We start from the raw sequence: 115,343 nt of genomic DNA, 5'->3' as shown, positions 1-115,343 counted from the left end.
CGATAGATTAGGTGTTATAATTTTAAATGGACATTTTGAAACTTATAGATTTTTAATAAGCTCCTTCTATTCTAGTTCATTTTTCTAAATCTAATTTTATCTTTTTACATTAAGTAAATTTTGCGGACGTCTATATATTATAAATATTTTAACAGTGCTAAATTTAAAAAATAACTTTGATTTTGTAGCTTTATACTTAAGATAATAATAAAATAATGTAGTTTGTCGATTAAATGTACGTTTAAACGATAAAAGTTTATATATTTGACAACAGACAAACATTATTAATCAGTCGGAGAATTTAAAACTTTAAATTCTTTAACGTTTAAATATAAATATTATGAAAGCAAAATTACTTAGTTTATTATTATTAGGATCAGTTATTTTTACTATGAATTCTTGTTCATCTGATTCAAGTGAAGGTGCAGTTACAGCTAACGCAATTGCAAAATCAAAAGAAGTTTCTACCTATATATATAGTGCAGAAGAATTGAAAGCGATGGAGCTAATTAACGAATACAGAGTTAGTGTAGGTTTAAATGCATTGAAAACAATCAACCATATTTCTTTCAAATCTGAGGAGCACGATTTCTACATGATTAGTAATAATGTCGTTAATCATGACGATTTTGTTGCACGTAGTCAAAATATAATCGAAGTTCTTGATGCTAGCAAAGTAGGTGAGAACATAGCTTATAATTACAACACACCGGAAGGAGCTTTAAAGGCTTGGTTGAATAGTGAATCACACAAAAAAAATATTGAAGGGAACTTCACTCACTTTGGACTTGCAATTAAAAAAGACAGTGTTACTGGTAAGAAATACTATACTAATATATTTGCTAAAATTTAGGTTTATGTTTGGGTTAAATCATAATTATTAAATAATGAATTGCTTTCATATTTAAGGAGCCAGTCAAAACAAGTTTGTTTTTACTGGCTTTTATTTTTACATAAATTGATTGTACCCCTAATTACTTCATTATGTTGGACTTAATATGCTTTAGCTGAGTGGTGTTATTTTTTTTTCAAAAATATTCTCTAATTATATTTTTTAAGTGAAATAAATGTTTAAATTTGCACTCGCAATCAGTAATGGTGGCAATATATTGGAGAAATGGCAGAGCGGTCGAATGCGGCAGTCTTGAAAACTGTTGACTGTAACAGGTCCGGGGGTTCGAATCCCTCTTTCTCCGCGAAAGAAACCCGAAACGTAAGTTTCGGGTTTTTTGTTTTTATGGTATCACCTGAGTTTGCTATTGTGAATTAGATTAGAACTAAAAAATAAATTATAAATTTATTTTTGGTTTGGTTGTTTGGTAAGCTTCTTACTTGCAATAATGAAATATCGTATAGCTTTCCTAAAAGGAATTTGAGACGTTAATTTCGAGATCTAGATTTTCAGCGTTTTTGGAATCTGTATTTGTTTGAATTCAAATGTCATTTGTACGTCAATAATACTCTTGTTTAAAACAGCTTTAGAAATATGATGAAGTTTCATTGTATCGGACATTGATTGCTGTATCGTTTTATTTTTAGGAATTCTAATTTCTTCTCGTATTATAGTTTTATCTATTGGTTTATTTATTATCATCTTTTATAAACATCGCTTATTCTAAGTTTATATGTTTTGCTATCTTTAACAATATTTAAAACTACTACTAATGAATTTGTTCGAAATTATAAAATCGAGGCGGTCTATAATGCCTAACCAATATAATGACAAAATTATTTCAAAGGATAATATTAAAAAAATACTAAATGCTGCAAATTGGGCTCCAACCCATAAACGTACCGAACCCTGGAGGTTTAAAGTTTTAACAGGTAAAAAGAAAGAGGAACTAGGTCTGTTCTTAGCAAACAAGTTTAAAAGTACAGCTTCTTCGTTCTCAGAATTTAAATTTGAAAAAATTAAAAATAATGCAAATAAAGCTAATGTTATAATCGCTATTTGCATGCAGCGCGATGTTAAACAAACTTTGCCAGAGTGGGAGGAGATAGCTGCAGTAGCTATGTCTGTTCAAAACATGTGGCTTATGGCAACAGAACTAGAAATAGGTGCGTACTGGAGTTCTCCAAATTTAATTTTGCATGCTAATGAATTCTTCGATCTAGAAGAAAATGAGACTTGTCTTGGATTCTTTTATATGGGGCACTACGATATGGCTCCTCCAGAACGAGAACCAGGGGGAATTGAAGAAAAAACGACTTGGCTAGAATAATAAATCAAAACTTATAAAATTATTTATGAAATCAAAATCATGCATTATTAATACCCTATTCTTTTTGATGATAAGTATTATTGGATACTGTCAAGCACCATTAAACAAGATAGCAACCGTCGATGAAATTAGTGATACTACCTTCGTGAATTTGAAGGACTATAGTTCTGATTTTATTTATGATATGAGATACGCTACTGATAATAATTTTTTGAAAGCTCAGGTTTATGATTGTGCTGAGTGTCTAATAAGGTATAAGACCGTGAAAGCTTTGATAAAAGCAAACAATGCTTTTATAAGAAAAGGGTTCCAAATCAAATTGTACGACTGTTATAGACCGCTAGATATTCAAAAACGAATGTGGACCATTGTACCTAATCCCAAGTACGTTGCAGATCCTAGTAAGGGTTCGATTCACAATAGGGGAGGTGCGGTTGATATCACCTTAGTAAATTTAGATGGTGAAGCGGTTCCTATGGGAACAGACTTTGACTTTTTTGGTATAGAGGCTAGTCATAAATATATTAACTTACCTACAGATGTAATTTCTAACAGAAAATTTTTAAAGAAAATTATGGCTGCTAGCGGGTTTCAGTCTTTTGATTCTGAATGGTGGCATTATAATCTAAAGTCAGCCTTAAAAGATCCCGTATCTAACGCCAAGTGGGATTGCAACTAGGTACTACGATTAGTAAAATGTGTTGTAAATAGATTATACTTTACTACAAATTATAACAATTTTATTCTCTAAGAAGTCAGTAGTAAAAAAGCTGTATCTATTTCCGCCATCTTTTATTTTCCATTTCTTTCTAATGTTTTCAACTGTCTCAGGAAAATTTCTAACAGTCACATTTGCTTGTGTGTTTTTTAAGTACGCACTCATGTTAGACTTATTGTATTGAAAACACTTCTCAATTTCGAAAACTCTTCCAGGAAAATCAATTAAAGATTCTGAGGTGTAAAGATGCGAATGTTTATGAAGTTTACTCAATTTAAATTGAGAGGCAACTTCTTCAAAACCTCCAGATTTCATTATAGCGCTGTTTGGTTCGTATAAATATTTTCGAGGAACATCGAAATTAAATGAGCTATTTTGTTCCCCCATAATAAAGCTGAAGGTATCAACTTTGTCTTTTGCAATATTTGCCGTACAAATTTCAGGAGAGCCTTCATATCCCTTATGAAGCTCCCAAAGTAGTTCTTTGACTTCATTTTCTAAAGCTACAACATGAATTTTCTTAACATTTTTAAGTTCATTTAATCCAGCTGTGAAATCTAAAAGGGGAGCTGTTTTAATTAGTATCGCCTCTGCTTTGTCAAAATAAAAATCTAGATTTTCGGGAACACTAGGTAAGCAGTCTTCTAACATAAACACCTTTCCCTTACTATCATTTCTGCGGGACGGATCAACATATATCCAAGAGTAATTTAAAGTGTTTTCTTTGAGTATATTTAAACTATCACCAGCTTTGCAGACTATATTTTTAACATCTAAACTTTTAAAATTATTCTGGACAACTTGAGATAATTGTTCGTTTATTTCGCAGTGTGTTACAGTATTAAACTTTTTCGAAAAATAGTAATCATCCACTCCAAAACCTCCTGTTAAATCAATTAGCGTCTCACCTTCGATTAAACTACTTTTGTAAGCAGCTGTTTTTTCTGAAGAGGTTTGTTCTACTGAAATCTTTGAAGGATAAATAATATCACTAGCAGCAAACCAAGTTGGTAATTTGTCTTTTGCTTTTGCTTTTGACTCTATTTGTGAAATGATTTTGATCCATTCTATCTCTGGAAACGGATTCTTCTGCAACGCTAATTTTGATACAGAAAAATTTATGTTTTCATTGATGAAATTTTGTACATCGTTAGATAATAGCGTTAAGCCCAAGATTAGATGTTTTTAGTTAACAATTGAATTACTCTACTTTCAGGGAAAAATTCCTTGGCTACTACTTTTAGTATTGTAAATAATGGTACTGCAATGATCATTCCCAGCACACCAAATAAAAATCCAGCAATTAATATCACCAGAAAAATCTCTAAGGGATGCGAACTAACACTTTTAGAAAAAATAATTGGTTGAGATAAATTGTTATCGATTACCTGAACTACCCAAAATCCAATTAAAACATATATTGTTGTAGGCAATATTTCGCTCTGAAAATCACTACCTAAATTAGCTAACATTGTTAAAACAGCGGCCAAAATTGATGCTATTAGCGGACCTATATATGGAATTATATTTAACACTGCACATAAGAAGGCGATAACTATAGGATTGGGAATTCCAAAAATTAGTAAAATAATCAAGTATAGAATAAATACAATAAACAGCTGCAATAAAAGCCCTATAAAATAGCGAGAAAGTAATTTGTTTATCTTCTCTATCGAATTCAAAATCTGTTCTTCATGACTATCAGGTATTAATTTTCTAGCTGTTGATAAGAATGATTTTCTATCTTTTAAAAAGAAAAAAGTAATAAATAATACAGAGGCTAATCCCATTCCAAAACTACTCAAAGTGGCTAAGATGGCATTTAAAAAATTGGGTATGAAATTAAAATTCAGTTTTGAAGTAATGTCTGCTTCTTGCATTATTTTGGCAGAATCAATGTGATGACGCTCTAGCCAGCGGGTAATTTGATTTATTAATTGTAAACTATTCTGTTCAATCTGAGAGGTGTTTAATAAAGATAAATTTTGCCCTTGATTAAGGATAAGAGGAATGAACATTATTATGAATCCACCAATGATGATTAGAAAGATAAAGACAGTTGCTATCGTTGCAAATGTGTTATTAAACTTAAAGCGCTTAATGAAGAAATCTAAAATTGGATATCCAATTAAGGTTAATATTAAAGCTACAATTAAATAAATTAAAACAGACTGAATTTGGTACAGAAAATAGAGTAATAACGCGGCTACCACGATTGTAAACAGTGCTCTTAAAATACCGTTTGATATTATTTTTGATGTAATCATTAGTTCCTTTTTGAAGGTATAAATATAAATAAAACTCGCTAACAAGTAGTGAGTTTTTAAAACATATGTTCAAAATAAATTAACTTCTAAAACCTTAATTAGTATGTTTAGTTACGTGGACTGTTTCTAACTAGTTCAAATTGTATTCTCAATATTTAAAAGATTGTTTTTCAATAATTAAACGGTACACTTACTCGAAAAACAGGACTTATATTTCGATAAAAACAGTTATGAAAGCATGCCCTTATTAAAGGAGAGTATATTTCTAACAATGAAACAAACTATTATTTATTATCACATTCTTAATTATTAAAAATGTAATTAATAATATTTGCTCCCATTTTTAGAGCTTTTTCTCTAACTTCAGGAGGATCATTGTTTACTGTTGGATCTTCCCATCCGTCTCCTAAATCACTTTCGTATGTAAACAATAAAACGAGTCTATTGTTCGAAAATATTCCAAAAGCCTGCGGACGTTTGCCATCATGTTCGTGAATTTTTGGTAGACCATTGGGAAAGCTAAATGGTTTTTGGAAAATAGCGTGACTGGCAGGTATTTCAACTAATTTTTGATTTGGAAACAACTTTTTTATTTCCTTGCGCACATATTGATTTAAACCATAGTTGTCATCTATGTGTAAAAAGCCTCCCGAATTAAGATAACTTTTTAAATTTTGCACATCAGTTGGACTAAAGACAACATTTCCGTGACCAGTCATGTGAATGAAAGGAAAAGAAAATAAATTAGGACTTGATGGTTCTACCGTTGCAGGTTTTGCCACTATTGCAGTATTGATGTTGTTATTACAGTAAGCGATTAAGTTAGTTAGCGAGCTAGGATTTGCATACCAATCGCCACCTCCGCTGTATTTTAATAGAGCGATTTCTTGAGCAAAGCTGCTGCAAGCACAAAGGAACAACAGTATATAAAACGCTTTTTTCACTATTAATAATTGTTAATGCTTATTTTTCATTGACAAAAACGATACTGTGGCAAGCAACTATCGCAGCTGTTTCTGTTCTTAAACGCGTATTTCCTAATGATACTGCAGTATAATCATTCTCTAGTGCTAATGCAATTTCTTTAAGTGAAAAATCGCCTTCAGGTCCTATTAATAAAGTGATATCTGTATCAGGTTTCAAAACTGATTTTAAAGTCTTCTTATTTTGTTCTTCACAATGCGCAATAAGTAATTGCCCTTTGTGCTTTTTCTTTAAGAACTCCTTTAATGAGATTGCATCATTTAATTTTGGCAGGTAAGCCTCGTTTGATTGCTTTAAAGCTGTTAAAATTATTTTTTCAAAACGTTCTTTATTGATCACTTTACGTTCAGATCGATCGCAAATAATAGGAGTAATTTCGTGAATTCCAATTTCTGTAGCTTTTTCAAGAAATAGCTCAAAGCGGTCATTCATCTTTGTTGGTGCAACAGCAAGATGTGTGTGAAAACCTGACTTTGGTTTTACTTCATAGCTTAAAACTGCTACAGTACATTTATTATCAGACGCTAACGTTATTTTGCATTCGGCAATTAATCCAATTCCGTTAGAAACGTATAAAATATCACCATCTTGTTTTCGCAAAACTTTGATTATGTGTTTGCTTTCTTCCTTATCGAATGAAAATTCCGTTGTTTGTTCGTTTATATTCTCGTTGTAAAATAATTGCATCTTTCTTAAAATTGTATTCTTGCTTTTGAAACTACTGCTGCAGATTCAAATTGTTGTGATAAAAACTTTTGATAACCTACAATTCCAATCATTGCAGCATTATCGGTGGTGTATTCAAATTTTGGTACAAATGTTTTCCATCCGTATATTGCTTCTGCTTCTTTCAATGTACTTCTAATGCCTGAATTTGCTGAAACTCCTCCTCCTATAGCGATTTGCCTAATTCCTGTTTCTTTGACCGCCAACTTTAATTTGTCCATTAAAATTTCGATAATAGTGTATTGGATAGAAGCACATATATCATTCATGTTTTCTGCGATAAAATCAGGGTTTTGCAGTTTCTGTTTTTGCACAAAATAGAGGATTGCTGTTTTTAAACCTGAAAAACTAAAGTCTAATCCAGGCACTTTTGGTTTAGTAAACTTGAATGCTTTTGGGTTACCAAGTTGTGCGTTTTTATCCACTAAAGGACCTCCAGGATAAGGTAAGCCTAAAATTTTAGCGCTCTTGTCAAATGCTTCGCCTACAGCATCATCAGTTGTTTCGCCTATAATGGTCATTTTAAAATAGTCTTCTACTTTTACAATTTGTGTATGTCCTCCGCTGATAGTCAATGCTAAAAAAGGAAAAGTAGGTTTGTCAAACCCTTCCTCATTTATAAAGTGAGCTAATATATGCGCATGCATGTGGTTAACAGCAATTAATGGAATTTGTAAAGCCAATGCAAATGATTTTGCAAAAGAACTCCCCACTAATAATGAACCCATTAAACCTGGCCCTTGCGTGAAAGCAACAGCGCTTAATTGCTCCTTTGTAATATTAGCTTTCTTAAGAGCAGCATCAATGACGGGGACAATATTTTGCTGGTGAGCGCGAGAAGCTAACTCAGGCACAACACCGCCATATTGTGTGTGAATAAGTTGATTTGCTACAACATTTGAGAGTACATTGTCGTTATGCAATACAGCTGCTGCGGTATCGTCACAAGAACTTTCGATAGCAAGAATAAAAACCTTGGGATTTTGCATAAAAAGGCACAAATTTTGAATTATATTTGACGAGCCGAATTTTATTTTTTTATTTTTACGGCGCAGCCAAAATTAAAGAATTTTTATTAAAGGCAGTGCCATTTATAAGGGCAAAATCACATTTCTGAACAAATTATAATTATCTAAAGTATCAAAAAATTCATTAAAATAATTTTACGTCTGTTTTTAGGACTTATCATTCTATTGCTATTAGGTGCAATATCTCTTTCGGTTCCATACGTTCAAACTAAGATTGCACAATATTTTACAAAAAGTATCAACGACGATTTTGGAACAAAAATCAGTATTGATGGAGTAAGGATATCTGTTTTTGGCGGTGTGAAATTTAAGAATGTAATGATACGTGATCATCATAATGACACGCTTATTTTTACTCGAATTTTAAATACAAATATTTTAGAAGGGAAGAAGATATTAGATGGTGATCTTATCTTTGGTGATATCCGTTTAGATGGTTTGGTTTTTAACATGAAAAGGTATAAAAACGAAAAAGACACTAATTTTGATTATTTTTTAAACGCATTTAATACTGGCAAGCCTTCTAATAAAAATTTCCTATTAAAAACAAATAGCGCTACAATTTCTGATGGCCGTTTCGTTTTAATAGACGAAAATAAAGAAAATCCAAAAGATGTTGATTTTAAACGTCTCAATATAAAATTGAGTAATTTTTTAATTTACGGACCTGCCGTTAAAACCAAAATCGAAAAGATGTCTTTTCAAGATTACCGTGGTTTATATGTTGCAAATTTAAGTACTGATTTTAGTTACACTAAAACGAGTATAAAATTAGAAAATTTAGATTTGCTAACTAAAGAATCTGCTTTAAAAGGGGACGTTTTCTTGAAATATACCATTGCTGATTTTCAAGATTTTAATAATAAGGTGAATTTTGATATTAAATTAAAATCGGCTCATTTAGCTACTAATGACATTAGTATCTTTTATGACGAACTAGCCAAGAATCAATACTTTGATTTAACAAGCCGCATAACGGGACCGCTCAATAATTTAATGGTTAGTAATTTAAAATTGACTGATTCTAAGAACACTAAAATTGATGGAAAAATTAATTTTAAGAACTTGTTTGGTAATGAAAATCAACCATTTCTAATGAATGGTAATTTTAATAATCTAAGTAGTAGTTTCGATAATTTAACCGCAATGTTACCCAATGTTTTAGGAAAAAAATTGCCAGCAGAATTGAAAAAATTAGGTTCTTTTTCGATTATTGGAAGTACTACGGTGAGCAAAACAGCCCTAACAGCTGATTTTTCATTGGATACAGAAATCGGTAAAGTGCAGTCAGTATTGAAGATGAATAGTATCGATTTTATCGATAAAGCTTCTTATGCTGGAAATATAGTTCTCGTTGACTTTAATGTTGGAGAATTACTAGGAAGCGAGGATCTTGGTATGGTAAGTTTGAATATAGATGTAAATGGAAAAGGTTTTACCGAAAAATATTTAAATACTGAATTGAAAGGTGACATTACTAAAATTGATTTCAAAAAATACACGTACACGAATGTAGTGGTTAACGGGAATTTTAAGGCTCCTAATTATACAGGTCAAATATCTGTTAATGATCCTAATCTGAGCATGAATTTTGACGGCTTAGTTGATTTACGCAATACCGAAAATAAGTATGACTTTCATATTAATGTTGAGAATTCGGATTTACATAAACTGAATTTAGTTAGCGATCCTATTTCCAAATTCAAGGGAGATGTGCTTGTTCAAGTAACTGGGAACACAATTGAAAACCTTCAGGGAAATGTTTATATTCAAAAAACATCTTATGAAAATGAGAAAGATGTGTATATTTTTGATGATTTTAATATAGCCTCCCAATTTGATAAAGATCGAGTACGTACTATTACAGTAAATTCACCTGATATTGTAGAAGGTGAAATTGTTGGGAAATTTCAGTTCAACCAGTTAGGAAATCTAATTAGAAATTCTCTAGGTAGTTTGTATACTAATTTTAAACCCAATAAAGTTAACAAGGGGCAATTTTTAAAATTCGACTTTACAATCTACAATAAGATTATCGAAATATTTTATCCCGAGATGTCTATTGGTACAAATACTGTAGTTAGAGGAAATATTAAGTCAGATAGTCAGGAGTTTAAGCTTAATTTCAATTCACCTCAAATATTGTTGGCTAAAAATACCTTTGATAATATTAGAGTAGCTATTGACAATAAAAACCCGCTGTACAATGCATATGTTGAGCTAGACAGCATTAAAACTCCTTATTATAAAATTCGTGATTTTAGTTTGATTAACATTACCATGAAAGACACTTTGTTTTTTAGGTCAGAATTTAAAGGAGGTAAAAAGGGGGAAGATTATTTTAATTTGAATTTATATCATACTATTAATAAAGACAATCAAAACGTGGTAGGCGTAAGCAAATCTGAGATGAAGTTTAAAGATTACTTATGGTATTTAAATGAGGAAGACAAACCTAATAACCAGTTGGTATTCGACAAATCTTTTAAAAATTTTAAAATTGATGATTTTATATTATCTCATGAGGATCAGGCAATAACTTTGCAAGGAACGATAAATGATTTATTAAATAAAGATTTGCAACTTAGCTTTAAAGATGTTGATTTGTATCGAATAACTCCTGACAATGAGAAATTTGTATTTAAAGGAAATATTAATGGAGAGGTAAATTTTAAACAAAACAACGAAGTTTACAAGCCTACAGCGTCGTTGATTATTGACCAATTAAATATAAATAATACTGAACTTGGTGAATTAAATTTTAATATTGAAGGAGATAAAAACTTGCAGAAATTTGTAATCAATTCCTCTGTTAAAAATGAAAATGTGGAGTCCTTAAGTGCCATTGGGAATTTTGAGGTGATTGGTAAAGAGACTTTACTAGATTTAAAAGTTGCTTTATCTAAATTCAACCTAGGAGTTTTAGGTTCGTTAGGAGGTGAAGTTTTATCTAATATTCGTGGTATGTTAACCGGAAACGCTAACGTTAGTGGAAACTTAAAGAAACCTAAAATTAATGGACGACTTTTTGTGGATGAAGCGGGGCTTACTGTTCCTTATTTAAATGTTGATTACGAACTCGGAGGTCGTTCAATAATAGACCTTGCTGACGAAAAATTTCTTTTTAGAAATAACACTTTAACTGATACTAAATACAATACAAAGGGAACGCTAAATGGAACTGTAGAGCACAATAACTTTGCCGATTGGAAACTGGATCTAACTATTGATAGTAATAGGTTAGTCGCATTAGACACTAAGGACAAGGATGATGCTGCCTATTACGGAACTGCATTCATTGACGGAACTGCTACTATTAAAGGACCTACAAATAGTTTGTTTATTAAGGTAGCCGCTAGATCAGAAAAAGGGACATCAGTAAAAATTCCAATAAATGATGCCGAGAGCGTAAGCGATAACTCGTTTATTCATTTTTTAACGCCAAAAGAGAAGCGAAATATAGAATTAGGGATTATAGATAATACAAAAAAATATGGCGGATTACAGTTAGAATTTGATTTAGATATTACTCCAGATGCAGAAGTAGAAGTTATTCTTGATCGAAATTCAGGTCACGGAATGAAAGGAAAAGGATACGGAACTTTGTTATTTAAGATTAATACGCTTGGATCTTTTAATATGTGGGGAGATTTCCAACCTTATGAGGGAACCTACAACTTTAAGTACGGTGGTTTTATTGATAAAAAGTTTGATGTTAAAAAAGGAGGTTCTATTTCTTGGGAAGGGAACCCAATGAAAGCGCAATTAAATCTTGAGGCAGTTTACAAAACAAATGCAAATCCAGCCGTGTTATTAGATAATTCTTCTTTTAGTCGAAAGGTGCCTGTAGAAGTAGCTATTGGAATTCGAGGTGATTTAGCCAGTCCAGAACCAGATTTCAATATTGACTTCCCTACGGTGAGTAATGTGCTAAAATCTGAAATACAGTATAAATTAAATGATAAAGATGTGAGGCAAACTCAAGCGCTTTATTTATTATCTTCAGGTGGCTTTTTAAGTCCGGAAGGAGTGAGTCAATCTGATTTTTCAGGAAGTTTATTTGAAACGGCTTCTGGTTTGTTAGGAGGGATCATTCAGTCTGACAGTGAGAAATTTAAAGTTGGTTTGAATTACACACCGGCTGATAGGCGCTTAGGTAAAGAAACTGACGGTAGAGTGATTGCCACGATAACTTCTAAGATAAATGAGCGTGTTACTATCAATGGTAAGTTAGGAGTCCCTTTTGGAGGAGTTAACGAATCTGCAATTGTAGGAGATTTAGAAGTGCAGTATCGTGTAAACGAAGATGGAACATTAAATTTGAGAATTTTTAATAGAGAAAACGACATTAATTATATAGGTGAAGGAATAGGATACACACAAGGTGTGGGTATTTCTTATGAAGTAGATTTTGATACCTTCAAAGAATTAGTCAATAAAATCTTTACAGATCAAAAGCTAGAACAAGCCAAACAAGTCAAAAATGAAATCCAAGATTCGGCTTTGTCACCAGATTATATCAATTTCAATAAACCGGCTACACCAAAGAAACCGACCGTGGAAAAAAATAAAGAAGCTTTGCTCCCTGAAGAAAATTAAAAAAAAGCTTACTGATAATTATTACCCTATCAACTGTGTTTGATAGGGTTTTTTTATGTCCATTATAATGGTGTCAATAAATGCACTTACGCTGTCATCAAGAAACAAATTAAGGTGATGCTTCAAGTGTTAATAACATTGCTTTAAATTATCATTGATTGCTAAATTCTGTTTAATCGTTAAAGATTAAATCTAAAATTTAGTTATTGTTAAAAAATATCGGATATTTTTTGGTTTTTCGAAAACTTATTAACGAAAACGTTTGAATTAACTGATGGTTTTAAAATTATCATTTGCATAACGTTTTTACAACATTATGTTTGTTAATTTTACATTCAAATAGTATTACAATGCCAGAAAAAATAAGAAAAGTAGGAGTGTTAACATCAGGAGGAGATTCTCCAGGAATGAATGCTGCCATTAGATCTGTGGTTCGTACGTGTGCATATCACAATATTGAATGCATCGGAATTTATAGAGGGTACCAAGGTATGATAGAAGGAGACTTCAAAGATATGGGACCTCGATCTGTAAATAATATTGTTAATAAAGGAGGAACGATTTTAAAATCGGCACGCTCTTTAGAATTCAAAACTCCAGAAGGAAGAAAGAAAGCTCACGATAACCTTGTTAAAGCGGGTATCGATGCTCTAGTGGTAATAGGTGGTGATGGAACATTTACTGGAGGATTAGTATTTAATAATGAATATGATTTCCCTATTATGGGAATTCCAGGAACAATCGACAATGATATTTTTGGGACTAGTCACACACTTGGTTATGATACTGCTTTAAATACTGTTGTAGAGGTAATCGATAAAATTAGAGATACAGCAAGTTCTCACAACCGATTATTTTTTGTAGAGGTGATGGGTAGAGATGCCGGTCATATTGCATTAAACGCAGGTATTGGAGCAGGAGCAGAGGAAATTTTAATTCCTGAAGAAGACTTAGGATTAGATCGTTTGCTTGATTCATTGAAAAAAAGTAAGGCTTCAGGAAAATCTTCAAGTATTGTAGTTATTGCTGAAGGTGATAAAATAGGTAAAAACGTATTCGAACTTAAAGATTACGTTGAAGCTAATCTACCTGAATATGATGTAAGAGTATCTGTTTTAGGGCACATGCAAAGAGGTGGTTCTCCATCATGCTTTGACAGAGTTCTTGCTAGTAGGTTGGGAGTAAAGGCGGTAGAGTCGTTACTTGAAGGCAATTCAAATTACATGGTAGGTTTGCAAAATGATGCTGTGATTTTAACACCATTGGAGCAAGCAATAAAAGGAAAGTCAGAGATTGATAGAGAATTGTTGCGTGTATCTGATATCATGTCAACATAATATATTTCGAAAATTATATTAGTATACATTTCGAACAAAAAGATAATAAACTAGAACTAGAAATAAACAAAAATTAAAGAAAATGTCAAAAGTAAAATTAGGAATAAACGGTTTTGGAAGAATTGGAAGAATCGTATTTAGAGAATCTTTCAATAGAGACAATATTGAGGTAGTTGCAATTAATGATTTATTAGATGTAGACCACTTAGCTTACTTATTGAAATATGATTCAGTTCACGGTAGATTCAACGGAACTGTTGAAGTGAAAGAAGGACAACTTTTTGTAAACGGAAAAAACATTCGTATCACTGCAGAAAGAAATCCAGCAGATTTAAAATGGAATGAAGTTGATGTAGATGTAGTTGCTGAATGCACTGGATTTTTCACAACAGTTGAAACTGCAAATGAGCATATCAAAGGTGGTGCAAAGAAAGTAATTATTTCTGCTCCTTCTGCTGATGCTCCAATGTTTGTAATGGGTGTAAATCACGAATCAGCAAAAGCTTCTGATTTAGTTGTTTCAAATGCATCTTGTACTACTAACTGTCTTGCACCATTAGCAAAAGTTATCAACGATAATTTCGGAATTGTAGAGGCGTTAATGACAACTGTTCATGCTACAACTTCTACTCAAATGACAACAGATGGTCCTTCTAAGAAAGACTGGAGAGGTGGACGTGCTGCATCATGTAACATTATTCCTTCTTCTACAGGAGCTGCAAAAGCAGTAGGAAAAGTAATTCCTGAATTGAATGGAAAATTAACTGGTATGGCTTTCCGTGTACCTACAACTGACGTATCTGCAGTAGATTTAACTGTTAAAGTAGCTAAAGAAACTTCTTATGAAGAAATTATGGCAACTTTAAAGAAAGCTTCAGAAACTACAATGAAAGGTATCTTAGGATTTACTGAAGACCTAGTTGTATCTCAAGATTTTGTTGGTGATTCAAGAACATCCATCATTGATGCAAATGGTGGAATTGGATTGAACTCTACTTTCTTCAAAATCATCTCTTGGTATGATAACGAATACGGATATTCAAGTAAATTAATTGATTTAGCTGTGCACATATCTGCATTGAAATAATCATCTATAATTATAAAAATCCCGTCAATTTATTTTTTGACGGGATTTTTCTTTTTAATTTAAATATGTACCAAAAAAAATCTTATTTTAGAAGACAATTTGGTGCGATTATAACCAAATCTTAAACTGATAAAAATGAAATTAATAGTTGATAGTGGTTCTACTAAAGCTGATTGGATTGCAATAGATGATGAGGGAAAAATATTATTTACAACTCAAACATTAGGTCTAAATCCTGAAATTCTTGAAAACGACGAAATCATCAAAAGATTAAACGATCGTTTTGATATTTTGCAAAACAAAAAAAATGCAACTCACTTGTTTTTTTACGGTGCTGGTTGTGGTACCGATAAAATGAAAAAAACATTGACTGAAGCTTTCGAAAGTTATTTTGTGAATGCAGCAGTTTCTGTCGAAGAGGATACTTATGCAGCTGCTTATGCTACTACACCTAGAGGCGAAGAAGCAATTGTAGCGATATTAGGTACAGGATCTAACTGTAGCTATTTTGACGGAACGAAACTACATCAAAAAGTGCAGTCATTGGGGTACATCATTATGGATGATTGTAGTGGTAATGTTTTTGGGAAAGAATTAATTCGAAAGTATTACTTTAATAAAATGCCTCAAGACCTTGCTGTCGAATTTGAAAAAGAATACAATGTAGAGCCTGATTTTATAAAAAGTAAACTTTATAAAGAAGCTAATCCAAATGCTTATTTAGCGACATTTGCAAAGTTTTTAATTCAGCATAAAGACCACGAATTTTGTAGAAAAATTATCTTTAAAGGAATGAAGTCTTTTGTAAAAAACTACATCAAACAGTTTGATAATTGCAAAGATATTCCAGTGCACTTTGTTGGGTCGATTGCTTTTTATTTAAAAGACGAATTACAAGAAACTTTTGATAAGTATGAATTACAATTAGGAAACGTACTAAGACGACCTATTGATGGTTTAATCGCTTATCACGTAGCAAATAAGGAATAGACAATGATGGAAATTGCAATTATAGCACATGACGGAAAAAAGGCTGATATGGTTCAGTTTTTAAATAAAAACAAACTGCTTTTACAAAAGGAAAATATAAAACTTATTGCTACAGGAACAACTGGAAGCAAGGCAGAAAATGCAGGTTTTAAAGTAAAAAGAATGTTGTCTGGACCGTTAGGTGGAGATGCGCAAATCGCCGCGAGAGTGGCTGAGGGTAAAACTAAAATGGTTTTGTTTTTTAAGGATCCCTTAGCGAGTCATGCTCATGAGGTTGATATAAACATGTTACTTCGTGTGTGTGATGTGCATAATGTGCCTATCGCTACAAACGAAGCAACTGCTCAATTGTTATTGAAAGCTATAGTATAGCTGTCATAGAAATTTCTACATTTACATTTTTTGGCAAACATGCCACTTGAACCGTTTCACGAGCTGGAGCGGTTTTTTCGTTAAAATAAGTAGCATACACCGTATTTATTTTAGCAAAATCATTCATGTCCATAATGAAAATGGTTGTTTTTACTACATGCTCAAAAGTCATTCCTGCAGCGATTAATACTTCTTTCATGTTCTCCATTACCTGCTTTGTTTCAGCCTCAATAGAATCAGTTACGAGTTCGCCAGTAGCCGGATCAATGGCGATTTGGCCTGAAGTATATAATGTATCTCCTTTTAAAACGGCTTGATTATAAGGTCCGATTGGTGCTGGTGCTTTATCAGTAAAAATTATTTTTTTCATAATGTATTTTTTAAGTTTAAGTAGTGATCAAAATAGTAATAGAAATGGCGCTTTCGCGAAAGCTAAATAAGTATAGATTATCGAGTTGAAGTACTTCGCTTATCCCATTTAATATCGCTTAGCACACCTGATTTGATCCCGATAAAGAATCCCCAATTTGCGTTTGTTCCAAAAGGTGTCCAGTTAAAATCCATTCTCCAGCTCAGCAAATCTCTTTCAAAACGTAGCTGTGTATAAGTAACACCATTTTGCACAAAATCATAACCGGTAGAGATACCTGCTTTCCATTTTGGCGTCAAATCAGCATTTGCTGAAATCATAATAGAATTTCCGATTATCTCGCGTTCTCTATTATTGTTTCCGTAGGTAAGCGAATATGCAAATGTCATGTCCCAAGGTAGTTTGGAAGTAAAAAACTCAGAAATCACATCCTCACCTTGATCCTCACCATCATCGTCAAATTGACTTACATTGCCATTGTTTACTGTATTCCTACCAAATAAATCATCTTCACGACCTCCATTACGCTGTGTTTGATCGTTTTTTTTATTTTTGTTCTTATCATTTTGCTGGCTTGATATAGAATAATTTAAAGTCATATTAGCACTTGTCATTCGAAACAGACTACCACCATTATCAATATTAAAGGTGTTGATTCTTGTACCTGAATTATCGATTGCATAGGGATCTAGTGTTGCGCCAAAATTCACATTCATTTTATCTTTAAACAGTTGAGTTCCTCCACTTACACGCACGGGAGACCATGCTAATGAAGTAACACCATCGGCATCTAGATTATAGCTAGTAGATAAGTTTAAATTATTTAAAAGCATGATTTTCTTAGGCTCTGTTTTAGTGCTGTCAGTATCGCGAACTTTAGCTTCGAAGGTATTGCTTAAGTCAAAACCTAAAACATTTGAGTTTGTCAATCCTGGTGCACCAAAGATTCCACCCTCAAAACGAGTATATTGCTTGCTGATGGTTCCAGTTCCATCGCTATCGTAAGTGTCGTAGTATTTCTCAAAACTTGGCGTGTATCCATAAGATAATGATGGACGCATGACGTGGCGTATGGATTGGATTTTTTTGTCTTCGCCAAAGTTAAATGTTCCATATACTGTTGTACCTAAACTAGATGAGAAAGAATATGTTCTATAGGCGTCAAAACCATTAACTGTTTTATCAACTACAGCTCCTTGATCGACATCAAAATTTCTTTCAATTGTTTTTGCATACCATACTTCTTCATAGTTTACACTAGTCGAAGCACTAAAGTATTTAAATAATTTAAAGTTGGTGCTAAGAGGAATACTGTGTTGAACACCCACTTGAGCGTCTCTAAACATTTGCGGTTTAAAGAATAGAGAATCGGTAGTGGTGATGCTATTTCGACCACTTAAATTATATTGTAAGTTGATGTTTTTAAAAAATCCTTTTTTGATATCATCTTTTCCTGCAAAAGGATAAATTCTATCAACGCTCAGCTGTAAGGTTGGCAGTGTCATATTGATCACCTCTGTTTGTGTATTTTGTGAATGCGTTGCAGAAAGTGACATTCTTACTTGAGGGATCGAGTTAAACGTTTTTGAATACGAAACAGATGAACTAAGCGTGTTATTTAGATTCGAACCAACATTAGCTTGATTGATGGATTGCTGGAAATATTTACTACTACCTAAGTTGACCGATGCCGAAAAAGTAGAGTTGGGATTTGACTTATTATCTCTAGAATGAGACCATTGTAAATTGTAGATTTTTTGCTTGGCATAATCAGGAAAACCACGCTCACTTGCTATCAAGTTTTCATATCTAAAGTTGATGTTTCCACGGTAATTGTAGCGTTTAGCATATGAAGATTCGAAGCGCAAACCGTAACTTCCATTTGTGTAATAGTCTCCTAAAAAAGTCAAATCATAATGGTCACTCAAAGCAAAATAGTACCCTCCATTTTGTAATGAGAAACCTCTAGTATTTGAGTCGTTATAACTTGGTAATATAATCCCCGAAACATTTGTTTCTTTGCTCATTGGGAAATAGGCGAAGGGCAAAGCAATAGGCGTAGGAACATCTGCAATAACCATATTTGTTAATCCAGTAATTACCTTTTTACCAGGAATAAACTTTACTTTATTAGTTTGGAAATAATATTCGGGATTATCCACATCTTTTGATGTTGTGAATCGTACACCTTTTAAAAAATAAACCGAGTCATTTTCTTTTTTTGTTACTTGTGCTTTTATTCTAAATTCCCCTTGATCTGATCTTGAGTTGTAAATTAAAGCTTTTTGCGTTTTAAAGTTAAAACGTATTGAGTCAGGCTGAACCTCATTTGCACCTTGTTTAAAATTTGGGTACTGTGTATATTTTCCAGTAGAATCCTTTATCCTTCCAGCATAAACTTCGTTTTTCTCATAATCGAGAACAATTATTCCAGATTTTAATTCGACATCTTCATAGTATAATTCTGCTTTGTCATACAACGTCACTAATTTTTTCTTTTGATCAATCTTAACGTAATTGTCGGCCTTGTATTTAACTTTTGACTTTAAAAAAGTTTTCTTCTCAGGGATAGAGTCTTTTAATACATCATTTACTGGATTTTTGATGGTATCTATGACAACTTTAGCATTCTTTTTAACGGTGTCTAATGGAACAACCATTCCTTTTTTAATAGGTATAGGCGAATTTCTCTTCGGGATTTCTTGTGCGCATACATCAAATGAACCTATAGATAGGAGGAATGCTACTAAAACGATATTAAATAAGTTTGTCTGCAAAGGGATAAATGCTATTTTTGTGTAATTATGGCCTGTTTTTTGAACAGTCAAACTTACAGATTATTTTTTGGCAAAAATAATCAAATAAAAAAATTAAGTACTAGTGTTCCATTAAAATTAACTTTAGCATATGAAAATCAACTATTATTGTTTTTTTCTGATATTTTTTACAGCATTTCTAACACATTCTGAGGCTTTTGCTCAAACGGGCCAGAAGTTTACAATTATATTAGATGCTGGTCATGGTGGAAAAGACCCTGGCAACTCTTATCACGGGTTTACAGAAAAAGATATTGCTTTAAAAACTACTTTAAAAGTTGGAGGGTTTCTTAATAAAATAGCTGATGTGGAAGTTATATATACACGTACCACAGATGTATTTGTAGAATTAGTAAATAGGCCAAAAGTAGCTAACAAAATCAATGCTAATCTATTTGTTTCTATTCATTGTAATTCTGTTAGAAGTTATCAACCCTATGGTACCGAAACTTTTGTAATGGGTCTTTCTAGAACAGATTTAAATTTAGAAGTGGCTAAGAGGGAAAACTCAGTAATCTTGCTAGAGGATAATATAAAAGATAATTATCAAGGATTTGATCCTAATAAACCTGAATCTCTTATAGGACTGACTATAATGCAGGAGGAAAACTTGAATAATAGTATTATACTCGCAAACGAAGTACAAAATAATTTTACAAATAATTTGCAACGTAATTCAAGAGGTATCAAGCAGCAACCACTATGGGTGCTTGATGCTGCTTACATGCCTAGTGTGTTAATTGAATTAGGTTTTTTATCGAATAGGGAAGAGGGGGAATACTTGAACTCAGAGGAAGGTCAAGATCAGATGGCTTTTCAAATAGCGAGTGCTATTGTACAGTATAAAAATAAATTTTATGGCACTGGCGGAGGTGTAACAGGATTAGAGTCTAGCGCTCCTAAAATTGTTCCTAGGCAAGTTCCAGTCCCTGCATCTACAACTTCGGGGACTGTATATAAGGTGCAATTAATGGCTAGTGAAAAAAATATCGCAATGATTCCTTCTAATTTTAAAGGGTTAAGTGGTATAAGTAATACATATGATTCACAATTATATCGTTACATGTACGGTGAAACAAATAGTGAAGAAGAAGCTCAGAAATTAGAAAGAGATGCAAGAAACGCCGGTTTTCCAGATGCGTTTGTTACTACTGTAAATTAAAATACGTTCCTACTGCACTTTATCTTGATGAAATGCTTAAGAATAAGTAAGTTTGTAAAAAAAAAAGATTTTGAAATCATCCTATTCTAATAACATCGTTTTAAAAGCTTTTGTGTTTATTGCTTTGTCCTTATCCTCTTTATCTCATGCTCAAGGAAGTAATTTTAAAGTCACCTTAGACGCAGGTCACGGTGCGCATGATTTTGGGGCGACTTATAATGGGCACGTAGAAAAAAATATAGCTTTGGCAATCGTTTTGAAGGTTGGTAAAATGTTAGAGGCAAATTCTAAAATTGACGTTATTTACACTAGAAAAACAGATGTTTTTATTGATTTAGTAGAAAGAGCAAACATTGCAAATAGAGCAAACGCTAATATTTTTGTATCCATACACTGTAATGCAAATAGAAATACATCTGCAAGTGGTACTGAAACGTATGTTATGGGTATGAACAAAATCGCCTCTAATCTAGAAGCGGCAAAAAAAGAGAATTCGGTAATTACACTAGAGAAAGATTATAAAAGAAATTATGAGGGTTTTGATCCTAATTCACCTCAAACAATGATTGGAATGACTTTGATGCAAGAAGAATATCTTGATAATAGCATTTCACTAGCCAGTAAGGTTGAAAACGAGTTTGAAAAATTGGGTAAAAAAATTAGAGGTGGCGGTGTTAAACAAGCTCCTTTCATGGTTTTACATAAAGCATACATGCCTAGAATTCTAATCGAAACTGGATTTATCTCTAATCATACTGAAGGAAATACTTTAGATTCAGAATCTGGTCAGCAAGAGATTGCAAAAGCAATTACTGACGCGATTGTAAGTTATAAAAATGAGTATTACGGTAATGGTAGCGTAGAAAGTTATGAAACACGGCCTTCTACAAGAGCGGCTGCACAAGGCACTACTTCAAAAAATAATGTGGTAGTCGAGACTAAAAAAACAGTTTTAAGAGCATCAGATAGTGATGTTGTTTTTAAAGTACAAATCGCAGCAAGCAGTAAAAAGTTAGCTTTATTAGCTAGGAATTTCAAAGGCTTGAATACTATTTCTATGGAAAAATCAGGTGCTGCTTATAAATATATGTATGGGGAAACTTCTGATTATAACCAATCTAAGGTTTTGTTGAGTCAGGCTAAGGCCAAAGGATATTCGTCTGCTTTTCTAATAGCGTTTAAAAACGGTAAGAAAATCAGCATTCAAGAAGCAATTAAATAATTACAAGTTGGATATTTTATATTAAATTTGTGCAAAATACTTTAAATTTTGAAACTAACAAGAGAAATTAAGACGGCGATATTAGTTATTGCATCTATATTATTATTTATTTGGGGATATAGCTTTTTAAAAGGGCGTGATTTGTTGAGCAGCTACAAGAAATTGTATGTTCAATACGATTCAGTTGAAGGGCTTTCTTCATCGGCACCTGTCACTTTAAACGGTCTAGCGATTGGTCGTATTACTGCGATTACAATAAACCCAAAAACAGGAAAATTACTTGTAGAGATGCAAATCAAATCTGATTTTCCTATTTCACAGTCAAGCACTGCCACAATTTACGAACCAGGTCTGATTGGCGGAAAGCAAATTTCGATCAACCCTAACCTAGCGGATAATACATTGGCAGCAGATGGTAGCTACTTGTCGGGAACCATTAAACAAGGTTTAACTGATGCTGTAGGGGAAAAATTGGTGCCTATTCAAGCTAAACTTGATAAGCTATTAGGGAATGCTGACGAGTTAATTAGTGGTTTCAATAAAGTACTTGATGAGAAAGCACAAGATGATTTGAGAAAGAGTTTGGCTGAACTTAGTCTAACGATGCAACAATTTCATAAGGCTTCGATAAGTATGAATAATGTACTTGATGATAATAAAGCGCAAGTAAAAGGGGTAGTTACTAATTTTAATAAAATCTCTAAAGACTTTGCAAATATATCTGATTCGCTTAACAAAGCGGATATGGGTAAAACCGTACGTAATTTAAATGCCACTTTAGCTAAAGTAAATGGGCTGGTGCAAAACTTAGAGGCAGGAAATGGTACTATGGGGAAATTGCTTAAAGATGACGCTCTCTATACAAATTTAACTAAATCAACAAGAGAGTTGGAATTGTTATTACAAGACGTACGTTTATATCCTACAAGATATATTAACGTATCTGTATTTGGAAAAAAGAACAAACCATATAAAGGAGTGCCTGCTAACGATACAATTAAATAAAAGTTTTTATATATGAGTTATTTAGACAACATATTGTTTGCCATAGTTTTAGGAATAGGTTTTGGGTATTTCTTTATCAATATAAAAAAAATCTACCGTAATGTTAATCTAGGTATAGCTGTTGACCGTAAAGACAATCCAGCTGCAAGATGGAAAAATATGGCAATGATTGCATTAGGGCAATCAAAAATGGTGAAGAGACCTATTGCAGGTATTTTACATATTGTTGTTTATTTAGGTTTTGTAATTATTAATATTGAACTTTTAGAAATCATTATCGATGGGCTGTTTGGAACGCATAGAATTTTTGCTTTCTTAGGTACAACTTATAATGTTCTAATAGCAACTTTTGAAATTCTAGCAGGATTAGTTCTTATTGCTGTTGTTATTTTCTGGTTACGACGTAATGTTATTCGATTAAAACGTTTCATGAATAGAGAAATGGTTGGTTATCCTAAAAATGATGCTAACTACATTTTATATTTTGAAGTTGTATTGATGACTTTGTTTTTATTAATGAATGCTTCAGATTTACATTTACAAAATGTTCCAGGAGGTTTCTCACACTTTATCAAGGCAGGATCTTTTCCTATAAGTCAATTTATCGAACCAATATTTAACGGTATGCCAAATGAAACGGTGATGCTTTTAACAGAGGTTTTCTGGTGGTTGCATATCGTTGGGATTTTAATATTCATGAATTATTTATATTTTTCGAAACACTTACATATACTTTTAGCTTTCCCTAATACTTATTTTGCAAATTTAGATCCGCAAGGTGAATTTGATAACTTGGAGGCAGTTACAAAAGAAGTAAAAATGATGATGGATCCTAATGTTGATCCATTTGCGGCGGCCCCGGCTCCTGCAGAAGGTGAAGTTCCAAGTAAATTTGGAGCTAGTGATGTACAGGATTTAAACTGGGTGCAATTATTGAATGCGTATACTTGTACAGAGTGCGGTAGATGTACTTCTTCTTGTCCTGCAAGCCAAACAGGTAAAAAGCTTTCTCCTAGAAAGATTATGATGGATACTCGTGATCGTCTAGAAGAAGTAGGTAGAAATATCGATAAAAATAAAGGGTTATTCATTCCAGACGAGAAGACATTATTAAATGATTACATCACAGCAGAAGAGTTGTGGGCGTGTACATCATGTAATGCTTGTGTTGAAGAATGTCCAGTTAACATAAGTCCGTTATCAATTATTATGGACATGCGTCGCTACTTAGTCATGGAACAAAGTGCTGCTCCTATGCCTTTGAATGCTATGATGACAAATATCGAAAATAATGGTGCCCCGTGGCAATACAATCAACAAGACCGATTGAACTGGAAAGATGAGAATTAATTCTTTCAAAAGAAATTTAAATTTATAAACTACGCTAGCTTAGGCGGCTAAAAATATATATTCAATGTCAGAAAATTTAGTAGTACCAACAATGGCAGAAATGCTGGCTCAAGGAAAACAACCAGAAGTTTTGTTCTGGGTGGGATGTGCAGGTAGTTTTGACGATAGAGCTAAGAAAATCACTAAAGCATTTGTACGTTTATTAAACCGTTCTAATGTATCTTTTGCCGTATTAGGAACAGAGGAAAGTTGTACTGGAGATCCTGCAAAAAGAGCTGGTAACGAGTTTTTGTTTCAAATGCAGGCCATGATGAATATCGAAGTGCTAAATGCTTATGAAGCTAAGAAAATTGTAACTGCTTGTCCGCATTGCTTCAATACACTTAAAAATGAATACCCTGAACTAGGTGGACAGTACGAAGTAGTACACCATACAGAATTTTTAAAATCACTGCTTGATGATGGTCGTTTAACTATTGAAGGTGGTCAATTCAAAGGTAAAAGAATCACTTTTCACGATCCTTGTTACCTAGGTCGTGCAAACAAAATCTATGAGGCTCCAAGAGATTTAATTGCGAAATTAGATGTTGAATTAGTTGAGATGAAGCGTTCAAAAGCTAACGGTTTATGTTGTGGTGCTGGTGGCGCGCAAATGTTTAAAGATGCTGAACCTGGTGATAAAGAAGTAAACGTTCTTAGAACAGAAGATGCTCTCGAAGTGAAACCAGATATTATCGCTGCAGGATGCCCATTTTGCAATACCATGATGACTGATGGTGTAAAAAACAAAGAAAAAGAAGCTGATGTTAAAGTGATGGATATTGCTGAACTAATTGCTAATGCTCAGGATTTATAATAATTAATAGAATACAATTCAATGAGACTTACCTTGTTGTAAGCCTATAAAAAAAATATCATGTACGTACCATTTGAAGATTTACCAGAAGAATCCCGTGTTTGGATTTATCAATCCAATAGAAAATTTTCTGATGCTGAGTTCACCGAAATAGAAAATGATTTAAAAACTTTTCTTGAAGGTTGGGCTGCTCACGGAACAAGTTTAGAGTCTTCATACCAATTAAAATACAATAGATTTATCATTCTTGCTGTAAACCAAGATTTTCAAGCTGCTACAGGTTGCTCTATTGATTCATCTGTTGAATTTATTCAGCAATTAGAAAAAAAATATTCTGTTGATCTTTTAGATAAAATGAACGTAACCTTTAAATTAGGGGAACATATTGCTCACAAACCATTAATTGACTTTAAGAAAATGGTAAAAGATAAAGCGGTTACAGAGAACACTATTGTCTTTAATAACCTGATTAATAATGTTCAAGAATTTAACGAATCATGGGAAGTTCCAGCAATGGATAGCTGGCATAGTCGTTTCTTCTAAGAAAATATAAAATTACAATTAATGAAAAATAAAGGCATTAGAATCTCAGTTCTTTATGTCTTATTTTTTTTTATGGCCGCTTGTGCTCTACAAAAAGATAAGACTGTTATAAAATCTATTCACAAACCAACACGTATTGGTGCAGTAGTGGACGAATTTGATATCGACAATTCACTTGATGATGTTAGGATAGTTGAACCTGCAAACGTTTTTAACCAACGCAAGATTTGGGTGGATAGTGTTTATAATAGTATGTCACTAGACGAGAAATTAGGGCAACTTTTTATGGTGGCGGCTTACTCAAATAAAGGAGTTTCGCATACTTACGCCATTCAAAATTTAATTTCGAATTATAAAATTGGTGGACTCATCTTTTTTCAGGGAGGGCCTGTGCGACAAGCTAATTTAACAAATAGTTTTCAAGCAAGTTCTAAGATTCCATTATTTATTTGTAACGATGCAGAGTGGGGTTTGAGCATGCGTTTAGATTCTACCTATACCTATCCTTGGAACATGACTCTAGGCGCTATTCAAGATATGAAACTAATTGAAAAATTAGGAAACCAAATGGGGAAGCAGAGTGCACGCTTAGGAATACAATTTAATTTTGGGCCTGTTGTAGATATTAATACAAACCCAAACAATCCTATTATTGGTTTTAGATCTTTTGGTGAAGATAAAATAAACGTGGCTAATAGAGCGGTGGCTTTGATGAAAGGTTTTCAAAACCAAGGTATCTACGCTACAGCCAAACACTTCCCTGGGCATGGTGATACTGAAACTGATTCTCATAAAGGATTGCCGACGGTTAATTTTTCTAAGGAACGCTTAGAAGAAGTAGAATTTTATCCTTATCGAGAGATGATCAAAGAGGGGCTTTCCTCTGTGATGGTGGCGCATTTAAACGTTCCTAGTTTAGAGTCGCGTCCTAATTACCCTTCCTCAATTTCTTATGAGGTTGTGACCAATATTTTAAAGAAAGATCTAGGTTTTAAAGGTTTAATATTTACTGATGCTTTAAATATGAAGGCCGCTAGTAATTACAAAAATCCGGGCGAAATTGATTTGGCTGCTTTCCTAGCTGGAAATGATATTCTACTTTTTTCTGAAGATGTACCCTTAGCTATTGCTCTTTTAAGAACTGCTTATAATGATAAAGTCATTACTGAGAAGAGACTGGCTTTCTCAGTAAAGAAAATTTTAAAATACAAGTATATCGCTGGTTTCAGTAAAATGGAACCTATCGACACAACTAATTTGGTTCAAGATCTAAATGATCCTCATAATGACGCTTTGCAATATGAGTTATTCGAAAATGCTTTGACAGTTTTGAAAAATAAGGAAGCCATTTTACCAATAAAAAATCTAGAATCTAAACGCATTGCTTACGTTAAAATAGGAGATGGTGATAATACCGATTTTGTCAAAACACTAAAGAAATATGCTGAGGTAACTGTTGTAGAGGAAGACAACTTAGATGCTTTACAACAAAAACTTAGTAACTTCAATACAGTTATAGTAGGGTACCACAAATCAGATGCTCCTTGGAAAAGTTATAGTTTCAATAATTCAGAATTAGCGAAATTAGATTTTATAACCCGTAATAATAATGCGATTGTCACTGTGTTTGCGAATCCCTACTCATTGCTTGATGTTCGCGACTTTACAGCAATAAACGGGCTAATTGTTTCGTATCAAAATAGTGCTATTGCTCAAAAAGTGTCAGCTGAATTGATTTTTGGAGCTATTGGTTCTAAAGGGAAATTACCAATTACCATTTCTAGTGAGTTTAAAACCAACTTTGGACTAGAGACAGAGAAACTTGATATCTTAGGTTTTGCAACTCCAGAGAGTGTAGGAATGAATTCGGCGGTATTAGGTAAAATTACTGACCTTGCTCAAAAAGCAATTTCTGGAAAGATGGCTCCTGGTATGCAGGTTTTGGTAGCCAGAAAAGGAAAAGTAGTTTATCAAAAGTCTTTTGGTAACCTTACTTACAGCAATAGTCCTATGGTAAATGACACAACATTATATGACGTAGCATCGTTGACAAAGATTTTAGCAACGCTGCCAAATGCAATGCTGCAATACGATCGAAAAAACATCGATATGACGACCACTTTGGGCCAGATGTTACCAATATTTCAAGATACAGATAAAGCGGCAATTCCTTTTAAAGATTTATTATCACACTATGCTAGATTGAAAGCTTGGATACCGTTCTATAGAGCGACAATTAGTAGTAAAGGAGATCCTTTAACAACGTATTACAGAACAAGCTCTCAACTAGATTTTTCTACTAAAGTTGCTGATAATTTGTATTTGCGCAATGACTATCAAGATACTATAGTGAAAATTATAGCAGAGAGTAAATTAATGCCTAAGAAAAAATATCGGTATAGCGACTTTACCTTTATTATTTTAAAAAATTATATCGAAAAATTAACGGGGCAATCTCTTGATGTTTTAAGTGATGAAATATTGTTTAAGCCTCTAGGTGCTAACCACACCATGTATAACCCTCTAAAAAAGTTTAACAAGAACGGAATTGCACCTACTGAAATTGATACTTATTACAGGCATCAATTAATTCAAGGTTATGTGCATGATATGGGAGCTGCCATGGAAGGTGGAGTAGGTGGTCATGCAGGTGTATTTTCTAATAGTATGGATGTGGCTAAGATTATGCAAATGTACTTACAGAAGGGTAGCTACGGTGGACATCATTATTTCTCAGAGAAAACTTTTGACGATTTCAACACCTGTTACTTTTGCATGGAAGGAAATAGAAGAGGTGTAGGTTTTGATAAACCCCAATTAGGTGAGAGTGGTCCCACTTGTGGTTGTGCATCTATGACTAGCTTTGGGCATACTGGATTTACTGGAACAATGGCATGGGCAGATCCAGAAAAAGAAATAGTATATGTTTTTCTTTCGAATAGAACCTATCCTGATAGTGGTACTAACAAGTTATCGAGAGAAAATATCAGAGAAGATATCCAGCAGCTTATTTACGAGTCGTTACAAGATTAAAGAATTGTTTCTAAACGCACTTACCTAATTACTTTTCTATTGTAAGACTTGATATGGCTACTTATTCTTGTATTTGAAATGATCTCAATGAAATAACAAGTACTTAGAAAACTCCAATTTTCAAGAGTAGTAATAAAATTCACTGCTGTAGAATACTATTTAGCATTTATTTAATGCCAAAAATATTCTCTTTTACTTAATTTTATTAAAAATGAGTTATAATGAAGATACTGCAGAAAAACAACCAACATTCTTGCTGTGGGCACGATGAGGATTCACATAAAAATTCAAATAAAAATCATAGCGAAGCTCATGATGGCCATGATCATAATCATGATATAGGCGATGCAAGTTTATGGATTATATTTCTACCAGCAATTATTAGCTTTATCTTACTAGCTACAGCAATTTTTTTTGACAATTTCTGGACACAATCTTGGTTTCAAGGATACGTGAGAGTGATTTGGTACATAATTGCTTATATTCCCGTAGGATTGCCCGTTTTGAAAGAATCAATTGATAGTGCTAGAAAAGGGGATGTTTTCTCTGAATTTTTATTAATGAGTATTGCTACTATTGGAGCATTTGCTATAGGGGAGTATCCTGAAGGAGTAGCAGTAATGCTCTTTTATGCTGTAGGTGAAATATTTCAGGGTATTGCTGTGCAACGGGCAAAGAAAGATATTAAAAGTTTGCTAGATCAGCGTCCTGATGAAGTTACAATTATAGAAAACGAAACAGCCAAAATTGCTAAGGCAGCTTTGGTAAATATTGGTTCTATAATTCAATTGAAGGCGGGTGAAAAATTAGGCTTAGATGGAATTTTACTTTCTGATTCCGCCTCATTTAATACTGCTGCTTTAACTGGTGAAAGTGTCCCTGAAACAAAGAAAAAAAATGCTACAGTTTTGGCAGGTATGATCAACGGGAATACAGTAGCTCTTGTGAAAGTTACCACAGCATACGAGGATAGCAAATTGTCTAAAATTTTAGAGATGGTGCAAGATGCCACTTCAAAAAAGGCCCCGACAGAATTGTTCATTAGAAAATTTGCAAATGTTTATACTCCTATTGTCGTTTTTCTCGCAATCGGAATCTGCTTAATACCGATGTTTTTTGTTTCGAATTATATTTTTTCAGATTGGTTGTATAGAGCGTTGGTTTTTCTGGTGATTTCGTGTCCGTGTGCTTTAGTTATTTCAATTCCTTTAGGATATTTTGGAGGAATTGGTGCAGCAAGTAAAAACGGGATCTTATTTAAAGGAAGCAACTTTCTCGATTTAATGGCTACAATTCAAAATGTGGTGATGGATAAAACGGGAACCTTGACAGAAGGAGTTTTCAAAGTACAAGAAGTTGTATTGGACTCCACTTTCGATCAAAACGAAATCTTACAGTTAGTAAATGCCCTAGAAAGTCAGAGTTCTCACCCAATCGCTACGGCAATACATGAAAAAGTAGGTGCAGTCGATCCAGCAATTAAAATGACTGATGTTGAAGAAATTCCTGGTCATGGACTACGTGCTTTAGTAAATGGGAAGGAGTTACTAGTAGGAAATTTTAAATTGATGGAAAAGTTTGAAATTCAGCACAAAATAGTACATGAAACCATTGTAAACACGCTGATCGCTATAGCTTATAATAATCAATTTGTAGGATACATTACAATTGCAGATGTCATCAAGACTGATGCCGCATTGGCAATAACAAAATTAAAAAATCTGGGAATTTCCATTACCATGTTAAGTGGTGACAAGAACACAGTTGTTCAAGATGTAGCAAATAAATTGGGGATTACAAATGCTTATGGCGGACTTCTTCCGGAAGGAAAGGTCGAAAAAGTAAACGAACTTTTGGCTAGAAAACAAACGGTTGCTTTTGTAGGCGATGGTGTAAATGATGCTCCTGTAGTTGCTTTGAGCACTGTAGGTATTGCAATGGGAGGTTTAGGAAGTGATGCAACAATTGAAACTGCAGATGTTGTTATTCAAGATGATAAACCAAGCAAAATCGCTACCGCCATAGTAATTGCTAAACAGACAAAAAAAATAGTTTGGCAAAATATTACAATGGCATTTGTGGTTAAAGCAGCAGTTTTAATCTTAGGAGCTGGTGGTCTCGCTACAATGTGGGAAGCTGTTTTTGCAGATGTGGGTGTCGCTCTACTAGCGATATTAAATGCAGTGCGTATTCAGCGAATGAAATTCTAAGAATTCAAATATAAATGTTAAAAACCAAAGGGAATAGTTTGCTTTTCCTTAATTTCGTTCTACTTAAAATACATACATGAGAATTGCAATCGTTTGTTATCCTACCTTTGGAGGAAGTGGTGTAGTCGCTACAGAATTAGGACTTGAATTAGCACGCCAAGGGCATGAAATACATTTCATAACATATAGTCAGCCAGTGCGTTTAGCACTTTTGAATCCAAACGTTCATTACCATGAGGTAAACGTTCCTGAGTACCCATTGTTTCACTACCAGCCTTATGAGTTAGCCTTGTCAAGCAAGTTAGTTGATATGGTTAAGTTGCATAAAATCGAAATTTTACACGTACACTATGCAATTCCGCATGCTTATGCTGGATACATGGCCAAGCAAATGCTTAAAAGTGAAGGTATCGAAATTCCTATGGTTACAACTTTACACGGAACTGATATTACACTTGTGGGTAACCATCCTTTTTATAAACCCGCAGTGAGTTTTAGTATCAATAAATCAGATGTGGTAACATCAGTATCTAAAAGCTTAAAAGAAGACACCTACAAGTTATTCAACATTAAAAAGGACATTCACGTTATTCCTAATTTTATCGAATTAGATAAAAATACGACTGACCCTACAATACCTTGTAATCGATCTGTGATGGCTCAAGGTGGCGAACGTATTATTACCCACATTAGTAATTTTAGAAAAGTAAAACGCATTCCAGATATCGTTAAAATTTTCTACCAAATTCAGAAAGAAATTCCAGCTAAATTAATGATGGTTGGAGATGGTCCTGAGAAAGAAGTAGCAGAAGCGTTATGTCAAGAATTAGGTATCGCCAATAAAGTGATCTTTTTTGGTAACAGTAATGAAATCGATAAGATATTAAGCTATACAGATTTGTTTTTACTGCCTTCAGAAACAGAAAGTTTTGGTTTGGCTGCATTAGAAGCAATGGCTTGGGGTGTGCCAGTAATTTCTAGTAATTCGGGAGGGTTGCCTGAAGTAAACTTTGAGGGAGTTTCAGGTTTTCTAAGTGATGTAGGAGATGTAGATGCAATGGCGCAAAATGCAATTAAGATCTTGAAAGACGACTTAACATTATGTGAGTTTAAAAGAAATGCATTGACAGTGGCACAAAAGTTTGACATTAAAAATATCCTACCTTTATATGTCGAAATTTATGAGGAGGCAATAAAGAAATACTCTAAGTAAAATAGTTCAATTATAACCATTAAAAAAGCCACTATTTCTAGTGGCTTTTTCTATAAATCTAATCTTGATATTAGAATTGGTATTTGATTCCAAGTGCGATATCTGGTCCAAAGTCTTTATCAATGTTATCTGTAAAATAAACTTCAGGTCTAAAGTCTAAAGATAATAACAATGGAATATCAAAGTTGTACTCAATTCCTATGTCTCCAGCTGCAAATAAATATGTAGAACTACCGTCTCTGTTTCTATCATTTCCGTTGTAATCAGAGTTAGCTAATCCACCACCTACACCAGCATACCAGTTGAATCCACCATCGATATTCCATACCCATTGGTATAATCCTGCTAGTTTAACTGCATCATAGTCATTACTATTTCTCCAACCTAAATCTAGTTCTAATCTATTATTATCACCTAAACCTCTTTGGTATGTAACTTCTCCACCAAATCCGTCATTGTCACCTAAACGTAGTCCAAGTGCGTTTTTTGAAATTTCTTGTGCTTGAGCTGTAAAAGCTAATCCAACTACCATTATAGCTGATAAAATAAGTTTCTTCATAATCATCATTGTTTTTTTTACAAAACTAAGTTAATAAAGGAGTCGTTCTCTTATGCTTAAATAATCATTTGTTATGGAACTATCATTTTTTAATTTCAATAATTTAGTAATTAATTGTTAGTCAGTATTTAAGGTGTTTTTTGGTTATTAACAGTTGTTTGGCTTAAATGTTGGTAGGTTAAATGCTCTATTTCCATAAAATTGTCGTCTTCTATATAATCACTTTCTTTATAGTGATACAGTTTCCACCGTTTATTATTGTACTCTAAAGCAGTTAAATTTTCTACCCAATCTCCAGAGTTTAAGTAAAGTGTGCTTCCATGATTATTCTCTTTCAGTATTATTTTAGGTTCGTGAATGTGACCACATAATACGTAATCGTACTTTTGTTCAATGGCAAGGTCAGTAGCTGTTTCCTCAAAATCAGAAATATGCTTGACCGCTTTTTTCACACTAGCTTTTATTTTTTTCGAAAAAGAATAGGGTTCTCTGCCTAATTTTTTAAGAAACCAGTTGATTAGCCGATTGAACAAGATCAGGTAATCATACCCTTTGCCTCCTAATTTCGCAATCCATTTGGCATGATGCACCGATGCGTCAAAAATATCTCCGTGAAAAATCCATGCTTTTTTTCCGTCTAGGTCTAGTACTAGCTTGTCTAGTAACGATATGTTACCTAGATTCATTTCGCTAAGCTTACGTAACATTTCATCGTGGTTTCCTGTAATATAGTACACCTTTGTACCTTTAGAGGCAAGACTCATGATTTTTTGAATAATCTTTAAATGTGTGCTAGGGAAGTATGATTTTCTAAATTGCCAGATATCAATAATGTCTCCATTAAGGATCAATGTTTTTGGTTTAATACTAGATAAATATTTATTCAATTCGACAGCATGACTGCCATAAGTACCTAAATGAATATCAGAGAGTACAACTAATTCAACTTTTCGTTTTTTCACCAGTTTGTATTTTGGAGTTTTACAAATTAATCGAATTAAAAAGACTGCTATTTAAAATTAAGGTTATTAATTTAACTTTATTATTAAGTAAAAGATAAATTTTATTGGTGTAAATAGTAAAACTTTAAACCGTAATCTTTTAAACTTTGAACTAAAATATTACATTTGTTCAAAACTAGAAATAATGGCAGGAAATAGCTACGGCACACTATTCAAAATCACCACTTTTGGAGAATCACATGGTGAAGCTTTAGGAGGTATCATAGACGGTTGTCCGTCAGGAATCACAATAGATTTAGCAGCAATACAGTTAGAAATGTCTAGGAGAAAACCGGGACAATCTGCAATTGTAACCCAAAGAAAAGAACCAGATGATGTACAGTTTTTATCCGGTATTTTTGAAGGTAAAACAACAGGAACTCCGATAGGGTTTATCATCCCAAATACAAACCAAAAGTCGGATGATTATTCTCATATAAAAGACAATTATAGACCAAGCCATGCTGATTATGTTTATGATCAAAAATATGGTACACGCGATTATCGCGGAGGAGGAAGAAGTTCTGCTCGTGAAACGGCTAGTAGAGTAGTAGCAGGTGCTATCGCTAAACAAATTTTACCTGAGATTAAAATCAATGCCTACACCTCTTCTGTGGGAGATATATTTTTAGAAAAACCATACCAAGATTTAGACTTTTCAAAAATAGAAAGTAACCCTGTTCGATGTCCTGATGAAGCTTCTGCCGTTAAAATGGAAGAATACATTCGTGAGATTCGCAAGCAAGGCGATACAGTAGGAGGAACAGTTACTTGTGTAATCCAAAATGTGCCAATAGGTTTAGGCGAACCAGTTTTTGACAAGCTTCATGCTGAGCTAGGAAAAGCAATGCTATCGATAAATGCGGTAAAAGGATTTGAATACGGTAGCGGTTTTTGTGGTGCTAAAATGAAGGGAAGTGATCATAATGATTTATATAATCCTGACGGAACTACAAAAACAAACTTATCGGGAGGAATTCAAGGTGGAATTAGCAACGGAATGGATATTTACTTTAGAGTAGCTTTCAAACCAGTTGCGACAATTATGCAAAAACAAGAATCACTAGACAATAAAGGAAATATTACCGAGATGACTGGAAAAGGACGTCATGATCCTTGTGTTGTTCCTCGTGCAGTGCCAATTGTTGAGGCAATGGCAGCGATGGTATTAGCAGATTTCTATTTAATCAATAAAACGTATTCCAAAGAAATTTAAAGCAAAATTACCCGGTGCATTTTACCAAAATGCAAAAACCAAAACTCAAATAATTTTTAAAAACCAAATGCACACAAAACCAGAAAAGAAGGCGTCAATTTTATCTAATTTGACGACACAAATCCTAATTGCCATGTTATTAGGAGGGATATTAGGAATAATCATCCACAATACAATTTCACCTGAAACCGCTTTGGTTTTCAGTGATAAAATAAAAATCTTAGCGACTGTTTTTATCCGCTTAGTTCAAATGATTATTTCCCCCCTAGTTTTTACTACACTTGTTGTAGGTATTGCTAAATTAGGAAATGTAAGCACCGTAGGTAGAATTGGAGGAAAAGCATTAGGATGGTTCTTTACTGCCTCGTTTATTTCTCTTTTATTAGGGATGTTTTTTGTCAACGTACTTCAACCAGGTGACGGTTTGAATTTATCAAATGTTGATTTAACTTCAGCATCTGATGTTGCTGAAAAAACTAAAAGTATTTCTTTCGAAAATTTTATCGAACACATCGTTCCTAAGAGTATTTTCGAAGCTATGGCTACAAATGAAATTCTGCAAATTGTTGTATTTTCTATTTTCTTCGGATTAGCAGCTGCTTCAATTGGTGAGTACGCTAAACCTGTAGTGAATGCATTAGATAAGACATCACATATTATCCTTAAAATGGTGAATTATGTAATGAATTTTGCTCCTATTGGAGTTTTTGGAGCGATTGCAGGAGTATTTGCTGTTCGTGATTTTCAAGAATTAGCAATTACGTACTTCAAATTTTTCGGATCGTTTTTAATTGGTATCGCCTCTCTTTGGGTATTATTAATTGCTGTTGGTTACTTATTTTTAAAGAGTAGAATGACAGTGCTTTTAAAACGTATTGTAAGTCCGTTGATTATTGCTTTTGGTACGACAAGTAGTGAGGCGGTTTTCCCTAAGCTTACAGAGGAATTAGAGCGCTTTGGTGTAAAAGACAAAATCGTTTCTTTCATGTTACCTCTTGGTTATTCCTTCAATCTTGACGGAAGTATGATGTACATGACTTTTGCTAGTATTTTTATTGCACAAGCTTATGGGGTACACTTAGATTTGGGTACGCAATTAACGATGCTACTTGTTTTAATGCTGACAAGTAAAGGTATTGCTGGTGTTCCTAGGGCTAGTTTAGTAGTTGTAGCTGCAACTTGTGGAATGTTTGACATTCCTATCGAAGGAATTGCACTAATCTTACCTATTGACCACTTTTGTGATATGTTTAGAAGTGCAACTAACGTTTTAGGAAATGCTTTAGCGACTTCAGTTGTAGGGCAGTGGGAAGAAGGTAACGACGAAGTTGTTGCGGCAGAATAAAGAAATTTTAAATTAAAATAGATAAAGAACTCCTCCATCGCGAGGAGTTTTTTTTGCTTTAAATTGAAGTAATTTGTGTTAAAAATATTGATATGCAAGTTTATCTCTTTATTTATTGCTAGATTGTAATCCTTAAACGGCGTACAATCAGTATTAACAGCCGTTCTAACAAAAATTGATTAAAATAAATTTATGAAGAAATTGGCTCTACATTGGAAAATCTTAATTGCAATGGCTTTAGGATTACTTTTTGGCATCATTATGAAAAACCTAGCCTTAAACCAATTTGTAGTTGACTGGATTAAACCATTTGGTACCATTTTTATCAACTTGTTAAAGATGATTGCTGTTCCGTTAATCGTCGTTTCTCTAATTGTAGGGTTAAGTGATTTAAAAGATATTGCCAAGATTTCTAAATTAGGAGGACGTACCGTTTTATTTTATCTGTGTTCTACAGTTATTGCTATCACTGTAGGTTTAGGTTTAGCTAACTTAATTAAACCTGGAAGTTATATTAATGAGAGTTCTAGAATTTCTCTTCTCGAAAGTTTCTCGGTAGATGCAAATCAAAAGATTGCTCTAGCAGAACAAGCGAAAACAAGTGGTCCTCTCCAACCTTTAGTTGACATTGTTCCTGATAACTTTTTTGCTGCTTTAAGCGATAACGGAAGCATGCTAAAAGTAATTTTGTTTGTCATTCTTATTGGGATTGGTCTTATTTTAATCGAAGAAGAAAAAGCCAAACCAGTTGTAGATTTCTTTAAAGGCTTAAATGATGTCATTATGAAGATTATTGATATCATTATGGTTTTCTCTCCAATAGGTGTTTTTGCTTTAATGGCAGCATTAATGGCTGAAATTCCTGATTTTAGTACCCTGGGTGCTTTAGGGATATATGGTTTAACGGTGCTAATAGGGCTAGCATTTATGGTCTTCATATTTTACCCTTCTTTACTATTAATCTTTGCTCGAATAAACCCAATTACCTTTTTTAAAGCCATAGCTCCTGCACAACTTTTAGCATTTTCTACTAGTTCTAGTGCAGCAACGCTTCCAGTTACCATGGAGTGTGTAACCGACTTAGGTGTAGATGATGAGGTTTCTAGTTTTGTGCTACCACTAGGGGCCACTGTAAATATGGATGGAACCAGTTTGTATCAAGCGGTAGCTGCAATATTTATTGCTCAAGCAATGTTGCCTTATCCGTTAGATTTACATACCCAATTAATGATAGTAGTTACAGCAACTTTGGCGTCGATAGGATCAGCTGCGGTGCCGAGTGCGGGTATGGTTATGCTAGTGATTGTTTTAGGTCAAGCCGGTATTCCCGAAGCTGGTTTAGCACTTATTTTTGCCATTGACAGACCATTAGATATGTGTCGTACGGTTGTTAATATTACCAGTGATTCGACCATTGCTACTATCGTTGCAAAGTCAGTTGGGAAATTACACGCACCCCCAAAAAAGTTGATATAAATAGACTTTGTTTGAGTATTGCAAACGATTGAATAGATCGATTTGCGGCACTTTGTAATTGTATAGAATAATTGATGCATAAAAAAAAGCGTCTTTCAAGATAGGAAAGACGCTTTATTAAGTTTATAAAGAGGGGTAAATTAATACCATCTTTTTTTATTTGATTTAGAAGTGGCTGATTTTCTTGATTTATGAGCAGCGCCACTTCTGTTTGAGTTTTTAGGTTGGTTTGAAGTTCCTGAAGCAGTTTCAGGACTTCCCGAATGCCATGGATAAGGATGCTCTTTTACAGTTTCAACATCGACCTTAATTAATTTTTGAATATCTTTCCAGTAAGCATGCTCATCTTTACTACAAAACGAAATTGCAATTCCTCCATTCCCAGCACGACCTGTTCTACCTATACGGTGTACATAAGTCTCAGGAATATTAGGTAGGTCAAAGTTAATTACAAATGGCAACTGATCAATATCAATTCCTCTAGCAGCAATATCTGTAGCCACAAGAACACCTACTTCTTTATTCTTAAATGCTTCTAAAACGCGTTGTCTTGCATTTTGAGATTTATCTCCGTGAATAGCTTCTGCAGCAATATTATTTTTACGTAAAGCTTTAACCACATTATCAGCACCGTGCTTTGTTCTTGAAAAAACGAGTACATTAGATAAATTATCATTTTTTATTAAATGATAAAGTAGGTTTCTTTTCTCTGACTTTTCAACGAAATAGACCTTTTGCTCTACATTTTCAGCTGTTGATGAAACTGGTGAAACCGTCACTGTCTCAGGATTAGTTAAAAACATCTCAGCTAATTCTCTAATAGCAATTGGCATTGTAGCAGAGAAAAATAATGTTTGTCTATTGTTTGGCGTAAGCTTGACAATTTTCTTTACATCATTGACAAATCCCATGTCTAGCATTTGATCTGCTTCATCTAATACTAAAGTATGTAAATGATCTAGATCGATAAATCCTTGTTTGTGTAAGTCTAATAGTCTTCCTGGAGTTGCGATTAAAATGTCAACACCATTTTTTAAAGTATCTACTTGTGGGTTTTGTGAAACGCCACCAAAAATGGTAAGCTGCGTTAAATTTGTGTATTTAGCATAAGTCTCAAAACTTTTACCAATTTGAACAGCTAACTCTCTAGTAGGAGTAACAACTAAGGCTCTAATTTGTTTTGCTTTTTTTGACGAACCTACAATACGGTGTAATTGATGTATAATTGGGATAGCAAATGCTGCTGTCTTTCCTGTTCCTGTTTGTGCACATCCAATTAAATCTTTTCCTGCTAATACTAGCGGAATAGATTGCTCTTGGATAGGCGTAGGGTTAGTATAGCCTTCTTCATAAACGGCTTTTTGAATACTTTTTGAAAGTGATAAATCTTCGAATAACATATTTTTGATATTAAATATCTTGTATTAAGTACATGATAGTGCAGCAAAGATAGTGTTAATTATCGACTCGTTAAATTTTGTTGAATATCTGTTTGTTTATTGATTAGCTTTTATAAAATCAGTTACGAGGTAGCCAATTAATTTACCAATAAGATGGTTGTTTTTTTCTTCACCTAAATCAGGTGCGCCTTCACAAATGTGTAAATAACTTGCATTTTTACTTCTACCAAAAAAAGAGGTAAATTGACGCAATTGTTCTACAGAAAAACCACTAGGTGTCATAGCACTACTAGCAATATTGGGAATTGCATCTAAATCAATTTCAATTCCAAAAAATTCTGTTTTCACAAATTCGAGTGCTGTTGTAAGTTCGTGATCAAATGATTTTTCTTTTCGAATTTTAATACTGTCATAAGTAGTGTAACGTACACGATCTTCGGTCTTTTTGATTAAATCCAAAACACTTTTTGATGTGTAGTTTTCGTGTAAACCAAAAATGAAGTACTTTTTCAAGAACCCTTCTTCGTAAGCATATGAAAATCCGTTTCCGCTATGTCTGCCTTCAAGAATTCTAAAATCAGAGTGGGCATCAAAATTAACAGCATTAATTGGTTTTCCTTTTGCAAGAGCAGTACCTTTTATATTACCGTAAGAGTTATTGTGTCCGCCACCTATAATTATAGGTGTTTTACCAGCTTTAACAATGGTAAATATAATGTGTGAGACCTCTTTATCAATACGCTCTACAAGTTGGCTAAGTTTAGACCTATCGTCAATGTCGTTAAAATCTAAGTTTTCGACCTCTCTCATTTCGTCAGCTACGTCAATTTCCCCTAAAATTAGAATATGACTTCCTTTACAAAAGCGGTTGTGCTGAATGTTTGCTATGTTTTTCATCGCCGATTCCCAAGCAGAAGCAGCTCCTGGGCGTCCAAAATTTGCTCGAATACCAATGTCTTCTGGTATTCCTAAAATAACATATTTTACCTCTGTAGCTTCTAAAAAATGCACTGGATCAACTCCTTTAGGTACAGTGAGCATTTTTTCGCCAAATTTTATTTCCCCACTTCTATGATTAGTCACCTTAGCAAGGTCATTGGCGCTGTAAAGCTTGAGTTTTTCCATAACAAATTATATTTTTTCAAAAATAATATAATTGTGTTAACTTACGTTATAACTTAAATATATATTGTTAAATTTGAAAAAAATAATAATTTAAATCATGGAAAATCCACGCAGCAATTCAAGTCTAAAGGCAATTATCGCCGTCTTAGCAGTCTTACTAATAGGTAGTTTAATTTACATTTTTAAGGCCACTTCTGATGCAGAAGTTGTGCAAACAGAATTAAAAAGTACGGTGTCTGAAAAAGATTCTGTAATGAAAGATTTACAAGAGCTAAAAGCGACTTATGATGCAGCAATTGCCGAGAATACTTCTATGTCTGACGAGTTAATACAAGAAAGAGACAAGGTAGTTAATTTAATTTCAGACTTAAAAAAGTCTAAAGGAGATGTGGCTTCACTAGCTAAATACAAGAAACAGTTTTTTGCGTTGCAATCGAACATGAAGGTTTTAATGGCTGAAAATGAAGGCTTGAAAAAGGAGAATGCTGTTGTTTCTTCACAACGTGATAGTACTGTAGTAGTTCTTGGAGAAGCTAAAAAATACAATGAAGTGTTAGTAGGTCAAAATGAAGAACTTTCTAAAGCTGTAGAAAAAGGAGCGAGATTAACGATCTTGAACATGAAAACGTCAGCATATAAAATGCGTAATTCAGGTAAACAAATTGAAACTGATAAAGCAAGTAGAGCAGATGTTCTTAAAATTAGTTTTACAATCGCTGAAAATCAAATCGCAAGATCAGGTGATAAAACGTACTACGTTCAAGTTATCGATAGTAAGAGTAATGTTTTAGGAAATAAGAAAACAGAATACTTCGGAGATAGCTCTCTAGTATATAGTTTTATTACAAATGTTAAGTACGAAAATAAAACGGTACAAGTGAGCGAAGATTTACCTGGTAAAGATTTTGCAAAAGGTACTTATTTTGTAAACGTATTCGATAAAAACGAATTGATTGCTAAAACAAGTTTTACTTTAAGATAGTAGAAATAGCCATCAACAAAATAAAAAGAGGAGCAAATTGCTCCTCTTTTTTTATGCAATAATTAATTTGCTAATCATTCTTATTGAGGCTTTACTCCAACTAGGATAGGCTTCAATATAACAGACTCAGATTTATTAAAGAACTACTCTGCTCTAAATTTGATAGTAAATAATTTAATACTGAGCTTGATGAAACATGTTGAACTGACACTTTTATTTCACTTAAAATTATAGCATTCCTATATACATTTTGTTCAGCTGATATAGTACATTATATTATTCTGAAACTTTTATTTCAAATAGAGTATCCCAGTTTTTACCTGTTACAAAAATAGTTTTTGTTTTTGGATTGTAAGCGATTCCATTTAATACTTCTGCAGTGCTGTTTTTTACAAGTTTTCTTAATCCTGACATGTCGATGATTTGCTCAACAGAACCAGTTTGTGGATCAATCACGGCAATTGCGTCCTTCTGCCAAACATTAGCAAAAAACTTTCCATTGATGTATTCCAGTTCGTTAATTTGTTTGATTTTTGTGTCACCAGCATACACATTGATGTAACTCATTAATTCTTGTGTTTCAGGGTTTGTAGTCCAAATTTTTTCGGTACCATCTGATTGGTATATATTCTTACCGTCATTTGTCATTCCCCATCCTTCAACATCTTTAGTGTACGTAAAAGTCTTTTCCAATTTTAAAGTAGCTGCATCATAAATAAAACCAGTTTTTTCCTGCCAAGTCAGTTGGTACAATTTACCATTTAGGAAAGTGATTCCTTCACCAAAATATTGATCTTCAAGATTTACTTGATTTAATACTTTACCGGTTTTGTAATCTATTTTTCTAAAATAAGAATCTTTTTTTTGACCTGTACTCTCGTACAGAAAATCCTGATAAAACTCTAAACCTTCAGTAAACGCCAAAGTATCATGAGGAAAAGTGTTTACAATTTTATACGTTAGAGGTTTAGGTTGTATACTAGATCCCAGTTCAATTCTAGCGGTTGCCTCTGCGTTTTTACCGTCGTAATACACTAATGCTTTTAAATTTTGGTATCCTAATTTTTGATCTTTAAGCGGAAAGGATAAAGCTTTAGCTCCTTTTACAGTACCTACTTTATTTTCGTTCACAAAGAAAACAATGCTGTCAATTTCTTTAGTATTAGGATTTGCTATGTCTAGATCAATAGCATCACTATTAATGTATTTGGATTTAAAAGTGCTATCGTTGAAAGTAAATAAAGAATTTTCATTTTTTTTTGTGTCTCCGCAATTGGTAAGAGTGATGCCTAATAAAATGATAGATAGTAAGTTATATTTTTTCATGTTTTGATTTTTTGACAATAGCAATATACAATGTTATTTTTACAGCACAAAGGGCTTGCAAAAATATAAAAAGGTTGTATATTTGCACCGGCAAGTCCTACACGACCAGCTCCTGCAGACTCCCCCAGGATGGGAACATAGCAAGGGTACGTGGTTGAGCGGTGCGATGTAGGTCGCTTGCCATTTTTTATAATCTGTTCGTTACGGCGAGTCAGATTTTTTTTTGTCAAATTTTCAATATTTATCGAAAATAAAATTAATAATAGTCTTCCATTAGGAGGATTTTTTTATTTTTGGTGCATCCAAATTAGCGTTTCTAAGTATTGCACTGACTGCTATTATAAAAAAAAGGAATTAATGAGTAAAGTAGTATTGATTACCGGTGGTTCTTCAGGAATTGGAAAATCTATCGGAGAGTTTTTACATCATAAAGGATTTATTGTTTACGGGACGAGTAGAAATCCTGACCGTGTCTTGAATTCGGTTTTTCCTTTAATAGCGTTGGATGTTAGAAATCCGGATACGATTGCTACTGCAATATCAAAAATCATTTCCATTACGGGTAAAATAGACATTGTGATCAATAATGCTGGTGTGGGAATTACTGGGCCGCTGGAAGAGATTCCAACAATAGAGATGAAAAATCATTTCGATACCAATTTTTTTGGTCCTATTGAAGTAATGAAAGCCGTGTTGCCACAAATGCGTAAACAAAAATCAGGCTTAATTATAAATGTAACTTCGATTGCAGGCTACATGGGATTGCCGTATCGCTCCATGTATTCAGCATCAAAAGGGGCACTCGAGATTGTTACAGAGGCGTTAAGAATGGAGGTAAAATCTTTTGGGATTCATGTTACTAACGTCGCTCCTGGAGACTTTGCTACAAATATAGCTTCGGGTCGTTATCATGCTCCGGTGATTAAAGGGTCTTCGTATGAGGAAACTTATGGGAATTCTCTAAAAACGATGAACGATCATGTCGATGAAGGGAGCAATCCTAATCAAATGGCAGAGGCGGTGTACAACATAATTCAAACTAGTAATCCTAAAATACATTATAAGGTAGGCGCGTTTATGCAAAAATTCTCGATAGTTTTAAAGAGAATACTGCCTGATAAAATGTATGAAAAAATACTAATGAACCATTATAAGTTGTAGTTTTACCAAAGATTTGCGTGAAGGATTGTTGCGGAAATCCTTTCATTTTTCTTCTTTAGAAAATGAAAGATTGCAACGAAAAGCCTGTTTCGCCGCGGCGAACACGCCCAAAAATAAACACACAATTAATTAAATATAGAATTATGAAGTTTTTTATTGACACGGCTAATTTAGCTCAAATTAAAGAAGCACAAGCACTAGGGGTTTTAGATGGTGTTACAACTAATCCATCATTGATGGCAAAAGAAGGAATCACAGGAAAAGATAGCATTTTAAAGCATTATGTTGATATTTGTAATCTTGTTGAAGGTGATGTAAGTGCTGAGGTTAATGCACTTGATTATGATGGAATGGTGAGAGAGGGTGAAGAGCTAGCTGAGTTGCACGAGCAAATAGTTGTTAAATTACCAATGACTAAAGAAGGTGTAATGGCTGCAAAATATTTCTCAGACAGAGGGATTAAAACAAATGTTACATTAGTGTTTTCAGCAGGGCAAGCTTTACTAGCTGCAAAAGCAGGTGCTACGTATGTTTCTCCATTTATTGGTCGTTTAGACGATGTTTCTACTGATGGTCTTGCTTTAATCGAAGAGATTAGAGATATCTATGATAATTATGGTTATGAAACACAAATTCTTGCTGCATCTGTACGTCACACAATGCATATTGTAAACTGTGCAAAAATTGGAGCAGATGTAATGACGGGACCACTTTCGGCTATTTACGGTTTGTTGAAACATCCTTTAACAGATATCGGTTTAGCACAGTTTGTTGCTGATTTCGAAAAAGGAAATAAATAATATATAAAGTAGGGATTTCAATCTCGATTTATAGAATAAAAAAAGTGCCATTTCATATCAAAATGGCACTTTTTATTTGGCTTAACTTTGTATATTATTTGCGTACAAATGGTGGTAATAATTTTGAAGAAACCTCTCCAAATCCAATCCGTACTTGGCTATTTTTACAAAATCCTTTCATGATAACAGTGTCGTTGTCGTTAATAAATTTGCGCTCTGTACCGTCATTAAGTTTGATAGGGTTTTTACCTCCCCATGTTAACTCTAGCATTGATCCATAGCTATCAGGAGTAGGTCCAGAGATTGTTCCAGATCCCATCATGTCACCTGAATTTACACGACAACCGTTAGAGGTGTGGTGTGTTAATTGCTGGTTCATTGTCCAATACATATGTTTAAAATTAGAGTTGCTTACAATTGTAGGCTCAGCATCTTCTGGTTGGATTGCTACCTCTAAGTTAATATCAAATGAATGTTTTCCTTTTTGTAAAAGGTATGGTAACGGACTCGGATTTTGTTTTGGTCCCGGAACTCTAAAAGGTTCTAGAGCATCCATAGTTACAATCCAAGGTGAAATTGATGACGCAAAATTCTTTGCTAGGAAGGGTCCTAGTGGTACGTATTCCCATTTTTGAATGTCACGAGCACTCCAGTCATTTAACAATACCATCCCAAAAATATAATCTTCAGCTTCATTAATAGGAATCATTTCTCCCATAACGTTAGCATCTGTAGTGATGAAGGCAGTTTCTAATTCGAAATCAATCAAACGAGAAGGACCAAAAACAGGTGTGTTTTCACCGGCAGGTAAAGTTTGACCGATAGGTCTATGCACTGGAATTCCAGAAGGTACGATAGTCGAACTTCTACCGTGGTATCCTACAGGGATGTGCAACCAGTTAGGTAGTAAAGCATTTTCTGGGTCACGAAACATTTTACCTACGTTTGTAGCGTGTTCTTTACTTGAATAAAAATCAGTATAATCACCTATTAGTACTGGTAATTGCATTTCGACATCTACGATATCAAAAATGACAATATCACGGTGTTTTTGAGTATCTCTTAATTTAGGATTATTACTATCAAAAATATCTGCAATGCGGTTACGAACGAGTCTCCATGTTTTTTTACCATCAGAGATGAAGTCATTTAAAGTGTCTTGCATAAACATATCATCTGTTAACTCAATACCTTCAAAGTAGTTCAGTTGTTGCAGAGCGCCTAAATCAATAGCAAAATCACCGATTCTGGTTCCCACTGTAACAACATTCTCTTTTGTAAGAAAGACTCCAAATGGAATATTCTGAATTGGAAAATCACTGTTTTCTAGTACTTCTAACCATGATTTACGGTTCGTATCGTTTGCTGATATTGGCATAATATGTTAATTATTTTGTTGAAAATTATACTTCAAATATATTATATTCTAACAGTTTCACAAACGTTTTTTTGTATTTTTGCTACAAATTAACTAAAAACATACAAATGCAACGCGACGAACAAATTTTTGACCTTATTCTAGAAGAACAAGAAAGACAAATACACGGATTAGAATTAATTGCTTCAGAAAACTTTGTAAGTGACGAAGTGATGGAAGCTGCTGGATCTGTACTGACAAACAAATATGCTGAAGGATATCCTGGAAAGAGATATTACGGAGGATGTGAAGTAGTTGATGTTATCGAGCAAATTGCTATTGATAGAGCTAAAGAATTGTTTGGTGCAGCTTACGCAAATGTACAGCCTCACTCAGGTTCTCAAGCAAATACAGCTGTATACCACGCTTGTTTACAGCCAGGTGATAAAATTTTAGGATTTGATTTGTCTCATGGAGGGCATCTTACACATGGATCACCTGTAAACTTTTCAGGTCGTTTATACACTCCTGTTTTTTATGGTGTCGATGCTGAAACAGGTCGTTTAGATTATGATAAAATTCAAGAAATCGCTACTAAAGAACAACCAAAATTGATTATCGCTGGAGCTTCTGCTTATTCTCGTGATATGGATTTTGAGCGTTTTAGAGTAATTGCTGATAGTGTAGGTGCTATCTTATTTGCAGATATTTCGCATCCTGCAGGATTGATCGCTAAGGGCTTAATGAATGACCCTATTCCTCATTGTCATATTGTTTCTACAACAACACATAAAACATTACGTGGACCAAGAGGTGGTTTGATATTAATGGGTAAAGATTTTGAAAACCCAATGGGATTAAAAACACCAAAAGGAGAGATTAGGATGATGTCTTCTTTATTAGACTTGGCTGTTTTTCCTGGTAATCAAGGTGGACCGTTAATGCATATTATTGCAGCAAAAGCAGTAGCTTTTGGTGAAGCATTAAAAGATGAATTCTTTACTTACGCGATGCAATTGCAAAAAAATGCAAACGCTATGGCTGATGCTTTTGTAAAAAGAGGATACAATATAATTTCAGGTGGTACAGATAATCACATGATGTTAATCGATTTGAGAAATAAAGGAATATCAGGTAAAGAGGCAGAAAATGCTCTAGTAAAAGCTGAAATCACAGTGAATAAAAACATGGTTCCATTTGATGATAAATCACCATTTGTAACTTCAGGAATTCGTGTTGGAACTCCAGCAATCACAACTCGTGGATTGGTAGAGGAAGATATGGAAACTATTGTTGCTTTGATTGATAAAGTACTGACAAATCATACTGATGAAGATATTATCGAAGAGGTAGCAAACGAAGTTAACGAAATGATGAGCGAAAGAGCAATCTTCGTTTTCTAAATATTTAGGTTTAAAAAGTTTGAAGTTTAAGGTTTTAAGTTCTGTGGCAGTCTATTTTGCCGCAGAATGAACCTTAAACTTTTTTTTTGGAAACTTTAGACGTGAAACAATTTTAAACAAAAAAATCATGGGTGTATTACGATTACAATTGCCTACTGATCCTAGATGGGTCAACATAGTTGAAAAAAATATTGAGGAGATTTTAACGGATCATGCGTGGTGCGAGCAAAAAGCAGCTACCAACGCGATTACCATCATTACTCAAAATTCAGAACACCAAGATTTAGTCAAAGATTTATTGGCTTTAGCCAAAGAAGAAATTGAGCATTTTGAAATGGTTCATAATATTATTATCAAGCGCGGCATGCAATTGGGTCGTGAGCGCAAAGACGAATATGTAAATGAATTGTATTTATATATGAAGAAAAGTAATAATGGCAGTAGGGTGTCAAGTCTTGTGGAACGATTATTATTTTCGGCCATGATTGAGGCAAGAAGTTGTGAGCGATTTAAAATTTTATCTGAAAACATTAAAGATGAGGAGCTTGCTGTTTTTTATAGAGAATTGATGGAAAGTGAGGCGGGACATTACACCACTTTTATTACTTATGCACGTAAATATGGTACGGGAATTGATGTGGAGAAGCGCTGGAGAGAATGGATCGATTTTGAAGCTTCTGTAATTGCTAATTATGGAAAAGGAGAGACGATTCATGGTTAAATCAAATTATTTTATTTTTTTTAAGTTAAAATGAATTAAAATATGATGTTTTAATTTGGTTTATAATCAGATATTTACATAAAATGCAAGAATAGTTTAGAAGTATTTTGCATTTAAGTTTAAAAATCTTGTCTCTATTGCTATTTTTGGCATATATTTATACCAATTTTGTTTAATAAATACACTTAAAATTAGATGAGACTCTATATTAAATATGATGGAATTGTAGCTTGTAGAGTTATATTACAAGAGCAGTTAGAAAGATTAGACATTAGTTACAAATTATTAGAGCTAGGGGAAATTGAAATCTCAAATTCTGTTACAAAGGAGAATCTAGCACAGCTTCAAGAGGCGTTAAACAAATATGCTATATTTGTTGTTAGTAATGAAAAAAGCCAATTGATTCAAAAAATTAAAGACGCAATTGTGGAGATGGTTTATGAAAAAGATAAATTACCATCTGTTACGATTTCACAATATCTATCTGATAAACTAAATTTTAGTTACGGATACATTACCAATATTTTCTCAGAGTACACTTACACGTCTATTGAGAACTTCATTATTATTCAAAAAATAGAAAGGGCAAAAAAATTAATCATTGAGGATGAATTGACTTTGACTGAGGTTTCTTATAAATTAAACTACAGCAGTGTAGCGTATTTATCCAGTCAATTTAAAAAAGTAACAGGTTTAACGCCATCTGCTTTTAAGAGAATTGTCGATAAAAGGAGAAACTTATCAAATTAACAAAACAAGCAAAAATACCTACAAACAAACAAAATATAAAGTTATGATTACACACAAGGATTCGATCCATATTTTGATTGCTGATGATGATGAAGATGATCGCGCTTTCTTTAGTGATGCAATGATGGAGCTTAAAATGAATAATAAATTAACATTATTTAATGACGGTAAGGACCTAATGGAATATTTGGCCAATCCTGATATAGTAATGCCACACATACTTTTTCTAGATTTAAATATGCCTTATAAATCAGGTTTTGAATGTTTGAAAGAGATTCGTGCTGACTCTCGATTTAAAGAGGTGTCAATAGCTATTTATTCTACATCGTCATCAGAAAAAGATATTGAAGAGACCTTTATTGAAGGAGCCAATATTTATATTAAAAAGCCTAATGACTTTACTAAACTTAAGAAAGTCATCAAGGAAGTTTTAAACATTAACTGGCAATTTCATTCTTCAGGATTAAATAAAGAAACTTTTTTCTTTAGCATTTAAATTTTCTGGAATGAATTTTAGAAGTTTATATAGAAACTCTCAAATTTTCAAAATAGCTTTAGGAATAGCAATTTTGGTAGTTGGATACATTGCATCTGTTTTTTACAAACAGATGCAAAGTTTAGAGTCTTCAGTGAATGTAATTACTAATGCTACCGAAACTCAGCTAGAATTAGAACGCGTCCTTTCGATTATTAGTATTTATGAAACTAATTTAAGGAGCTACGTTATCACCAAAGATAAATCGTATTTGGAACATCGTTTTTTGCGTAAGGGTGAAATCGAAATGAATTTCATTCGAATAAAAAAACTAGTTGCTAACAATCCCGCCAGAAGTAAAGATGTTGATCAACTAAAAAGAATGATTGATTATCGCTTCGCTTTATTCAAAGAAACATTATTACTCGCAGAGAGTAAAAACCCCGGCAAAGAGCAGCTTATCGCAAAGTTAAAGGAGAGTAGTGACTTTACTGAATCCATGAAAACTTTTGTGTATAAAACAATCAACGCAGAAGGGGATAAAATTAAAATACACAACGATAATCACCAATTTGAGCTTCAAGATTCAATAATAAGCGCTTTTTTACTAGTCATTCTTTCATTGTTGATTTTATTGTTGTCTTTCAACAAGATGAATGTCGATATTAAAGAATTGAAAAAAGCTAATGATGATTTACAATTTTTAAATCACTCTTTTAATAATGCCGAAAAAATTGCTGGTTTTGGACATTGGAAAATTGATTTAGAAACCAAGCTCTACACATTTTCTGATAATTTCCTGAGGCTATTAGGGGTTGATCCTAATAAATTTGAACCTACGATTGAGAATTTTTCTAAACATATTCATCCTGACGATGTAGATTTTGTAATTAAATCTCACAAAGAGTCACTGGAAACCTTAGAACCAACTTCGATGATGTTCCGTTATATCTTGCCTGATGGTGATATTCGCTACATTAGATCTGTAGGCAGTTTTACGCGTAACAGTAAGGGAGATATGATTAAAACTGGTGTGAACTACGATGTTAGTGATCAGTACAAAAAAACCTTAGAATTAGAAGAAAATAACAAAGAGTTAAAGAGCATAAATGAGGAGTTAGAATCTTTTAATAATATAGTGAGTCACGATTTACAAGAACCACTTCATAAGATCCAAATGTTTATTTCTAGGATTGAGGCTAAGGAAATTGATTTAATATCTGATCAAGGGAAAGTTTACTTTTCGAAAATTAAACTTTCAGCCAATAAAATGCAAACATTGCTAATTGATTTGGTTAATTATTCTCGCACCATTAAAGGCGATAAAGTATTTAAAGAAACCAATTTAAACGAAATTATAACTCAAATTTTAGATGATTTAGCAATAAACATTGAAGATAAAAAAGCGGTAATTTCTGCAGCTATATTACCTACTATTAAGGTGATTCCATTTCAAATGGAACAATTGTTTATTAATTTAATTTCGAATTCACTAAAGTACAGTAAAGATGATGTTAATCCGATAATTTCAATTTTTGAAGAAGAAATTTTTGAAAACGAAATCTATGAAAGTAAGATAATATCAAACGAGGAATATTGCAAAATTGTCATTGTTGATAATGGTATTGGTTTCAAGCAAGAGTACTCAAGTAAAATATTCAATTTGTTTTACCGCTTAGAGAAGGATTCAAAGTATTCAGGTACGGGATTAGGATTAGCGATATGTAAGAGGATTGTTGAAAATCACGACGGTTTTATTCAAGTAAGTTCGGTACCTGGAGAAGGAGCGGAGTTTGCCATTTTTATTCCTCGCAATATATAGAAAGTATCATTTTAAGGTGCTTCTACAATTAAAAATAATACGCAGTTAAATAGTAGTATACAATTATGATAACTATCCGCGAAGCATTAGATAGCGAACTACATTTAGTTCAAGAAATAGCCTTTAAAACTTGGCCTGGTACGTATGGCGAAATACTAGGCGAGGAACAATTAAAGTTTATGCTAGATTCTTTTTATTCGAAAGAAACCTTGTTAGAAAACAAAGAGCTCAAAGGACATGTGTTCACGCTTTTATTTGAGGATGAAAAATGCGTTGGCTTTGCTTCCTATGAACATGATTTTAAAAAAATGAATAATTCGCATATTCACAAAATTTACTTATTGCCCGAAACTCAGGGCAAAGGATTAGGAAAAATGCTACTGCAGTCAGTTGAGCAAGCCGCAGAGGCTTTTGACGCGAGCACTTTGTCATTGAATGTTAATAGATTCAATAAGGCGCAAAAGTTCTACACTAAGTTAGGATTTGAGACCATTGAGGAAATTGATATCGAAATTGGACATGGATATTTGATGCAAGATTACATTATGGAGAAAAAACTGAAGCTATAAAAGCAGCTGCTAAATTCAAAAAAAAGGGCTGAGTGATATTCACTCAGCCTTTTTTTATTTAATCCTGTCCCGTCCTGAAATAGCGATACACAAAAAGTATCCTAATGGAAAAGCATGAAGAAACACGCTATGTTAAGCGAACTCAAAAAGATTACTCAATGTCTTTTAAATTACAAATTGTTCAAGAAATTGAACGAGGAGAACTTACAGTTACGGAATCCACAAAGACTTATGGTATTCAAAATAGATCAACTGTTGTTAAATGGCTCCGAAAATTCGGTAACTTTGATTGGGAAAATCAAACACCATTTACTATGTCAAAGTCGCCAGAACAAAAGATCATGGAGCTTGAAGCCAAGGTAAAACTTCTAGAGAAGCAGAAGTCCTTTTTGGAAAGACAAGCCTTTGTTGCAGATAAAAAAGCAATCATTTTTGATATGATGATTGATATCGCAGAAGAAGAATATAAAATTGACATACGAAAAAACTCTCCACCCGAACAATCGACCATTTTAAACACAAAGAACAGCAAACAATAATGTTCGCCTGTAATTTGTTCGGGATAGACAGACAGGTTTATTATCGAAGAATTAAAAGAAAAAGCAACAAGGAAGCTAAAGCAATTGAAGTCGTGTCAATGATTAATCAAGTTAGGAAAACAATGCCCAGGCTTGGTGGTAAGAAATCATATCACATACTAATGAATGATCTTAAGCCGATGAAAGTTGGAAGAGATAAATTATTTGATATACTCAGGGCTAATCATTTATTGATACAGCCAAAACGTAGTTATCATGTAACCACTAATTCTCATCATCGATTTAGAAAACATCAAAATCAAATTCTTGACTTAGAAATATACAGGCCTGATCAAGTGTGGGTTTCAGACATAACATATATCGGAAAACGAGAAAAACCGTGTTATTTGAGCATTGTTACGGATGCATATTCTAAGAAAATCATGGGGTATTATGTTGCTGACAATATGAATACAGAAAGCAGTGTTAAGGCTCTTAATATGGCTATAAAACAGAGAAAGAACAACGAAATACCATTGATTCATCATTCAGACAGAGGATTGCAATATTGTGCTAATGATTATCAAAACACGCTAAATAAAAACGGAATATTGCCAAGTATGACGCAAAACTCTGACCCATATGAGAATGCTGTAGCTGAAAGAATAAACGGAATATTAAAACAGGAATTCATGATTGATAAGTACAACCTAGATTTAAAAAACATGAAACAGATTGTTAAAGAATCAGTCACTATATACAATGAATTAAGACCTCACTATTCTAACTATATGCTGACTCCAAACAAAATGCATTTACAAAGTCAAATTAAAATGAGGACATATAAAACAAAAAACACTTGCAAAAATGTTTCTGCAAGTGTTTAATTAAATATTTTTGTCTAATAATCTGTATCGGTTATTCAGGACGAGACATCCCGAAATCTTTTATAATGTTGGCAATTCCCTCTTGATAGGTAGTCACTTTAAAATCAGGAAATCGTTCCTTAAATTTGGCTGAAACAAAAATATTATCAATCTCATATCGAGGCAATAATTCGGTTGTTTCTTTCATGTTTTTGTCTACAAGAGCTGCAGCTTTAAGCACTAAGCTACTTAAAACTTTGTATTTAATTTTACGTCCTAAATTTGAAGAAATCTCTTCAAAAAACTTCTCATATGTCAAGCGGTCATCATCACAAGGTAAGTGCCAAGTTTGTCCATAAGCATCTGCGGTGTTCCCTATAAGTGCCATGGCTTTACTAGCGTCTGGAGTATAGATTAAGGTGCGCAATTTATCGTCTCTTAAAAAAACTTTAGGCTCCTTTTTATCTCTTAGACTTTCAAAAACCATCATATTTGTCAGTCCTTTTGTTTTTCCAGGGCCATAAAATTCAGGAGCTCGACATATTACCGCTTCAATTTCTTTGTTATCAATTGCTTTTAAGAGAACTTCTGCGGCTAATTTTTTTCCTCTTCCTTTTTTTCCTTCAGATTGCATTGGAGTAGATTCCACTTGAATGCTTACATCTTGAGGATAAGCATATGTATTGTCAAAATAAACAAGTTTACAATCATTGATTTTGCAAGCCTCAATTACGTTTTCAAGGACTATCTTCCAGTCTCTAAGCCAGATTTCCGAGTCATAAGGCAAACCAACTGTTAAGTATGCTATACTGGTATTTTCTAATGCTTCTATAACGCTTTGTCCATTCATTAAGTCAGCTGAAAAAACAATATCATCAGGGTGAACTTTCGTTGGGTTTCGGCCAACTAACTTTATATCTTGGGTGTAATTCTTGCGTAATTCTCTAGCTAATTCTTCGCCTATAATTCCGTTTGCTCCTAATATCGTTTGCATGTTGTATTGATTTTATAGATAAATTAATTGTAGGCTAAGTTACGAAGCAAATTATTGATTCGATTGTGTTATTGTAGTTTTAAGTTTTAGTTTTTGCATCTAACAGTCGTTTGGATAGAGAAAAAAACTAAAGGATATATTTGAATTAGCATAATTTTAAAATGTAAATTTACAGAGAAAAATTAATCAAGATATTATGAAAAAAATAAACCAATTTTTAGTTGCATTTATTGCTATAATTACGATCGCAACCACTAGTTGTGCTCAAAAAAACCAAGATGAAAAAGAGGTTAGCAAAATAGTAGATCAGATTGAAAGTGCCATGGGAGGCAGAAAAGCATATGATGCGATACAGACTTTAGAGTGGAATTTTGTAGGTCGCAAATTGTATTGGAATAAGTGGACTGGAGATTTAAGAGTCGAAAATCCAAAAGATAATCAAGTGGTTTTAGTCAATATCAATACGATGAAAGGACAAGCATTTGAAAATGGTATACTAATAACAGATACAGGTAAATCAACAGCATTATTGCAGCGTGCAAAAGAATGGTGGATTAATGATTCTTATTGGCTAGTGATGCCTTGGAAATTAAATGATAATGGTGTAAATCTAAGTTATGTTAAAGAAGATAAGTTAGCAGATGGGAAAGATGCAATAGTATTACAAATGACTTTTGATGGAGTGGGAGTGACACCACAAAATAAATATTGGGTTTATGTAGAAAAAGATACCAAGCTAATTAAGCAATGGGCCTTTTACAAGAATTTTAATGATGAGAATCCTGCGTTTTTGAAACCTTGGAGCGATTATAAAGAAGTTGCCAAGGTGCTATTTTCTTACGATCGAATGAATGAAAAAGTTGGACCAACTAATGTCGTTGCAAATAAAGATTACGGTACAGATATATTCCAAAAGCTATAAAACTTAAATAATAGAGCCTTCATAAGAACTGCAATTCTTTGAAGGCTTTTTTTATGAACAGTTAGCTATAAAAATGATATTCTCTTTTAAATAAAAAAAAAACACCAGCCAAGAAGCTGATGCCTTTTTCATCAAAAAAAATTAGGGTATTCTTTTTGTATTATTTTGATGTACTTTTTATACCAGCCACTATTGAAGTTTTTTTAAAGAATTTAATTTATTTTAGTTGCAAAAGTAAATTTCATTCTATGTTATTCAAATACTTTCTAATAGATACTATTTATTTTGCAGTTGTTAATAATGATGATAGAAGTTAGCTGGACTTAACAGTTTGATTTAAAAACACATAAACAAAAAAAGGGATCCAGCTAACTATAATGTAGCTGAATCCCTTTTTATACTGTATATTTTTTAAAGTTTTTTAACGTACTGTGTAATAATTACAATTGTTTGTCCGTCTACTTTTCCTTCAATGTACTCTGCATTTTCATGATCTAATCTAATGTTTCTAACGGCAGTACCTTGTTTAGCTACCATGCTTGAACCTTTTACTTTCAAATCTTTGATTAACACCACGCTGTCTCCTACTTCAAGGATAACGCCGTTACTATCACGGTGTATAACTTTACTTTCGTCTTCCTCGCCCTCACCAGTCGCTTGTGCCCACGCTAAGGTGTCCTCGTCAAAATACATTTGGTCAATTAATTCTTGAGGCCATCCAGCTGAACGTAAACGGCTCAACATACGCCAAGATACCACTTGAACCGCTGTATGCTCACTCCACATACTGTCATTTAAACATCTCCAGTGATTTAAATCCTCTGTACCAGGATTTTCAATTTGGTCAAAGCAAGTAGAGCAGGTCATAACCGCTTCATCAATACCACCTTTTTGTGTAGGAGGTACTTGATATACTTTTAGATTTTCTGTGTTACCACAAAGCTCACATTTAGATCCACTACGTTTATTTAATTCTCTTTCTATACTCATCTTTTGTTATTTGTTTTTTGCGAAAATAACATTTAATAGTTCGCAACACTAATTTTATATATTTCTAAAAGTTTGCTCATTACTTACCCAAAATAATTAACGACCTCTATTTCAAGCGAACGGCCTTCGGAACTAGTTTTTGATACTCTCCACCGTTTCTTAAGACATCTCTAACAATGCTTGAGCTAATATAGGACGTCCTAGCGGCGGTTAATAGAAAGACTGTTTCTATTTTTGATAAATACCTGTTAGTATGTGCAATTGCTTTTTCGAATTCAAAATCGGCAGGGTTACGCAATCCACGTAAAATGAAATCAGCACCCAATTTTTTACACAGATCAATTGTTAGACCTTCATAAGAAATCACCGTCACTGACGGTTCGTTTTTAAAGGTCTCCTCGATAAATCGTTTTCTATCTTCGAGTGAAAACATGTATTTTTTTTCAGCGTTTATACCTATCGCGATTACTATTTCGTCAAAAAGCGGAATAGCCCTCTTGATAATATCTTCGTGTCCTAATGTAATAGGATCGAATGATCCTGGGAATATAGCTTTTTTCATAGTTTGTTGCTGGATTTCAAATTTAGGTAATTCGGATTGATTTTATTGATTCGACCCATTCATCTCTGTCACAGTGCTCACACACCGCGGTTCCGGCTGTTTTAATTTCTGTAAATCCGCAAAATGTACACGAGAAATACCCGTCTTTAGGGATGTTTTTATTTTTTTTATCGAATAAATGAGGCAAGATTGGCAAACCATATTTCACTTCGTCATCGGCATAAAAAAAAGTACTTATTTCGCCACTTGTTTCGATATAGGCATTTTCTATTTGTCCTAAATGTTCAATAGATTTTAATCGTAATTCAGAAAAAAATTCATCTTGTGCCAGACTTTCTTTTTTAAAATTTTTGATCGAAAAGCGTCCTTCATTTATAAAGCAGGCTGTTTTGCCTTCGATAAAAGTTTCAAATTTTTTACTTTTTGCGGCCATCCAAGTGATCAGTCGGTACATTAAAATGATTACCACAAAAACAGTTATTGCTGGTAAAATACCCACATTGTCATATAACATGGGATCTCCTGCTGCAGAACCTAAAGCGATTATTATAACAGTTTCAAAGACAGATAATTGTTTGACACCTCGCTTACCTGCAATCTTTAACGTGAGTAAAAGAACAATAAACATCACGATGGAACGAAAAATCACTTCTACCAAAAAAATTTCGGGTAGATCGTTCCATAGTACGCGACTCCATTCAAAAATGTCTTTCATGATATTGGTATTACTTTAAAGCCAGTTGAATCGCATTGTCAAACAAATCAGTAAGCGTTATTCCTGCTGCTTCAGCTTGTTGAGGAATCAAACTTTCTGGTGTTAATCCAGGAATAGTATTCATTTCTAACATGAAAGGTTCGTTATCTACAATTATAAATTCTGTTCTTGAAAATCCTTTCATTTTTAGTAATTCATAAGCGCGCTTTGCTATATCACCGACTTTTTTAGTCATTTCTGGCGAAATTCTTGCTGGAGTGATTTCTTGCGATTTACCTTGATACTTAGCTTCATAATCAAAGAAGTCGTTCTCAGAAACAATTTCGGTTATTGGTAGTACGACTATTTCACCACGATAGTTAATCACTCCTACAGTAACTTCGGTTCCATCTAAGAAACTTTCTATGATAATCTCGTTATCTTCTTGGTAGGCTACTTCGATAGCTATAGGCAATTCTGCAGCCGTCTTTACCTTTGAAATTCCGAAACTAGATCCTGCTTTATTTGGTTTTACAAAACAAGGTAATCCAAGTTTTGCTACAATTTCGTCACTATTAATTTCGTCACCTTTATTTAAGTAGTACGATGTCGCGCTTTTAATCCCGTATGGTTTTAAAACAGATAAAAAATCTCTTTTATTGAATGTTAATGCTGCTTGATAATAATCACAAGAAGTTTGCGGAATTTCAAGTAATTCAAAATAAGCTTGCATCAATCCATCTTCTCCAGGAGTGCCATGAATGGCATTGAACACACAGTCAAAGATGATTTTTTGTCCCGCTATAGTAATAGAAAAGTCATTTCTATCGATAGGAAATTCGTTCTTATCATCATCGACACATACCCACTTTTCCTTAAAAATATGAATGCAGTAACAGTTGTATTTTGTTTTATCCAGAAATTTATAAACGACGTTTCCAGAGATTAATGATATCTTATATTCACTAGAATAGCCGCCCATTATTATGGCAATATTTTTCATTTTTTGTAGTTTAATTTCTTTAATAGCGCTTTTATCATTGTCGCATAAAGAGTCATGTTATGTGATTGTATCGTTTTTTTAGCCCCGATAGAAGCGGCATCCCACACATTTTTGTGTGGATACAGCGGATAGCGGGATTAGCTCCTAATAATGAACAAAGAAAAACTAAATACCATTAAACAAAATTATCATTTTTTTTGGAACGAAATAGGTTTATCTTTGCCACAAATAAAAATAAATTTATGAGTTTACGTAACTATCTTATTAGCCGTGTATTTCTTTTACAAGTGTTTCTTGCTGCAGCAATTATTGCTGTGTTAGGCTATTTGTTCATGCACTGGCTAACTTTTACTACAAATCATGGTAACGAAATTGTTGTTCCTAATTTGAGTAAACTTACAGAGGAGCAAGTTGAAGAGAAATTAGATGGTCTTGATTTGTCTTATATATTATTAGACAGTTTAGATTATCGTAATGATTATCCTAAATATAGTGTGATTCAGCAAGATCCATTACCTGGGGCTAAAGTAAAAGAAGGTCGTAAAGTATATATCAAGATCAATTCTTCAGGATTTTCATCAGTTAAGATTCCGGATTTAATCGAAAAAACATACCGTGAAGCTGTTCCTACATTAAAAGCATTAGGCTTAGAAGAAGGGACAATTACTTATATTCCTAATTTAGGAAGAGACATGGTTCTTGACATGCGTTATAAAGGAAGAAGTATCAGACCAGGAGATAGAGTTTTAAAATCGTCTAAAATTGATTTGGTTTTAGGAGACGGAAAAGCGAGTTACGAAGAAGATGTAAGAACGGATTCTGTACCAGAATCAATTGATGAAATGCCAGATGAACAATAATATAGAGTCAGACGACTTAGAACAAGAATTATACGAACATTTTAAATTTGAAGTTACTAAAGGGACAACACCTTTAAGAATTGATAAATATTTGATGGGGTTAATACAAAATGCGACACGTAATAAATTACAGATTGCAGCGACAGAAGGAAATATTCTTGTAAATAATTTACCAGTAAAATCAAACTATAAAGTAAAAGCGCTGGATGTGGTTCGAGTGATGTTAACGCATCCTCCTTATGAAAACCATATTATTCCAGAAGATATTCCTTTGAATATTGTTTATGAAGATGATGTACTGCTTTTGATTAATAAAGAACCAGGGATGGTTGTACATCCAGGTCACGGAAATTATACAGGAACTCTTGTTCACGCTTTGGCACATCACTTTGAGAATTTGCCAATGAATAGTAGTGAACGTCCCGGTTTAGTACATCGTATTGATAAAGACACTTCAGGATTATTAGTGATTGCTAAGACTGAAGCGGCAATGACACATCTAGCGAAACAATTTGAGGCCAAAACTTCAGAAAGAGAATATGTTGCTTTAGTATGGGGAAATGTAGCTGATGATAGTGGAACAATCGAAGGAAATCTAGCTCGTCATTTAAAAGATCGTATGCAAATGGCGGTTTTTGCTGATCCAGAAATAGGGAAACCGGCTATAACACATTATAAAGTTTTAGAGCGCTTTGGGTATGTTACTTTGATTTCTTGCCAACTAGAAACAGGTAGAACACACCAAATTAGAGCGCACTTAAAACATATTGGGCATCCTTTATTTAATGACGAGCGTTACGGTGGTCATTTAATATTAAAAGGGACTACCTTCACAAAGTACAAGCAGTTTATAGATAATTGCTTCAAGATTTTACCAAGGCAAGCTTTACATGCTAAAACATTAGGTTTTGTTCATCCTTCAACTGGTGAAATGAAACGTTTTGACACAGAGCTACCTCAAGATCTACAAGATTGTATCGAAAAATGGAGAGGATATTCTAAATCACATTTAACTGATGATGAGGCGTAATTGCCAATGGAATATGAGAACTATAAAATTATAAGTCAATTATTATATGCTAAATATGATAATGTAAAAACCCCTATTTTTCTGGTAAATAGGGGTTTTTTGGTTGCATTTAATAGCTTTTGGTTAGGCTAATTGTAGTGCAATATTATCTTACTGTGTGCGTCTGGTTTCCTTTGGAATGGCATATATTCAAGCTTTATTTAAATTATTGTTACAGCAGTTTGATTAGATAGCTATTTTAAAAAGCTTCTTCTTAGCGCATGTAAATAGACAACATTAAAGGGACATCGACAATACCCACTTTTAGTGATATTTTAGACTTACAATTTATAATGTTGTGCACATTATTATAAAATGAACCGAGTTATAATTCAACATTAAAAAGGCTTTTATAAAATATTTTTTAGAGTTAGCGTTTCACAATCAATACGTTATTAAGCAACTTGATTTTTTTGAATTTGCTGGCGTAGTTTATGTTGCAAATGATAATTCTTTAATTAATTTTACAGAAATATAATATACCACCATTGAAAGATACTGCAAAACACCAAGGACTTCGAAACCAATTAGTAAGCGTTTTACAAGAAAAAGGAATTACAGATAGAAATGTTTTAGATGCGATTAAAAAAATCCCAAGACACCTATTTTTGAATTCTAGCTTTGAAGATTATGCCTATCAAGACAAGGCTTTCCCCATAGGTGCAGGGCAAACTATTTCGCAACCTTATACTGTTGCATTTCAATCGCAATTATTAGAAATTAAAAAGGATCATAAGGTTTTAGAAATTGGTACTGGATCAGGATATCAAACAGCCGTTTTATATTTGCTTGGCGCTAAAGTGTACAGTGTAGAAAGACAAAATGAATTGTTCAAGACAACATCTACATTGTTGCCTAAATTAGGCATTAGACCTAAACATTTAACCTTTGGGGACGGTTATAAGGGTTTGCCTAACTTTGGTCCTTTTGACAGCATCATTGTAACTGCAGGAGCTCCTTATATTCCGCAGCCTTTAATGGCGCAACTTAAAATAGGAGGTAGGTTAGTTATTCCTTTAGGAGAAGACGTTCAAGTAATGACTTTATTGATTAGAAAGAACGAGACTCAATTTGAAAAACACGAGTTGGGCGAATTCAGATTTGTACCACTCTTAGAGGATAAAAACTAAAAAAAATTAAGCCCTATCACACTTATTGATGGGGCTTTTTTCTGCATCTTTATTCCTGTTATAAAAGCCGATGCGAAATACAGATTGATTAGTTTTTTTAATCCACTTTCTTCATAAATGAAATATTGAATTTCAAACTTTCTTTCTCTTGTTGCAATAGAAATGTTGTGAAGCTACTATTATTTTGATCTTGGATACTTGCTATCAACGCACTTAAGTACGTTTTCTTACTATTACTATCGCTCATGTAAATAATTGGTGTCAAATCATTTTGTAATAGTATCAAATTGGTCAATAATCTAGCAATTTTAGCCGTTCCTTGTTTGAAAGATTGCAGACTGAGAAATTTAATTTTGAACGCTGCTGCTAAAAGCACGGGATGCAAATGATTTTTGTTTTTGTTAAGCCACAGCATTAAACTTTCGAGATCAGCTTCTATGTTTTCAGGTTTTGAAGGCGAGAATAAATCATCTTTAATACTAATTGCAGTGGTCCTAAAAGTTCCAGCTTCTTTAGGGTTTATTCCTCTAAAAAGTAGTTGGTGAATCTCTATGATAGTTGCGACAGTTAGTAATTCTTTACTTTGTGCTATTTTATGGGTATAGCGCAACGCTTCTTGATGATTGATTACAGCTAGATGTTCGTGCATGCTTTTTCCTGCAATGCTCTGTCCTTCATTTAAGATTAATTCGGTTTCTATTTTTGAAAGTGAATTTCCATCTAAGCTGTTGCTTTCAAAAACATAGCTAATTATAAAGTTGTCTTGTAGTTTGATATTATTTGCTACTCCTAATTGATGTGCTACTATCTTAAGTTCTTCGATTAGTTGTAAATCTTTTTCAAATAAATCGTTTATTGACTTGCTTTCTTTGGCCAATTTTATAGTTAGTTCCTCTTGTGCTTCTTTCAAAGCTTCGAGCGCAAATTCCTCATTAGAAATCTCATGTAAAATTTTTTCTTTAAGCCAAGAAATTAGTAAAGGAGTTAACTCTATGTCAAGTGTGCTGGCAAGTTTTAAGAGTTGGTCTTTTGTAGGTCTGCGTGTACCACTTTCAAATTTGCTGATAAGAGCCTGATCAACTTGCACCATCTTTGATAGCTCTCTAGTTTTTATTCCTTTATTTTCTCGGGCAGCACGCAAAATATTTTTCATAATCTAATAAAATTTTGACTAAAATTGTCATCAAATAGGAGCAGAAAAAAGGGTTAATTGCTTAACCCTTTTTTATTACTTGTATATTTTTTTTATTCGATCTAAATCTCTTTTTGTGTCTTGCTCTTTGAGAGACTCTCGTTTGTCATATGTTTTCTTACCGCGACAAAGTCCAATTTCTAATTTAGCCATCCCTTTTTCATTGGTAAAAAGTTTCAAAGGGACAATAGTAAGACCTTTTGCTTGAACACTGCGCTCTAAGCTTTTAAGTTCTCTTTTATTAAGAAGTAGCTTTCTTTCACTTCTTGCTTGATGGTTGAATTGATTACCAAAAGTATATTCCTCAATATAAGTATTGATGGCAAAGAGTTCGTTATTGCTAAACTCACAAAAACTCTCTGTGATGTTTGCTTTACCCAAGCGTATTGATTTAATCTCAGTTCCTGCCAAAACTATTCCGGCAGTGAATTTCTCGATTATTTCATAATCAAATCGGGCTCTTTTATTAAGTATGTTGACAGTTTTTAGCATAGGATGACAAATGTAACAACAAATGCATGAATCAGCAATTTTTTTTATAAAATTGGCATAAATTTGCCACATGGAAAAACAAAATTCAAAAGACCCTTTACACGGCGTAACACTCAAGACAATTGTAGAGCAATTAGAAGCACACTTTGGTTTTGATACCTTAGGAGAATTAGTTAAAATTAAATGCTTTAATGACAACCCTAGTATAAAATCAAGCTTAACTTTTTTAAGAAAAACAGATTGGGCTAGAAAGCAAGTAGAAGAACTTTATATCTCAAATTATACAAAGTTTACTTCTTAGTTTAATTTATATGAAATCATGACACCGCCTCTATAAGGGAACCATTCACCACTTTTGTTGTAATTTTTAGCGGAGTCATATCGTGTTCCATCACTAATGTGATATCCTTTATAAAACCCTTGATGCCAGCCACCGCCTAAAAAACAGTCTAAATAAAACTTATCATTTAGTTTTGCTTTATAACCTAGAGTGGCTCCCACAAAGTAGCCTTTTCCTACTTCGTAGTTGTCTGTGTTTAGATAATTCCATTTTTGGAAATTATATTTGCTTACACCTACATGACTACCCACATACAAACCATCATCTGTGGCTTTAAAATGGTAGCGGTATTCTGCAGTTAGGGTGTAAAATTCACGTGGCTTTCCATTGACAGATTGCCAAAACGAACCTAAGGCATCAAAATTTAAAGTAGATTTTTCTCCTACCTTAGTCTCGATAGCAACATTAGGTATAGTCAATAATGTAGTCATTGCATTTACTTTTACATAGGTTTGACTTTGAGAAGAGATACTTGCTAGGAGTATCGCGAACATAATAATTTTCTTCATAGTAGTTTTATTAACCGAAATTATTTATAAATCTTATCGGTACTAATTGTTTTTAAGGTAAACACAAATGGAGTAGTTTTAGTATCTAAATAGGAGAATTAAATTTCTTCAGATTGATTATTGCGCAGCGAATAGACAACAGTGTCTAAAAATTTACCTTGATAAAATTGATTTTCAATAAAGTGTGCTTCTTTTTTAAATCCGCTTTTAATTAAAACTTTTTCAGAGCCACTATTATTAGGATCTATTACCGCTTCAATAGAGTGTAATTTCATTTCTTTAAATCCATATTCCATTACTTCTTTCATCGCTTCCACAATAATTCCCTGCCTTTGAAAAGACGGATTGAGGATGTAACCAACCTCGGCCCGATAATTATTAGGTTGTATGCGATAATGCCCAATCAATCCTATTAACTGATTGCTGCCTTTTAATGTGATTGCCCAATTAATTCCTTCATTGTTATCAATAGTATTATCAATGGTTTCTATGTGCGCTGCTGCGTCAGCAATAGTATTTGCTATGGGCCTAGGGATGTATTTCATCACTTCCTCATTAGATCGTAAAGCAAAAACTTCGTTGACATCAGATAGAAGCACTCTTCTTAATAACAAACGTTCAGTTTCTAAATTTGGAAACGGATTAAAATTTAAGGTGAGCATAATGTATATTTTCGATTATAAAATTTCGATACTGTATGCTGTTGCAAACGTGTCAGCAGCCACAATGGTTTGAATTCCCTCTTTATCTACTATTTTTCCAGTAGCTTCAGTTGTATCTGAGTAGCCGTACCAAGGTTCAATACATAAAAATGGCGCCTTCTGCATTGTCCAAATTCCCATGTGTGGAAAGTTATCGTAATGCATAGCTAGTAATGGTTTGTCGTCTTCAATTATCGTTATCGAATTTGATTTCAAGGTTTTAAAAATTAACGCGTCTCTTTCAAATAAAGAGTATTTTAAAGCTACTTTTTTATCAGTTGATTCAAGGAGCTCAGTAACATTTGAAAGTAAGTTATCTTCTAGTAAATGGTACGTTAGCTTTTCTTCTTTTTCGAATTCTAATTTGTAGTTCTCAAAATCTAGGGGTAAAGAAAATGCTGGATGAGCACCAATAGAGAATGGCAAATTTGTGTCACCATTATTAATAACAGTATATTCAATTTTTAGAGAAGCATTGTCTAATGAATATTTAATTTGCAATTCGAAAGCAAATGGATAAACTTTTAAAGTCGTTTCATTCGAAAGCAAAGAAAATGTCACGCTATCTTCTTTTTTATCGATAAGCTCAAAAGTTAAATCTCTTGCAAAACCATGTCTTGATAAAGTATAGTCGGTTTCATTATAGCTATAAGTATTGTTTTTTAAAGTTCCCACAATTGGAAATAAAATAGGGGAGTGCTTGCCCCAAAAATCTGGATCTGCTTGCCACATATATTCCCTATTATTTTCTCTTTTTATAATCGAACAAAGTTCGGCTCCAGCGTGTTTTATTTCTACTGAAAGCATTGAATTTGAAATGGTAGTCGTCATCGCGTCTTTAAATTATAGTGTCATTGAATACTGTAAAGATATTTTTAAAATTTCAGATTTTGGGATTGATGTGCAATTAATCATTCATTAAATAATATTCTCTTAAATTTTGCACCTTAATCTATATTTTATTTAGCGTTCTCTTTTTTTTTGCTAATTTGGTTGTAAAATTCAAACACATGAAAAATATTAGGTTCAAAGTCATACTTCAAATGGCTATATTAGTAGGTGTTTCTTCTGTTTATGCTCAAAATGAGCCAGCAAAAACAAAGGATGTGCCAGTTTCAAATTACAATTATCATGATGCTTTTGCACCATTTTTTTACTCTAAAAATGGTACGACAACACGATCTGCTAGCGGACAGCCGGGAGCGGAATATTGGCAAAATAGAGCTGATTATGTGCTTACAGCTAAACTAAACGCTGAAAATAATGAAATCGTAGGTACTGATATTATTACGTACACCAACAACAGTCCTGATAAAATGAAATTTGTTTGGATGAACGTAGATCAAAATTTATTTAAAGCTGATTCAAGAGGAAATGCTGTTGTGCCCCTTACAGGTAGTCGTAACGGCGCTCAAGGTGAAGATTTTGATGGAGGTCATAAAATAAAATCTGTAAAAATCATCAATTCCGTAAAAGGTAAAGTCAATGAAGTTGATGCAAAATATTTAGTAACAGACACAAGAATGCAAGTTTTTCTTCCTGAAGAATTAAAGGCAGAAGGAGGAACTGTTAGAATTAAAATTGAATTCTCGTATATTTCTCCAAAAGAAGGATCAGATCGTACCGGAGTTCTAGATACTAAGAACGGAAAAATATTTACAATCGCGCAATGGTACCCACGCATGTGTGTGTATGACGATGTACGCGGATGGAACACAAATCCTTATTTAGGAGCATCTGAATTTTATTTAGAGTATGGTGATTTTGATCTTAATATCACAGCACCTGCAAATCATATTGTAGTTTCTTCTGGTGAGCTAGTTAATCCTACAGCGGTGTACAGCTCAGTGGAGCAAAGCAGATTGGCTAAAGCAAAAACGAGTGACAAAACAGTGATGATTCGCACAGCAGAAGAAGTGGAAGCATTGTCTAAAACAAATTCAACAGCAACTAAAACGTGGCACTATAAATTAAAAAATGCAAGAGATTTATCTTGGGCATCTTCAGCTGCTTTTATTTTAGATGGAGCAAAAATAAACTTGCCAAGTGGTAAAAAGTCCTTAGCATTATCGGCATATCCAGTGGAAAGTGCAGGTGAGGGAGCTTATGGTCGCTCAACTGAATATGTGAAAGGATCAATCGAACATTACTCTGAAAAATGGATGGAGTACACGTATCCCGTTGCGACAAACGTAGCAGGAAACGAAGGTGGAATGGAATATCCCGGAATTGTTTTTTGTAGCTGGGAGTCTAAAGGTGAAGATTTGTGGGGAGTTACAGATCATGAATTTGGTCACAACTGGTTCCCAATGATAGTAGGTTCAAACGAGCGTTTATTTGGATGGATGGATGAAGGGTTCAATACTTTCATTAATTCACTAAGTACAGAGGCGTTTAATAATGGCGAATACAAATCACCAGCCTCAGACTTAAATAAATTAGCAGACAGATATACTAATGATAAGTTAGAAACGATTATGAGTAGTCCTGATAACATGCTTGAAGGAAACATTGGTTTACTATTGTATGCAAAGCCAAGTTCAGGATTGGTTATTCTAAGAGAACAAGTGTTAGGGCCAGAAAGATTTGATCTTGCTTTCCGTACTTATGTTGATAGATGGGCTTTTAAACATCCCACACCAGATGATTTCTTTAGAACAATGGAGAACGTTGCTGGAGAAGATTTAGGTTGGTTTTGGAGAGGTTGGTTTCAATACAATTGGAAGTTTGATCAGGGAATCACTGGAGTAAAATACGTTAAAAATGATCCAAGTAAAGGAGTGGTAATTACTGTCGAAAACTTCGAAAAAATGCCTATGCCTGTTATTATTGATGTAAAATTAAAAAGTGGTAAAGTAGATCGCATTAATTTGCCAGTTGAAGTTTGGCAGAGAAATACTTCATGGTCATTTAAGCATGAATCAACAGAAGAAGTTGATAGCATCACGCTAGACCCGCAGCATGTTTTACCAGATAATAATCCTGAGAATAACATTTGGTCTTCTGCAACGGGTGAAGTTGAAAAAGATATTATACTTGATGGTTATTTAGGAACTTACTCTAACAGTAGGGCGCCAATCAAAATTATATTCTCAGAGAAAAATAGTGTTTTAAATGTTGCCATTACTGATTACCCTGACTTTACAGTAGAGCCTATTGGTAAAGATTTATTCGAATCTAAAAGAGCAGGATTACAATTTCAATTTAATGATAATAAAGATGGTTTTGATATGATCATCAGTGCAGATCAAAAAATTCCGTTTACAAAAGATAAATAATAACAAATGTTATTCTGTTTTTAAAACAAAAACACCAGCCTATAGCTGGTGTTTTTTTGTATAATTAAATCGTCCTAAGCATTTTATTCAGCAGGAATTTGTTGACTCAAACAATGTAAAGTTCCTAGTCCCCAAATCAAATCAATTGCACTAATACCGATTACTTCTCTATCAGGGAAGCACTCTGCTAATATGTTCAAAGCTTTGCGATCGTTAATATCATTAAAAGTAGGCACCAAAACACATTTGTTCAATATTAAAAAATTAGCATAACTAGCCGGCAATGTCAAATCTTCAAAGTCGATTTGTTTAGGCATTGGTAACGCTACGATTACTGGAGATTTACCATTCTCTAATTTGGCTTCTTGCAATCGTTTTAAATTTTCCTGTAATGGCTTGTAGTTAGCACTTTCTGCATTCGTTTCAACAATTGTTACTATGGTATCCTCATTAATAAAACGACTAAGATCATCGACGTGCCCATGCGTGTCGTCACCTTGAACGCCATCTGCTAACCAAATCACATTTGTAACTCCTAAATATTCTTTGAAAACAGCCTCATAATCAGCCTTTGTAAAACCTGGATTACGCACTTGAATACTAGGGTGCATTAAACATTCCTCTGAAGTAAGTAGTGTTCCTCTACCGTTAACATCGATGGCTCCACCTTCTACAATTACAGGCTTCCCTTTATACATCACTTGCGTTAATGGTAGAGATAAAGCATTGGCTACTGTTGCTGGAACTTGTCTGTCTAATTGATGATTTTTATATTTTGCCCAACCATTAAAGTTGAAATTCAAAGCTTCTCTCTTGTCTCCGTTTCTCACGATGATAGGACCTGAATCACGCATCCAACTTCTATTTGTTTTTTGGATAATGAACGAAATGGTGTCTAATTCAACTTTAGCCATTTCGAGCATTTCAGTAACTTTTTCTTTAAGTTTTGTGTCGGCTACAATTAAGTAAACTGTTTCATAAGCAGCCACCTTTTTTATGAATTCTATAAAAGCCCATTGAATCGCTTCATATTTTCCAGGCCAATCTTTTCCGTTGTGTGGAAAGCAAAGTAATATTCCTTGTTGATTTTCCCATTCTGCAGGAAACCTTCTGTTATTTTCAGTCATAATAATTTTCGATTACAAAGTACAAAGGTAAACATTCGAGAACAATTTTTATTTTATTTACGGTAAGTAAAAATATAAAATGAAGCTAAAATTGAACTCTATTAGGTGTTTTTTACTCCAGTAATGTGTGATTTTACCCAAATAAGTAGATTAGTTTTTGAATGATACAATTCAATAATTAGAAGAAATAATTTAAAAAGAACTTTATTTATAACAGAAAAGGACTAAAGCGAGATGCTTTAGTCCTTTCAACAAAAAGTGTTTTATAATTTTTAAGAGCAATTAGTCAATGGCTCTTTTAGTAATATCTCCAAAAGCGTCAATTCTACGGTCTCTAAAAAACGGCCAGTTTTGACGAATATTTTCTTGAACATCTAAGTCAACTTCTGCGATTAGAATTTCTTCTTTATCATGTGAAGCTTGTGCTAAAATTTCTCCTTGAGGACCTGCAATAAATGATGCTCCCCAGAATTCGATTCCGTCAGTATCTGGTAAATATTTCTCTAAACCTATTCTATTGGCAGCAGCAACATAAACTCCATTTGCCACGGCGTGACCTTTCATAACGTTCATCCAAGCACCGTACTGATTTGTTCCGTACTGTTCTTTTTCACCTGGGTGCCATCCTATAGCTGTAGGGTAGAATAAAACTTCTGCACCTTGCAAAGCAGTTAAACGAGCTGCTTCTGGATACCATTGATCCCAGCAAATTAAAGTACCTACTTTTCCTTTTTTAGTAGGAATCGTTTTAAAACCTAAATCTCCAGGTGTAAAATAGAATTTTTCGTAGAAATGTGGGTCATCTGGTATGTGCATTTTTCTGTATAAACCAGCTTCTGAACCATCAGTGTCTATGATATAAGCACTATTGTGGTAAATTCCTGCCATTCTTTTTTCGAAAAAAGGAACAATAATTACCACTCCTAATTCTTTTGCTAAAGCGCTAAATGCTATAAATGAAGTACTATATAATGGCTCGGCAATTTCGAAATTATCAACGTCTTCACTTTGACAAAAATAATGGCTGCTGTATAATTCTGGTAACGTAATTACTTCTGCTCCTTGATTTGCAGCATCTCTTACCCAGCTCATACATTTTTTGAGGTTGTTTTCGGCAACGTCATTTAAGTTCAACTGAATAACTGCAATTTTATATTTTTTGTTTGACATAGTATTGATTTTAGTGTACAAATTTAGTGAATTTTATAAACAGTAAAAAATGATGATTTTTGATTTAAGAAAAAATTATACAACGACAATATCATGTTTGGCAAGTAAACCATGAACTGCTGATAGGGAAAAGTTTGCTTTTTTAATTGCAGTCTTCTTTGGATCAATAATGTAATTGTAACTGGTGTAAAAATTTGTTCGTATAGCTTTTGCACCAGCAAATTCTGAACGGTATAAATCACAATTAGCAAATAAAGCATCGGTCAAATCACAATCCATGAAATCGACTGCGACAATACTACAATCTTTAAAAGTGGTGTTTTTCATCTTCAAAGCATAGAATTTTGAGAAATCAAGTTTGCAGTTATCAAAATTAATTTCGAAAATTAATTTGTCACACATCGCGAAATTGACAGCTATAATAGTGCAATTTTTAAAATTAGCATTCCTAAAAGCAACGTGATTGATCATTGCATTAGAAAAATCACAATCTGTGAAAATACAATCTATAAATGTAACTGCAATAAAATTACAAACAGTAAAGTTGCAAAATTTGAACGTACAACTTTCAAATTCTTGATGATTTAAATCATTTTGCTCGTAATTTATATTTTTGTAGGTTTTATCTAATATATATGCAGTCATTGTGAAGTGTTTATAGTAGATAAAGTAATATGTTTTCTGGTGCAAATTTAAGAAAAATAATGGTTGGTTTTGTCTTTATTATAGAGCGATATTTTTATCTAATTTATGTATTGGAAAGTATTGATTTTGACCTAGAAAATCCGAGTGTGTAGTTACTTTTCATTCATTAGACTATACATTTTAGCATCATTATGAATTTAAGGCAAATCTTTGCCAAGCATATATTTTATAGGCGTTTTGACAACAAATGTGTTTTTATTTATACAATTTTAATAAAAAGTTATAAGATTATAATGTCAAAAAATATTATTTTTATATCATGATGATTTTACAACAAATTCACCTAATATTACAACAATTTATAAGTTCTTTTATTTATTTTTGAGCCGATAAAGTAGACTTATTTGTACAGAGAATAATGAAAGAATTTCACCACAGTTTAAATCACAATGAACCAAGTGGTGTGAATTTATAATTTTTTCTGAATAGGCAATTAATAAGTTTGATTTTGTTTCACAATTTATGTAAAAATTGCTACCACTTAATGCACCGTTTTTGTGAGATACAAAAACACCTGAAATAAAAATTATGATACTAATCGTAGATGATATAAATGCCAATATAATTGCTTTAAAAAAAATATTGGAACTTCACAATCTTGAAGTTGACACCGCCGAATCAGGTGAAGAAGCTTTGAAGAAAATCTTGAAGTACAACTATAGTCTTATTATCATGGATGTTCAAATGCCTGGAATGGATGGCTTTGAAGTTGCAGAAATATTGGCAGGTAATAACCGAACAAAGGATATTCCCGTGATCTTTTTATCTGCAGTAAATAAACAAAAGAGATTTATTTCAAAGGGGTATGAAACAGGTGGAGTAGACTACATTACAAAACCTGTAGATTCAGATTTACTTATACTTAAAGTTAAAACTTTCCTAAAAATATACCAACAACAAAAAGAATTACTAGATATTAAAGACTTGCTTTCTAAGGAAGTGGAAATTAGAAAGGAAGCTCAAGAAAATTTAGAAGTTAAGATTAAAGAACGCACTAAAGAGTTAGTGGCAAAAAATGAAGAGCTAGAATTGCGTAATCATGAATTGCAGCAGTTCTCATGGGTTGTATCACATGATTTAAAAGAGCCACTGCGTAAAATACAAATCTTCATTAATATAATTAAAGACCGCTATCTTGTTAGTGATGATAAAGGGACTGATTATGTAAATCGCACCGTAAAGGCTGCTGATAGAATGCAAAATCTAATTTCTGATTTATTAGAGTACTCAAGATTGTCTGCAAAAGTAACTCCCGAAAAAGTCAATCTAAATGATTTAATTGAGGAAGTGTTAATTGATTTTGATTATTTGACAGAAACTAAAAAAGCAATCATAAATATTAATAAATTGCCAACAATTCAAGGGATACCTACACAGCTTAGGCAGGTGTTTCAAAACTTGATAGGAAATTCATTGAAATTCACTAACGATGAAGTTACACCTATGATTGATGTGAGTTCAGAGATAATTGAAAGCAGGGATTTTAATAGCAATATAAATGAGGAAGGAAGCTACTGTCGCATCACGGTAAAGGACAATGGTATTGGGTTTGATGATCAATATTTGAACAAGATTTTTATGATCTTTCAAAGTCTTAGTGATCGAAAAGTATATGAAGGTACCGGAATAGGTTTAGCTATTGCTAAGAAGATTATTGAAAAGCACAATGGATTGATTACCGCTAAAAGCCAAGTAGGAGCGGGAGCAAGCTTTATAATGATTTTACCATTGCAATTTACAGAATAAATAATAACAGGTTAAAAGGTCTATGAAAAACAATTTTAAGAGAAATGTATATATCAGCTCATCTATCTCGATGGTGATATTAATGGTTAGTTCACTGGCCTCTTTTATAAGTATTAAAAGTTTATTAAATAGTAATTCATGGGTTAACCATACCCAAGAGGTTATCTATAATCTCAATGAAGGTGCTAATAATCTCGTAGAAGCGCAAACAAGTATGAGAGGGTTTCTCATTACTGGAAGAGAGGATTACTTAAGTCATTTTGACCAATCTCTAGAAGTTTCAAATGCTGCTTTTGAGAAAATAGAGGAATTAACCTTAGACAACCCCATTCAGCAAAATAATTTAAAGGAGCTGAAGCCTATTCGACTTAAATTTTTCAATTTTTTACGTTATCGTGTTAACGACCGTAGGATGGGGGTCAATCTTCAGGCTTATGATCTTGACACGGGAAAATCGTTAATGGACCAAATTAAAGTAATTGTAAAACGTATTGAGCAGCACGAGCAAGGCTTGTTAAAAATGCGAACAGATAACTCTCAACGTTATGGGAATTATAGCTCAATTTTAATAATTGTGGCATCTTTAATTGCGATTATTATTACTGTTTTAATGGTGGTTAGAATACTGAAGGACTATAAAGAAAGATCGCTATTACAAGAGGAACTGCTTAGACGTGACGCAGAAACTGCTGAACGCATCAAGGCAATTAGCAGTATAGCCTCTCAACTTTCTGATGGAGATTATTCAATTTCAGTGACCGATAATCAAAGCGATGCTTTAGGCAGTGTGGGAGTTTCCCTAAATAATATGGGTAAATCATTGAAGAAATCCTTTGAGTTACTTTCTCATAAGGAGTGGTTACAAACAGGTATAGCGCAGCTAAATAATATCATGCTTGGCGAGAAAAAATTAAGCATCTTAACTAAAGATATTATCGAGTTTGTTGCAGTATATAGCAACAGTAGTGCTGGACTAATTTACACCGCTGAGGGTGACGAACTAGTGAAAGCAGCTGGCTACAGCTATATTCCTAGTAAGAGTCAAGAGCGACTTAAAATGGGTCAAGGAATCACGGGACAAGCCGCTATCTCTAGAAAAATAATTTCGTTAGATCAGCTTTCAGATACTAATATTGCGGTATCTTATGGATTAGGAGAGGTGAAACCATCTCAAATAATTGCTGTGCCTTTATTAGATAATAAAGTAGAAGGTGTAATAGAATTAGCCAGCGTTAAAGGATTTACCTCGATACAAATAGAATTTTTAACTAGTGTTGCTAGCAACATTGGTATCGCTATTAAAGCTACGCAAAATAGAAAACGTGTTATCGAATTACTCGAGGAAACGCAATCACAATCTGAAGAATTGCGCTTACAGCATAGTGAAATGGAAGCAATCAATGCGGAACTAGAAACGCAGACAGAAAAATTACAGGCTTCAGAAGAAGAGCTGAGAGTACAGCAAGAAGAATTACAACAAACTAATGAGGAGCTTGCTGAACGCAGCGTATTGCTAGAAGAGAAAAATTCTGAAATTCAAAAAAAATCAGAAGACCTAGAATTAACAACGCGTTATAAGTCTGAGTTCTTGGCAAATATGTCACATGAGTTGCGCACGCCTTTAAATTCAATTTTGCTACTAAGCCGCTTACTTTCTGAAAATAACGACAGTAATATGAATTTGGAGCAAATTGAATTTGCTAAAGTAATTCAAAGTTCAGGAAATGGTTTATTAGGATTAATTGACGAAATATTAGATTTATCTAAAATCGAAGCTGGAAAAATGGAATTAGAGTTAGATCAAGTTCCTACTAGTAATATTACAGATGGCTTAAAAGGCTTGTTTACTGAAGTTGCCAAAGATAAGAAAATTGAATTTTCTATCATCAATAGTGATGCACCCGCAGTGATCAAGACAGACAAGATGCGATTAGAGCAAATCTTGAAAAACTTGATTTCAAATGCTATTAAATTCACATCAAAAGGTAGTGTAACATTAGAGGTGAAAACAGATATTCACGATCCAAAAATGATTTTATTTACTGTAAAAGATACAGGAATAGGAATTCCATTAGAGAAGCAACCTTTAGTATTTGAAGCTTTTCAGCAAGCAGATGGGTCTACTAAAAGAAAGTATGGTGGAACTGGATTAGGGTTATCAATCAGTAGAGAATTGGCTAAACTATTACAGGGAGAAATCAAGCTTAAAAGCACTGTAGGAGAGGGAAGTGAATTCACTCTTGCGATTCCTATAGTAGGTCGAGAAGGTGAGCAAGTTCAAGAAGAAGAAGTTGTCATAACTCCATTAGAAAAAATAACTACAATTGTAAAAGAACAAGAGACAAATAAGTACCTAAGTCTTACTATACCCGAAGATGTTCCAGATGATAGAGATGATATCAACGAGCATGATAAGGTGATTTTAATAGTGGAAGATGATGTGAATTTTGCAAAATCGCTACTTAGCTTTAGTCGTCAAAGAGGGTATAAAGGAGTAGTTACCGTAAGGGGTGATTATGCCTTAAATTATGCTTTGCTATACAATCCGGTAGGAATTCTATTAGACATTCAGTTGCCTATTAAGAACGGTTGGCAAGTAATGGAAGAGCTAAAAGCGAACTGGAGAACAAAACATATTCCGGTGCACATTATGTCATCGCATCAATTAAAACAAGAAAGTTTATTAAAAGGTGCGGTTAACTTCTTGAACAAACCAGTAGCATTCGAAAAAATGCCTGAGATCTTCAAGCATATTGAGCAAATTATTAATAAGGAGTCGCAAAAGGTTTTAATTATCGAAGACAATCCTAAACATGCTGAAGCTCTGTCGTATTTCTTAGAGTCATACAGTATCAAGTCAGAAATTAAGAGTGAAGTTAGTCAAGGTGTTTCGGCTTTAAGCCAAAAAGAAATTGATTGCGTTATTCTCGACATGGGAATTCCAGATGCTAAGGCTTATGAGATATTAGAAGAGGTTAAAAAGAATAACGGCCTTGAAAATTTGCCTGTAATTGTTTTTACAGGAAAGAGCTTGTCGATGAAGGAAGAGCTCAAAATTAAAAAGTATGCTGACTCAATTGTTGTTAAAACAGCGCATTCTTACCAGAGGATGCTTGATGAGGTTTCCCTATTTTTACATTTAGTTGAGGAGAATAAGGAAGATGACGGCAGCAAGAAAGACATTTATAAGAAGAAAAGTTTGTTAAACAATATTCTTAAGGATAAAACAGTATTAGTTGTCGATGATGATGTGCGTAATATTTATTCTCTTACAAAAGCTTTGGAAGTTTTTGAGATGAATGTAATCACTGCTATCGATGGTAAGGAAGCGCTAAAAATGTTAGATGAGAATCCGCAAGTAGACGTTGTTTTACTTGATATGATGATGCCTAATATGGATGGTTATGAAACCGCTGGAATTATTAGACAGAATGAGAAATTAAAGAACCTTCCCGTAATTGCCGTAACTGCAAAAGCGATGACAGGCGATAGAGAGAAATGCATCCAAGCAGGTGCGTCAGATTATATTACAAAACCGGTAGATATCGATCAGTTACTGTCTTTACTACGAGTATGGCTTTATGATAATTTTTAAATATAATGGAAGTAGAAAAGACTAAAAAACGAATTTTGATTGTTGATGATGATGCACGTAATATCTTTGCATTATCAGCTACTTTACGCTCACGCAAGTTTGAATGCTTGTCTTGCCTAAGTGCGCAAGAAGCCTTAGACATTTTAAGGACAGATGAGCCTATTGATGCCGTACTTATCGATATGATGATGCCCGATATTGATGGGTACGAAGCTATTCCTTTGATTAAGAATATTTCTTCTAGAGCCAATACATATATAGTATCTGTAACTGCGCAAGCGATGGTTGGTGATAGAGAAAAATGTTTAGAAGCTGGTGCCGATGATTACATTTCTAAACCAGTTGATGTTGACAAATTATTGGCATCGCTAAGCAATATATAAGAACGCTTTATGATTGAGGATTTACAATTAGAGACACTTATAAATGTAGTTTATGAATACTACGGTTTCGACTTTGGGAGCTATTCAAGAGCGTCTTTAAAGCGCAGGGTAGACCGTATCTATCAGCTAGATGGTTTTCAACGGTTCTCAGATTTTCTTTCAAAAATAAGGTCAGAACCTGAGTATTATAAGAGATTAGTAGAGGAAATCACTGTGAACGTTACCGAGATGTTTCGTGACCCTTCTTTTTACAAAATTTTAAAAGATGAAGTTTTACCAAATCTTGCCGCCAAACCGTTTATCAGGATTTGGCACGCAGGATGTTCTACAGGGGAAGAGGTTTTTTCGATGGCAATTTTATTAAAGGAAGCCAACTTATTACAGAAAGCAATTATCTACGCTACAGATATAAATGCAAAAGTGCTCGAGCGTGCAAAAAAAGGCGTTTTTGGTTTACAGTTAATCAAACAATATGCTGAGAACTACCGCAACTCAGGAGGTAAAAATGATTTTTCAAATTATTATATAGCAAATTATGGCGTGGCGAAGTTCAACGATGAATTCTCGGAACGCATGGTTTTTTCACAACATAATTTGGTTTCTGATGGATCATTTAATGAATTTGATCTTATCTTGTGCCGCAACGTCTTAATCTATTTTGATAAAGATTTGCAAGAGCGTGCAATAACTTTGTTTGATGGTAGTTTGTCTACTTTAGGATACCTTGCCTTAGGAAGTAAAGAAACACTTAAATTTGCTTCAATCAGTGACAAGTATGTTCAAGTTAATAAAGAAAAAGTATGGAGGAAACTAAAGTAGTGGGTAAATTTGATGTTGTTATCCTAGGCGGATCAGCAGGAAGTTTACAGGTACTTATGAAAATCTTACCTTTATTAAATGTCCAGTTGCCCTTTGCCTTTGTGATTGTTTTACATCGTAAAAGCACCGAAGACAAAACCTTAGAACAGCTTATTGATCTCAAGTCTACGGTGAATGTAAGGGAAGTTGAAGATAAGGTTTTACTTGTGCCTGGAAATATTTATATTGCTCCGTCGGACTATCATTTACTTTTCGAAAAAGACAATTACATTTCGCTAGACGCTTCTGAAAAAGTGAACTATAGTAGACCTAGTATTGATGTCTCTTTTGAATCTGCTGCAGAAATATATAAATCTAAAGTTTTAGGTATATTGCTTTCTGGTGCAAATGCCGATGGGACAAAAGGGATGCAAATTATTAAAGAAATGGGAGGAACAATTATAGCACAAGATCCCGAAACTGCAGAAACACCTTTTATGCCACTAAATGCAATAAAATTTGCCAAACCAGATTACATATTAACGGTTGAAGAAATTATTGATTTCATTAATAGTATTCAATAATAATTAAATTTAAAACTACATTTCAAAATTACACATATAAAAAAACAGCTTTTATCTAAAAGCTGTTTTTTTATGTAATTTATGGAGTGCTTACAAGCTAACGAATTTCAGTTTTTCAGGAATTTTAAAAGATTTAATTCCTGAAAATAAGTATATGATGTGCTAAACTAGCTGGCTAATTTTAAACTTTCATGAGCAAAAAGTAATCTTTTTACTCATGAAAAAAATATATAGTACGCTTTAAAAGCTAACGAATTTTAAACTTTTCAGAGGTTCGAAATTTGATATTTTTAAACCTCTGAAATCATATATATTAAGCTGTAATAGCTAACGAATTTTGACTGTATTTGTATTCTTTAGGTGTGCAATTGTATTTTTCTTTAAATATTTTTGAAAAATAACTTCTGCTAGTAAATCCTATAGAATAAACAATTTCAGAGATGTTTAAATCAGTATTTCTAATTAATTTTTCTGCCTTTTCAATTCGCATCATGGTTATAAAATCGTTCACAGTGTGATTGTGAATCATTTTAAATCCCTCTTGTAATTTATTTGGTGATAAACCTGTTTGCTTTGCTAATGATTTTATAGAATACTGTTCAGCAGGATCTTTTTGAATTGCATCAGAAAGCATTTTTATTTGTTCGATTTGTTTTAGAGTTAAACAGTTCACTACCGATTCAGTTGCTGAATAGCTATTTGTATGGTGTTCGATTTCCATGGCTACAATTATTTGTAATAGTCCTTTTTTAAGTAAATCACGTACAATCCCTTTCTGGTTGATTGCTCTAAGTTGCGAAACCTTTTGTGCAATAGTAATGTGTTGGATACCTACATGTGCAAAGTTCTCTGCCTTGTTAAGAAAGGTTTTCTTTATTTTCGAATTTAAAGAATCTTCGTCCTCATTAATAGTATTGCCTACGCTGATAATCGATAATTTTACTGCCACATCTTTTTTAAAGTAAAAAACATTTATCGTATCTTCTACAGTATTGATTACAGCATTTTGATTTGCCGAAATAGTATTTACATTCTCTTTTTTACCAAAAGTGTGCTCTAATGAACCAGATAAGCAATATGCAAAGTAAGTAGGAGAGGCACCATCAGATTTAATACTTAATTTCACATCCTCTAGAAACTTAATGTCAAAATCAAAATAACTCAAGTCATCTTGATATGAAGTAGCCTCGATAGTTCCTGTGACTAATTCAGTATCTAACTTAAGTTGGTATTCATTCATGTCTAAACCTAATATACCATCAAAATTATTTTTAAGGTCAACAATAAAGTCTTTAATATTTCCCGATTTGATAGTTATATTTTTCATTAGAAGCTGTTTTAAATTTCGAACTATATTACTTTAGCACTGTGTGCAAGTATTGTTTTTTGATATTTCAAAATTCGTCATAAACGTGCTGCCTTTCGTTATAGTATTTTTAACTAATGTTTCATTATTTTAATTTATGTCCCTTTATTGCAGTAAAAAAGCTGTTAATCTACTTTTTTAGTATTGATTAACAGCTTGTTATGTGTATCGACTATTTATTGCTATTCTAATGCAGCCTTATCTGAACAATTTTCCTCTGGAATTTCATTAAAAAATTCGGCAGCTTCTAGATCTGCTGTTGGACCGTATCCTAATAGGTAAGTTCCTTTTACAGCATCTGCAGTTTCGATAATATAAAGAATCGACATATCCTCTGGATTACTCATTCCTTCATATCGATGCTGCGCTACAATAAATAATTCATTTGGTTGGTATTTGTACTTAGACTCGGTATCAACTAAGCCATCTTTTTGAAATAGAAAGTTTGTTGTGTATCCTATGGCTTCGTATCTCTTAATATACCCAATTTCGTGTTTAGCATATTCTTCCATAACGTTTTGTGTTTTAAATTAAAAAGCTCTTCTTTAAAATAAACTTAAAGAAGAGCTTTTTATAATTATACTTTTCCTCTACCGCTAATAAGCGAAAGAATAAATAATACGATGAATATAAAAAATAATACTTTAGCGATTCCTGCAGCTCCTGCAGCTATTCCTCCAAATCCGAAAATTCCCGCTACTATAGCTAGAATTATAAAAATTACTGTCCACTTTAACATGATATTTGATTTTTAGTTAATATATAACGTTTGTTTTGTTATTACAAAGATGCAACTGATTTCGCTGGCTTCTTAACTCAATAAATTTCATTATTGACGCAATCGAGTTCAATTATGCCTATGTTTATTGATAACTTGTAGGGAATTATTCGAACAAAAAAAAATCTAGTACTGCATAGGCTGCAATACTAGATTTGGAACTAATGTCTTAATTATTTAATCTAGAGTTTCACGGTATTAACTGTAAACGACATTCCGTCGATAGGACCATTAACTTCACTTATGCGAGAGTTTGTGTAATACAATGTATTATTATGAATACTAAAGGTGTCAGGCCATTTTACCTCATCTCCTTTAACAAATATTGATATTACGCCATTTACATCTCTCTTCATGATTGCGTTTTGCTCAAGATCACCATAATACAGATCACCATTACTATTATAAATCATTCCGTCTGGAGCAGATGTTTTTGCTATCTTTTCAACAGATTGTGCTATCTCTTTATCTGTACCATGTATTAATACCAACGGATCGATCGCATATAAAGTATAACCAGAAAGTGCGTGAAAGTATAGTTTTTTATCCAGTGGGTTTAGCGCAATACCATCTGAGTGAACTACGTTTGTAAAAGCTTGACCATCGATAGTTAAGTGATCTACTTCTGCTTTTGTAGCAATGTTATTATCCAATACTCTTTTTGCTTCTGTAGTTTCCATATTCAAAACAATCAAACCTGCATGTCCAGAATCGGTTAGGTAAATACTTCCGTTTTCCTTATCTACTCTTAAATCATTTATATATGAATCTTTGTGGTAACTGCTCTCAGGAAAAGTATATGTTTTTTTAAGTTTGTTTGTCGATAAATCAAAAACAAATAATTTGGGTGGGGCAATAACACCTTTAAATTCTGGATTTCTAGTATCTAAAACATAAAGATCATTTTCGAATGCAACTACTGATTGCACAGCAACAAAAACCGAATCAGACACTTTTTTTCCTATCTCCCAGTTGTTCCAACTATCATTAGGAAATGCACTTGGCTTACCCTTTTTTACTTCAGCTACTGCTGCAGTCACACCTTGACGCCATCTTGGAAAATTCACAAAAACTCTTCCATCTGTACTTACAGTAACCCCAGTGACTTGTTGCCCTTTAAAGGAAGCAATTTCTGTAACCGTGGGAGCTACAATAACTTTTTCTTTAGTTTCTGTATTTTTCTTTACTTCTTTCTTACAGCTAGTCAAGCTAGCAATGCTTAAAGCTATTAATAGTACTTTTTTCATATTATATTGTTTTTACAATAGCTTCTTGCGCTAATCTTGATTTTGGTTTATGGCTAGGTTGATTTTTGTCATCGGCATCTCTATATCCTATTGCAACAGCAAATAAGCTTGTATATCCGTCCATTTTTAATATTTGGTGGTATTTCTCTGCTTCGATACCTTCCATGGGTGTCGCGTCGATTTCCATTTGAGCGCATGCGGCTAATAAAATGCCTAATGATAGATATACCTGCTTGTCAAACCATACTCTCAATTCATCATGCGTTAATTGCTTTAAATGAGTATTGTAATAATCAATTGCCGACTGCGGCAAGTTCTCCTTAATTTGCTTTTCGAATACCTCCACATCATAGATAGAATTGAAAACAACTAAAGTATCACATTGGTTTATTTTTTCCTCATTGAATAAAGAAGCTGCGGCTAATTCTTTCTTGATCTCTGGATAAGAAACGAACTGAAACTGCCATGGCTGACTATTAATAGAAGACGGACTCAAAACAAGTATCTCTTTAAGTTCTTCAATTAATTTTGCATTTATTTTTTTTGTCGCATCATACTTCTTTGTACTGTAGCGTTTTCTCATTGCATTTATGAATTCCATATGCGTAATTTTTATTGTTTTATACTGTAAATGTACATACATGGTACTTTAACAATGTTATAGGATATCCACTTTAACCGTTTTTAACACTATTTTCTGATTTAATTATCAGGACTATTTTTACCTATATACTGGTTTTTCTAACTATGAATATTTTTTAATTTATTGATTGTTAAATATTTATCTAATTGCTACATGTTAATTTCGAAAATATAATATCGTATAAGTTGGTAAAAGGAATCAAGGGAGAATGCTTTGAAAAATTATAACAAATTTTATTCTTAAAATAGTATTAAAAACTATTTTTCTTTACATATTTCAATATACTTTTGATAAAAATTTCACAAGATAGTTTCGGACCTTCTTATACTTTAAATTTTTTACACTCATATTGTTAAAAAAAGCGAATAGCTGATGAGAATAGCCTTGTTTCTAATATATTTCAGTATGCTGCTTTTCTGCGGAGGAACAACTATGCATGCGGCTACAATGCATCCACTTCAAGTAAATTGTATAAAAGCAACACTTACAAAAAATCCACAAATAAAATTTTTCCATAAAGATCAGGATAGCGACTTAATTGAAGATGCAGATACTGATACAGAAGACGACTGCAATTTTGGCGCAAATAATAAATCCAACACTGATAAAAATTTAGCTGCTGTTAGTACTAGTAGTACACAAGCATGGTATCATGCTTTTATCTCACTTGATTTAAAAACTAAAGTACTTACTACTCAAAATCAACACGCACATTTTTGTGGTTATTCTTCACCTACATTTTTTAGACTTCAAGTTTTAAGAATTTGAGCAATACGTTTTTTTAATTGCCAAAATCCCTATTTATAATTTTGTATCGCATCATAGCGCCTTGCTATACTATGCGTTAGTTTTTTTTGGCAATCACTATTTAAAAACGAAGAGAGATCGCTACGTCTCAATCATTTCATTGCTAAATTACTATTGAATACCATGAAAAAAATCATCATGATTACTGGCTTATTGGCCGCAAGTTTCCTTGTGAGTTGTAATTCTAAAAAGGAAGAAAAAGAAGCACCTATAAAATACACTGTAACAAGTCCTGCAGTTATTGACACCTCATTTACAAAGCAGTATGTTTCTCAAATTAAATCGGTGCAAAACATCGAAATTAGAGCACAAGAAAAAGGCTTTCTACAGAAAATTTATGTCGATGAAGGGCAATATGTAAAACAAGGGCAATTACTTTTTAGAATCATGCCCAAAATGTACGAAGCCGAATTATTAAAAGCACAAGCGGAAGCTAAATCTGCTGAAATTGAATTCCAAAACACCAAAAATCTAGCAGATAAAAACATTATCTCTAAGAATGAACAGGCGGTTGCAAGTGCCAATTTACAACAAGCTAGAGCGCAGGTTGCTGTAGCTAAACTTCACTTGTCTTTTACTGAAATAAGAGCTCCCTTTTCAGGTACGATTGATAGAATACCTAAAAAATTAGGAAGCCTAATTGACGAAGGTGAGTTACTAACAAGCCTCTCGGATAATAGCGAAATGTTTGCTTATTTCAATGTTTCTGAGCCTGAATATTTGAGTTATGAAACAGATTTTAAAAATAGAGCCGATACTAAAGTCAACTTGAAATTAGCAAATGGGGATATATTAAAACAAGCAGGAAAAGTAGAGTTAGTCGAAGGAGAATTCGATAATGAAACAGGGAATATAGCTTTTAGGTCACGCTTCCCTAACCCAGATAAACTGCTGCGTAATGGCGAAACTGGTTCTGTTATGATGGTGGTACCCTTACACCAAGCCTTAGTTATTCCACAAAAAGCTACCTACGAAATACAAGATAAAAAGTATGTTTTTATTGTAAACAAAAACAATGTTATCAAATCTAGAGAGATTGTGGTAAAAGGAGAAATGCCTGATTTGTATGTTATCGAATCGGGAATAACCGTAAACGATAAAATCGTATTTGACGGTATTCAAAAAGCAAATGAAAACGATACCATTCAATATGACTTTTTAAAACCAAGTAAGGTGTTAAATAGTTTGAGACTTCACGCAGAATAGTTGGTTTAACCAAATAAAAAACAGAAAAAATGTTTGATAAATTTATACAAAGACCAGTACTTTCGATAGTGATATCGCTAGTTATCGTCTTTTTGGGAGTACTGGCAATGACTGGTCTTCCGGTGACGCAGTTTCCTGCAATTTCGCCGCCTAAGGTGAATATTACCGCTGATTATCCTGGAGCTAATGGGGAGTTGATGGTTAAAGCGGTTGTAATTCCATTGGAGCGTGCTTTAAATGGTGTTCCGGGAATGAAGTACATAACTTCAGATGCGGGAAATGATGGAGAAGCGTCTGTGCAAGTCGTTTTTAATTTAGGTACTGATCCTAACCAAGCTGCAATTAATGTTCAAAACCGTGTGGCATCTGTAATCAATAAGTTGCCACCATTAGTAGTGCGTGAGGGATTAAAAATCACACGTGAAGAGCCTAACATGCTTTTGTATGTCAATTTATTTAGCACGGACCCAAATACCAATCAAAAGTTTCTTTACAACTATGCTGACATCAATATTTTATCTGATTTAAAGCGTGTTAATGGAGTAGGTGTTGCAGATATTTTGGGAAATCGTGATTATGCCATGCGTATTTGGCTGAAACCTGACCGCATGCTTTCTTTCAAAATTTCTGCTGAAGAAGTTTTGGAGTCATTGAGCAACCAAAGTTTAGAAGCTTCTCCTGGAAAAACAGGTGAAAGTTCTGGTAAGCGATCACAAGCATTCGAATACGTACTAAAATACAAGGGGCGTTTTACTACAAAAGACGGCTATGAGAATATTGTTGTTCGCGCTGGTGAAAATGGAGAACTCCTGCGATTAAAAGATGTAGCCGATGTGGAATTTGGTAGTTCGATGTATGATATTTATTCGAGTATAGATGGAAAGCCTTCGGCTGCGATTACTATAAAACAGTCTTACGGGAGTAATGCAAGTCAGGTAATTACAGATGTGAAAGCCAAACTAGCCGACCTTAAAAAATCGTTTCCAAAAGGGATGGATTACGAAATTAGTTATGATGTGTCTAAATTCTTAGATGCTTCTATCGAAAAAGTTATTCACACGCTTGTTGAAGCTTTTATATTAGTAGGTTTGGTTGTGTTTATTTTCTTAGGAGATTGGCGATCAACAGTTATTCCAGCTATTGCAGTACCCGTATCCTTAGTAGGAACATTTGCATTCATGCAGCTTTTTGGGATTACCATTAACTTGATCACTTTATTTGCATTAGTCTTAGCGATTGGAGTGGTGGTAGATGATGCCATCGTAGTTATTGAAGCGGTTCACGCTAAGATGGAGGAGGAGCATCTTTCGCCAAGAAAAGCAACTAAAAAAGCTATGTCAGAAATTGGTGGTGCAATTATCGCCATAACCTTTTTGATGGCGGCCGTATTTATTCCAGTCGCATTTATGTCAGGTCCTGTAGGTATATTTTACCGTCAGTTCTCGATTACGATGACTACAGCAATTATCCTTTCGGGAATTGTGGCTTTGACATTGACACCAGCATTGTGTGCTTTGATGTTAAAAAATAATCATGGTAAACCCCGCCCTCGAAACTTAATCAATAGATTTTTAGATGGTTTCAATAAAAAGTTCGATGATCTTACTCATGGGTATAAAAAAGTCTTGACCTTATTCATTAACAGAAAATCGGTTACTATTGCAGTATTAGCTGCATTTTGTGTGGGAATATTTTTTATCAATAATAGTTTACCATCGGGATTTATTCCTAATGAGGACCAAGGAATGTTTTACGCGATTATACAAACACCTCCAGGTTCGTCATTAGAAAGAACAAATGAGATTGCTGAAAAATTGCAAAAAATCGCTGAGAAAATTGATGGCGTTAAGTCTGTTTCAGCATTGGCTGGATACGAAATATTGACCGAGGGAACAGGGGCCAATACAGGAACTTGTTTAATCAATCTTAAAAGTTGGGAAGAGCGTCACGAAAATGTAGAAGAAGTTATCAAGCAACTAGAAGAAGAGACTAAAAATATCTCTGGTGCTACTATCGAATATTTCCAACCCCCAGCTGTTCCTGGTTATGGAGCTGCAGGAGGATTTGAGTTGCGCTTGTTAGACAAAGCAGGATCAGGTGACTATAAAAAAATGGAAACGGTAAGTAAGGAGTTTGTTGCTGAACTTAAAAAGCGTCCTGAACTTACTTCGGTTTTTACTTTTTACAGTGCTAGTTTTCCGCAATACATGCTTGATATTGACAACGACATTGCCCAGCAAAAAGGAGTGAGCATTGAGAATGCAATGAACACCTTGTCTACACTGGTGGGTAGTAATTACGAAACTAATTTTATTAAATATGACCGTCAGTACAAGGTAATTGTACAAGCATTGCCTCAATATAGAGCTTTACCTGAGGATATTTTAAAATTGTATGTAAAAAACAATCGTGATGAAATGGTTCCTTTTTCGGCATTTATGAAAATGAAAAAAGTCTACGGATTATCTGAAATTACGAGACACAATATGTACAATGCTGCCGAGATTAGTGGGGCACCAGCAATAGGATACAGTAGTGGTACTGCAATTCAGGTTGTCAACGAAGTCGCCGCTAAGACTCTTCCTAGAGGCTTTGGGATTGACTGGGCAGGAATTTCTGCTGATGAGGTTGCAAGAGGAAACGAAGCGATTTACATCTTCCTCATTTGTTTAGGGTTTGTGTACCTAGTTCTTGCTGCTCAATATGAAAGTTTTGTACTACCATTAATTGTAATCTTATCACTTCCTGCAGGTATTTTTGGAGCATTCTTATTTTTGAAATTATTTGGTTTAGAGAATAATATTTACGCGCAAGTTTCCTTAATAATGCTTATTGGTCTGCTAGGTAAGAATGCCGTTTTGATTGTAGAATTTGCCGCATTAAAGCACAGTCAGGGTGTCGCCGTACTTGATGCAGCTATGGAAGGAGCGCTAGTGCGTTTCAGACCTATTTTAATGACTTCATTTGCTTTTATTGCAGGATTGATTCCGCTTTCTATGGCCTCTGATCCAGGAAAAATAGGGAATAGAACATTAGGAACTGCAGCGGCGGGAGGAATGTTCATAGGGACATTGTGTGGTGTGGTCTTAATTCCTGGACTATACTTAATATTTGCTAAAATATCAGAAAAGCACAAGCTCTCAAAAGACGAAGACGAAAATCCATTAACAGAAGAATTTAATCACCATGAATAAATCAATCATGTATCGCTACGCAGTAGTTATGGTGACAGGCCTTACAATTATTAGCTGTAAGGCTCCATCTGCCGCTACTGTGCCAGAACCAACTGCTATTCCAGAGAGTTTTGGCTTGTCTCAAGACACAGTAAATGTCGCTGCCTTAAATTGGGAATCCTATTTTAATGATCCTAAGCTTACAGCACTAATCACAGTCGCTCTACAGAATAATCAAGAATTAAATATCACCCTGCAGGACATCGAAATTGCAAAGAATGACATACGTGTTCGCAAGGGACAATTGCTCCCTTCAGTAGGTTTACGGGCAGGTTCTGGTGTTGAAAAAGTAGGTCGTTACACCAGCCAAGGTGCGGGTGATGCAACTACCGAAATTGCTCCTGGTAAAGAATTTCCAGATCCTTTGACAGATTTTAATATCAGCGCATTTGCAAACTGGGAAGTAGATATTTGGAAAAAATTGCACAATGCTAAAAAGGCTGCTGTAACAAAATATCTGGCTTCTGTTGAAGGGAAGAATTTTGTAATTACCAATCTCATTGCTGAGGTGGCAGATTCTTATTACGAACTACAATCGCTAGACAATCAGTTAGAAATTGTAAAACAGAATATTGATTTACAACAGCACGCTCTTGAAATCGTAAAAGCGCAAAAAGAGTCGGCTAGAGCTACTGAACTTGCAGTCCAGAAATTTCAAGCGGAGGTACTGTCGTCAAAGAGTTTGGAATTTGATATTAATCAAAATATAGTTGAGACTGAAAACAAAATCAATTTTCTACTGGGCCGTTATCCTGAAAAAATTGAGCGAGAAAGTAGTAACTTCTTGAATTTGTTACCCTCAGCTGCTAGTGCAGGTATTCCATCTCAATTGCTAGCCAATCGCCCGGATATTAAGCAAGCTGAATTAGAGTTGGCTGCAGCCAAACTAGATGTAAAAGTGGCTCGTGCAGAATTTTACCCGTCCTTAGAAATCTCAGCGGGATATGGTTTACAAGCATTTAAAACCTCATACTTGTTGAAATTCCCCGAGTCGATATTGTATAATTTGGTTGGAGATATTACAGCGCCATTAATTAATAGAAACGCCATCAAAGCAGAATTTGCTTCGGCAAATGCAAGGCAGATTCAAGCGCTGTACAATTATGAGCGCACTATATTGAACGCTTACTTTGAAGTCGCCAATCAGATGGCTAATATCAATAATTTAGATAAAAAGTACCAAATGAAAAGCCAACAAGTAGCGGCATTAAACACTTCGATTAGTGTTGCGGGCGAACTATTTAAATATGCACGTGCTGATTATTTTGAAGTGCTTATGACACAAAGAGACGCTCTAGATACTAAATTAGAGTTGGTAGAAACTAAAGAGCGGCAGTTAAATGCCTTTGTTCACGTATATCGCGATCTTGGAGGAGGATGGAGATAATATTCTTAAAATTAAGAGCCAGCAATTAATGTCTGGCTCTTTTTTATTACACACATTTTTAAAATTAGTAGTACATTAACAATAATACCAACTTGAATTCCTTAATTTTAGTAACTTCATTTTAGTGCGTATAGTGCTGTAGATGACAAAAATTAAATTTTACAACTTCACTTATGACAAATAGTACTACAAGCGCAATGCTTCCGTTTTTATATATGGTTTGGTCAGATGACTTACTTACCGAGAAAGAATTTGATACACTTCAGGACTTTGTTAATAAGCAACAGTGGCTTTCGCCATTGGATAAAGAAGAATTAACTGCGTCAATTGTAAAGGAGGTTCCGCCTAGTCGTGAGACAATATCTAAATGGTATTACCAAATACAAGAAGTAGTGCAGTCTCAAAGCGGAATAAAAACCATATTTGATGTGGTGCTTTTTCTTTCGAATGATAACCAAGCAATTATAGATAACAAATTAGATTTTGTTAAACTAGAAGCCGACTTGGGAATTTTAAGTGAAGAGGTTATAGGAAATTTTAAAAAAATAGGTAATACACAAACAGCACGTTATCAAAACACAGACTTATTTAATATAAAAGCAATTACTAAACTGCTTGATGGGGAACAAGCTCCTATAATTAATAGAGTCAAAGAAGTAATTTCACGACCTGAATTTGCTTACATACATACAACAGATACCGCAGTGTATAGAGAAAAAGTATATGAGTGGTGCAAAATACTTGCAGATGAAAATTTGGGTAATATGGCCTATCCTCAGGAGCACGGAGGTGGTGATAACATCGTTGATTATTTTGCCATTATGGAAACACTCAGTTATCACGATTTGAGTTTGGTTATTAAATTTGGGGTGCAATTTGGGCTTTGGGGTATGAGTGTGCAATCTCTTGGTACTGAGAAGCACTATAAAAAATACCTTCGTGACATTGGTACTTTAAAAATTCCAGGTTGCTTTGCCATGACCGAAACGCATCATGGATCGAATGTAAAAGGACTAGAAACTACGGCTACTTACAATCACAATGACAAAACATTTACGATCCATACGCCACATGAAAAAGCGCAAAAGGAATACATAGGAAACGCTGCAGTGCACGGGCAAATGGCTACGGTTTTTGCTAAGTTGGTTATTGATAATCACGATTACGGTGTCAATGCTTTTATAGTGCCATTGAGAGATGCGTCGGGGACAGTTCTAGATGGGATTATCATAGGAGATTGCGGACAAAAGATGGGTTTGAACGGAGTTGATAATGGAACGATACAATTTAATCAAGTCGTTATTCCTAAAGAAAACATGTTGGATCGCTTTGCTTCAGTGAATGAGGATGGAGAATTTGAAAGTCCAATTCCTAGTGACAATAGACGTTTCTTTACCATGCTAGGTACGCTAGTGGGCGGGCGTATTGGTATTCCGCGTTCTGCTTTGGCTGCAGCCAAAAGTGGATTAGCAATAACCATTAAGTATAGTAATCAACGCAAGCAATTTGGACCAGAAGGAGGAGCAGAAGTGCCCATTCTTAATTATCGAATGCACCAACGCCGTTTATTACCGCCATTAGCAAAAACATATGCCATTCATTTTGCATTGCAATATGTTACCAAACGTTTCATGCACAAGAAAGAATCAGAAATGCAAGAAATTGAAGCACTAGCAGCGGGTATGAAAGCCTATTCTACTTGGAGCACAACTGCAATTTTACAAGAATGTAGAGAAGCCTGCGGAGGAAAAGGGTACCTATCTGAAAATCGAATTGACGCTTTAAAAAACGATACCGACATATACACCACTTTTGAAGGTGACAATACCGTTTTAATGCAATTGGTCGCTAAAAACAGATTATCAGAGTTTAGAAAGACTTTTGGAGAGATGGGAATCTTTAATTACGTTTATGAAAATGCGGTTACCGCTATCACAGAAAAAAATCCTATTGCAACCCGTAAAACAGATAGCGAGCATCTTTTAGATGGGCAGTTTCATTTACAAGCTTTCGAACATAGAGAAAGAACCATATTGGCTTCGGCAGCACGACGTCTAAAAAAATTAATAGAAAGTGGTTTAGAAGCCTACGATGCTTTTAATGTTGTGCAACACCAAATGATTGATGTAGCACAAGCCTATCTTGATAGAGTGGTTTTAGAACAATTTCAAGTTGCCATAGCTACTGTTAAGGATAGTGATGAGAAGAATATTTTGGATAAATTGGCACAGTTGTATGCTTTATCACAAATAGAGAAAAATAAATCTTGGTACCTAGAAGACGGCTACATGGAAGCAGTAAAAACCAAGGCAATTAGAAAAATGGTGAATCAATTGTGCTGGGATATTAGACCTTCGGCTGTTGCCTTAGTAGATGCCTTTGCAATTCCAGATTCTTGCTTGGCTGCACCAATAGCATTTAACTAATTAAATAAAATAAATAAGGCCAGTAAATACTTTTTGCTGGCCTTTGTTTTTTGAGATAGTTTAGTCTTTTATAATAGAAATCGGATTTTTTTCGTCATCTATCGCTACAAAAGTAAATTCTCCTGTGATTGCTTTCTCTCTACGCTCGTCATACATTTGTTCGATAAAGATCTCAACTTTTACCTTCAAACTTGTATTTCCTACGTGTATCACGCTTCCAATAAGTTCAATAATTGTTCCAGCAGGAATAGGTTTTTTAAAGTCGATTTTGTCACTACTTACTGTAACCATTTTTTGTCTGCTAAAGCGAGTAGCGGCGATAAATGCTACTTCGTCCATGTGGTATAATGCAGTTCCTCCAAATAATGTGTCGTAATGATTTGTTGTACTAGGAAAAACGGCTTTAAATATTCTTGTTTCAGCCTTTAATATTTTTTCTTCTAATGTCATCTTGTAAGTTTTAAATTGTGCTATACATTTATTGTCGCTTGAATGTACTAGCAAATGCAAATATAGGATGATTTAATACTAAATTATTTGTGAAACAGTATTTCTATTACTAAAAATGCAATTCATGAGGTCCAAACATCAAAAAGTCATTCATAATTCACAATTAAACTTAGAGTTAAATGAGAATAGGTAGATGAAAGGGATTTAAAATTTTTAGATGTTGAAAAAATAGCCCATTAAATTACATTTTATTTTTTTTATCATCCAATTAATAATATATTTGGACAACCAAATTGGTTAACCAAATTAAGGAGATTATATTGATGTCCTAATACACATAAATTGACCTATTTTTTGTAATAAAAAGTAGGTAGCTAATACATAAAAGAGCTATGTTATCAAAAATAATTAATCAAGGGATTGCGATTGCAAGTTGCTTGTTGTTGTCTGCTTCGATAATGGCACAGCAGCACCCAAGTCTTGTCATGACAAAAAAAGGAGTAGAGAAAATTAGGGAGAATTTAGGTAAGGTGCCACTTTTTGATACTTCTCTAGCAAATGCAAAAGTAGAAGTAGATCAAGCTATAGCAGATGGAATTGTCGTACCTATCCCTAAAGATATGGCTGGTGGATATAGCCATGAAGTACACAAAAGGAATTATTTACTAATGCAAAAAGCAGGTTTGCTTTATCAAATTTTAAATGATGATAGTTACGCACTTTATGTGAAAGATATGTTGTTGCAATATGCAAAAATGTATCCTAAATTACCATTGCATCCTCAGGAACGTTCTTATGCTAGAGGGAAATTATTTTGGCAGGCTTTAAATGATGCAAACTGGTTAGTATATACTAGTCAAGCATATGATTGTGTTTATGACTACTTGAGTAAAAAGGAGCGCGCTACTATTGAGAAAAATTTGTTTAAACCTTATGCTGACTTTCTTTCGATAGGATCTCCGCAATTTTTTAATCGTGTGCATAATCACAGTACATGGGGTAATGTAGCAGTAGGTATGATTGGACTAGTGATGGATGACGCTGTTTTACTTGATCGTGCATTAAATGGATTAAAGGAGGATAATTTACCTGCAGGAATGAAAGATAATGATGGTGGGTTAATAAAGAAAGAAGGACAAAAAACGGGTTTTCTTGCAAACGTTGACGAGCCTTTTTCTCCTGATGGGTATTATACTGAAGGGCCATACTACCAGCGCTATGCTATGTATCCATTCTTAGTTTTTGCTGCCGCCTTACAAAATAGTAAACCTGAGGTTAAAATTTTCGAATATAAAAATGCTGTATTGCTGAAATCAATTTATGCTTTATTGAATTTGACAAATAGTGAAGGAGAATTTTTTCCGTTGAACGATGGTCAAAAAGGGATGTCGTATTATTCTAGAGAATTAGTTTCTGCAGTGGCTATAGGATATACTTATGGTACGAGAGATCCGGAATTATTGTCTATTGCCAAAAAACAGAATCGTGTAGAATTAGATGAAAGCGGTCTTGAAGTTGCTCTTGCTGTCCAACAAAATCTAGCAGAACCTTTTGTAAAAAAATCATTAAATCTATCTGATGGACCTGATGGAAAGCAAGGCGGAGTCGCTATTTTACGCAGTAAGGAGCAGAATGACGAAGCTACATTAGTTTTAAAATATGCAGCACAAGGATTGAGTCACGGGCATTATGATAAATTGTCATTCTCTTATTATAATAATGCAGATGAGGTTATTCAAGATTACGGATTAGCAAGATTTGTTAATATCGAACAAAAAAATGGAGGAGGTTATTTAAAAGAGAATGGAAGCTGGGCAAAACAATCGATTGCACACAATACGGTTATTCAAAACGAAACCTCACATTTTAATGGAGATTTTGATATTGGAAGTTTAAATCATTCTGATAAATATTTATTCGATGTTTCTGATCCAAATTTTCAAGTTGTTAGTGCTATAGAAAATAATGCATATCCTGGAACTTCATTGCATCGTACAATGGCGTTAATACAAGATGAAAGTTATGAGCGCCCTGTACTTTTAGATATTATGCAAATAAAGTCAGAGCAACAAAATCAATATGATTTTCCTTATTACTATTTTGGGCAAATCATGTCGGCAAATTTCAAGTACGAGAAAAGTAAAGCGCTAATGCCTCTAGGTGATAAAAACGGCTACCAACATTTATGGAAAGAAGCCAGTGGTGTAGCTACTCAAGATAATTCGAAAGTTAGTTGGCTTAATAAAGGTACATTCTATAGTTTGACTGCAGCATTATCTACAGGAGATGAAATTATTTTTACACGATTGGGTGCAAATGACCCTAACTTCAATTTAAGAAATGATCCTGGAATTATCTATAGAAAAAAAGCTGCCCAAAATGCTACTTTTGTAAATGCATTAGAAACACATGGCTCGTATAACACTGTTTCAGAATTTACATCAAATGCATACAGTAGCATTACTAAACTTGAAAAAGTACGTGATGATGCTAATTATATCGCTGTAAAGATTTATAATAAAGATAATAGTATCCTACTGTTTATAATGGATGTAAAAGATAGTTCTACAAGTAAAACACATCAAATAACTGTAGATGGTGAAAATTATCAATGGACAGGATGTGTATTTCATAAAAAAATAAAATAAAAAGCAATACAATAATTTAAATTTAAGAATATGCAAAAGTTTGGAGCAAGCAAAGAGTTTTTACTAGGAGATGAAATACCATGGGAAGTAGTGGGCGAAGGAGTTAAGAGAAAAATAATGGGTTATGATGACACCATTATGTTAGTTAACGTTGATTTCACTAAAGGAGGAATTGGTCCTATGCATGAGCATTACCACGCACAGGTTACTTATGTAGTAAGTGGAGAATTTAAAATGACAATTGGTGAAGAGACTAAAATTTTAAAAGGGGGAGACTGCTTTTATATTCCGCCACACGTAATGCACGGTGCATTATGTCTTGAAAGTGGGGTTTTAATTGATGTTTTCAGTCCTATTAGAGAAGATTTCATGTCGAAATAATCTCGCTGCGGTACATTAGATCAATAATTAGCACATTATGTATTTTTTAGAGGTAAAAAATACATAATGTGTTTTTTTATTTAGAAAATTTTAAGAATAATTTTTTTTACGTTAAAATTATGTTATATTTGGTAAATCAATCTGGGTAACCAGTTTGGAAAACCAAAAATCACTTAATTTTTGACTTGCTTAATACCTTGTCTCATTTTGAACCTATGTGGTGAAATACAAATGATTGACTTCCTAATCAATCTATAATAAATCAAACATATCAAAACCAAACAGAGAAATTATGAATGTAAAAATTAAACTTTCAATTTTGATTATTTTACTATGTAACGTGGTTGTATTTGCTCAGAAGAAATACACACTAACGGGTAAAGTAACTGCCGCTTCTGACAAAATGCCTATTCCTGGGGCCAACTTAATTATTAAGGATTCAAAAACAGGAACCATCACAGATTTTGATGGAGGATTTTCAATCTCTGTATCTTCAGGAGATAAATTACAATTTAGTTATTTAGGTTATGAGACAAAAACAATTGCCATAACCAATCAGTCTACTCTAAATATTGCTTTAAGTGAAGCTGGTAATCAATTAGAACAAGTCGTTGTCATAGGTTACGGAACTCAAAAAAGAGCCAACGTAACAGGGTCAATTTCTAAAGTTACCAATACTGATTTAGATCAAATTCCGGTTTCGCGTGTCGATGATGCCTTGATAGGGCAGGTCGCAGGGGTGAACATTCAACAAACAAATCCTGGTGCGGGTGAAGCGCCTACAATTAAAGTAAGAGGTCAAGGTTCGATCTCATTTTCATCAAACCCATTAATTGTGGTTGATGGTATCGTATTAGGAAACGATGCTGACTTCCTTTCTAGTCTCGACATGAATGATGTAGAATCAGTTGAGATATTAAAAGATGCTTCTTCTTCTTCTATTTATGGTTCTAGGGGTGCGAATGGGGTAGTTATGGTTACAACAAAAAAAGGAAAAGAAGGTAAAACTAAATTTTCTTATAATACATATACTGGTTATAAATTTGTGCCGCGAACTAATATTTTGTCTACACCAGAAAAATGGTCAAGCTTTGTTAGAGAAAATAACGGGGGCGAGTTAACAGACCAAATGCAGTATATTGAAAAACTGGGTACCTATACAAATTGGGAAAAAGAAATTATGGACGGTGGTGTCATCACTGATCATAATTTATCTGTAAGTGGAGGATCAGAAAGTACTAAATTTAGAACTTCGATAGGATACAATAGTGACGAAGGTGTACTTCTTAACGACAACTTCAAAAAAATCAATCTGCGTTTAAATTTAGATTCTAAAGTGGATAAATTAGAATTTGGTGTAATGATTAATCCTTCTTTTACAAAACAAAGAAGATTCCCTATTAATCTTGTGGATGCTATCAGACAAAACCCATGGTTACCTGTATATCTAGATGAAAATTCTATTCAATATGTAAACAGATTGAGAGAAAATGGTAGATGGGCTAATGCCAAAGTTGGAGATTATGCCATGGAAAGAATGTTTGATAATTACGATTTAGAAAATGGTGTTCCTGTAGCAAGCGGAGGAACTAGTATTAGTGCTACTTCTAATCAAAATGCTTTTGCGAAAGTAAATGAAATTAACGAATTAAAGTACCAAACTAAGTTCTACGGAAATACTTACTTTAAGGTAAACTTTACAGATAATTTTAATTTCAAGCAAACCTTAGGAGGAGATTATAGATTTATAAAGTCAGAGGAGTATAGAGGTGTACAAGCAACGCGTAATGGTGCTGCAGATTCGGCTTCATTCTATAGTTCAACTGAGCAAAATCATATGGTAACTGAAAGTTTATTTAGCTACAGCAATGATTTTGGAAAACACAATCTTAGTGCAATTGCTGGTTTTACAGCAGAGTTTTGGTCTACAACGCTTGTAGGTATTTCAGCTGCTGGATACAGTAATGATTACATACAAACTATTCCAGCTGCAAATTTAACAGGTGGATCTACTAGTAAATATAAAGAAAGGTTGATTTCGTATTTATCTCGTGTGAATTATTCTTATGACGACCGTTATTTAGTTTCAGCTAGTTTTAGAACTGATGGTTCATCAAAATTCGGACCTGATAAAAAATTCGGATTTTTCCCTGCAGCTTCTTTAGGGTGGAGAGTATCTAATGAAGAGTTTCTTGCAGACAGCCGTTTTGTTAGAGATTTAAAATTAAGAGTAAGTTATGGTGTAACAGGAAGCAATTCAGGTATTGGTGAGTACGACTATATAGGTCTAGTTCAACCAGTAGGGACAGCACTTGATGGATTATCAAATGGTTTTAATACCACAAATATTTCAAACCCTAATTTAGGTTGGGAACAACTAGTAGAATTTAATCCTGGTATCGATGCTTCATTATTTGATGGTGCTTTTGGATTTTCATTCGATTATTACACTAGAACAAGTAATGATTTGTTAATCGATTTACCAGTTGCTGCAGTTACTGGATTTGAGACAGCGTTAGTAAATAGAGGGGAAGTTAAAAATGAAGGATTTGAGTTAGAACTGCGTTCAAAAAATATTAGAACTAATGATTTTTCATGGACTTCATCAGCTTTGTTTACTCGTAACAAAAACACATTAGTTGATTTTGCTGGATCAAGTGGATTAATTAGTATAATCGATGACAAACGTCCGGCAGAATGGATCTCGCTAGAAGGTCACCCTATTTCATCATTTTACGGTTATGTTGTAAGTAGCCAAATTGACACACAGTATATTAAAAATCCTTTTTATCCTATTAATGGGCAGGCACAAGATGTTTATGTAAAAGATTTAAACGGAGACGGGATTATCGATACGGATGATCGTACCGTTTTAGGAACTCCTTATCCTGATTTAGTTTGGAGTTTTAGCAATAATTTCAAATATAAAAATGTTGACTTTAGCTTTATGTTTCAAGGGTCTTACGGTGCTGAGGTACGTAATATAAATTCGCAGTACATTAATAACGAGTTTGCATCAAATCAAGATTCTACGTCTGATTTACCTAATGCAGATTTTACTACACAGCGCATTTTTACAAGTGACGATGTTCAAGATGCTTCATATGTTGCTTTGCGTAATGTGAATTTAGGATATACTTTTTCTAAAGAGATGTTGAAAAAATTTGGGATTGGCAAAATGAGATTGTACGTAGCTGGGCAAAACCTATTGTATTTTATGTCTAAAGATTACACAGGTTACAATCCAGAAGGAATCACAGATGGATCTAGTAATCCTTTAACGTACGGATATCAAAAAGGGGCTGCGCCAATCTACAAAACGGTATCATTTGGACTTAATGTTGAATTTTAAAAAAGAACAAGAAATATGAAAAATATATATAAACTTTTAGGATTATTTATTCTAGTTTCAAGTACTTATTCATGCGGAAAAGACGATCTAAATTTAGCTCCTCTTTCGCAAATTGGTGACAATGCTTTTTATCAAAATGACGAAGAAATTGAAGGAGCAGTAATTGCAATATATGACGGTTTACAAGAGGTGCCAATGCGAGAATTTGCGTTGACAGAAATGAGATCAGATAATGCAAAATCCAAATCTCGTGAAGGAGATTGGGCACAGTTTGAAAGCTTTAGTGTTAAATCTACTAATGTTGCCATTGTTAATTACTGGAGAGCAAACTACAATGTAATTTTTAGAGCTAATGTGGTACTTAAAAATATTGATGTAGTTCAAGACGGTGCTAAAAAGAATCAATATGCTGCAGAAGCTAGATTTGTTAGAGCTTTATCACATTTTAACTTGGTTAGAGCTTACGGTGATGTTCCATTACTTGATAAAGTAGTAACCCCTACAGATAGTGATTATGCCACCTATTTAGCTAAAACTTCAGCAGTAGATGTACTGAGTTTTATACAAACAGATTTAGAGTTTGCTGCGGCAAATCTTCCTTCAAAAGCAAGTGCTTCTTTTGGGCGTGCTACGATGGCGGCAGCTCAAGGATTGTTAGCAAAGGTATACTTGACACAAGGAAATTACACAGCAGCTCAACCGTTGTTAACACAATTAGTTGCAAACAATCAATATGCACTACAAGCTGCATATAGTGATGTTTTTTATTCAGAGAAAAATAACGAAATTCTATTTGCGATTCCGTATACGAATGATGATGTTAATGAGTCACAAGATTTCTCATTTGAAATGACTCAAGGTGGGCAAGTTAGTGGATTGAATTTTGTTACTGATGACTTAGCTGGGGCAATAGATCCAGCAGATGTAGAAAGAAAACCAGTTCTGATTAATCCTTTAGATCCTAAGGCAAATGCTAAATTTTTAACCACTTCTGGAAATGCACGTTTGTGCGGAAACGACTGGATTGTATTGCGTTTAGCAGATGTTTTATTATTACATGCAGAAGCTATAATGGCAGGACAGTCAGAAACAGCAAGTGTGGCGGCAATAAAAAGTTATAACTTAGTTAGAGCTAGAGTAGGACTAAGCACATTGCCTGAAAATGGAACTGCCAAGTTGACTAAACAAATGTTGATGGATGAGAGAAGAATAGAACTAGCATTTGAAAATCATAGATTGTATGATCTTATACGTTTTGGAGAGGCACAAAATGTGCTTTCTATTTATGCGACAAATACTGCTGTGAGTTTTTCTCCAACAGATTTATTGCTTCCAATTCCGCAAGCTGAAATCAATGTGAGTGGTGGTGCATTATTACAAAACCCAGGATACTAGTATTAATTACATTAAATTTAAAAAGCGACACTATGAAAAAAAATAGTATTCAAATTATAACAACGTATGTAAAGGCATTTGTTTGCACAGTAGTAATCGTTGCAAGTCTGCAAAGTTGTGACAGTTATGGATCTGAATGGCCTGAAGAGGCAAGTATTGCAGATCAAACACCTCCTACAGCAGGATTTACGGCAAAAGTAAATACAGCCAATAACCTTACCGTAGATTTTACTAACATTTCTGTGAGCGCTACAGATTATGTGTGGGATTTTGGAGATGGGGGTTCAAGCACCGATAAAGATGCATCCCATGACTTTCCTGATTTTGGAAAATATACAGTGACTTTAATAGCTACTGATAAATTAGGAGTAAGTAATACAGTGACTCAAGAAATCGAAGTAACAAAACCAACTGAGGTTTTTAAACCAGTAATTCTAAATGCAGGTTTTGAAAGTGGTACTGAAAGCTGGGAAAATGCAGACCTGGGAGGAAAAATCCAAGTGACAACAAGCCCTGTCGTCGCAGGTAGTCAAGCTGCTAAATTCCCTAGCGATGGTAGTAGAATAGGTTACCAAACGATAACAGTTGAAAAGAATAAAATTTATACACTTTCGTTTTACTACACTATAAAAACTTCACCCACTGGTAGTGTAACTGTAGCAGTATTAGGAGGAGCAGTTAATAGTAAGGCAGATCTAGCTTCGGCAACGATAGCTACTGCAACTGTGAGTGATCAAAATGATGCAAATACTTATATCAAGGAATCACTAACATTCAATTCTGGTGAGAACGCTTCGATATCTATTTATATAAGTAACCAACTTGCAGAAGCGCGTGTTGATGATATAAGTATTGCGAGTAATTAATTTAAGTTTACAATTGATTTATGATTTCTAAGAAAAACATTCTAACTAGTATTACTGTAGGGTCACTGTTGATTTCTAGCTTTGGTATGGCGCAAACATCTGATAAAAAAGACAAAGCGCCATTTGACCTCACGCATTGGAAAGTTACCATTCCTGAAGGTAATCCCACTTCGGTAGGGTATCCTGAAATATTAGGATACAATACAAACGAAAGTATTAATAAGTACATGTATAATGACCCAGACGGTGCGGTTGTTTTTTATGCCTATCCTTCAGGAGTCACAACTACAAATACGCATTATTCTCGCTCAGAATTGAGAGAGCAACTAGTGCCCGGCAAAAACGATCCTAATTGGACATTTAGCCAAGGTGGTAGGATGAAAGGAACTTTGGCAATGGGTGAAGTTTCGAAGAGTAAGGAAGGGAAATTTCATAAGGTAATCATCATGCAAATTCACGGTCGCTTGAGTAATGCTCAAAAAGACCTTATTGGTGAAGATGACAATAATGCACCACCTATTTTAAAAATTTATTGGGATAACGGGAAAATTCGTGTAAAGACTAAAGTCTTAAAAGACAAAAAGGTTTCGGAGACTGATATGTTAAGTACAAAAGCGTGGAAAGATGATAAAGGCTACAATTTTAAAGAAAAGGTGAATTTTGATAAATTTACCTTAGAAGTAATTGTATCAAAAGGTAGGTTAGAAGTAGTTTTAAATAATAATGAGTCAGTTGTTTATCGCTCTTCAGATCTAAAAAAATGGGGTGTTTTTGAGAACTATTTCAAAGCTGGGAACTATTTACAAACAAATGATGAAGGTGCATTTGCAAAAGTGAAGTATTACAGTCTTGATGTGTCTCATTAACAACGGTTTAACATCGATTAAAAAAAAAGTTGTTTTGTTTTTTTATATCGATATTTTTTATATTTTTAACAAACCAATCTGGTTAACCAGATTATACTAAATATATGAAGTATGAATTTAGAGGCGTTAACAAAAAAAGATAATAAAGAGGTTGTAAATAATATTATCGCTAAGATTAGGGATTATATGAATTTCAAAAATTTAGAGCCTGGCGACAAATTACCTTCGGAGAGAATGTTGTCAGAGCGATTTGAAGTGAGTAGAAACTCTGTTCGTGAAGCGATACAGAAACTAGAATTTTACGGTATTTTAAAGTCCATTCCGCAAAGTGGAACCTTTGTAGCAAACATAGGAGTTATTGCGATGAATGGTATTATTGAAGATATTTTAAAGTTGGAAGAGTCTGATTTTAGATCATTAGTAGAAACAAGAATTTTACTCGAATTAAAAACAGTAAGACTTGCAGCTACTAGAAGAACCGAGTCAGATTTAGTTGCTGTGAAGGCGGCATTAGATGCATACAGTATCAAAGTGCTAGATGGAGAGGAGGCAGTTCAGGAAGATTTGCTTTTTCACTTAGCTATTGCAAAAGCTAGTGGAAATAGTACGATAAATACCTTGATGCTAATCATCACTCCAGAAATTATTACAAATTTCGAAAAGTATCATGTATGTGATGAAGGACAAGCTGTGAAAGGGATTCAAGAGCATTTAGATATTTACAATGCAATTAAAGATCAAAATCCACAGTTAGCTAAACAAAAAATGAAAGAACACTTTAAGGCTTTGTATCAGTACTGCTATAATATTTAAATAAAACAATACTAAAGCAATTGCGCGGTTGCCTTAGTTATTATTTTAAGTATTGAGTTACTACTTTTAGTTCTTTAAAATTAGCAAAACAGTTTAAAAATTAATATTCCGTCCTGTTCTCAGAATAGCGATGCAGGTTTTGTTGTGCTTTTTTTTAAGTGCAATTTGAACCCTAAATAAAAACAATTAACAATGAAAGTAAGAGGATTAAGATGGTGGATTATTACATTAATTTGCATCGCGACTGTTATTAATTATATTGACAGAACTGCTTTTGGAATCATGTGGCCAGAAATGGGTAAGGATTTAGGTATGGACGAAGCAGATTATGCTGTTATGCTTAATATTTTCATGATTACTTATGCAGCAGGTAAATTCTTATCAGGAAAATTATATGATATTATAGGGACTAGATTGGGGTTTGTAGTTTCAATTGTATTATGGTCTGTAGCATCTGTATTTCATGCATTTGCTAGAGGATTAATCTCTCTAACTCTTTTTAGAGGATTATTAGGGTTAGGAGAAGCAGGGAACTGGCCGGGAGCGGTTAAAAGTAACGGAGAGTGGTTTCCCGTAAAACAACGTGCTATTGCTCAAGGTATATTTAATGCTGGTGCTTCACTAGGAAGTGTAATTGCTCCCGTTCTAATTGCTTTTTTATATGGTAGTTTTGGTTGGAGATCAACGTACATTATTATTGGTGCAATTGGTATTTTATGGGTTATTCCATGGTTGTTTATTAACAAAGCTACTCCAGACAAACATCCTTGGATTACTGAAGAGGAATTAAATTTAATCGTATCAAGTAGTAACGCGAGTCCAGTATCTAAATCTAATGAGAAAGGATTAAGTGTATTGAACATATTAAAATATAGAGAAGCTTGGGGAGTATTAACTGCAAGTTTTTTCATCGAACCTATTTGGTGGTTATTTGTGGGTTGGATGCCTTTATACTTGCACTCTAAATTTGGATTTAGTATTGTAGAAATTGGTTCAACAATTTGGATATCCTATTTAGGAGGTATGGCAGGAAGCCTTATTGGAGGATGGTACTGTGGAAAATTAATTGAGACGAAAACTGTCGATGCAGCTAGAAAAATTTCGATAACTATAGGTTGTGTTTTAATCTTTCTTGGACTATTAGGAATTATATTTTTAGTAGATGGAGATAGCCCAATGACATTTATATACATTGTGAGTTTAGTGCTGTTTGGTTTCCAGTTTGCCATAGGTAATCTTCAAACGTTATCAAGTGATTTATTCAAAGGTCCATCTGTAGGTACGCTTGCAGGATTAGCCGGTAGTATAGGTGCTTTGTCAGTAATTGTCATGAACTGGTTAATTCCTAAAATTACAACTGTATCGTATACACCCGCATTTATAATTATTGCGGTGTTAGCACCATTAACAATAGTTTCAGTTTTCTTTTTTATTAGAAAAATAGAACAAGTAGAGAAATAAAACGATTAAAAATTAGAACAAAAATTTAAATATTAAATTAATTAAAGATGAATAAAGTAGAAGGTAAAGTTGCTATTATAACAGGTGCAACAGGTGGTATAGGTTTTGCAGTAGCTAAAAGATTAGGTAAAGATGGTTACACAGTTGTATTAAATGGTATTGAAGCAGAGGCAGGAGCAGCAAAAATAGCTGAGTTAACTGCTGATGGAATTACTGCTGAGTATTATGGTTTTGACGTAACAAATGAAGAAGAAGTTACAGCTAATATTACTAAGATTGGTGAGAAGTACGGGAAAATTGATGTTCTTGTAAATAATGCAGGTGGATTAGGTGGAAGAGCTAGATTTGAAGAAATGACAACTGAATTTTACAGATCAGTTATGGCTTTAAACCTTGATTCGGTATTTTTTGCTTCTAGAGCAGCAATTCCTTTTTTAAAGAAAGGTGAGAATGCGTCTATCATTAACTATACTTCAAATGCAGCATGGAATGCAGGTGGACCGGGAGCAGGAATTTACGGTACTTCAAAGGCAGGAGTTAACGCAATTACAAGAGCTTTAGCTAAAGATTTAGCAGAATACGGAATTAGAGTTAACGCTGTTTCTCCAGGAACAATTGACACTCCTTTTCATGCACAAATTAAAGCAACTAAGCCAGAGGTTTTTGCAACATGGAAAAACAGTATTTTATTAGGTAGATTAGGTGAGCCAGAAGAAGTTGCTTCAGTTGTATCTTTCTTAGCTAGTACAGATGCTTCTTTCATGACTGCTGAAACTATCCAAATTGGTGGTGGTCAAGCATTAGGAATCTAATAATTGATTAAACGTACTAGCAATTCTAGTATTTTTGATTAAAAGTATAATAATGGGGTTTTAATTTTTACTATTTAAAACTTTATAAGGAATATAACAATGAATAAAGTAGTCACTTTTGGTGAAATTTTGCTCCGCCTTTCTACTGAAAGACATTTGAGATTTTCTCAAGCGGATTCGTATAAAGCTACCTATGGTGGTGGTGAGTTTAATGTGGCTGTATCATTAGCAAATTATGGCGTTGCAGCCGAATTTATTACGAGACTTCCTGACAATGAACTAGGTAATAGTGCATTAAAGGAGATGCGTAAATTAGGTGTAGATTGTCATAACGTTGTTTTTGGAGGAGAGAGATTAGGTCTTTATTTTTTAGAGACTGGATCGGGTACTCGTGCTAGTAATGTTATTTATGACAGAGCAGGTAGTTCGATGGCCACTATTACTCCCGGTACAATAGATTGGAGAGAAGCATTAAAAGAGACTACTTGGTTTCATTGGAGTGGGATCACTCCAGCATTATCTCAAAGCGCAGCTGATGCTTGTTTTGAGGCAATTAAGGTAGCGCATGAAATGGGGATTACTATTTCTACTGATTTAAATTACCGTTCTAAATTGTGGAATTACGGTAAAGAACCAAAAGATGTGATGCCAGAAATGTTGCAGTACAGCAATATCATTTTAGGTGATATTGATACTGCTTATTTTATGTTAGGTATGGATAAAGTAAATCCAGACTATAGCAATGAAGCGTCTTTACCAACGCTTTACGATGAATTATTTAAAAAATGTCCAAAGTTGAATACTGCGGTCACAACGTTACGTTATTCAATTAGTGCTTCTCACCAAAGAATTGGTGGAATATTGTATGATGGCGAAAAAGTGTACAATGCCGATGTACAAGATGTTACTCCTGTAGTAGATCGTGTAGGAAGTGGTGATGCATTTATGGGTGGTTTGATTTACGGTTTACTTCAAACACCTGTTAACAAACAAAGAGCGTTAAATTTTGCTGTGGCGGCTTGTTGTTTAAAACATACCATCGCAGGAGATTATAACCTTATTACAATTGAAGAAATAGAAAAGTTACTTGCTGGAGATTTCTCTGGTAAAGTATCAAGATAAAATATACAAGATGGCTCAATACAGCAGAATAGAAGTTGCATTAAAGATGAAGGAAACTGGACTAGTGCCGTTGTTCTATCATCATGATATCGAAATCAGTAAAAAAGTGTTAAAAGCTTGTTACGATGGAGGAGCACGTTTATTAGAATTTACTAGTAGAGGTGACTTTGCTCACGAAGTATTTGCTGCTTTAAGCAAGTATGCTATTGCTGAATTACCAGGAATGATTCTTGGGGTAGGTTCAGTTACTGATGTGGCAGGCGCTTCTTTATACATGCAATTAGGTGCAAACTTTATTGTGACTCCAGTATTAAGAGAAGATATTGCAATTGCTTGTAACCGCCGTAAAGTTTTATGGTCTCCAGGCTGTGGAACATTAACAGAGATTGCACGTGCTGAAGAGTTAGGTTGCGAAATCGTTAAATTGTTTCCTGGTGATATTTACGGACCTGAATTTATCAAAGGAATTAAAGGGCCTCAACCATGGACCTCAATTATGCCAACAGGTGGAGTGTCTCCTAATGTTGAAAATTTAACCAAATGGTTTAAAGCAGGGGTAACTTGCGTTGGAATTGGTTCCCAATTAATTAAAGCTGATGCAAACGGAGATTATGATTTAGTTAAAATTGAATCAGTAATCAAAGAATGCTTAAGTATAATTCAATCTTTAGAATAATAAAATAGCTACTTAAGGTAGCCTATCAAAAACAGTTGAGCTTTTCGTGGAGTTACGTGGTGGTTTTATTTGGATTTTTTTTTGAGTTTTATAAATTGTTGTAATTTATTTTAGTTTATCTAAAGACTCCACGAAATAGTTCACACTGTCATACAAACTATAAGTGCATTATGTCTGCATTTATTTTATAATTTACTTGTAAAACGCCTCGTTTTATTGGGAGGCGTTTTTTTTTATGACCTTTTAGAAAAATCAAATTTTGATGCAAGTCTTATTGGCATCTTATTAAGGCTATCATCGATATTTAAATAACGCGCAATCAAAGCTCTTTTTATCAGCCAGTTATCTGGATATATTTTTTATTAAAAACCTGATTCTCTGTTTTTAATTTAATTTCTGATTTTAAATTTTGGTTGTAATTATGTAATAATTCTCCATTGAATTATAAATCTAGAAAAAATATAATCAGTAACTTTCGTATTCTTAATTCCATAAAGAATTTAAAATATATGATTAATCGTTTTTTAGAAGTCAGAAATCAATCCGAAATTCTTTGTGAGCCACTATTAATTGAAGATTATTCTGTACAAGCAAGTGAATTTGTGTCACCACCTAAGTGGCATCTTGCACATGTAACTTGGTTTTGGGAGGAGTTTGTTTTAACAAAATTTGATCCCAATTACACCCCTTATAATGAAGAGTTTTCTTTTTTATTCAACAGCTACTATAACAATGTAGGCAAACGTGTGCTACGCCCAGTACGAGGTTTGATGACGCGCCCTTCAGTTCAAGAAGTCTATTCTTATAGAAAATATGTAACTGAAGCTATGGTTAATTTATTAAATACCAAGTTAGATAAGGAAGTATTAGATATTATCGAAATTGGAATTAATCACGAGCAGCAGCATCAAGAACTTTTTGTTTACGATATTAAATATATTTTTGGAAATCAGCCTACTTTTCCAACCTACAGAACTGGCTTCACGCCAAAAGCAATTAATCAAGCAACTGAATTTTTAAAAGTAGATTCTGGAGTTTATGACATTGGTCATCAAGGAGCCAATTTTTCTTTTGATAACGAACTCGGAAACCACAAAGTATATGTTGCTGATTTCGAAATTTCGAATAATTTAGTTTCTAGCAAAGAATATCTTGAATTTATTGAAGCTGGAGGGTACAAAGATTTTAATTTTTGGCATGATGAAGGTTGGAGCTGGATTAATGAAAACAACATCCAAGCGCCACTTTATTGGCACAAAATAGAAGGGGAGTGGTGGAATTACACTTTACAAGGATTACAAAAAGTAGATCTGACTCTGCCAGTAATGCATCTTAGTTTTTACGAAGCATTTGCCTACAGCCAATGGAAAGGGCAGCGATTGCCTACTGAATTTGAGTGGGAAATTGCAAGTGATAAGTTTGAATGGGGGCAATTATGGGAATGGACGCATAGCGCGTACCTTCCTTATCCTAATTTTAGCAAATCGCCCGGTGCACTGGGGGAGTATAATGGAAAATTTATGGTAAATCAGATGGTTTTAAGAGGCGGTTCTGTAGCGACAGCTGTAGGGCACGGTAGAAAAACCTACCGTAATTTTTTTCACCCAAACATGCGCTGGCAGTATAACGGAATTAGATTAGTAAAATAAAAAAATAACACATTATGAAAGCAATATTCAATGATATCGTGATTGCAGAAAGCGATCAAACAGTAGTTGTAGAAGGAAATCAGTATTTTCCTATTGACAGTATAAAAAAAGAATATTTTACAGAAACAACACATCATACAACCTGCCCCTGGAAAGGCAAAGCATCGTATTATACGATTTCTGTAGATGGAGAAACAACTGAAAATGCGGCATGGTTTTATAAAGAACCAAAAGATGCTGCAAAAGAAATAAAGGGATACGTTGCTTTTTGGAAAAACGTAGCTGTAAAACAATAATTATATATTTAAATTATGAGTATGAAAGAGTTTGATTATATAATTATAGGAACAGGACAAGCAGGGACTCCTCTGGCATTTAGCCTAGCAAAAAAAGGAAAGGTTGCTATTATCGAAAAGAGTTTAGTAGGCGGAACTTGTGTTAACAATGGTTGCGTTCCTACAAAAGCTTATGTAGCAAGTGCCAGAAGAATGTGGGATAGTAATCACGGAGAGGATTTAGGAATCGAAATTCCCGCTGGTTCAAAAGCAAATTTAGAAAAAATAAAAGCTAGAAAAGAAACCTTTGTCCACGCATCTCGTAACGGAATTGAAAAAAGTTTTGATGACAATGAGAACATAACATTGTACCGTGCGGAGGCATACTTTGTGTCTGATTACGAGATAATGGTTAACGAAGAAAAAATTACTGCAAAACAAATATTTATAAATGTAGGAGCCCGAGCAGTAGTGCCTGAGGAATACAAGAGTATTGATTACCTAACTAATATTAGCATACTAGAATTGACATCAATACCAAAACATTTAGTAATTGTGGGTGGTAGTTATATTGGTTTAGAATTTGGTCAAATGTTCAAGCGTTTTGGGAGTGAAGTAACTATTCTTGAGCGTGGTGATCGCTTGATTAAAAGAGAGGATGAGGATGTTAGTGAGGCTGTCGCCAAAATTATGCAGAATGAAGACATCAATGTGAATCTAAATGCGAAGGATATTACAATGTCACAAGGTGGTGCAGAGATTACTGTTAAGATGAATAATACTCAAGACAGTATTATTGCTTCTCACGTTTTACTAGCAATAGGCAGACAACCAAATACGGATACTTTAAAATTAGAAAATACTACTATTGAAGTAGATGATAAAGGTATGGTGGCTGTGGATGATTTTTGTAGAACAAATGTTGAAGGGATTTTTGCAATAGGAGATTGCAATGGGCATGGTGGCTTTACACACACTTCATACAATGATTTCCAAATCGTAGATGCGTACCTTTTAGATAAAGAGGAACGTAAAATAAGTGATCGTATTACAACCTACGGATTGTTTATCGACCCCCCATTGGGTAGAGTAGGAATGACTAAAAAACAAGCTGTTGAAAAGGGATACGAGGTCTTAGTGGCAAGCAGACCTATGTCTAAAATTGCACGTGCTAAAGAAAAGGGAGAAACCCAAGGTTTTATGGAAGCTATTATTGATGCTAAAACTAATCTTATTTTAGGTGCTAGTGTTCTAGGCGTAGGAGGAGACGAAATCATTAATGGTTTTACTAATTTAATGTATGCTAAACAACCGTATACTGTTTTTAGAGATGGAGTACATATTCATCCTACAGTAACAGAATTGATTCCAACAATGTTGGAAAACGTGAGTCCTTTAAGTAAATAAACAGATTTTGATTCCAAAATTATTCGATCAAATTCGTTCCAATAGCCTGTTATTTTATGGGGCATTATTTGGTGTTTTTTTCTTTTTTACGGGCTTGTTGGCTCCGCAATTTTTAACTGAAGTTTTAAATGACTTAAATCAAAATCTGCTATCAGTTTTTAGCACGTATTATTTATGGGTGGGCTTAATTGCTGTTCTTGCTGCCGTTGTGATATTGATTTTACCTATTCGAAATAAAAGGCTTGGCGATGAAAAACCATCCTATTCTTATTTTAGTTGGGTGGCTTTATTATATAGCACTGGAATGGGATCAGGCTTATTATTAAGAGCTGTACAAGAACCTGTGTACTATTTTAAAAATAGTCCAATAGCGACAAATGCTAGTGAAATTACGGCTTTGCAATACACCTTTTTTCATTGGGGTTTTACGCCATGGGCTCTATATAGTTTGTTCGGTTTAATTGTAGCATATAATTTGTATGTGAAAAAAAACACGAACTTATTGGATGCGATTGTTCCTTATGCAAAAAATAAATGGCTAAAATTTATAGCCATTTTGTTTATTATCTTAATCACAATTACAGGCGTGATTGCCTCTTTGGGATTAGGAACAGCTCAAGTAGTAAACGGAATAAATTATGCATTTGATGTCGATTACGGCACTAATTTTTTATTGTTAATGGTTATAGCAATAGGAGTTATAGCGACATACTCAGCGTTAACCGGCTTAAACAGAATCATTAAATTTCTAGCCGATCTAGATTTTACAATGTCTATTATTTTAATGTTGTTTATCGCGTATTTTCTAAACTTTCAAAGTTTTGGTTACCAAACTTTATCCGCGTTTTATAATTATTGCCTTCATTTTTTTGAAATGAGTTTGTCTTTTGGAGACTATCAAACATCAGAAAGTTTTACAAAAGATTGGACCGTTTTTTATTGGGCTTTTTGGTTAGCATGGGTACCTTTTACAGGAATATTTATTGCAAGAATCTCTAGAGGGCGCACAATCAAAGAGTTTTTAATTACGACTATTTTGATTCCAACAATGGCAACTGTATTATGGTTTTCAGTATTTGCAAATGCTGCTTTTGATATTGTAATTGATGGTAACGCAAGTCAATTTGATAATGTATTTAGTTCGCTATTTGTGTTTTTAGAGCATTTTCCGCTGCACCATGTTACTTTTTTTATTGCAGGTTTATTAGTATTAATTTCGATTATTAATTCAGTCGATTCGGCAATATTTGTGTTAGGAATGTTCAGCGATAAAGGAAATGAGAATCCTTCTAAAAGGCACAAATTTATTTGGGGGTTCATTATTACAGCTACAGCTTTGGGATTAACAGCCATTGGAACAACAGAATTATTAAACGGAATTAGTAATTTACTAGTGATTATGGCATTGCCATTTAGTTTTTTATATGGGTACATCGTGTTTTTCTTTTTTAAAAATATCGTTTTTAAGAAAACAGTATCTAATCAAATTAATGAGTCTTAAGGATATTCTTAAGCATAAAAAAATATAATAATTTATATCTTAACAAGATGAAAGAAACAAATACCTTAAATAAAACTACCTCAAATAGTACTATGAGTGATCAACTGATGAATGATGTTGATTTAGGGCTTTCGAATAAAGAAAAAACCTTGCCTTCAAAATACTTTTATGATAAAATAGGAGATGCGCTTTTTGTACAAATAATGCATCTGCCAGAATACTACGTGACTAGAGCAGAGCACGAAATATTTAAGAATCAAAGTCAAGAAATTATTGCCGCATTAAAACTTGATCCTAACTATTATTTTGAACTAATTGAGCTTGGTGCTGGTGACGGTCTTAAAACAAAAGAACTCTTAAAAGAGCTTAATGATGGCAATTATAATTTTGATTATATGCCTGTCGATATTTCTCAAAATGCATTAGATAGTTTAGAAAGTGACTTAAATGAAAAATTGCCAGACGTTTCTATTCAAACTAAACAAGGTGACTACTTTGAAGTACTACAGTCGTTAAAAGAAAATAAAAAACCAAAGGTGATTTTATTTCTAGGTTCGAATATCGGGAACATGGATGACGATATTGCTGCCGATTTTATTTCTAAATTAAGTAATAGCCTGCAAGAAAATGATAAAGTTTTTCTAGGTGTGGATTTAATCAAAGACGCGGCTATAGTTTTGCCTGCTTATGACGACAGTCAAGGAATCACGGCTGCTTTCAATTTAAACTTGCTTACAAGAATCAACCATGATCTCGATGCAAATTTTGATTTGGGTAGTTTTGAGCACCGTCCAGAATATAAGGAAAGCGACGGAATAGCTAAAAGTTACCTTGTAAGTACGGTCAAACAAAGTGTTTACATTGGCAAACTTAACAAGTCATTTCAATTTGAGAAAAATGAGAAAATATTAATGGAAATTTCTCGAAAATACAATGACGAAATCTTAAATACTATATTGAGCGACACAAGATTCAAAATTAAAACGAGAATTACAGACAGCCAAAAGTATTTTGCAAACTATGTTTTGGAACTAAAATAAGAAGATAGAAAGAATTTAGATTCTGATTTTATTTGAATAAGGAAGCTGCCTTCTATGTGATAATTCATGTAGGAGGTAGCTTTTTTTAGCTATAGATTCTAGGGCTTTTTAAATATATTAAACTTAATTTTGTAATAAGCCGATTTGTTTTGTAATGGTCATTTAAGTCCAATACATTGCAAATTAAAAAGCGCCCTACAAATTACTTCTTGAGTTAAAAGCATAAAATATATGAGTATTAAAATTCTTCACACTGCAGACTGGCATATCGGGAAACAATTGCATAAAATTGACATGGCTCCAGATATGGAACTTTTTTTTGATTGGTTGCTGCTTTGTATACAAGAACAAAATATTGATGTGTTATTAATGTCAGGTGATCTTTTTGATCAAGCTAATCCTTCACAGGCGGCAATGACACAATATTATAAATTTTTAAAACGATTAATTCCTTTAAAGTGTAAAGTAATTATTACGGGAGGGAATCATGACTCGGCTCATGTTATCAATGCTCCTAAAGAATTATTACAAATACTGGATATAAAAGTAGTAGGAGGCATTCCTGAAAATATAAAAGATTTATTTGTCGAGGTAAATGCTCACGGTGAAAAAGTGGTTATAGCTGCGGTGCCTTTTTTAAGGGATCGCGATATTAGAAATGCAGCTCCGGGTGAGTCGTATAGTGATAAAATCGAATTAATAAAAGAAGGAATCGCTGCCTATTTTAAAAGTGTTAATGACTATTATAATGCACACTATGGCACAACCGCATATATTGTAATGGCGCATTTATTCGCACAAGGAGCTTCAATATCTGATAGTGAGCGTGAGATCCAAATAGGGAATCAAGCATCAGTGGTTTCAGCGGTTTTTGGTGACGAACCACATTATGTTGCTTTGGGTCATATTCACCGACCTCAAATGGTTTCTAAACCGTCTGTTAGATACAGCGGATCACCAATTGCACTCAGCTTTAGTGAAAAGAAAGATATTAAAGAAGTTGTTTTGCTTACAGTGACAGGAGATAAAGTCGAGTTTGAAACAGTAGCAATCCCCAAATTTAGAAAGTTGGTTACTTTCAAGGGAACTATTGAAGAGGTTGAGGCTAAGATTAATTCGTACGAGTCCAACTCACAACTGACTGATTTAGCTGAAATTATTATCAAAGAAGAAAACGAGAATATTGCCCATGTGAAAGCTTTAGAAAATTTGTTGACAGCAGAAGTAGATAACAAACTCCAAATTCTTAAAGGAAGTATTCAGTTTAAAAATGCAGTAATTGGGACTTCAAAATTGCTTTCAAAAGGGGAAGATATTAAAGATTTTTCGGCAGTGCAGTTATTTCAAAAGAGGCTGCAGCAAGACGAATCGATCTCTAATAGTGAGGAATTAATTCATGCTTTTAAGGAAATTTTAGAAGGATTAGAAACTACAGAGGTAATAGAATAACGGCTCACAACTCCAACTATACATGAAAATTTGTAAAATAAAATTTGAAAACATACATGCTTTAAAAGGTGTGCATACTATTGATTTCGAAAACGGAATTCTGGGTGAAGCAGGCTTATTTGTAATTACGGGCGCTACAGGAACTGGGAAATCGACTTTATTAGATGTGATTACATTGGCACTATACAATAAAATTCCAAGGATTGATAAAGCCATCACAGAGTCGGTTATTGAAAATGAAGGTGTGATTTTAACTAAGAATGCAAGTGATTGCTATGCTGAAGTAATTTATGAAGTAAGAGGTGTCAAATATTTGTCTTCATGGTCAATACGTCGCACGAGAACGGGTACGTTAGATAAGAGAAAACAGGAGCTCGTTAATCTTGATACTGGAAAAATTCTTGTTTCTACTGTTCAAGAAGTGGTTAGCGAGAACGAGCGCATCATTGGTCTAAATTACAATCAGTTTGTGCAATCGATGATTCTAGCTCAAGGACAATTTTCGAAATTGCTTTTGGCAAAAAAGGATGATCGAAATGCTTTATTAGAGGAAATTACAGGTTCTTCAATTTATCGAAAAATTGGACGTGCTGTTTTTTATAGATACAAAGGAACTGATGAAGCTGTAAAAACGCAGAAGATAAAAATGGGGGAGACTGTTTTATTAGACCCCGAAGTAGTGAAGGAAATTCAAGTTGATATTGATACTCGAAAACCGCTTTTAAAATTAAAAGAAGTAGAGCATGATACGCTTTCGAAAAAGAAAATTTTAAAAGAAAGTATTCTGAAAAATCTCAAATTGCAACAGAATAATGCTGCAAAGTGGTTAGATTTTCTTAAACGTAAAGAAGCTTTTTTACCGCAAGAGAAGCAACTTGCAGTTCACAACGAACTCGTAGTATTTAAGGATCAAATGCTAGTTTTAATGCAAACTCAAAAAACGATTGTTGCAGTAGAGGAGCAAATCGCTAGCTCTAACAGCAAAGTAGCAGACCAGATTACCGTTAAAAATAACTTAGTTGTCCTTGCAAACGAATTATTGAAACGAGAAATCGATCCACTACAATTTGAAGTGGAAGTAAATAGCTTTAGGTCACAAGTATTAGATTTAGAGCAAAAGGAAAAAGATTGCTATGCTAAAGCACAGCAGGAGTCGCAGCGAATTCAAGATAGAAACGCAGAACTTAAGAGCTACGGAATAATATTAACTGTTAATGAAACCCTAGAGGAACAAATTAGCAAAGAACTTTCAAAAATTGATGCCCTTATCCAGCAAAAAGCGATTAGTAGTATTGACGCTGTTCGAAATGAGAAGGATATTTTGACTAAGAGAATTATTATTGCTAATGCATTAGTTGGAGATAAAAAATTATTTGATGAGCGACGCAAGGCTATAGTTGATTTGAAAGTTAAAATAGAAAGTCAAGAAAAGGAGATCATTGCACTTACAACACAGCAAAAAGAGCAGCAATCTTTTATCGAAGCACTTGTTCCCAAAGTAGAAAAAGTTAAAGGGGAGTTTGAGTTGTGGCAGCAACGCAAAAGTTTAGACGACCACCGACATGACTTAAAAGATGGTCAACCTTGTCCTTTATGTGGTTCAGAAAAACATCCTTTTGCTGAAGAAGCTTCTCAGATCTTGGTTAAAACTTTAGAAGAAAATTATAAAGAGCTTACTTCTAAATTGGAAGTACTTCAAAAAGTCGTGCTCGAAAATAAATTTAAATGTGAGAATGTTATTGAGAGTACTAACAAAGATCAGCAAAGCTTACAGCTTAAATTGATTGATTTTCAAACGCTTGAACTGAAAATCGAGGAGGGATGTGCTAAATTATCATGGAAAGCAAATGAAGCATTGCAAATTTGGGAGCAAAATACTCTTGCTCTTAGTAAGGAAGTGGCTGAGTTAGACCAATTAGAGAATTTCATCAAAGCTAAAAAGGTTTTAGAAAACTTAAATAACTTATTTGTAGACTATTTGGTTTATAAAAGGGATTACAGCTTGGCAAAAGCTGACTTAGCAAAGGTTTATGATCGTAAAGATATTACTGCTGAAGTAAGTAAGTTGAGCAATGGTTTTAGTGCTTGTAGTTCCACTTTAAAAAATTTGCAGGAGCAATTAGCCGTTTCTTTAGAGAGTCTTAAGGAGTTCACTGTAGAGCAAGCTAAAATTCAAGTAGTTTTAATTCATCAGCTAGAAGAAAGAGGAATCGCTACTGTTGAGGAGCTAAGATCTAAGATTGTTGATGAAAACGAAGCTG

General features: G+C 33.8%; 97 protein-coding genes, 1 tRNA gene and 1 other RNA gene (1 of these 99 cut by a window edge). 67 read left to right on the top strand and 32 right to left on the bottom strand.

Going from position 1 to position 115,343, the window contains the following annotated elements; all coding sequences use genetic code 11:
* Window positions 1–340: 340 nt before the first annotated feature.
* The 4 genes from H603_RS0103805 to H603_RS0103785 all read left to right on the top strand — a co-directional run bounded on the left by H603_RS0103805 (window position 341) and on the right by H603_RS0103785 (window position 2,901).
* Entirely contained in the window at window positions 341–853 is a 513-nt protein-coding gene (locus H603_RS0103805; protein WP_026707333.1) for a CAP domain-containing protein, read from the top strand.
* A 258-nt stretch (window positions 854–1,111) separates the two neighbouring features.
* Window positions 1,112–1,196 (top strand) — tRNA-Ser (locus H603_RS0103800).
* Between the two features lie 468 nt (window positions 1,197–1,664).
* A complete protein-coding gene (locus H603_RS0103790) occupies window positions 1,665–2,222 on the top strand; it encodes a nitroreductase family protein (RefSeq protein ID WP_026707331.1) in 558 nt (185 codons plus the stop codon).
* A 25-nt stretch (window positions 2,223–2,247) separates the two neighbouring features.
* Window positions 2,248–2,901, top strand: a complete 654-nt coding sequence (locus H603_RS0103785) for a M15 family metallopeptidase (protein WP_026707330.1) — start codon at window positions 2,248–2,250, stop codon at window positions 2,899–2,901.
* A 33-nt stretch (window positions 2,902–2,934) separates the two neighbouring features.
* On the opposite strand, the gene H603_RS0103780 is transcribed toward H603_RS0103785, so the two are convergent.
* The 5 genes from H603_RS0103780 to tsaD form a co-directional block, all read right to left on the bottom strand.
* Window positions 2,935–4,113 carry a THUMP-like domain-containing protein gene (locus H603_RS0103780; RefSeq protein ID WP_026707329.1) on the bottom strand — a complete coding sequence of 393 codons (1,179 nt, stop codon included), beginning with the start codon at window positions 4,111–4,113 and terminating at the stop codon, window positions 2,935–2,937.
* Between the two features lie 2 nt (window positions 4,114–4,115).
* Complete coding sequence (locus H603_RS0103775) at window positions 4,116–5,207, bottom strand: AI-2E family transporter (RefSeq protein ID WP_026707328.1); 1,092 nt, start codon at window positions 5,205–5,207, stop codon at window positions 4,116–4,118.
* Between the two features lie 302 nt (window positions 5,208–5,509).
* The gene (locus tag H603_RS0103770; protein WP_035675285.1) at window positions 5,510–6,151 is read right to left on the bottom strand and encodes a DUF4159 domain-containing protein; all 642 of its coding nucleotides are present in this window, start codon (window positions 6,149–6,151) and stop codon (window positions 5,510–5,512) included.
* A 19-nt stretch (window positions 6,152–6,170) separates the two neighbouring features.
* A complete protein-coding gene (locus H603_RS0103765; RefSeq protein WP_026707326.1) occupies window positions 6,171–6,878 on the bottom strand; it encodes a 16S rRNA (uracil(1498)-N(3))-methyltransferase in 708 nt (235 codons plus the stop codon).
* A gap of 5 nt (window positions 6,879–6,883) precedes the next feature.
* Window positions 6,884–7,906 carry a tRNA (adenosine(37)-N6)-threonylcarbamoyltransferase complex transferase subunit TsaD gene (gene tsaD / locus H603_RS0103760; protein ID WP_026707325.1) on the bottom strand — a complete coding sequence of 341 codons (1,023 nt, stop codon included), beginning with the start codon at window positions 7,904–7,906 and terminating at the stop codon, window positions 6,884–6,886.
* A 3,069-nt stretch (window positions 7,907–10,975) separates the two neighbouring features.
* Between tsaD and H603_RS17795 the strand changes: the two genes are divergently transcribed.
* The 5 genes from H603_RS17795 to H603_RS0103735 all read left to right on the top strand — a co-directional run bounded on the left by H603_RS17795 (window position 10,976) and on the right by H603_RS0103735 (window position 16,330).
* Entirely contained in the window at window positions 10,976–12,544 is a 1,569-nt protein-coding gene (locus H603_RS17795; RefSeq protein ID WP_455423183.1) for a translocation/assembly module TamB domain-containing protein, read from the top strand.
* A 350-nt stretch (window positions 12,545–12,894) separates the two neighbouring features.
* On the top strand, window positions 12,895–13,881 hold the full coding sequence (pfkA, locus tag H603_RS0103750; protein ID WP_026707323.1) for a 6-phosphofructokinase: 987 nt from the start codon (window positions 12,895–12,897) through the stop codon (window positions 13,879–13,881).
* Window positions 13,882–13,963: 82 nt separating this feature from the next.
* Window positions 13,964–14,968, top strand: coding sequence for a type I glyceraldehyde-3-phosphate dehydrogenase (gene gap / locus H603_RS0103745; protein WP_026707322.1), 1,005 nt, complete (start codon window positions 13,964–13,966; stop codon window positions 14,966–14,968).
* 135 nt (window positions 14,969–15,103) lie between these two features.
* The gene (locus tag H603_RS0103740) at window positions 15,104–15,958 is read left to right on the top strand and encodes an N-acetylglucosamine kinase (protein ID WP_026707321.1); all 855 of its coding nucleotides are present in this window, start codon (window positions 15,104–15,106) and stop codon (window positions 15,956–15,958) included.
* A 6-nt stretch (window positions 15,959–15,964) separates the two neighbouring features.
* A complete protein-coding gene (locus H603_RS0103735; RefSeq protein ID WP_026707320.1) occupies window positions 15,965–16,330 on the top strand; it encodes a methylglyoxal synthase in 366 nt (121 codons plus the stop codon).
* Here the strand turns inward: H603_RS0103735 and H603_RS0103730 are convergent.
* Window positions 16,320–16,700 carry a RidA family protein gene (locus tag H603_RS0103730; protein WP_026707319.1) on the bottom strand — a complete coding sequence of 127 codons (381 nt, stop codon included), beginning with the start codon at window positions 16,698–16,700 and terminating at the stop codon, window positions 16,320–16,322. The genes H603_RS0103735 and H603_RS0103730 overlap by 11 nt on opposite strands.
* 77 nt (window positions 16,701–16,777) lie before the next feature.
* Window positions 16,778–19,528: a putative LPS assembly protein LptD gene (locus H603_RS0103725; protein WP_026707318.1), complete on the bottom strand. Its 2,751-nt coding sequence runs from the start codon at window positions 19,526–19,528 to the stop codon at window positions 16,778–16,780.
* Between the two features lie 79 nt (window positions 19,529–19,607).
* On the opposite strand from H603_RS0103725, the gene H603_RS16410 reads away from it, so the two are divergent.
* The 9 genes from H603_RS16410 (at window position 19,608) to bshA (ending at window position 32,110) form a co-directional block, all read left to right on the top strand.
* Window positions 19,608–20,678, top strand: coding sequence for an N-acetylmuramoyl-L-alanine amidase family protein (locus H603_RS16410; protein ID WP_084157710.1), 1,071 nt, complete (start codon window positions 19,608–19,610; stop codon window positions 20,676–20,678).
* A 70-nt stretch (window positions 20,679–20,748) separates the two neighbouring features.
* Window positions 20,749–21,900, top strand: a complete 1,152-nt coding sequence (locus H603_RS0103715) for an N-acetylmuramoyl-L-alanine amidase family protein (protein WP_035675281.1) — start codon at window positions 20,749–20,751, stop codon at window positions 21,898–21,900.
* A gap of 48 nt (window positions 21,901–21,948) precedes the next feature.
* Window positions 21,949–22,905: an MlaD family protein gene (locus H603_RS0103710; protein WP_026707316.1), complete on the top strand. Its 957-nt coding sequence runs from the start codon at window positions 21,949–21,951 to the stop codon at window positions 22,903–22,905.
* 12 nt (window positions 22,906–22,917) lie between these two features.
* Window positions 22,918–24,255 carry a (Fe-S)-binding protein gene (locus tag H603_RS0103705; RefSeq protein ID WP_026707315.1) on the top strand — a complete coding sequence of 446 codons (1,338 nt, stop codon included), beginning with the start codon at window positions 22,918–22,920 and terminating at the stop codon, window positions 24,253–24,255.
* Window positions 24,256–24,319: 64 nt separating this feature from the next.
* Window positions 24,320–25,111: a (Fe-S)-binding protein gene (locus H603_RS0103700; protein WP_026707314.1), complete on the top strand. Its 792-nt coding sequence runs from the start codon at window positions 24,320–24,322 to the stop codon at window positions 25,109–25,111.
* A gap of 60 nt (window positions 25,112–25,171) precedes the next feature.
* On the top strand, window positions 25,172–25,654 hold the full coding sequence (locus tag H603_RS0103695; protein WP_026707313.1) for a hypothetical protein: 483 nt from the start codon (window positions 25,172–25,174) through the stop codon (window positions 25,652–25,654).
* Between the two features lie 21 nt (window positions 25,655–25,675).
* Entirely contained in the window at window positions 25,676–28,687 is a 3,012-nt protein-coding gene (locus H603_RS0103690; RefSeq protein ID WP_026707312.1) for a glycoside hydrolase family 3 N-terminal domain-containing protein, read from the top strand.
* A gap of 221 nt (window positions 28,688–28,908) precedes the next feature.
* Complete coding sequence (locus H603_RS0103685) at window positions 28,909–30,897, top strand: heavy metal translocating P-type ATPase (protein WP_026707311.1); 1,989 nt, start codon at window positions 28,909–28,911, stop codon at window positions 30,895–30,897.
* 76 nt (window positions 30,898–30,973) lie between these two features.
* A complete protein-coding gene (bshA, locus tag H603_RS0103680; RefSeq protein WP_026707310.1) occupies window positions 30,974–32,110 on the top strand; it encodes an N-acetyl-alpha-D-glucosaminyl L-malate synthase BshA in 1,137 nt (378 codons plus the stop codon).
* A 70-nt stretch (window positions 32,111–32,180) separates the two neighbouring features.
* Here the strand turns inward: bshA and H603_RS0103675 are convergent, their stop codons facing one another.
* Window positions 32,181–32,669, bottom strand: a complete 489-nt coding sequence (locus H603_RS0103675; RefSeq protein ID WP_026707309.1) for a hypothetical protein — start codon at window positions 32,667–32,669, stop codon at window positions 32,181–32,183.
* 128 nt (window positions 32,670–32,797) lie between these two features.
* The gene (locus H603_RS0103670; protein WP_026707308.1) at window positions 32,798–33,631 is read right to left on the bottom strand and encodes a UDP-2,3-diacylglucosamine diphosphatase; all 834 of its coding nucleotides are present in this window, start codon (window positions 33,629–33,631) and stop codon (window positions 32,798–32,800) included.
* Between the two features lie 184 nt (window positions 33,632–33,815).
* Between H603_RS0103670 and aroC the strand changes: the two genes are divergently transcribed.
* The 3 genes from aroC to H603_RS0103655 all read left to right on the top strand — a co-directional run bounded on the left by aroC (window position 33,816) and on the right by H603_RS0103655 (window position 37,707).
* The gene (gene aroC / locus H603_RS0103665) at window positions 33,816–34,886 is read left to right on the top strand and encodes a chorismate synthase (protein ID WP_026707307.1); all 1,071 of its coding nucleotides are present in this window, start codon (window positions 33,816–33,818) and stop codon (window positions 34,884–34,886) included.
* A gap of 67 nt (window positions 34,887–34,953) precedes the next feature.
* Window positions 34,954–36,231, top strand: coding sequence for a dicarboxylate/amino acid:cation symporter (locus H603_RS0103660; RefSeq protein ID WP_026707306.1), 1,278 nt, complete (start codon window positions 34,954–34,956; stop codon window positions 36,229–36,231).
* A 192-nt stretch (window positions 36,232–36,423) separates the two neighbouring features.
* A complete protein-coding gene (locus H603_RS0103655) occupies window positions 36,424–37,707 on the top strand; it encodes a dicarboxylate/amino acid:cation symporter (protein WP_026707305.1) in 1,284 nt (427 codons plus the stop codon).
* Between the two features lie 140 nt (window positions 37,708–37,847).
* On the opposite strand, the gene H603_RS0103650 is transcribed toward H603_RS0103655, so the two are convergent.
* Together H603_RS0103650 and H603_RS0103645 are read right to left on the bottom strand one after the other, a co-directional pair.
* Window positions 37,848–39,107 carry a DEAD/DEAH box helicase gene (locus H603_RS0103650; protein WP_026707304.1) on the bottom strand — a complete coding sequence of 420 codons (1,260 nt, stop codon included), beginning with the start codon at window positions 39,105–39,107 and terminating at the stop codon, window positions 37,848–37,850.
* 96 nt (window positions 39,108–39,203) lie between these two features.
* Window positions 39,204–40,232 (bottom strand): formimidoylglutamase, encoded by a 1,029-nt coding sequence (locus H603_RS0103645; RefSeq protein WP_026707303.1) that lies wholly within the window; start codon window positions 40,230–40,232, stop codon window positions 39,204–39,206.
* 97 nt (window positions 40,233–40,329) lie between these two features.
* Between H603_RS0103645 and H603_RS0103640 the strand changes: the two genes are divergently transcribed.
* Window positions 40,330–41,214 (top strand): hypothetical protein, encoded by an 885-nt coding sequence (locus H603_RS0103640; protein ID WP_026707302.1) that lies wholly within the window; start codon window positions 40,330–40,332, stop codon window positions 41,212–41,214.
* 276 nt (window positions 41,215–41,490) lie between these two features.
* Here the strand turns inward: H603_RS0103640 and H603_RS0103635 are convergent, their stop codons facing one another.
* Window positions 41,491–42,540: a glutaminyl-peptide cyclotransferase gene (locus H603_RS0103635; protein WP_026707301.1), complete on the bottom strand. Its 1,050-nt coding sequence runs from the start codon at window positions 42,538–42,540 to the stop codon at window positions 41,491–41,493.
* A gap of 88 nt (window positions 42,541–42,628) precedes the next feature.
* Between H603_RS0103635 and ffs the strand changes: the two genes are divergently transcribed.
* The 3 genes from ffs to fsa all read left to right on the top strand — a co-directional run bounded on the left by ffs (window position 42,629) and on the right by fsa (window position 44,501).
* Window positions 42,629–42,726: signal recognition particle sRNA small type (gene ffs, locus H603_RS17255), an RNA gene on the top strand.
* 171 nt (window positions 42,727–42,897) lie between these two features.
* On the top strand, window positions 42,898–43,701 hold the full coding sequence (locus H603_RS0103630; RefSeq protein ID WP_026707300.1) for an SDR family oxidoreductase: 804 nt from the start codon (window positions 42,898–42,900) through the stop codon (window positions 43,699–43,701).
* 143 nt (window positions 43,702–43,844) lie between these two features.
* Entirely contained in the window at window positions 43,845–44,501 is a 657-nt protein-coding gene (gene fsa, locus H603_RS0103625; RefSeq protein WP_026707299.1) for a fructose-6-phosphate aldolase, read from the top strand.
* Window positions 44,502–44,595: 94 nt separating this feature from the next.
* On the opposite strand, the gene fahA is transcribed toward fsa, so the two are convergent.
* Window positions 44,596–45,879, bottom strand: coding sequence for a fumarylacetoacetase (fahA, locus tag H603_RS0103620; RefSeq protein ID WP_026707298.1), 1,284 nt, complete (start codon window positions 45,877–45,879; stop codon window positions 44,596–44,598).
* 107 nt (window positions 45,880–45,986) lie between these two features.
* Here fahA and glyA point away from each other — a divergent pair, with 107 nt between their 5' ends.
* The 8 genes from glyA to H603_RS0103580 all read left to right on the top strand — a co-directional run bounded on the left by glyA (window position 45,987) and on the right by H603_RS0103580 (window position 53,003).
* The gene (gene glyA / locus H603_RS0103615; RefSeq protein WP_026707297.1) at window positions 45,987–47,261 is read left to right on the top strand and encodes a serine hydroxymethyltransferase; all 1,275 of its coding nucleotides are present in this window, start codon (window positions 45,987–45,989) and stop codon (window positions 47,259–47,261) included.
* Between the two features lie 127 nt (window positions 47,262–47,388).
* Complete coding sequence (miaE, locus tag H603_RS0103610) at window positions 47,389–47,982, top strand: tRNA-(ms[2]io[6]A)-hydroxylase (RefSeq protein WP_026707296.1); 594 nt, start codon at window positions 47,389–47,391, stop codon at window positions 47,980–47,982.
* A 195-nt stretch (window positions 47,983–48,177) separates the two neighbouring features.
* Window positions 48,178–48,732 (top strand): helix-turn-helix domain-containing protein, encoded by a 555-nt coding sequence (locus tag H603_RS0103605; RefSeq protein ID WP_026707295.1) that lies wholly within the window; start codon window positions 48,178–48,180, stop codon window positions 48,730–48,732.
* Between the two features lie 43 nt (window positions 48,733–48,775).
* Window positions 48,776–49,228, top strand: coding sequence for a response regulator (locus H603_RS0103600; RefSeq protein ID WP_035675357.1), 453 nt, complete (start codon window positions 48,776–48,778; stop codon window positions 49,226–49,228).
* Between the two features lie 10 nt (window positions 49,229–49,238).
* The gene (locus tag H603_RS17055; protein ID WP_051219140.1) at window positions 49,239–51,029 is read left to right on the top strand and encodes an ATP-binding protein; all 1,791 of its coding nucleotides are present in this window, start codon (window positions 49,239–49,241) and stop codon (window positions 51,027–51,029) included.
* A gap of 65 nt (window positions 51,030–51,094) precedes the next feature.
* Window positions 51,095–51,598: a GNAT family N-acetyltransferase gene (locus H603_RS0103590; protein ID WP_026707293.1), complete on the top strand. Its 504-nt coding sequence runs from the start codon at window positions 51,095–51,097 to the stop codon at window positions 51,596–51,598.
* 104 nt (window positions 51,599–51,702) lie between these two features.
* Window positions 51,703–52,137 (top strand): transposase, encoded by a 435-nt coding sequence (locus H603_RS17595; RefSeq protein ID WP_026707292.1) that lies wholly within the window; start codon window positions 51,703–51,705, stop codon window positions 52,135–52,137.
* A complete protein-coding gene (locus H603_RS0103580) occupies window positions 52,137–53,003 on the top strand; it encodes an IS3 family transposase (RefSeq protein WP_035675275.1) in 867 nt (288 codons plus the stop codon). Before H603_RS17595 ends, H603_RS0103580 begins: the two co-directional genes overlap by 1 nt.
* Window positions 53,004–53,034: 31 nt before the next feature.
* On the opposite strand, the gene H603_RS0103575 is transcribed toward H603_RS0103580, so the two are convergent.
* Window positions 53,035–53,976, bottom strand: coding sequence for an NAD-dependent epimerase/dehydratase family protein (locus tag H603_RS0103575; protein WP_026707290.1), 942 nt, complete (start codon window positions 53,974–53,976; stop codon window positions 53,035–53,037).
* A gap of 196 nt (window positions 53,977–54,172) precedes the next feature.
* On the opposite strand from H603_RS0103575, the gene H603_RS0103570 reads away from it, so the two are divergent.
* Window positions 54,173–54,898, top strand: coding sequence for a DUF6503 family protein (locus tag H603_RS0103570; protein WP_026707289.1), 726 nt, complete (start codon window positions 54,173–54,175; stop codon window positions 54,896–54,898).
* Window positions 54,899–55,309: 411 nt separating this feature from the next.
* On the opposite strand, the gene H603_RS0103560 is transcribed toward H603_RS0103570, so the two are convergent.
* From H603_RS0103560 to H603_RS0103545, 4 genes are all read right to left on the bottom strand, one after another.
* The gene (locus H603_RS0103560; protein WP_026707287.1) at window positions 55,310–55,888 is read right to left on the bottom strand and encodes a PhnA domain-containing protein; all 579 of its coding nucleotides are present in this window, start codon (window positions 55,886–55,888) and stop codon (window positions 55,310–55,312) included.
* 106 nt (window positions 55,889–55,994) lie between these two features.
* On the bottom strand, window positions 55,995–56,450 hold the full coding sequence (gene coaD, locus H603_RS0103555) for a pantetheine-phosphate adenylyltransferase (protein WP_026707286.1): 456 nt from the start codon (window positions 56,448–56,450) through the stop codon (window positions 55,995–55,997).
* Window positions 56,451–56,472: 22 nt separating this feature from the next.
* A complete protein-coding gene (locus H603_RS0103550; RefSeq protein ID WP_026707285.1) occupies window positions 56,473–57,165 on the bottom strand; it encodes a DUF421 domain-containing protein in 693 nt (230 codons plus the stop codon).
* Between the two features lie 10 nt (window positions 57,166–57,175).
* A complete protein-coding gene (locus H603_RS0103545) occupies window positions 57,176–58,147 on the bottom strand; it encodes a D-alanine--D-alanine ligase (RefSeq protein WP_026707284.1) in 972 nt (323 codons plus the stop codon).
* Between the two features lie 242 nt (window positions 58,148–58,389).
* On the opposite strand from H603_RS0103545, the gene H603_RS0103535 reads away from it, so the two are divergent.
* The 3 genes from H603_RS0103535 (at window position 58,390) to H603_RS0103525 (ending at window position 61,206) form a co-directional block, all read left to right on the top strand.
* Window positions 58,390–59,007, top strand: coding sequence for a PASTA domain-containing protein (locus H603_RS0103535; protein WP_026707283.1), 618 nt, complete (start codon window positions 58,390–58,392; stop codon window positions 59,005–59,007).
* Entirely contained in the window at window positions 58,997–60,037 is a 1,041-nt protein-coding gene (locus tag H603_RS0103530; protein WP_026707282.1) for an RluA family pseudouridine synthase, read from the top strand. The genes H603_RS0103535 and H603_RS0103530 overlap by 11 nt, the downstream gene beginning before the upstream one ends.
* A 527-nt stretch (window positions 60,038–60,564) precedes the next feature.
* Window positions 60,565–61,206, top strand: a complete 642-nt coding sequence (locus H603_RS0103525; protein ID WP_026707281.1) for a protein-L-isoaspartate(D-aspartate) O-methyltransferase — start codon at window positions 60,565–60,567, stop codon at window positions 61,204–61,206.
* A gap of 97 nt (window positions 61,207–61,303) precedes the next feature.
* On the opposite strand, the gene H603_RS0103520 is transcribed toward H603_RS0103525, so the two are convergent.
* Window positions 61,304–62,359, bottom strand: a complete 1,056-nt coding sequence (locus tag H603_RS0103520; protein WP_026707280.1) for a Fic family protein — start codon at window positions 62,357–62,359, stop codon at window positions 61,304–61,306.
* A gap of 75 nt (window positions 62,360–62,434) precedes the next feature.
* Complete coding sequence (gene smpB, locus H603_RS0103515) at window positions 62,435–62,890, bottom strand: SsrA-binding protein SmpB (RefSeq protein ID WP_026707279.1); 456 nt, start codon at window positions 62,888–62,890, stop codon at window positions 62,435–62,437.
* A 70-nt stretch (window positions 62,891–62,960) separates the two neighbouring features.
* On the opposite strand from smpB, the gene H603_RS0103510 reads away from it, so the two are divergent.
* Entirely contained in the window at window positions 62,961–63,191 is a 231-nt protein-coding gene (locus H603_RS0103510; RefSeq protein WP_026707278.1) for a VF530 family protein, read from the top strand.
* On the opposite strand, the gene H603_RS0103505 is transcribed toward H603_RS0103510, so the two are convergent.
* The 3 genes from H603_RS0103505 to H603_RS0103495 form a co-directional block, all read right to left on the bottom strand.
* Entirely contained in the window at window positions 63,188–63,739 is a 552-nt protein-coding gene (locus tag H603_RS0103505; protein WP_026707277.1) for a DUF3575 domain-containing protein, read from the bottom strand. The genes H603_RS0103510 and H603_RS0103505 overlap by 4 nt on opposite strands.
* A gap of 98 nt (window positions 63,740–63,837) precedes the next feature.
* Window positions 63,838–64,401: a GNAT family N-acetyltransferase gene (locus tag H603_RS0103500; protein ID WP_026707276.1), complete on the bottom strand. Its 564-nt coding sequence runs from the start codon at window positions 64,399–64,401 to the stop codon at window positions 63,838–63,840.
* A gap of 15 nt (window positions 64,402–64,416) precedes the next feature.
* Entirely contained in the window at window positions 64,417–65,271 is an 855-nt protein-coding gene (locus H603_RS0103495) for an aldose 1-epimerase family protein (protein WP_026707275.1), read from the bottom strand.
* A gap of 179 nt (window positions 65,272–65,450) precedes the next feature.
* On the opposite strand from H603_RS0103495, the gene H603_RS0103490 reads away from it, so the two are divergent.
* The gene (locus tag H603_RS0103490; RefSeq protein ID WP_026707274.1) at window positions 65,451–67,718 is read left to right on the top strand and encodes a M1 family metallopeptidase; all 2,268 of its coding nucleotides are present in this window, start codon (window positions 65,451–65,453) and stop codon (window positions 67,716–67,718) included.
* An 83-nt stretch (window positions 67,719–67,801) separates the two neighbouring features.
* On the opposite strand, the gene H603_RS0103485 is transcribed toward H603_RS0103490, so the two are convergent.
* From H603_RS0103485 to H603_RS0103475, 3 genes are all read right to left on the bottom strand, one after another.
* Entirely contained in the window at window positions 67,802–68,845 is a 1,044-nt protein-coding gene (locus H603_RS0103485; RefSeq protein ID WP_026707273.1) for an agmatine deiminase family protein, read from the bottom strand.
* Window positions 68,846–69,127: 282 nt separating this feature from the next.
* Window positions 69,128–70,015 carry a carbon-nitrogen hydrolase gene (locus tag H603_RS0103480; RefSeq protein WP_026707272.1) on the bottom strand — a complete coding sequence of 296 codons (888 nt, stop codon included), beginning with the start codon at window positions 70,013–70,015 and terminating at the stop codon, window positions 69,128–69,130.
* A 75-nt stretch (window positions 70,016–70,090) separates the two neighbouring features.
* Complete coding sequence (locus H603_RS0103475; protein WP_026707271.1) at window positions 70,091–70,660, bottom strand: pentapeptide repeat-containing protein; 570 nt, start codon at window positions 70,658–70,660, stop codon at window positions 70,091–70,093.
* A gap of 588 nt (window positions 70,661–71,248) precedes the next feature.
* Here H603_RS0103475 and H603_RS0103470 point away from each other — a divergent pair.
* The 5 genes from H603_RS0103470 to H603_RS0103450 are packed head-to-tail and all read left to right on the top strand — an operon-like array spanning window position 71,249 to window position 77,826.
* Window positions 71,249–72,466 carry a hybrid sensor histidine kinase/response regulator gene (locus H603_RS0103470; RefSeq protein ID WP_026707270.1) on the top strand — a complete coding sequence of 406 codons (1,218 nt, stop codon included), beginning with the start codon at window positions 71,249–71,251 and terminating at the stop codon, window positions 72,464–72,466.
* Window positions 72,467–72,488: 22 nt separating this feature from the next.
* Window positions 72,489–76,061 (top strand): response regulator, encoded by a 3,573-nt coding sequence (locus H603_RS0103465; RefSeq protein ID WP_026707269.1) that lies wholly within the window; start codon window positions 72,489–72,491, stop codon window positions 76,059–76,061.
* Between the two features lie 5 nt (window positions 76,062–76,066).
* Window positions 76,067–76,444 carry a response regulator gene (locus tag H603_RS0103460; RefSeq protein ID WP_035675271.1) on the top strand — a complete coding sequence of 126 codons (378 nt, stop codon included), beginning with the start codon at window positions 76,067–76,069 and terminating at the stop codon, window positions 76,442–76,444.
* 9 nt (window positions 76,445–76,453) lie between these two features.
* Window positions 76,454–77,263: a CheR family methyltransferase gene (locus H603_RS0103455; RefSeq protein ID WP_026707267.1), complete on the top strand. Its 810-nt coding sequence runs from the start codon at window positions 76,454–76,456 to the stop codon at window positions 77,261–77,263.
* Window positions 77,245–77,826: a chemotaxis protein CheB gene (locus tag H603_RS0103450; protein WP_026707266.1), complete on the top strand. Its 582-nt coding sequence runs from the start codon at window positions 77,245–77,247 to the stop codon at window positions 77,824–77,826. Before H603_RS0103455 ends, H603_RS0103450 begins: the two co-directional genes overlap by 19 nt.
* A 313-nt stretch (window positions 77,827–78,139) precedes the next feature.
* On the opposite strand, the gene H603_RS0103445 is transcribed toward H603_RS0103450, so the two are convergent.
* From H603_RS0103445 to H603_RS0103425, 5 genes are all read right to left on the bottom strand, one after another.
* Complete coding sequence (locus H603_RS0103445) at window positions 78,140–79,153, bottom strand: helix-turn-helix domain-containing protein (RefSeq protein ID WP_026707265.1); 1,014 nt, start codon at window positions 79,151–79,153, stop codon at window positions 78,140–78,142.
* Window positions 79,154–79,374: 221 nt separating this feature from the next.
* Window positions 79,375–79,704: a hypothetical protein gene (locus H603_RS0103440; protein WP_026707264.1), complete on the bottom strand. Its 330-nt coding sequence runs from the start codon at window positions 79,702–79,704 to the stop codon at window positions 79,375–79,377.
* Between the two features lie 65 nt (window positions 79,705–79,769).
* Window positions 79,770–79,931, bottom strand: a complete 162-nt coding sequence (locus H603_RS17250) for a DUF1328 family protein (protein ID WP_026707263.1) — start codon at window positions 79,929–79,931, stop codon at window positions 79,770–79,772.
* 221 nt (window positions 79,932–80,152) lie between these two features.
* Entirely contained in the window at window positions 80,153–81,217 is a 1,065-nt protein-coding gene (locus H603_RS0103430) for an L-dopachrome tautomerase-related protein (RefSeq protein WP_026707262.1), read from the bottom strand.
* 1 nt (window position 81,218) lies between these two features.
* Window positions 81,219–81,818, bottom strand: coding sequence for a nitroreductase family protein (locus tag H603_RS0103425; RefSeq protein WP_026707261.1), 600 nt, complete (start codon window positions 81,816–81,818; stop codon window positions 81,219–81,221).
* Window positions 81,819–82,265: 447 nt separating this feature from the next.
* Between H603_RS0103425 and H603_RS0103420 the strand changes: the two genes are divergently transcribed.
* From H603_RS0103420 to H603_RS0103400, 5 genes are all read left to right on the top strand, one after another.
* Window positions 82,266–82,628 (top strand): hypothetical protein, encoded by a 363-nt coding sequence (locus H603_RS0103420; RefSeq protein ID WP_157510390.1) that lies wholly within the window; start codon window positions 82,266–82,268, stop codon window positions 82,626–82,628.
* Between the two features lie 162 nt (window positions 82,629–82,790).
* On the top strand, window positions 82,791–83,873 hold the full coding sequence (locus H603_RS0103415) for an efflux RND transporter periplasmic adaptor subunit (RefSeq protein ID WP_026707259.1): 1,083 nt from the start codon (window positions 82,791–82,793) through the stop codon (window positions 83,871–83,873).
* A gap of 29 nt (window positions 83,874–83,902) precedes the next feature.
* Window positions 83,903–87,067 (top strand): efflux RND transporter permease subunit, encoded by a 3,165-nt coding sequence (locus tag H603_RS0103410; RefSeq protein WP_026707258.1) that lies wholly within the window; start codon window positions 83,903–83,905, stop codon window positions 87,065–87,067.
* Entirely contained in the window at window positions 87,060–88,493 is a 1,434-nt protein-coding gene (locus H603_RS0103405; protein WP_026707257.1) for a TolC family protein, read from the top strand. The genes H603_RS0103410 and H603_RS0103405 overlap by 8 nt, the downstream gene beginning before the upstream one ends.
* Window positions 88,494–88,666: 173 nt before the next feature.
* The gene (locus H603_RS0103400; RefSeq protein ID WP_026707256.1) at window positions 88,667–90,919 is read left to right on the top strand and encodes an acyl-CoA dehydrogenase family protein; all 2,253 of its coding nucleotides are present in this window, start codon (window positions 88,667–88,669) and stop codon (window positions 90,917–90,919) included.
* Between the two features lie 60 nt (window positions 90,920–90,979).
* On the opposite strand, the gene H603_RS0103395 is transcribed toward H603_RS0103400, so the two are convergent.
* A complete protein-coding gene (locus tag H603_RS0103395; RefSeq protein WP_026707255.1) occupies window positions 90,980–91,369 on the bottom strand; it encodes an acyl-CoA thioesterase in 390 nt (129 codons plus the stop codon).
* 392 nt (window positions 91,370–91,761) lie between these two features.
* Between H603_RS0103395 and H603_RS0103390 the strand changes: the two genes are divergently transcribed.
* The 18 genes from H603_RS0103390 to H603_RS0103305 form a co-directional block, all read left to right on the top strand.
* Complete coding sequence (locus H603_RS0103390) at window positions 91,762–94,017, top strand: heparinase II/III domain-containing protein (RefSeq protein ID WP_026707254.1); 2,256 nt, start codon at window positions 91,762–91,764, stop codon at window positions 94,015–94,017.
* 30 nt (window positions 94,018–94,047) lie between these two features.
* The gene (locus H603_RS0103385; RefSeq protein WP_026707253.1) at window positions 94,048–94,398 is read left to right on the top strand and encodes a cupin domain-containing protein; all 351 of its coding nucleotides are present in this window, start codon (window positions 94,048–94,050) and stop codon (window positions 94,396–94,398) included.
* A 292-nt stretch (window positions 94,399–94,690) separates the two neighbouring features.
* Entirely contained in the window at window positions 94,691–97,750 is a 3,060-nt protein-coding gene (locus tag H603_RS0103380) for a SusC/RagA family TonB-linked outer membrane protein (RefSeq protein WP_026707252.1), read from the top strand.
* Between the two features lie 15 nt (window positions 97,751–97,765).
* Complete coding sequence (locus H603_RS0103375) at window positions 97,766–99,145, top strand: RagB/SusD family nutrient uptake outer membrane protein (protein WP_026707251.1); 1,380 nt, start codon at window positions 97,766–97,768, stop codon at window positions 99,143–99,145.
* A gap of 32 nt (window positions 99,146–99,177) precedes the next feature.
* A complete protein-coding gene (locus H603_RS0103370) occupies window positions 99,178–100,011 on the top strand; it encodes a PKD domain-containing protein (protein WP_051219138.1) in 834 nt (277 codons plus the stop codon).
* A gap of 20 nt (window positions 100,012–100,031) precedes the next feature.
* Window positions 100,032–100,877 (top strand): polysaccharide lyase family 7 protein, encoded by an 846-nt coding sequence (locus H603_RS16400; RefSeq protein ID WP_051219134.1) that lies wholly within the window; start codon window positions 100,032–100,034, stop codon window positions 100,875–100,877.
* A gap of 111 nt (window positions 100,878–100,988) precedes the next feature.
* Window positions 100,989–101,690: a FadR/GntR family transcriptional regulator gene (locus H603_RS0103360; RefSeq protein ID WP_026707249.1), complete on the top strand. Its 702-nt coding sequence runs from the start codon at window positions 100,989–100,991 to the stop codon at window positions 101,688–101,690.
* A gap of 192 nt (window positions 101,691–101,882) precedes the next feature.
* The gene (locus H603_RS0103355) at window positions 101,883–103,151 is read left to right on the top strand and encodes an MFS transporter (protein ID WP_026707248.1); all 1,269 of its coding nucleotides are present in this window, start codon (window positions 101,883–101,885) and stop codon (window positions 103,149–103,151) included.
* A gap of 47 nt (window positions 103,152–103,198) precedes the next feature.
* A complete protein-coding gene (locus tag H603_RS0103350) occupies window positions 103,199–103,963 on the top strand; it encodes an SDR family NAD(P)-dependent oxidoreductase (protein WP_026707247.1) in 765 nt (254 codons plus the stop codon).
* Window positions 103,964–104,062: 99 nt separating this feature from the next.
* The gene (locus H603_RS0103345) at window positions 104,063–105,085 is read left to right on the top strand and encodes a sugar kinase (RefSeq protein WP_026707246.1); all 1,023 of its coding nucleotides are present in this window, start codon (window positions 104,063–104,065) and stop codon (window positions 105,083–105,085) included.
* A 10-nt stretch (window positions 105,086–105,095) separates the two neighbouring features.
* Window positions 105,096–105,761: a bifunctional 4-hydroxy-2-oxoglutarate aldolase/2-dehydro-3-deoxy-phosphogluconate aldolase gene (locus H603_RS0103340; RefSeq protein ID WP_026707245.1), complete on the top strand. Its 666-nt coding sequence runs from the start codon at window positions 105,096–105,098 to the stop codon at window positions 105,759–105,761.
* A 509-nt stretch (window positions 105,762–106,270) separates the two neighbouring features.
* Window positions 106,271–107,410, top strand: a complete 1,140-nt coding sequence (egtB, locus tag H603_RS0103335; RefSeq protein WP_026707244.1) for an ergothioneine biosynthesis protein EgtB — start codon at window positions 106,271–106,273, stop codon at window positions 107,408–107,410.
* 14 nt (window positions 107,411–107,424) lie between these two features.
* A complete protein-coding gene (locus tag H603_RS0103330) occupies window positions 107,425–107,706 on the top strand; it encodes a DUF427 domain-containing protein (RefSeq protein WP_211223766.1) in 282 nt (93 codons plus the stop codon).
* Between the two features lie 21 nt (window positions 107,707–107,727).
* Window positions 107,728–109,092: a mercuric reductase gene (locus H603_RS0103325; RefSeq protein WP_026707242.1), complete on the top strand. Its 1,365-nt coding sequence runs from the start codon at window positions 107,728–107,730 to the stop codon at window positions 109,090–109,092.
* Between the two features lie 7 nt (window positions 109,093–109,099).
* Window positions 109,100–110,593: a BCCT family transporter gene (locus H603_RS16395; RefSeq protein ID WP_051219132.1), complete on the top strand. Its 1,494-nt coding sequence runs from the start codon at window positions 109,100–109,102 to the stop codon at window positions 110,591–110,593.
* 47 nt (window positions 110,594–110,640) lie between these two features.
* Window positions 110,641–111,633, top strand: a complete 993-nt coding sequence (locus H603_RS0103315) for an L-histidine N(alpha)-methyltransferase (protein WP_245576080.1) — start codon at window positions 110,641–110,643, stop codon at window positions 111,631–111,633.
* 231 nt (window positions 111,634–111,864) lie between these two features.
* On the top strand, window positions 111,865–113,082 hold the full coding sequence (locus H603_RS0103310) for a metallophosphoesterase family protein (RefSeq protein WP_026707240.1): 1,218 nt from the start codon (window positions 111,865–111,867) through the stop codon (window positions 113,080–113,082).
* A gap of 22 nt (window positions 113,083–113,104) precedes the next feature.
* A protein-coding gene (locus H603_RS0103305; protein WP_026707239.1) for an SbcC/MukB-like Walker B domain-containing protein crosses the window boundary here: on the top strand, window positions 113,105–115,343 show its 5' portion. It continues 779 nt past the right edge of the window; only the first 2,239 of its 3,018 coding nucleotides appear in the window; the start codon lies at window positions 113,105–113,107; the stop codon falls past the right edge of the window.

Origin of the sequence: Flavobacterium frigidarium DSM 17623 (genome assembly GCF_000425505.1) — a bacterium.
Taxonomy (GTDB): domain Bacteria; phylum Bacteroidota; class Bacteroidia; order Flavobacteriales; family Flavobacteriaceae; genus Flavobacterium; species Flavobacterium frigidarium.
This window is presented reverse-complemented; position numbering and strand designations above follow the sequence as displayed.

Bases quoted from the DNA above. Each gene is read 5' to 3' on its own strand.
- H603_RS0103805 (WP_026707333.1), top strand. From the start codon at position 341: ATGAAAGCAAAATTACTTAGTTTATTATTATTAGGATCAGTTATTTTT.
- H603_RS0103790 (WP_026707331.1), top strand. From the start codon at position 1,665: ATGAATTTGTTCGAAATTATAAAATCGAGGCGGTCTATAATGCCTAAC.
- H603_RS0103785 (WP_026707330.1), top strand. From the start codon at position 2,248: ATGAAATCAAAATCATGCATTATTAATACCCTATTCTTTTTGATGATA.
- H603_RS0103775 (WP_026707328.1), bottom strand. From the start codon at position 5,207: ATGATTACATCAAAAATAATATCAAACGGTATTTTAAGAGCACTGTTT.
- H603_RS0103765 (WP_026707326.1), bottom strand. From the start codon at position 6,878: ATGCAATTATTTTACAACGAGAATATAAACGAACAAACAACGGAATTT.
- tsaD (WP_026707325.1), bottom strand. From the start codon at position 7,906: ATGCAAAATCCCAAGGTTTTTATTCTTGCTATCGAAAGTTCTTGTGAC.
- pfkA (WP_026707323.1), top strand. From the start codon at position 12,895: ATGCCAGAAAAAATAAGAAAAGTAGGAGTGTTAACATCAGGAGGAGAT.
- gap (WP_026707322.1), top strand. From the start codon at position 13,964: ATGTCAAAAGTAAAATTAGGAATAAACGGTTTTGGAAGAATTGGAAGA.
- H603_RS0103740 (WP_026707321.1), top strand. From the start codon at position 15,104: ATGAAATTAATAGTTGATAGTGGTTCTACTAAAGCTGATTGGATTGCA.
- H603_RS0103735 (WP_026707320.1), top strand. From the start codon at position 15,965: ATGGAAATTGCAATTATAGCACATGACGGAAAAAAGGCTGATATGGTT.
- H603_RS0103730 (WP_026707319.1), bottom strand. From the start codon at position 16,700: ATGAAAAAAATAATTTTTACTGATAAAGCACCAGCACCAATCGGACCT.
- H603_RS16410 (WP_084157710.1), top strand. From the start codon at position 19,608: ATGAAAATCAACTATTATTGTTTTTTTCTGATATTTTTTACAGCATTT.
- H603_RS0103705 (WP_026707315.1), top strand. From the start codon at position 22,918: ATGAGTTATTTAGACAACATATTGTTTGCCATAGTTTTAGGAATAGGT.
- H603_RS0103700 (WP_026707314.1), top strand. From the start codon at position 24,320: ATGTCAGAAAATTTAGTAGTACCAACAATGGCAGAAATGCTGGCTCAA.
- H603_RS0103695 (WP_026707313.1), top strand. From the start codon at position 25,172: ATGTACGTACCATTTGAAGATTTACCAGAAGAATCCCGTGTTTGGATT.
- H603_RS0103690 (WP_026707312.1), top strand. From the start codon at position 25,676: ATGAAAAATAAAGGCATTAGAATCTCAGTTCTTTATGTCTTATTTTTT.
- H603_RS0103685 (WP_026707311.1), top strand. From the start codon at position 28,909: ATGAAGATACTGCAGAAAAACAACCAACATTCTTGCTGTGGGCACGAT.
- bshA (WP_026707310.1), top strand. From the start codon at position 30,974: ATGAGAATTGCAATCGTTTGTTATCCTACCTTTGGAGGAAGTGGTGTA.
- H603_RS0103675 (WP_026707309.1), bottom strand. From the start codon at position 32,669: ATGAAGAAACTTATTTTATCAGCTATAATGGTAGTTGGATTAGCTTTT.
- aroC (WP_026707307.1), top strand. From the start codon at position 33,816: ATGGCAGGAAATAGCTACGGCACACTATTCAAAATCACCACTTTTGGA.
- H603_RS0103660 (WP_026707306.1), top strand. From the start codon at position 34,954: ATGCACACAAAACCAGAAAAGAAGGCGTCAATTTTATCTAATTTGACG.
- H603_RS0103655 (WP_026707305.1), top strand. From the start codon at position 36,424: ATGAAGAAATTGGCTCTACATTGGAAAATCTTAATTGCAATGGCTTTA.
- H603_RS0103650 (WP_026707304.1), bottom strand. From the start codon at position 39,107: ATGTTATTCGAAGATTTATCACTTTCAAAAAGTATTCAAAAAGCCGTT.
- H603_RS0103645 (WP_026707303.1), bottom strand. From the start codon at position 40,232: ATGGAAAAACTCAAGCTTTACAGCGCCAATGACCTTGCTAAGGTGACT.
- H603_RS0103640 (WP_026707302.1), top strand. From the start codon at position 40,330: ATGGAAAATCCACGCAGCAATTCAAGTCTAAAGGCAATTATCGCCGTC.
- H603_RS0103635 (WP_026707301.1), bottom strand. From the start codon at position 42,540: ATGAAAAAATATAACTTACTATCTATCATTTTATTAGGCATCACTCTT.
- H603_RS0103630 (WP_026707300.1), top strand. From the start codon at position 42,898: ATGAGTAAAGTAGTATTGATTACCGGTGGTTCTTCAGGAATTGGAAAA.
- fsa (WP_026707299.1), top strand. From the start codon at position 43,845: ATGAAGTTTTTTATTGACACGGCTAATTTAGCTCAAATTAAAGAAGCA.
- fahA (WP_026707298.1), bottom strand. From the start codon at position 45,879: ATGCCAATATCAGCAAACGATACGAACCGTAAATCATGGTTAGAAGTA.
- glyA (WP_026707297.1), top strand. From the start codon at position 45,987: ATGCAACGCGACGAACAAATTTTTGACCTTATTCTAGAAGAACAAGAA.
- miaE (WP_026707296.1), top strand. From the start codon at position 47,389: ATGGGTGTATTACGATTACAATTGCCTACTGATCCTAGATGGGTCAAC.
- H603_RS0103605 (WP_026707295.1), top strand. From the start codon at position 48,178: ATGAGACTCTATATTAAATATGATGGAATTGTAGCTTGTAGAGTTATA.
- H603_RS0103600 (WP_035675357.1), top strand. From the start codon at position 48,776: ATGATTACACACAAGGATTCGATCCATATTTTGATTGCTGATGATGAT.
- H603_RS17055 (WP_051219140.1), top strand. From the start codon at position 49,239: ATGAATTTTAGAAGTTTATATAGAAACTCTCAAATTTTCAAAATAGCT.
- H603_RS0103590 (WP_026707293.1), top strand. From the start codon at position 51,095: ATGATAACTATCCGCGAAGCATTAGATAGCGAACTACATTTAGTTCAA.
- H603_RS17595 (WP_026707292.1), top strand. From the start codon at position 51,703: ATGGAAAAGCATGAAGAAACACGCTATGTTAAGCGAACTCAAAAAGAT.
- H603_RS0103580 (WP_035675275.1), top strand. From the start codon at position 52,137: ATGTTCGCCTGTAATTTGTTCGGGATAGACAGACAGGTTTATTATCGA.
- H603_RS0103575 (WP_026707290.1), bottom strand. From the start codon at position 53,976: ATGCAAACGATATTAGGAGCAAACGGAATTATAGGCGAAGAATTAGCT.
- H603_RS0103570 (WP_026707289.1), top strand. From the start codon at position 54,173: ATGAAAAAAATAAACCAATTTTTAGTTGCATTTATTGCTATAATTACG.
- H603_RS0103560 (WP_026707287.1), bottom strand. From the start codon at position 55,888: ATGAGTATAGAAAGAGAATTAAATAAACGTAGTGGATCTAAATGTGAG.
- coaD (WP_026707286.1), bottom strand. From the start codon at position 56,450: ATGAAAAAAGCTATATTCCCAGGATCATTCGATCCTATTACATTAGGA.
- H603_RS0103550 (WP_026707285.1), bottom strand. From the start codon at position 57,165: ATGAAAGACATTTTTGAATGGAGTCGCGTACTATGGAACGATCTACCC.
- H603_RS0103545 (WP_026707284.1), bottom strand. From the start codon at position 58,147: ATGAAAAATATTGCCATAATAATGGGCGGCTATTCTAGTGAATATAAG.
- H603_RS0103535 (WP_026707283.1), top strand. From the start codon at position 58,390: ATGAGTTTACGTAACTATCTTATTAGCCGTGTATTTCTTTTACAAGTG.
- H603_RS0103530 (WP_026707282.1), top strand. From the start codon at position 58,997: ATGAACAATAATATAGAGTCAGACGACTTAGAACAAGAATTATACGAA.
- H603_RS0103520 (WP_026707280.1), bottom strand. From the start codon at position 62,359: ATGAAAAATATTTTGCGTGCTGCCCGAGAAAATAAAGGAATAAAAACT.
- smpB (WP_026707279.1), bottom strand. From the start codon at position 62,890: ATGCTAAAAACTGTCAACATACTTAATAAAAGAGCCCGATTTGATTAT.
- H603_RS0103510 (WP_026707278.1), top strand. From the start codon at position 62,961: ATGGAAAAACAAAATTCAAAAGACCCTTTACACGGCGTAACACTCAAG.
- H603_RS0103505 (WP_026707277.1), bottom strand. From the start codon at position 63,739: ATGAAGAAAATTATTATGTTCGCGATACTCCTAGCAAGTATCTCTTCT.
- H603_RS0103500 (WP_026707276.1), bottom strand. From the start codon at position 64,401: ATGCTCACCTTAAATTTTAATCCGTTTCCAAATTTAGAAACTGAACGT.
- H603_RS0103495 (WP_026707275.1), bottom strand. From the start codon at position 65,271: ATGACGACTACCATTTCAAATTCAATGCTTTCAGTAGAAATAAAACAC.
- H603_RS0103490 (WP_026707274.1), top strand. From the start codon at position 65,451: ATGAAAAATATTAGGTTCAAAGTCATACTTCAAATGGCTATATTAGTA.
- H603_RS0103485 (WP_026707273.1), bottom strand. From the start codon at position 68,845: ATGACTGAAAATAACAGAAGGTTTCCTGCAGAATGGGAAAATCAACAA.
- H603_RS0103480 (WP_026707272.1), bottom strand. From the start codon at position 70,015: ATGTCAAACAAAAAATATAAAATTGCAGTTATTCAGTTGAACTTAAAT.
- H603_RS0103475 (WP_026707271.1), bottom strand. From the start codon at position 70,660: ATGACTGCATATATATTAGATAAAACCTACAAAAATATAAATTACGAG.
- H603_RS0103470 (WP_026707270.1), top strand. From the start codon at position 71,249: ATGATACTAATCGTAGATGATATAAATGCCAATATAATTGCTTTAAAA.
- H603_RS0103465 (WP_026707269.1), top strand. From the start codon at position 72,489: ATGAAAAACAATTTTAAGAGAAATGTATATATCAGCTCATCTATCTCG.
- H603_RS0103460 (WP_035675271.1), top strand. From the start codon at position 76,067: ATGGAAGTAGAAAAGACTAAAAAACGAATTTTGATTGTTGATGATGAT.
- H603_RS0103455 (WP_026707267.1), top strand. From the start codon at position 76,454: ATGATTGAGGATTTACAATTAGAGACACTTATAAATGTAGTTTATGAA.
- H603_RS0103450 (WP_026707266.1), top strand. From the start codon at position 77,245: ATGGAGGAAACTAAAGTAGTGGGTAAATTTGATGTTGTTATCCTAGGC.
- H603_RS0103445 (WP_026707265.1), bottom strand. From the start codon at position 79,153: ATGAAAAATATAACTATCAAATCGGGAAATATTAAAGACTTTATTGTT.
- H603_RS0103440 (WP_026707264.1), bottom strand. From the start codon at position 79,704: ATGGAAGAATATGCTAAACACGAAATTGGGTATATTAAGAGATACGAA.
- H603_RS17250 (WP_026707263.1), bottom strand. From the start codon at position 79,931: ATGTTAAAGTGGACAGTAATTTTTATAATTCTAGCTATAGTAGCGGGA.
- H603_RS0103430 (WP_026707262.1), bottom strand. From the start codon at position 81,217: ATGAAAAAAGTACTATTAATAGCTTTAAGCATTGCTAGCTTGACTAGC.
- H603_RS0103425 (WP_026707261.1), bottom strand. From the start codon at position 81,818: ATGGAATTCATAAATGCAATGAGAAAACGCTACAGTACAAAGAAGTAT.
- H603_RS0103420 (WP_157510390.1), top strand. From the start codon at position 82,266: ATGCTGCTTTTCTGCGGAGGAACAACTATGCATGCGGCTACAATGCAT.
- H603_RS0103415 (WP_026707259.1), top strand. From the start codon at position 82,791: ATGAAAAAAATCATCATGATTACTGGCTTATTGGCCGCAAGTTTCCTT.
- H603_RS0103410 (WP_026707258.1), top strand. From the start codon at position 83,903: ATGTTTGATAAATTTATACAAAGACCAGTACTTTCGATAGTGATATCG.
- H603_RS0103405 (WP_026707257.1), top strand. From the start codon at position 87,060: ATGAATAAATCAATCATGTATCGCTACGCAGTAGTTATGGTGACAGGC.
- H603_RS0103400 (WP_026707256.1), top strand. From the start codon at position 88,667: ATGACAAATAGTACTACAAGCGCAATGCTTCCGTTTTTATATATGGTT.
- H603_RS0103395 (WP_026707255.1), bottom strand. From the start codon at position 91,369: ATGACATTAGAAGAAAAAATATTAAAGGCTGAAACAAGAATATTTAAA.
- H603_RS0103390 (WP_026707254.1), top strand. From the start codon at position 91,762: ATGTTATCAAAAATAATTAATCAAGGGATTGCGATTGCAAGTTGCTTG.
- H603_RS0103385 (WP_026707253.1), top strand. From the start codon at position 94,048: ATGCAAAAGTTTGGAGCAAGCAAAGAGTTTTTACTAGGAGATGAAATA.
- H603_RS0103380 (WP_026707252.1), top strand. From the start codon at position 94,691: ATGAATGTAAAAATTAAACTTTCAATTTTGATTATTTTACTATGTAAC.
- H603_RS0103375 (WP_026707251.1), top strand. From the start codon at position 97,766: ATGAAAAATATATATAAACTTTTAGGATTATTTATTCTAGTTTCAAGT.
- H603_RS0103370 (WP_051219138.1), top strand. From the start codon at position 99,178: ATGAAAAAAAATAGTATTCAAATTATAACAACGTATGTAAAGGCATTT.
- H603_RS16400 (WP_051219134.1), top strand. From the start codon at position 100,032: ATGATTTCTAAGAAAAACATTCTAACTAGTATTACTGTAGGGTCACTG.
- H603_RS0103360 (WP_026707249.1), top strand. From the start codon at position 100,989: ATGAATTTAGAGGCGTTAACAAAAAAAGATAATAAAGAGGTTGTAAAT.
- H603_RS0103355 (WP_026707248.1), top strand. From the start codon at position 101,883: ATGAAAGTAAGAGGATTAAGATGGTGGATTATTACATTAATTTGCATC.
- H603_RS0103350 (WP_026707247.1), top strand. From the start codon at position 103,199: ATGAATAAAGTAGAAGGTAAAGTTGCTATTATAACAGGTGCAACAGGT.
- H603_RS0103345 (WP_026707246.1), top strand. From the start codon at position 104,063: ATGAATAAAGTAGTCACTTTTGGTGAAATTTTGCTCCGCCTTTCTACT.
- H603_RS0103340 (WP_026707245.1), top strand. From the start codon at position 105,096: ATGGCTCAATACAGCAGAATAGAAGTTGCATTAAAGATGAAGGAAACT.
- egtB (WP_026707244.1), top strand. From the start codon at position 106,271: ATGATTAATCGTTTTTTAGAAGTCAGAAATCAATCCGAAATTCTTTGT.
- H603_RS0103330 (WP_211223766.1), top strand. From the start codon at position 107,425: ATGAAAGCAATATTCAATGATATCGTGATTGCAGAAAGCGATCAAACA.
- H603_RS0103325 (WP_026707242.1), top strand. From the start codon at position 107,728: ATGAAAGAGTTTGATTATATAATTATAGGAACAGGACAAGCAGGGACT.
- H603_RS0103315 (WP_245576080.1), top strand. From the start codon at position 110,641: ATGAAAGAAACAAATACCTTAAATAAAACTACCTCAAATAGTACTATG.
- H603_RS0103310 (WP_026707240.1), top strand. From the start codon at position 111,865: ATGAGTATTAAAATTCTTCACACTGCAGACTGGCATATCGGGAAACAA.